General features: G+C 66.7%; 98 protein-coding genes (2 of these 98 cut by a window edge). 47 read left to right on the top strand and 51 right to left on the bottom strand.

Annotation, left to right across the window (positions count from 1 at the left end):
* The 11 genes from AXYL_RS15375 to AXYL_RS15425 all read right to left on the bottom strand — a co-directional run.
* Nucleotides 1-530, bottom strand: partial view of a TRAP transporter large permease gene (locus tag AXYL_RS15375; protein ID WP_013393729.1) — the 5' end (the start) only. 754 nt of this gene lie to the left of the window's left edge; the window shows 530 of its 1,284 coding nt (coding positions 1-530); its start codon is at nt 528-530; its stop codon lies off the left edge, out of view.
* A gap of 4 nt (nt 531-534) precedes the next feature.
* Entirely contained in the window at nt 535-1,014 is a 480-nt protein-coding gene (locus AXYL_RS15380) for a TRAP transporter small permease (RefSeq protein WP_013393730.1), read from the bottom strand.
* On the bottom strand, nt 1,014-2,009 hold the full coding sequence (locus tag AXYL_RS15385) for a DctP family TRAP transporter solute-binding subunit (protein ID WP_013393731.1): 996 nt from the start codon (nt 2,007-2,009) through the stop codon (nt 1,014-1,016). The genes AXYL_RS15380 and AXYL_RS15385 overlap by 1 nt, the downstream gene beginning before the upstream one ends.
* Nucleotides 2,010-2,044: 35 nt before the next feature.
* A complete protein-coding gene (locus AXYL_RS15390) occupies nt 2,045-3,181 on the bottom strand; it encodes a YncE family protein (RefSeq protein ID WP_013393732.1) in 1,137 nt (378 codons plus the stop codon).
* Complete coding sequence (locus tag AXYL_RS15395; RefSeq protein ID WP_013393733.1) at nt 3,178-3,990, bottom strand: ATP-binding cassette domain-containing protein; 813 nt, start codon at nt 3,988-3,990, stop codon at nt 3,178-3,180. The genes AXYL_RS15390 and AXYL_RS15395 overlap by 4 nt, the downstream gene beginning before the upstream one ends.
* On the bottom strand, nt 3,987-4,985 hold the full coding sequence (locus AXYL_RS15400; RefSeq protein WP_013393734.1) for an ABC transporter ATP-binding protein: 999 nt from the start codon (nt 4,983-4,985) through the stop codon (nt 3,987-3,989). The genes AXYL_RS15395 and AXYL_RS15400 overlap by 4 nt, the downstream gene beginning before the upstream one ends.
* Nucleotides 4,986-4,989: 4 nt before the next feature.
* Nucleotides 4,990-5,859 (bottom strand): ABC transporter permease, encoded by an 870-nt coding sequence (locus AXYL_RS15405; RefSeq protein ID WP_013393735.1) that lies wholly within the window; start codon nt 5,857-5,859, stop codon nt 4,990-4,992.
* Entirely contained in the window at nt 5,856-6,773 is a 918-nt protein-coding gene (locus AXYL_RS15410) for an ABC transporter permease (protein ID WP_013393736.1), read from the bottom strand. The genes AXYL_RS15405 and AXYL_RS15410 overlap by 4 nt, the downstream gene beginning before the upstream one ends.
* An 85-nt stretch (nt 6,774-6,858) precedes the next feature.
* Nucleotides 6,859-8,364 (bottom strand): ABC transporter substrate-binding protein, encoded by a 1,506-nt coding sequence (locus AXYL_RS15415; RefSeq protein ID WP_013393737.1) that lies wholly within the window; start codon nt 8,362-8,364, stop codon nt 6,859-6,861.
* 187 nt (nt 8,365-8,551) lie between these two features.
* Nucleotides 8,552-9,286: a FadR/GntR family transcriptional regulator gene (locus tag AXYL_RS15420; RefSeq protein ID WP_041653609.1), complete on the bottom strand. Its 735-nt coding sequence runs from the start codon at nt 9,284-9,286 to the stop codon at nt 8,552-8,554.
* A gap of 258 nt (nt 9,287-9,544) precedes the next feature.
* Nucleotides 9,545-10,564 (bottom strand): histone deacetylase family protein, encoded by a 1,020-nt coding sequence (locus tag AXYL_RS15425; RefSeq protein ID WP_013393739.1) that lies wholly within the window; start codon nt 10,562-10,564, stop codon nt 9,545-9,547.
* A 304-nt stretch (nt 10,565-10,868) separates the two neighbouring features.
* Between AXYL_RS15425 and AXYL_RS15430 the strand changes: the two genes are divergently transcribed.
* Nucleotides 10,869-12,107, top strand: a complete 1,239-nt coding sequence (locus tag AXYL_RS15430) for an EAL domain-containing protein (RefSeq protein ID WP_013393740.1) — start codon at nt 10,869-10,871, stop codon at nt 12,105-12,107.
* Nucleotides 12,108-12,143: 36 nt separating this feature from the next.
* Here the strand turns inward: AXYL_RS15430 and AXYL_RS15435 are convergent, their stop codons facing one another.
* Both AXYL_RS15435 and AXYL_RS15440 read right to left on the bottom strand, forming a co-directional pair.
* A complete protein-coding gene (locus AXYL_RS15435) occupies nt 12,144-13,616 on the bottom strand; it encodes a hypothetical protein (RefSeq protein ID WP_013393741.1) in 1,473 nt (490 codons plus the stop codon).
* 189 nt (nt 13,617-13,805) lie between these two features.
* Entirely contained in the window at nt 13,806-14,732 is a 927-nt protein-coding gene (locus tag AXYL_RS15440) for a LysR family transcriptional regulator (protein ID WP_013393742.1), read from the bottom strand.
* Between the two features lie 162 nt (nt 14,733-14,894).
* Here AXYL_RS15440 and AXYL_RS15445 point away from each other — a divergent pair, with 162 nt between their 5' ends.
* The 7 genes from AXYL_RS15445 to AXYL_RS15475 all read left to right on the top strand — a co-directional run bounded on the left by AXYL_RS15445 (nt 14,895) and on the right by AXYL_RS15475 (nt 22,055).
* A complete protein-coding gene (locus tag AXYL_RS15445; protein ID WP_013393743.1) occupies nt 14,895-15,425 on the top strand; it encodes a cupin in 531 nt (176 codons plus the stop codon).
* A 73-nt stretch (nt 15,426-15,498) separates the two neighbouring features.
* A complete protein-coding gene (locus AXYL_RS15450) occupies nt 15,499-16,527 on the top strand; it encodes a Bug family tripartite tricarboxylate transporter substrate binding protein (protein ID WP_013393744.1) in 1,029 nt (342 codons plus the stop codon).
* Between the two features lie 47 nt (nt 16,528-16,574).
* Nucleotides 16,575-17,489, top strand: a complete 915-nt coding sequence (locus AXYL_RS15455) for a dioxygenase (RefSeq protein ID WP_013393745.1) — start codon at nt 16,575-16,577, stop codon at nt 17,487-17,489.
* Nucleotides 17,490-17,579: 90 nt separating this feature from the next.
* A complete protein-coding gene (locus tag AXYL_RS15460) occupies nt 17,580-18,569 on the top strand; it encodes a quinone oxidoreductase family protein (RefSeq protein WP_013393746.1) in 990 nt (329 codons plus the stop codon).
* Between the two features lie 89 nt (nt 18,570-18,658).
* A complete protein-coding gene (locus AXYL_RS15465; protein ID WP_013393747.1) occupies nt 18,659-19,645 on the top strand; it encodes a Bug family tripartite tricarboxylate transporter substrate binding protein in 987 nt (328 codons plus the stop codon).
* Between the two features lie 20 nt (nt 19,646-19,665).
* Nucleotides 19,666-20,688: a porin gene (locus AXYL_RS15470; RefSeq protein WP_013393748.1), complete on the top strand. Its 1,023-nt coding sequence runs from the start codon at nt 19,666-19,668 to the stop codon at nt 20,686-20,688.
* A 305-nt stretch (nt 20,689-20,993) separates the two neighbouring features.
* The gene (locus AXYL_RS15475) at nt 20,994-22,055 is read left to right on the top strand and encodes a glycosyltransferase family 9 protein (protein ID WP_013393749.1); all 1,062 of its coding nucleotides are present in this window, start codon (nt 20,994-20,996) and stop codon (nt 22,053-22,055) included.
* A 46-nt stretch (nt 22,056-22,101) separates the two neighbouring features.
* Here the strand turns inward: AXYL_RS15475 and AXYL_RS15480 are convergent, their stop codons facing one another.
* Entirely contained in the window at nt 22,102-23,790 is a 1,689-nt protein-coding gene (locus tag AXYL_RS15480; protein WP_013393750.1) for an amidohydrolase, read from the bottom strand.
* Between the two features lie 26 nt (nt 23,791-23,816).
* A complete protein-coding gene (locus AXYL_RS15485) occupies nt 23,817-25,202 on the bottom strand; it encodes an alginate export family protein (RefSeq protein WP_013393751.1) in 1,386 nt (461 codons plus the stop codon).
* A gap of 359 nt (nt 25,203-25,561) precedes the next feature.
* Here AXYL_RS15485 and AXYL_RS15490 point away from each other — a divergent pair, with 359 nt between their 5' ends.
* Nucleotides 25,562-27,274, top strand: a complete 1,713-nt coding sequence (locus tag AXYL_RS15490; protein ID WP_013393752.1) for an arylsulfatase — start codon at nt 25,562-25,564, stop codon at nt 27,272-27,274.
* Between the two features lie 6 nt (nt 27,275-27,280).
* Entirely contained in the window at nt 27,281-28,363 is a 1,083-nt protein-coding gene (locus tag AXYL_RS15495; protein WP_013393753.1) for a formylglycine-generating enzyme family protein, read from the top strand.
* On the opposite strand, the gene AXYL_RS15500 is transcribed toward AXYL_RS15495, so the two are convergent.
* Nucleotides 28,360-29,079 (bottom strand): GntR family transcriptional regulator, encoded by a 720-nt coding sequence (locus AXYL_RS15500; protein ID WP_013393754.1) that lies wholly within the window; start codon nt 29,077-29,079, stop codon nt 28,360-28,362. The two genes, AXYL_RS15495 and AXYL_RS15500, sit on opposite strands and share 4 nt — an antisense overlap.
* Nucleotides 29,080-29,297: 218 nt before the next feature.
* Between AXYL_RS15500 and AXYL_RS15505 the strand changes: the two genes are divergently transcribed.
* From AXYL_RS15505 to AXYL_RS15515, 3 genes are all read left to right on the top strand, one after another.
* On the top strand, nt 29,298-30,137 hold the full coding sequence (locus AXYL_RS15505; RefSeq protein ID WP_013393755.1) for a fumarylacetoacetate hydrolase family protein: 840 nt from the start codon (nt 29,298-29,300) through the stop codon (nt 30,135-30,137).
* A gap of 80 nt (nt 30,138-30,217) precedes the next feature.
* On the top strand, nt 30,218-32,017 hold the full coding sequence (locus tag AXYL_RS15510; protein ID WP_013393756.1) for an FAD-dependent monooxygenase: 1,800 nt from the start codon (nt 30,218-30,220) through the stop codon (nt 32,015-32,017).
* Between the two features lie 29 nt (nt 32,018-32,046).
* Nucleotides 32,047-32,985, top strand: coding sequence for a VOC family protein (locus AXYL_RS15515; RefSeq protein ID WP_013393757.1), 939 nt, complete (start codon nt 32,047-32,049; stop codon nt 32,983-32,985).
* Here the strand turns inward: AXYL_RS15515 and AXYL_RS15520 are convergent.
* A complete protein-coding gene (locus AXYL_RS15520; RefSeq protein ID WP_013393758.1) occupies nt 32,982-33,887 on the bottom strand; it encodes a LysR family transcriptional regulator in 906 nt (301 codons plus the stop codon). The genes AXYL_RS15515 and AXYL_RS15520 overlap by 4 nt on opposite strands.
* Nucleotides 33,888-34,028: 141 nt before the next feature.
* Here AXYL_RS15520 and AXYL_RS15525 point away from each other — a divergent pair, with 141 nt between their 5' ends.
* Nucleotides 34,029-34,706: a hydrolase gene (locus AXYL_RS15525; protein WP_013393759.1), complete on the top strand. Its 678-nt coding sequence runs from the start codon at nt 34,029-34,031 to the stop codon at nt 34,704-34,706.
* 43 nt (nt 34,707-34,749) lie between these two features.
* On the opposite strand, the gene AXYL_RS15530 is transcribed toward AXYL_RS15525, so the two are convergent.
* The gene (locus tag AXYL_RS15530) at nt 34,750-35,652 is read right to left on the bottom strand and encodes a LysR family transcriptional regulator (RefSeq protein ID WP_013393760.1); all 903 of its coding nucleotides are present in this window, start codon (nt 35,650-35,652) and stop codon (nt 34,750-34,752) included.
* A gap of 218 nt (nt 35,653-35,870) precedes the next feature.
* Here AXYL_RS15530 and AXYL_RS15535 point away from each other — a divergent pair, with 218 nt between their 5' ends.
* From AXYL_RS15535 to AXYL_RS15550, 4 genes are read left to right on the top strand one after another with little or no spacing between them, the layout of a single operon-like run.
* Nucleotides 35,871-36,740, top strand: coding sequence for an alpha/beta hydrolase (locus AXYL_RS15535; protein ID WP_013393761.1), 870 nt, complete (start codon nt 35,871-35,873; stop codon nt 36,738-36,740).
* A 38-nt stretch (nt 36,741-36,778) separates the two neighbouring features.
* A complete protein-coding gene (locus tag AXYL_RS15540) occupies nt 36,779-38,110 on the top strand; it encodes an MFS transporter (protein WP_041655598.1) in 1,332 nt (443 codons plus the stop codon).
* Between the two features lie 22 nt (nt 38,111-38,132).
* The gene (locus AXYL_RS15545) at nt 38,133-38,873 is read left to right on the top strand and encodes an SDR family NAD(P)-dependent oxidoreductase (RefSeq protein WP_013393763.1); all 741 of its coding nucleotides are present in this window, start codon (nt 38,133-38,135) and stop codon (nt 38,871-38,873) included.
* Nucleotides 38,874-38,887: 14 nt separating this feature from the next.
* Nucleotides 38,888-39,700, top strand: a complete 813-nt coding sequence (locus tag AXYL_RS15550) for an SDR family oxidoreductase (RefSeq protein WP_085947871.1) — start codon at nt 38,888-38,890, stop codon at nt 39,698-39,700.
* Nucleotides 39,701-39,752: 52 nt separating this feature from the next.
* Here AXYL_RS15550 and AXYL_RS15555 read toward each other — a convergent pair whose 3' ends face one another.
* The 7 genes from AXYL_RS15555 to AXYL_RS15585 form a co-directional block, all read right to left on the bottom strand.
* Nucleotides 39,753-39,974, bottom strand: a complete 222-nt coding sequence (locus AXYL_RS15555; RefSeq protein ID WP_013393765.1) for a YMGG-like glycine zipper-containing protein — start codon at nt 39,972-39,974, stop codon at nt 39,753-39,755.
* A gap of 9 nt (nt 39,975-39,983) precedes the next feature.
* Nucleotides 39,984-40,391: a hypothetical protein gene (locus tag AXYL_RS15560; protein WP_013393766.1), complete on the bottom strand. Its 408-nt coding sequence runs from the start codon at nt 40,389-40,391 to the stop codon at nt 39,984-39,986.
* 143 nt (nt 40,392-40,534) lie between these two features.
* A complete protein-coding gene (locus AXYL_RS15565; protein ID WP_013393767.1) occupies nt 40,535-41,257 on the bottom strand; it encodes an ABC transporter ATP-binding protein in 723 nt (240 codons plus the stop codon).
* Complete coding sequence (locus tag AXYL_RS15570) at nt 41,254-41,988, bottom strand: ABC transporter ATP-binding protein (RefSeq protein ID WP_013393768.1); 735 nt, start codon at nt 41,986-41,988, stop codon at nt 41,254-41,256. The genes AXYL_RS15565 and AXYL_RS15570 overlap by 4 nt, the downstream gene beginning before the upstream one ends.
* A complete protein-coding gene (locus AXYL_RS15575; protein WP_013393769.1) occupies nt 41,985-42,932 on the bottom strand; it encodes a branched-chain amino acid ABC transporter permease in 948 nt (315 codons plus the stop codon). The genes AXYL_RS15570 and AXYL_RS15575 overlap by 4 nt, the downstream gene beginning before the upstream one ends.
* Nucleotides 42,929-43,792 carry a branched-chain amino acid ABC transporter permease gene (locus AXYL_RS15580; RefSeq protein WP_013393770.1) on the bottom strand — a complete coding sequence of 288 codons (864 nt, stop codon included), beginning with the start codon at nt 43,790-43,792 and terminating at the stop codon, nt 42,929-42,931. Before AXYL_RS15580 ends, AXYL_RS15575 begins: the two co-directional genes overlap by 4 nt.
* Nucleotides 43,793-43,810: 18 nt before the next feature.
* Entirely contained in the window at nt 43,811-45,019 is a 1,209-nt protein-coding gene (locus AXYL_RS15585; RefSeq protein WP_013393771.1) for an amino acid ABC transporter substrate-binding protein, read from the bottom strand.
* 234 nt (nt 45,020-45,253) lie between these two features.
* Between AXYL_RS15585 and AXYL_RS15590 the strand changes: the two genes are divergently transcribed.
* From AXYL_RS15590 to AXYL_RS15605, 4 genes are all read left to right on the top strand, one after another.
* Nucleotides 45,254-47,716, top strand: a complete 2,463-nt coding sequence (locus AXYL_RS15590) for a penicillin acylase family protein (RefSeq protein WP_013393772.1) — start codon at nt 45,254-45,256, stop codon at nt 47,714-47,716.
* Nucleotides 47,717-47,842: 126 nt separating this feature from the next.
* On the top strand, nt 47,843-48,475 hold the full coding sequence (locus AXYL_RS15595) for a class I SAM-dependent methyltransferase (protein ID WP_013393773.1): 633 nt from the start codon (nt 47,843-47,845) through the stop codon (nt 48,473-48,475).
* Nucleotides 48,476-48,690: 215 nt separating this feature from the next.
* Nucleotides 48,691-49,938 (top strand): sulfite oxidase, encoded by a 1,248-nt coding sequence (locus AXYL_RS15600; protein ID WP_013393774.1) that lies wholly within the window; start codon nt 48,691-48,693, stop codon nt 49,936-49,938.
* Complete coding sequence (locus AXYL_RS15605) at nt 49,935-50,279, top strand: c-type cytochrome (protein ID WP_013393775.1); 345 nt, start codon at nt 49,935-49,937, stop codon at nt 50,277-50,279. The genes AXYL_RS15600 and AXYL_RS15605 overlap by 4 nt, the downstream gene beginning before the upstream one ends.
* Before the next feature lie 20 nt (nt 50,280-50,299).
* On the opposite strand, the gene AXYL_RS15610 is transcribed toward AXYL_RS15605, so the two are convergent.
* The 4 genes from AXYL_RS15610 to AXYL_RS15625 all read right to left on the bottom strand — a co-directional run bounded on the left by AXYL_RS15610 (nt 50,300) and on the right by AXYL_RS15625 (nt 55,196).
* Nucleotides 50,300-52,735, bottom strand: a complete 2,436-nt coding sequence (locus tag AXYL_RS15610) for a TonB-dependent receptor (protein ID WP_013393776.1) — start codon at nt 52,733-52,735, stop codon at nt 50,300-50,302.
* Between the two features lie 99 nt (nt 52,736-52,834).
* Nucleotides 52,835-53,851 carry a FecR family protein gene (locus AXYL_RS15615; protein ID WP_013393777.1) on the bottom strand — a complete coding sequence of 339 codons (1,017 nt, stop codon included), beginning with the start codon at nt 53,849-53,851 and terminating at the stop codon, nt 52,835-52,837.
* Between the two features lie 4 nt (nt 53,852-53,855).
* Nucleotides 53,856-54,488, bottom strand: a complete 633-nt coding sequence (locus AXYL_RS15620) for an RNA polymerase sigma factor (RefSeq protein WP_013393778.1) — start codon at nt 54,486-54,488, stop codon at nt 53,856-53,858.
* A 141-nt stretch (nt 54,489-54,629) separates the two neighbouring features.
* Nucleotides 54,630-55,196 (bottom strand): TetR/AcrR family transcriptional regulator, encoded by a 567-nt coding sequence (locus AXYL_RS15625; RefSeq protein ID WP_013393779.1) that lies wholly within the window; start codon nt 55,194-55,196, stop codon nt 54,630-54,632.
* 198 nt (nt 55,197-55,394) lie between these two features.
* Here AXYL_RS15625 and AXYL_RS15630 point away from each other — a divergent pair, with 198 nt between their 5' ends.
* Genes AXYL_RS15630 through AXYL_RS15640 form a run of 3 tightly spaced genes read left to right on the top strand, consistent with a single transcriptional unit; the run spans nt 55,395 to nt 61,128 of the window.
* Nucleotides 55,395-56,516, top strand: coding sequence for an efflux RND transporter periplasmic adaptor subunit (locus AXYL_RS15630; protein ID WP_013393780.1), 1,122 nt, complete (start codon nt 55,395-55,397; stop codon nt 56,514-56,516).
* Nucleotides 56,517-56,533: 17 nt separating this feature from the next.
* Nucleotides 56,534-59,677, top strand: coding sequence for an efflux RND transporter permease subunit (locus AXYL_RS15635; RefSeq protein ID WP_013393781.1), 3,144 nt, complete (start codon nt 56,534-56,536; stop codon nt 59,675-59,677).
* A gap of 5 nt (nt 59,678-59,682) precedes the next feature.
* A complete protein-coding gene (locus AXYL_RS15640) occupies nt 59,683-61,128 on the top strand; it encodes an efflux transporter outer membrane subunit (protein WP_013393782.1) in 1,446 nt (481 codons plus the stop codon).
* An 85-nt stretch (nt 61,129-61,213) separates the two neighbouring features.
* Here AXYL_RS15640 and AXYL_RS15645 read toward each other — a convergent pair whose 3' ends face one another.
* The 4 genes from AXYL_RS15645 to dsbD form a co-directional block, all read right to left on the bottom strand.
* A complete protein-coding gene (locus AXYL_RS15645) occupies nt 61,214-63,394 on the bottom strand; it encodes a mechanosensitive ion channel family protein (RefSeq protein ID WP_148260609.1) in 2,181 nt (726 codons plus the stop codon).
* 258 nt (nt 63,395-63,652) lie between these two features.
* Entirely contained in the window at nt 63,653-64,426 is a 774-nt protein-coding gene (gene dsbG / locus AXYL_RS15650; protein ID WP_013393784.1) for a thiol:disulfide interchange protein DsbG, read from the bottom strand.
* A 9-nt stretch (nt 64,427-64,435) separates the two neighbouring features.
* Complete coding sequence (locus AXYL_RS15655) at nt 64,436-65,272, bottom strand: TlpA disulfide reductase family protein (RefSeq protein WP_013393785.1); 837 nt, start codon at nt 65,270-65,272, stop codon at nt 64,436-64,438.
* The gene (dsbD, locus tag AXYL_RS15660) at nt 65,269-67,149 is read right to left on the bottom strand and encodes a protein-disulfide reductase DsbD (protein ID WP_049797798.1); all 1,881 of its coding nucleotides are present in this window, start codon (nt 67,147-67,149) and stop codon (nt 65,269-65,271) included. The genes AXYL_RS15655 and dsbD overlap by 4 nt, the downstream gene beginning before the upstream one ends.
* 168 nt (nt 67,150-67,317) lie before the next feature.
* Between dsbD and AXYL_RS15665 the strand changes: the two genes are divergently transcribed.
* The gene (locus AXYL_RS15665; RefSeq protein ID WP_013393787.1) at nt 67,318-67,986 is read left to right on the top strand and encodes a response regulator; all 669 of its coding nucleotides are present in this window, start codon (nt 67,318-67,320) and stop codon (nt 67,984-67,986) included.
* The gene (locus AXYL_RS15670) at nt 67,983-69,323 is read left to right on the top strand and encodes an ATP-binding protein (RefSeq protein WP_013393788.1); all 1,341 of its coding nucleotides are present in this window, start codon (nt 67,983-67,985) and stop codon (nt 69,321-69,323) included. The genes AXYL_RS15665 and AXYL_RS15670 overlap by 4 nt, the downstream gene beginning before the upstream one ends.
* A 62-nt stretch (nt 69,324-69,385) precedes the next feature.
* On the opposite strand, the gene AXYL_RS15675 is transcribed toward AXYL_RS15670, so the two are convergent.
* Complete coding sequence (locus tag AXYL_RS15675; RefSeq protein ID WP_013393789.1) at nt 69,386-69,955, bottom strand: CGNR zinc finger domain-containing protein; 570 nt, start codon at nt 69,953-69,955, stop codon at nt 69,386-69,388.
* 103 nt (nt 69,956-70,058) lie between these two features.
* Between AXYL_RS15675 and AXYL_RS15680 the strand changes: the two genes are divergently transcribed.
* Nucleotides 70,059-71,231 (top strand): epoxide hydrolase family protein, encoded by a 1,173-nt coding sequence (locus AXYL_RS15680; RefSeq protein ID WP_013393790.1) that lies wholly within the window; start codon nt 70,059-70,061, stop codon nt 71,229-71,231.
* Nucleotides 71,232-71,251: 20 nt separating this feature from the next.
* Here the strand turns inward: AXYL_RS15680 and AXYL_RS15685 are convergent, their stop codons facing one another.
* From AXYL_RS15685 to AXYL_RS15720, 8 genes are all read right to left on the bottom strand, one after another.
* Entirely contained in the window at nt 71,252-72,367 is a 1,116-nt protein-coding gene (locus AXYL_RS15685) for a PepSY-associated TM helix domain-containing protein (protein ID WP_013393791.1), read from the bottom strand.
* Entirely contained in the window at nt 72,367-74,736 is a 2,370-nt protein-coding gene (locus tag AXYL_RS15690; protein ID WP_013393792.1) for a TonB-dependent siderophore receptor, read from the bottom strand. The genes AXYL_RS15685 and AXYL_RS15690 overlap by 1 nt, the downstream gene beginning before the upstream one ends.
* A 117-nt stretch (nt 74,737-74,853) precedes the next feature.
* The gene (locus AXYL_RS15695) at nt 74,854-75,822 is read right to left on the bottom strand and encodes a FecR domain-containing protein (RefSeq protein ID WP_013393793.1); all 969 of its coding nucleotides are present in this window, start codon (nt 75,820-75,822) and stop codon (nt 74,854-74,856) included.
* Between the two features lie 3 nt (nt 75,823-75,825).
* The gene (locus AXYL_RS15700; protein WP_013393794.1) at nt 75,826-76,326 is read right to left on the bottom strand and encodes a sigma-70 family RNA polymerase sigma factor; all 501 of its coding nucleotides are present in this window, start codon (nt 76,324-76,326) and stop codon (nt 75,826-75,828) included.
* A gap of 159 nt (nt 76,327-76,485) precedes the next feature.
* Nucleotides 76,486-83,214: an autotransporter outer membrane beta-barrel domain-containing protein gene (locus tag AXYL_RS15705; RefSeq protein WP_013393795.1), complete on the bottom strand. Its 6,729-nt coding sequence runs from the start codon at nt 83,212-83,214 to the stop codon at nt 76,486-76,488.
* Between the two features lie 240 nt (nt 83,215-83,454).
* Nucleotides 83,455-83,730, bottom strand: a complete 276-nt coding sequence (locus AXYL_RS15710; protein WP_013393796.1) for a hypothetical protein — start codon at nt 83,728-83,730, stop codon at nt 83,455-83,457.
* An 82-nt stretch (nt 83,731-83,812) separates the two neighbouring features.
* Nucleotides 83,813-85,138 (bottom strand): MFS transporter, encoded by a 1,326-nt coding sequence (locus AXYL_RS15715; protein ID WP_013393797.1) that lies wholly within the window; start codon nt 85,136-85,138, stop codon nt 83,813-83,815.
* A 182-nt stretch (nt 85,139-85,320) separates the two neighbouring features.
* Entirely contained in the window at nt 85,321-85,980 is a 660-nt protein-coding gene (locus AXYL_RS15720; RefSeq protein WP_013393798.1) for a GntR family transcriptional regulator, read from the bottom strand.
* Nucleotides 85,981-86,105: 125 nt separating this feature from the next.
* Here AXYL_RS15720 and AXYL_RS35080 point away from each other — a divergent pair, with 125 nt between their 5' ends.
* Genes AXYL_RS35080 through AXYL_RS15745 form a run of 6 tightly spaced genes read left to right on the top strand, consistent with a single transcriptional unit; the run spans nt 86,106 to nt 91,912 of the window.
* Nucleotides 86,106-86,270: a hypothetical protein gene (locus AXYL_RS35080; RefSeq protein ID WP_013393799.1), complete on the top strand. Its 165-nt coding sequence runs from the start codon at nt 86,106-86,108 to the stop codon at nt 86,268-86,270.
* The gene (locus AXYL_RS15725) at nt 86,263-87,618 is read left to right on the top strand and encodes an amidase (RefSeq protein ID WP_013393800.1); all 1,356 of its coding nucleotides are present in this window, start codon (nt 86,263-86,265) and stop codon (nt 87,616-87,618) included. Before AXYL_RS35080 ends, AXYL_RS15725 begins: the two co-directional genes overlap by 8 nt.
* 14 nt (nt 87,619-87,632) lie before the next feature.
* The gene (locus AXYL_RS15730) at nt 87,633-88,829 is read left to right on the top strand and encodes a CaiB/BaiF CoA transferase family protein (RefSeq protein ID WP_013393801.1); all 1,197 of its coding nucleotides are present in this window, start codon (nt 87,633-87,635) and stop codon (nt 88,827-88,829) included.
* Entirely contained in the window at nt 88,826-89,611 is a 786-nt protein-coding gene (locus tag AXYL_RS15735) for an enoyl-CoA hydratase (protein WP_013393802.1), read from the top strand. The genes AXYL_RS15730 and AXYL_RS15735 overlap by 4 nt, the downstream gene beginning before the upstream one ends.
* A gap of 28 nt (nt 89,612-89,639) precedes the next feature.
* On the top strand, nt 89,640-90,542 hold the full coding sequence (locus AXYL_RS15740) for a polysaccharide deacetylase family protein (protein WP_013393803.1): 903 nt from the start codon (nt 89,640-89,642) through the stop codon (nt 90,540-90,542).
* Nucleotides 90,539-91,912, top strand: coding sequence for an MmgE/PrpD family protein (locus AXYL_RS15745; RefSeq protein ID WP_013393804.1), 1,374 nt, complete (start codon nt 90,539-90,541; stop codon nt 91,910-91,912). Before AXYL_RS15740 ends, AXYL_RS15745 begins: the two co-directional genes overlap by 4 nt.
* Before the next feature lie 23 nt (nt 91,913-91,935).
* Here the strand turns inward: AXYL_RS15745 and AXYL_RS15750 are convergent, their stop codons facing one another.
* Together AXYL_RS15750 and AXYL_RS15755 are read right to left on the bottom strand one after the other, a co-directional pair.
* Nucleotides 91,936-93,999: a TonB-dependent copper receptor gene (locus AXYL_RS15750; protein ID WP_013393805.1), complete on the bottom strand. Its 2,064-nt coding sequence runs from the start codon at nt 93,997-93,999 to the stop codon at nt 91,936-91,938.
* Between the two features lie 240 nt (nt 94,000-94,239).
* A complete protein-coding gene (locus AXYL_RS15755; RefSeq protein ID WP_013393806.1) occupies nt 94,240-94,644 on the bottom strand; it encodes a DUF2946 family protein in 405 nt (134 codons plus the stop codon).
* A 251-nt stretch (nt 94,645-94,895) separates the two neighbouring features.
* On the opposite strand from AXYL_RS15755, the gene AXYL_RS15760 reads away from it, so the two are divergent.
* From AXYL_RS15760 to AXYL_RS15775, 4 genes are all read left to right on the top strand, one after another.
* Nucleotides 94,896-95,120 carry an antitoxin MazE family protein gene (locus AXYL_RS15760; protein WP_013393807.1) on the top strand — a complete coding sequence of 75 codons (225 nt, stop codon included), beginning with the start codon at nt 94,896-94,898 and terminating at the stop codon, nt 95,118-95,120.
* A complete protein-coding gene (locus AXYL_RS15765; protein ID WP_013393808.1) occupies nt 95,120-95,443 on the top strand; it encodes a type II toxin-antitoxin system PemK/MazF family toxin in 324 nt (107 codons plus the stop codon). The genes AXYL_RS15760 and AXYL_RS15765 overlap by 1 nt, the downstream gene beginning before the upstream one ends.
* A gap of 71 nt (nt 95,444-95,514) precedes the next feature.
* Nucleotides 95,515-96,144 carry a glutathione S-transferase family protein gene (locus AXYL_RS15770; protein ID WP_013393809.1) on the top strand — a complete coding sequence of 210 codons (630 nt, stop codon included), beginning with the start codon at nt 95,515-95,517 and terminating at the stop codon, nt 96,142-96,144.
* Nucleotides 96,145-96,416: 272 nt separating this feature from the next.
* On the top strand, nt 96,417-97,007 hold the full coding sequence (locus tag AXYL_RS15775; protein WP_013393810.1) for a YceI family protein: 591 nt from the start codon (nt 96,417-96,419) through the stop codon (nt 97,005-97,007).
* 57 nt (nt 97,008-97,064) lie between these two features.
* Here the strand turns inward: AXYL_RS15775 and AXYL_RS15780 are convergent, their stop codons facing one another.
* Both AXYL_RS15780 and AXYL_RS15785 read right to left on the bottom strand, forming a co-directional pair.
* A complete protein-coding gene (locus tag AXYL_RS15780) occupies nt 97,065-97,550 on the bottom strand; it encodes a DUF6644 family protein (protein ID WP_013393811.1) in 486 nt (161 codons plus the stop codon).
* Nucleotides 97,551-97,565: 15 nt separating this feature from the next.
* The gene (locus AXYL_RS15785) at nt 97,566-97,952 is read right to left on the bottom strand and encodes a DUF6152 family protein (protein WP_013393812.1); all 387 of its coding nucleotides are present in this window, start codon (nt 97,950-97,952) and stop codon (nt 97,566-97,568) included.
* 450 nt (nt 97,953-98,402) lie between these two features.
* On the opposite strand from AXYL_RS15785, the gene AXYL_RS15790 reads away from it, so the two are divergent.
* Nucleotides 98,403-99,701: an APC family permease gene (locus tag AXYL_RS15790; RefSeq protein ID WP_049797931.1), complete on the top strand. Its 1,299-nt coding sequence runs from the start codon at nt 98,403-98,405 to the stop codon at nt 99,699-99,701.
* 71 nt (nt 99,702-99,772) lie between these two features.
* The gene (locus AXYL_RS15795; RefSeq protein WP_049797932.1) at nt 99,773-100,642 is read left to right on the top strand and encodes an SAM-dependent methyltransferase; all 870 of its coding nucleotides are present in this window, start codon (nt 99,773-99,775) and stop codon (nt 100,640-100,642) included.
* A gap of 5 nt (nt 100,643-100,647) precedes the next feature.
* Here the strand turns inward: AXYL_RS15795 and AXYL_RS15800 are convergent, their stop codons facing one another.
* From AXYL_RS15800 to AXYL_RS15810, 3 genes are read right to left on the bottom strand one after another with little or no spacing between them, the layout of a single operon-like run.
* A complete protein-coding gene (locus AXYL_RS15800) occupies nt 100,648-101,799 on the bottom strand; it encodes an acyl-CoA dehydrogenase family protein (protein WP_013393815.1) in 1,152 nt (383 codons plus the stop codon).
* A gap of 35 nt (nt 101,800-101,834) precedes the next feature.
* On the bottom strand, nt 101,835-103,916 hold the full coding sequence (locus tag AXYL_RS15805) for an acetate--CoA ligase family protein (protein WP_013393816.1): 2,082 nt from the start codon (nt 103,914-103,916) through the stop codon (nt 101,835-101,837).
* A 40-nt stretch (nt 103,917-103,956) separates the two neighbouring features.
* Entirely contained in the window at nt 103,957-105,312 is a 1,356-nt protein-coding gene (locus AXYL_RS15810; protein WP_013393817.1) for an MmgE/PrpD family protein, read from the bottom strand.
* Nucleotides 105,313-105,544: 232 nt separating this feature from the next.
* Between AXYL_RS15810 and AXYL_RS15815 the strand changes: the two genes are divergently transcribed.
* The 7 genes from AXYL_RS15815 to AXYL_RS15845 are packed head-to-tail and all read left to right on the top strand — an operon-like array spanning nt 105,545 to nt 112,156.
* Complete coding sequence (locus AXYL_RS15815; RefSeq protein ID WP_013393818.1) at nt 105,545-106,423, top strand: NAD(P)-dependent oxidoreductase; 879 nt, start codon at nt 105,545-105,547, stop codon at nt 106,421-106,423.
* The gene (locus AXYL_RS15820; protein ID WP_013393819.1) at nt 106,420-107,397 is read left to right on the top strand and encodes a Bug family tripartite tricarboxylate transporter substrate binding protein; all 978 of its coding nucleotides are present in this window, start codon (nt 106,420-106,422) and stop codon (nt 107,395-107,397) included. Before AXYL_RS15815 ends, AXYL_RS15820 begins: the two co-directional genes overlap by 4 nt.
* Entirely contained in the window at nt 107,398-108,840 is a 1,443-nt protein-coding gene (locus AXYL_RS15825) for an NAD-dependent succinate-semialdehyde dehydrogenase (RefSeq protein ID WP_013393820.1), read from the top strand.
* A 20-nt stretch (nt 108,841-108,860) separates the two neighbouring features.
* Nucleotides 108,861-110,078: an ABC transporter substrate-binding protein gene (locus AXYL_RS15830; RefSeq protein WP_013393821.1), complete on the top strand. Its 1,218-nt coding sequence runs from the start codon at nt 108,861-108,863 to the stop codon at nt 110,076-110,078.
* Entirely contained in the window at nt 110,075-110,890 is an 816-nt protein-coding gene (locus tag AXYL_RS15835; protein WP_013393822.1) for an N-acyl homoserine lactonase family protein, read from the top strand. The genes AXYL_RS15830 and AXYL_RS15835 overlap by 4 nt, the downstream gene beginning before the upstream one ends.
* 13 nt (nt 110,891-110,903) lie before the next feature.
* Entirely contained in the window at nt 110,904-111,290 is a 387-nt protein-coding gene (locus tag AXYL_RS15840; RefSeq protein ID WP_013393823.1) for a hypothetical protein, read from the top strand.
* A complete protein-coding gene (locus AXYL_RS15845; RefSeq protein ID WP_013393824.1) occupies nt 111,287-112,156 on the top strand; it encodes an alpha/beta fold hydrolase in 870 nt (289 codons plus the stop codon). Before AXYL_RS15840 ends, AXYL_RS15845 begins: the two co-directional genes overlap by 4 nt.
* A 74-nt stretch (nt 112,157-112,230) precedes the next feature.
* On the opposite strand, the gene AXYL_RS15850 is transcribed toward AXYL_RS15845, so the two are convergent.
* The gene (locus AXYL_RS15850) at nt 112,231-113,133 is read right to left on the bottom strand and encodes a LysR family transcriptional regulator (protein WP_013393825.1); all 903 of its coding nucleotides are present in this window, start codon (nt 113,131-113,133) and stop codon (nt 112,231-112,233) included.
* On the bottom strand, nt 113,130-114,297 hold the 3' portion of the coding sequence (locus AXYL_RS15855; RefSeq protein WP_013393826.1) for a type II toxin-antitoxin system HipA family toxin. 149 nt of this gene lie beyond the right edge of the window; 1,168 of the gene's 1,317 nt are visible here — the last part of the coding sequence; its start codon lies off the right edge, out of view; it ends in the stop codon at nt 113,130-113,132. Before AXYL_RS15855 ends, AXYL_RS15850 begins: the two co-directional genes overlap by 4 nt.

Here is a 114,297-nt window from a genome sequence, read left to right on the forward strand (position 1 = left end):
ATGCCGGCCACGAACAGCTTGCCCACCGAGGTGTCGGTGATGGTGCCGTAGACGATCAGCACGATGCTGGGCGGGATGATGGTGGAGGTGGCGCCGGCGCTGCCGACCAGGGCGCAGGAAAAGCCCTTGTCGTAGCCGCTGCGGGCCATGGCGGGCAGCAGCAGGCTGCCGATGGCGACCACGTCGGCCACGCCGGAGCCCGACAGCGCGCCGAACATCAGGCAGGCCAACACGGCCACCACGGCCAGGCCGCCCTTGATGTCGCCGACGATGGCGGCGCACAGGCGCACGATGCGCTGGGTCAGGCCGGCGCCGTTCATCAGTTGAGCCGCCAGGATGAAGAGCGGAATCGCCAGCAGCGTGAAGCTGTCCAGCCCCACCACATATTGCTGCGCCGCCACCATCATGGGGGCGGAATCGTAGACCGCCAGGTAGGCCAGGCAGGACAGCACCAGGCCGAAAGCGATGGGCATGTCGATCAGCACCGTGATCGCGAACACGCCCATCAGGAAGAGAGCACCCGTAGACATCTTGTTAATCCTTTGCAGCGGCGGGAGCGGTGGAGAACAGCTGGGCCAGATGCACCACGATGGTGATGGCGCAGGCGAAGGGCAGCGCCAGATACACCACGCCGGCCGACACGTCCAGCGCCGGCAGGGTCTGGTCCATGGTCAGTTCGGCCAGTTGCCAGCCGGCATAGCCCAGCGCCGCCAGGCCGACGATGATGAGCGCCTGGTTGATGCGTTCAAAGACATTCAGGATGCGGGGATTGCGCACCACGAAGGGCAGCAGCCCCGCCATCAGGTGCGAGCGCTCAAAGCTGCAGACGACGCCGCCGATGAAGGCGGACCACACCAGCACCAGGCGCGGCAATTCCTCGGCCCAGTGCGGCGTGGTGTGGGTGACGAAGCGGGCGAACACCACGTAGGAAATCAGGATCGCCAGCAAGGCCACCGCCAGGGCGGCGAAGGCCTTGCTGATGCCCGACAGGATCGCGGACAGTCGGTTGAGCATTACTTGGCCTCGCGGTACTTCTGCACCAGGGCCATCAGCTCGGGGCCGTAGGTGACCGAGTAGGTCTTCCACACCGGCGCGACCGCGGCGGCGAAGGCGGGCTTGTCGACCTCATTGACCTGCATGCCTTTTTCCCTCAACTGGGCGATGAACTGCTGGTCGCCATCCGTGATCATCTGGCGCTGGGCGTCGCGCCACTTGTCGGCGGCGGCCTGCACGATCTTCTTGTCGTCGGCCGAGATGCGGTTCCAGACCGGCTTGGAGATGATCAGGTTGGCGGGACCCCAGACGTGGCCGGTCAGCGACAGGTACTTCTGCACTTCGAAGAAAGACGAGGTGTAGATGATGGACAGCGGGTTCTCCTGGGCGTCGAACACTTTCTGTTGCAGCGCCGAGTACAGTTCGCCGAAGGCCAGCGGCGCGGGGTTGGCGCCCAGCGCGGTAAAGGTGTCCAGGCGCATCTTGTCGGGCGTGACGCGGGTCTTCAGGCCTGCCAGGTCGGCAGGCTTGGCGACTGCGCCGCGGTTGTTGGTGACGTGGCGGAAGCCGTTTTCCCACCAGGAAATGATGGTCAGGTTCTTCTTGTCCGCCAGCTTGGCCAGCGCCTCGCCCAACTCGCCGTCGAACGCCTTGTAGGCCTGCTGGGAGGTGGACCAGGTATAGGGCAGCTCCACCACGCCGAACTTGGGCTCGATGGGCTGCAGCGAACCCGAGCCGATGATGGCCGCGCCCTGGCTGCCGATCTGCAGGCCTTCGAGCATGGTCTTCTCATTGCCGAGCTGGCCGCTGGGGAACAGCACGAAATTGACGCGGCCGGCGGTCTTTTCCTTGACCTCGGCGGCAAAGCCTTCGGCGGCCTTGTTCCAGCTGTGGCTGGGCGCCAGCACGTGGCCGAGCTTGATGTCCAGGGCGTGGGCCGACAGCGGCGCCAGGCCGGCGAGGGCGAGCAGGGCGGCGGCCAGCAAGGTTTGTTTCTTTTGAGGAGCGATGGTCATGGCGGAACTCCGGGAGCAGGGGGAAATGGGTAGGGTCAGTAGGACTGCGCGCGCATCGATGCGGGCCGTCCAGGCAGGGCGATGCGGGTGCCGGTGTCGCTCAGGCCGTGGTCGCCCACGGCGAGGACCTGCATTTCGGCATCCAGAAAATTGCCGACGTACAGATAGCGGCTGTCGGGACTGAAGGCCACGCCCTCGGGCAGCGCACCGACCTCGGCGGCGCCGGCGCGGGTCACGGACTGGCCGTCGATACGCAGCAATACGATCTGCCCGCGCGGATGGTGGAACCAGGCGCTGGACGGGTTGTTCGAACCCTGCACGATGGCGACCGCCGCGTAGCGGCCGTCGGGACTGATGGCGATGCCTTCCGGGCCGTCCTCGACCATGACGCGGTCGATCACGCGCGGCGGATCGGCGCGCAGATCCACCACGCTGACCGAATCCGCGTGGCCGTCCGACGCGGTCGGGCTGCCCATGTCCACCACCAGCGCCAGCGCGCCGTTGGGCGACACCACCAGGTTGAACGGCACCAGGCCGGTGGTCAGGTCCTCGGCGGGATCATGGGTCACGATGGGGTTTGCACCGCTCTCGTCTATGCGCAGCAGGCCCAGGCGATGGCTGTCGGTCTTGACCACGAAGGCGCGGCGGCCGTCGGCGGCAAAAGACACCGCCACCACTGGGGTGCCCATGTCCACTTCGCCGCAGACTTCGGCGCGCTTGCCGGCGATGCGCAGCACCGACACGGAGCGGCCGGCCTTGTTGGCCACCAGCGCCAGCGTGCCGGCGCGGTTGATGGCCAGGCCCGAAGGCTGCAGCCCGACCTCCAGCCGCTGCACGATGGCCGGCGGATTGGCTTCCAGGTCGATCACGTACAGTCCGCGGCCAGGCTCGGGCTGCCAGCCGGCGCCATCGGCGCGCGCGCGCCAGTCCATGGAATCCGCGATCAGGCCCAGGCGTTGGTCCGGCGTGACGGCCAGGTTGACCGGCGGGCCGAACAGCGAGTTGGGCAGGGAAAGGGTGGCGACCAGTACGGGCGCGGCGGGATTCGCGCCGGCGTCGTAGACGCACAGGCTGTCATTGCCCGGCGCCAGGAAACGGATCTGGCCGTCGTCCCAGGTGACCTTCTGGTCGTTGCCGACCAGCAGCAGGTGGCGTGCGTTCCGAGGGCTCATGCCGCCAGCTCCTGCGCCTGCGGCACCGCCAGGGTGGCGCCGATGAGTTGCCGCGTGTACGGATGGACCGGCTCGAAGTAGACCTGGCTGGCGGAGCCGCGCTCGACCACGCGGCCGCCTTGCAGCACCACGATCTCATCGGCGATGTGCTGCACCACGGCCAGGTTGTGGCTGATGAACAGATAGCCCAGGCCGCGCTCGAGCTGCAATTCCATCAGCAGGTTCAGGATCTGCGCCTGCACCGACACGTCCAGCGCGGAAGTGGGCTCGTCGCAGATCAGCAGCTGCGGCTCCAGCATCAGCGCACGCGCGATGGCCACGCGCTGGCGCTGGCCGCCCGATAGTTCGCGCGGATAGCGCGCGGCGAAGGCCGGCACCAGGCCCACGGCGTCCATCATCCGGCGCACCGCGGCGGCTTGGGAGGCTGCATTGCCGATGCCATGCGTGCGCAGCGGCGCGGTCAGGATTTCGTTGATGGTGCGGCGCGGGTTGAGCGAGGAGTACGGATCCTGGAACACCATCTGGATGCGGCGGGCGCGGGCGCGCGCCGGCATCGCGGCCAGTGGTTTGCCGTCCAGCAGCGCCTGGCCCTGCGTCGGCGCCAGCAGGCCCAGCATCAGCTTGGCGATGGTGGACTTGCCGCTGCCGGATTCCCCCACCAGGCCGATGGTCTGGCCGGCGGGCACGTGCAGGTCGATGTCATGCAGGATGCGCGGGGCGGGACGACGCGAGAACAGGCTGGCGCGGCCGTACTGGAAGCACAGCGCGTTCAGGCTGATGCTGGCGTTGGGCGTAGCGTGGCGGCTCATGCCGTGGCTCCTAGGCGCATTGCGCCGGGTTTGATGCACAGGCAGCGATGTGCGCCCTGCACGCGCGCCGGGAAGGGCTGGGCGCAGCGGGCTTCGGCCACCGGACAGCGCTCGCGGAAGGCGCAGCCGCGAATAGCGGTGTCCAGCGAGGGCACGGCGCCGGCGATGGTGGGCAGGTCGGCGCGCGGCGCGGTGCGCCCGGGCTGGGGGATACAGTTCAGCAGCATGGCGGTATACGGATGGCTGGGGTGCTCCAGCACCTCGCGCACGCTGCCGCCTTCGACGATGTCGCCCGCGTACATGACGATGACGTGGTCGGCGATGCGCGCCACCAGGCCCATGTCGTGGGAAATGAACACCATCCCCAGGCCGAACTCGGCCTGGATGTCGCGCAGCAGGTCCAGCAGCTCGGCCTGCACGGTCACGTCCAGCGCGGTGGTGGGCTCGTCGGCGATCAGCAGTTCGGGGCCGCACATCAGGGCCATCGCGATCATCACGCGCTGGCGCAAGCCGCCCGACAACTCAAAGGGATACTGCCGCATGCGGTCGCGGGGATTGGCGATGCCGACGCGGCGCAGCAGGTATTCGGCGCGCTCCTCGGCCTCGCGGCGGCTGACGCGCTTGTGCCGGCGCAGCACGTCCACCAGTTGCGTGCCGATGGGGAACACCGGGTTCAGCGAAGTCATCGGATCCTGGAAGATCATGGCGATGCGCGCGCCGCGCAACTGCGCCAGCGCGGCGGGCGTGAGCGCGGCCAGGTCCTGGCCGGCGAACTCGAGCTTGGCCACGCGGCGGCGCGCGGCCGCCGGCAGCAGGTCCAGCAGCGCCAGCGCGGTCAGCGACTTGCCGCAACCCGATTCGCCGACGATGCACAGGGTCTTGCCGCGTTCCAGGCTGAAGTCCACCGCCCGCACCACGTGCTTGGTGTGCGTGGGTGTGTGGATGTCGATGTGCAGGTTCTCGACCCGCAGCAGGGGTTGGCTGTTTGCGGTCATGGGATCAGCCCTTCTTCATTTGCACGGCGCGCAGCGCTTCGCCGGCGCGGTTCACGCACAGCACCAGCACGAACAGGACCACGCTGGGAATCACCACCAGCGAGGGCTGGAACAGCATGTTTTCCTTGCCCTCGGCGATCATCAGGCCCAGCGACGGCATCGGCGCCGGCACGCCCAGGCCCAGGAACGACAGCGACGCTTCCAGCGTGATCGCCATGGCAGCGTCCACGGTGCCGATAATGAGCAGGTTGCCCACCAGATTGGGCAGGATGTCGCGCCAGATGATTTGCAGGTGGGTGCAGCCCTGCAAGCGCGAGGCCGTGACGAACTCGGCGTTGCGCAGGCCGGCCGCCATGGTCCGGGCCACCAGCGCATAGCGTTCCCACAGCAGCAGGCCCAGCACCAGCACCACCACGGTGAGCGAGGCGCCCACCACCGAGACCACCGCCAGCGCCACCAGGATGATGGGCAGGGCCAGGCGCGCGGTGATCAGGAAGGACACGGCGCGATCCACCGCGCCGCCGAAGTAGCCCGCCGCCACGCCCAGCGTGGTGCCGATCAACCCGCCCATCAGCGCGACCGACAGGCCGATCAGCGCCGACACGCGCACGCCGTACAGCGCCCGCGCCAGCACGTCGCGGCCCAGCTGGTCGGTGCCGAGGATGTGATTCCAGCTGCCGTCCTCGCTCCAGACGGGCTCCTGCAGACGGGCCAGCAGGTCTTGCGTGTAGGGATCATGCGGGACCAGGTAGGGACCCAGCAGGCCGGCCAGCACCAGCAGCGCCAGCATGGCCAGGCCGAAGTTGCGGCCATAGCGGGCCGCGCGTTCGCCACGCGAGCGGACGGGAAGAGAGGAGGCGATGACGCTGCTCATGATGAAACTCGCACGCGGGGGTCGAGCCAACCGTTGACCAGATCGGCGACCAGGGTGAGGACGATGTAGATCAAGGCGAAGATCAGGATCAGCGCCTGCATCGTGGGAAAGTCGCCGCGCAGGATCGAGGTCCAGGCCAGCAGGCCCGCGCCATTGATGGCGAACACGGTCTCGATGACGACGGAGCCGGCCAGCAAGGTGCCCATCTGGGCTGCGGCCAGCGACACCAGCGGCCGCAAGGCATTGCGCAGCGCGTACTTCAACACCACGCTGGGGCCGCCCAAGCCCATGGCGCGGGCGGTGCGGATGTAATCGGTGGCCAGCACGGTTTCCATTTCGGATTTCATCAGGCGCAACATGGCTGGCATGGCGAACAGCCCCAGGGCGGTCACCGGCATGACATAGTGCTTCCAGCTGTCGAAGCCCGAGGCCGGCAGCCATTGGTTGCGCACGCTGAAAAGGATGATGAGCAGGAAGGCCAGGCAGAACGGCGGCATGGCCTGGGCGCAGGCCGACAGCAGCATGGTGCCGCGGTCGATCAGCGAGCCGCGGCGCAATCCGGCCAGCACGCCCAGCGGTATCGCCAGCAGCAGCGCAAACAGCATCGCGGCCAGGCCCAGCTTGGCGGTGGCGGGGAAATGCTGGGTCAGCAGTTCGGCCACGGGGCGGCTGAAGTACAAGCTGTCGCCGAAATCGCCGCGGGCGACGCCGGCCAGCCAGCGGCCGTACTGCACTAGGATCGGGTCGTTGAAGCCGTGCAGCTGCGCCAGGCGGGCCGCGTCGGCGGCGCTGCCTTCGCCAGCCAGGCGCGCCGCCGGATTGCCGGAAGCGAACACCAGCGAGAAGCTGATCAGCGAGACGAACACCACCAGCAGCGCGGATACCACCAGGCGACGGAACAGGAATGCAATCATGGGGCTACCTATGACGGTGTGCGCCGGGGGGACCGCCGTTCCCGCCCGTTTGGGCCTGGGAACGGGGCCATGCCGGCGGGGCCGGTCAGTTCCAGCGGGCCTTGTAGAAACGAGGGAACTCGTCGCCATCGACCGAGAAATTCAGGTCCTTGGCCTGCACGGCGTTGAGCGAGTGGTTCCACAGCGGCACCCAGTAGGCCTGGTCGGCCACGATCTTCTGGGCGGCGGCATAGTTCTTGGCGCGCAGTTCGCGGTCCACGGAGGTGTCGGCGGTTTCCAGGTACTTGATGACTTCCGGATTGCGCGCCTGGTCATCCGGGCCGCCGCGGAAGAAATTGCTGGTCGACAGCGCCGCGTCGGCGATGCCGTAGGAGCCCCAGTTGGACGACAGCATGGCGATCTTGCCTTCGCGCCAGTTGGTCATGGCGGTGCCGTACTGTTGTTCGACCAGGTTCAGCTTGATGCCGGCCTGCGCCATCTGCGCGGCGGCGGCGTCCAGGATGGCGCGCGGCGGGGCCGAGATCACCAGGTCCAACGTCACGCCGTTGGGGTAGCCGGCCTGGGCCAGCAGCTGCTTGGCGCGGGCCGGGTCGAACTTGTAGGACTGCACGTCGGCGGCGCAGCCGAACTGGGCCGGGTTGCAGGCCGCGTTGATGACCTTGGACGCGCCGCCGACCAAAGCCTTACGGATGGCTTCGCGGTCGATGGCGTAGTTGATGGCCTGGCGAACTTCCTGCTTGGCCAGCGGCGATTTGCCGCCGTCAAATTGCGGGTTCAGCGAGATGTAGCTGATGCGCATGATGCTGCTGCTCTTGACCGTGACGGCCGGCTGCTTTTCCATGCGCTTGGCGACGTCGGGCGGGACGCGCCAGATCCAGTCCAGGCCGCCGGAGAGCAGTTCGGCGTACTGGGTGTTGGCGTCGGGCAACACGCGCACCACCAGCTTCTGCACGGCCGGTTTGGCGCCGAAGTAGTCTTCGAAGCGTTCATATACGTAGCGGCTGCCGGGCTGGCTTTCCACCAGACGGTAGGGGCCGGTGCCGATGGGCTTGGCGCCCATGTCGGACTGGTTGGCCTCGTAGTACTTGCGCGGATAGATCGGCAGGTTTTCCGACAGCATCTCCAACGCCAGCGGGTAGGGCGTCTTCATCTTGATGCGCACGGTGTCGTCGGAAGCCTTCTCGGCCTTTGCGATCCAGGCGACCTGGTTCTGGAACCGCGCCTTGTAGCCTTCCGAGGACACCAGGTTCAGCGTGTACAGCACGTCGTCGATGGTCAGCAGCGAGCCGTCGTGGAACTTCACGTCCTTGCGGATAGGCAGTTCGATGGTGGTGTCGTCCACGAACTTATAGCCGGTGGCGATGGCCGGACCGAATTCGCCCGTGTCCTGGTTTTTCTGCAGCAGCCCCGAAAACACCATGCGCGCCAGCGCCAGGCCGGGGCGGTCCGATTCCTTGTAGGCGTCCAGCGTGGCGGGCGCCGCATCGAAGGCGATGTTGAGGGAGTTGTCAGCCTTATTGGCCTGGGCGGCATGGGCGCCAAGCGCCAATAGCGCCGCGCTCAAAAGCTTCACGGTACGGGTCAGCTGCATGTTTTCACCTTGATGTGTTTTAGGTATGGGGCCTACGGGTATTGCGGGTGCTGCGGAACTGCTGCGTGCGTATCGGCAGGCAAGCCACTCCCCTTGCCGCTGGCGGCGCGTTTTGCGCCGGCGGTGCTTGCACGGTCGGTAAGGGAAGGGGCCTGGTTCTCAGGCCGGGGGTCAGGCGTTCATCAAATCATCGGATCCCAGCGCTGCCGAAGTCTTCCCGCAGGCGGGCCAGGATGCCGACCAGGTGGTCGTGCATGGCGTGGCGCGCGCGGATCGGATCGCGGTCGGATATGGCCGCGAGGATGCGTTCGTGTTCCTGCTGGGCTTCGCTCCACACCTTGGTGGTCACGAAGTGCTCTTCAAGACGGGTGAACACCGGGCTCAAGGTGCTGAGGTGCCAGATATGGGAGATTGCCGCGGCCAGCGCGGCGTTGCCGCAGGCTGCGCCGATCGCGCTGTGGAAGGCGCGGTCGTGCACGCTGGGCGATTCGGTCAGGGACATGCCTTCATGGGCCGCGCGGATCGCCGCGATCTGGGCGGGCGACGCTTTCTGCGCCGCCAGGGCCGCGCACTCGGGCTCCAGCAGCAAGCGGGTTTCGAGCAGGTCGAAGGGGCCGATGTCGGTGGCTTCGACGCCGTTGGCGGCGACCGGGGCAGGCTGCGGCGACTGGTACTGGCCGTCTTCGCGCGCCTGGTTCACGAACACGCCGGTGCCCACGCGGACCTCCACATACCCCTCGATTTCCAGCGCGATCAGCGCTTCGCGCACCGAGGCGCGGCTGACCTGCAACTGTTCGGCCAGCTCGCGCTCGGCCGGCAGCCGCCCGCCCGCGGGGAAGTCGCCCGCCTTGATGCGCGCGGCGATCTGGTCGGCAATCATGCGGTAGAGGCGGGTGGAGGCGACGGCCTGGAGAGAGGTCATTGTGGCGTTCGGATGGATGATCGGGATGTAGAGGGTAAAGGCTCTGCCCAGGCTTGTCTTGCGTCGCACTCCCGGCATGGCCTGGAGTGTCCGGATATCTGGTGGCCCAGTGGTCAGGCCACTGGACGAAATGTACCGGAGGCGGTCCGGCTTGTGAACCGGGCTTTTCCATTTTTAGGGAAAACCACTAGCGAGGCGTTTGCCTGCGGCGGTGGCGCGCGGCCGGCGTCCGCGGCGGGTCGCCGGCCAGGTACGGGTTCAAGCCGAAGCCAGTCCGCCGAAGAAGCGCGAGGCGTTCGATTCCAGCCCTTCGATGTAGTAGCCGCCTTCTTGCACGATCAGGGTGGGCAGCTTCAGGCCGCCGACTTCCCGGCCCAGGCGTTCGAAGCCGTTTTCGCTGACGGCGACCATGGCTTGCGGGTCTTTTTCGAAGATGTCGAAGCCCAGCGACAGCACCAGGGCGTCGGGCTGGAACAGTTCGATGGCGCGGCGCGCTTCGGCCAGCTTGTCGAAGAACACCGACTCCGGCGAACCGTGCGGCATGGGCAGGTTGATGTTGTAGCCATAGCCCGGGCCGGCGCCGAGCTCGTCGGCATGGCCGGCGACCACGGGATAGAAGTTTTCCGGGTCGCCGTGGATGGATACGTACAGCACGTCGCTGCGCTCGTAGAAGATCTCCTGGATGCCCTGGCCGTGGTGCATGTCGGTGTCCAGGATCACCACGCGCGGATAGCGCGAGGTCAGGCGCTGCGCGGCGATGGCGGCATTGTTCAGGTAGCAGAAGCCGCCGGCCGCGTCGCGTCGCGCATGGTGGCCGGGCGGGCGGCAGATGGCGTAGGCGTGGCGCTCGCCGGCCAGCAGCGCGTCGGCGCCGGCGATGGCGCATTGCGCCGACCAGTAGGCCGAATGCCAGGTGTGCTGGCCGACCGGGCAGCTGCCGTCGGCCAGGTAGCGCGCGGCCTGCGCCAGTACGCCGCGCAGGGCGTTGGGCTCGCGCACGAAGACGTTGGAGACGACCTCGTCGCCCCAATCGTCGGGCAGCTGCTTCCAGGCGGCGTGCGCGCCTTGCAGGAAACGCAGGTAGTCCAGCGTGTGCACTGCCGAAATCGCGCCGGCGCCCTGGTCGGGCGGGGCTTGAACGTCGAAGCCCAGCTTGCGCGCGGCCTCTGCCAGCGCGTCCAGGCGCGAGGGCACTTCCTGGGGGGTGCGCATCTTGCCGCGCGAGAAATAGGTCTGCGGGTGGTGCAGTTTCTGATCGTCGTGGAAATATGCCTTCATGCTGGATGACACCTGGTTGGGGGTTGACGCCGCGCCGGCCGGGCTTGCTGTTCTGGGCAGACGGCCAAGACGTCGTTATACGGCGGCCGCGACAGGAACGAAAGCAGGATGACGTGGGCAGCAACGGAATGGCCGGCATCGCTGCGACGCAATGCTTCGCGCTGCGATCGGCAAAATAGGACTGGGCTGATTTCGGTTCATGGCGACCGGTGGAACAATGAATTGGCCGGCAACTCACCGCCTCTGCCGCCGGCCTTCTGCGTGCCACGGCACAGCCGCTGGTCCTCCGTTCATCTGGAACATCATGCTCAAATCCGCCCTGATTGTCGATCAAGACGAAATCCAACGTTGCGCGCTGGTGCGGATGCTGGCCAAGATCGGCGTGCCCGAGGTGGCAATGGCGCATGATGGCGCGTCGGCGGTGGCGGCGATCCGGCAGCGGCAGTGGGACCTGGTCATCGTCGATCTCGACATGGCCGACCGCACGGGGCTGCAGATGATAGACGCCCTGGCCGATGCCGGAGGCTGTGGCGGCATCGCCATCGCCAGCAGCCATCCGTCCCGCATCCTGCAGGCCGCGGCAAGCTATGCCAGGAACCGCGGCGTGCCCATCATCGCCGCTCTGGGCAAACCCCTGGAAGCGGCCTGCCTGATTTCCCTGATCGAATCGCTGGCCAGGTCGGCCTTGGCCGACGGGGCAGCCACGCTACGCGCGGCGGCAGAGAGCAGCGGCGCGGTCCTGGCCGGCCTGAACCGGGAACGCCTGCTGCGCGCCCTGGCGCAGCGGGAAATCACGGCATATTTTCAGCCGCAGCATTGCGCGGCGACCGGCGAATTACGCGGCGCCGAAACACTGGCCCGCTGGGCCGGGGATGGCGGCGCGATGGTGCCACCCGCGGCGTTTCTGCCAGCCTTCGAGGCCACCGGCCTGCTCGAACCCCTGACCGGCTACATGCTGGCGCGCGCTTTCGAAGCGCAGCGCGAACTGGGCAGCCGCCCGGATTGCGTCATCGGCATCAATGTGCCGGCGGTTGTCGCCAGCTCCATCAGCTGGGCTCAGGACGTGGCCGACCGCGCGGAACAGGCGGGCGTGGAGCCACACCGCGTCGTCATCGAAATCACCGAGGACGGCGGGGCGCGCTCCAACGGGGCGCTGGCTGGCGCCATCACGCAATTGCGCCTGCGCGGCTTCAGCTGCGCGATCGACGACTTCGGCACCGGCGATTCATCGCTCGACCGCCTGCTGTGCGCGCCCTTTGACGAACTGAAGATCGACCGCGACCTGATCGCCCGCGCCGGCCGGCAGGGCCATGCCCAGAGCATCCTGGCCTGCACCATCGAAATGGCGCGGTCGCTGGACATGACGGTGGTGGCCGAGGGCATCGAAACCCATGAAGAGCTCGAGATGGTGCGCGCATTGGGGGTGCAGGTGACGCAAGGCTATTTCCACGGCCGGCCGATGCCGCTGGACGCGTTCCGCCAGTACGCGCTCAGCCAGGGCGTGATCGGACACGGAATCCTGAGGATGTACGCGAACGCCTGAGGCGGCAACCTGCGGCCGGCCGCAAGCCGGCATGGCTCAGGATCCCGCCAGCACCACCAGTACCGCCAGGCACAACAGCAGGCCGAAGGCCGCCAGCGCGTACGGCAGCAACTGCACATACACGCCGCGCTCTTCCCCGCGGCCATGGGCCAGCCCCGCCGCGATCGACATACGCACCGGCGAGAATATCCCCATGGACGTGCCGGACACATGCAGCAGCGCGGCCGCCGCTGGCACGCTGAGGCCCGCATTCAATGCCAGCGACAGCTGCGCCGGCATGAACAGGCTGTTGGGCGCGTTGCCGCTATTGGCCAGGATGCCGAATACGCCGGCCAGCACCGGCGTGATCAGGATGGTCCAGTCCTTCAGGCCAGCGAACAGGCCGTCGGCGTAGGCTTGCGAAATACCCGCGCCCGCCAGCACCTCGGCCATCATGGCGAACAGGAATACCGAGTACACGGCGTGGCGTCCGGTGGTCCAGGCCGCGCGCGCCTGGGTAACGAGCAGGCCGCGCTGACGGCATGCTGCCGCGATCAACACGGCGCCGATGATCAGCCAGCTGCCGGCATGCAGCAAGGGCATCCAGCCTGGCAGGTCCACAAACGGCCGGAACGCCGCCAGTCCGCCCAGGCCGCTGTTCAGGCCCGGCAGCAGGCGCGTGGCGACCAGCCATGCAATCATCAGGATGTAGGGCAGGGCCTTGCGCGCCGCGGCCTTCATGCGGGGCCGGTCCGGCCGGCGGTCCAGCAGGAAGCGCAGCACGATGAGCGGGCCATAGGCCGACAGCAGCGCGGTTTCTGGTCCCAGCAGCGCCGTCGCGGCGCTCAGCGCGGCCAGGCTCGCCATCATCCATGCGGCCTCGCGCACATGCTCGGCGGGCTCGGCCCGCAAGCCCGCGCGCCTTGCGGTGCGCCAGTACAGCAGCATCCACAGCACGGTCAGCAAGGCCACCGGCACCATGCCGTACAACGCCAGCTGGGTGGCCGGGACGCGCGCATAGGCCGAGGCCAGCAGCGTGCCGCTGCCCATGGCGCCCCAGGGAATCAGGGTTTGGCTCAGCAGTGCGAACACCATGGTCTCGCGCGGCTTCAGGTCCAGCGGTCGGATCAGCAGCACCGTGCCCAGCATGCCCACGCCAAAGCCGGTGGCCGACTCGGCGAAGGGGCCGACCAGGAAACAGGCGAAGAACAGCAGCCGGCGGCGCGCCAGGGGATGGGCCAAGGCGGTCTTGCTGCCGTCCGCCGCCTCGCGTGTCGCGCGTCCTTGCGCCGCCATGTTCCAGAACAGCAGTCCGCCCAGAATGTAGGGGGTGATGATCCAGCCTATCCAGAGACCCCGTTCCAGCGCCAGCCCGAGCTGGCCGGCGCCAAAAGACGCGGGCGCCGTGTACAGCGCGATCGGTACGGCGGCAAGCAGGCCGAGGACGGCGGCGGCGGTGGTGTTCAGGCGTCCGCTGGCAATGGCGCCGATGACGGCCAGGGCGGGCAAGGACCACAGGAGGTACATCATGGATGGATCGTCTGCATGGCGGAGTCCGGGGTGTGGCGTAGCGCGTAGCAGTGTATGCCGGGAGCGCGACGGCGCCGGCTCATGCCTGCCCGATCGCAGGGTCTTTTGGAAGACGCGGCAACCGTACGCTGCGTCCTGCGTCTGGAACGCGGGACGATGATAAAAATGCCGAGACCTGCGGCGGCAGGTTCAGAAGTCCAGCGTGGCGTGCGGCCAGCGCTTCTGCGCCACCAGCTCGCGGGCGACCAGGCGCAGGATCTCGACCACCGCCTTGGTGGCGCGCGAGGCCGGCCGGTCCGATGGGTGAGCCAGCATGCGGCGCAGGCTGAGGCCTTCGATGGGCTGGGCGGACAGGCGGCCTTCCTCGATGTCTTCCAGCACGGTTGCGGCGAAGTGCACGGTGACGCCGACCTTTTCCTTGATGAGGCGTTTGGCCACTTCCATGGTTTCCACTTCCACCACCGGATTCAGATGCACGCCCGCGTGCGCCGCCTGGGCCTCGAGTTCGAGCCGCACGCCGGACTTGGCCAGGCCGGTCATCACCAGGGGCAGTTCGGCCAGGTCCCGCACGCCGATCCTGGCGGGCCGCGTCTTGCGCGGCGTGGGCGGGCCGATGAGACACATGCCTTCGGTCAGGAAGGGATAGGTGAGCAGGTTGGCCAGGGGAACCGGACCATTGAGCACGGCCAGGTCCACCTGGCCCTTGAGCAGCATCTCGTGCAAGGCGGGGGAAAAGGCTTGAACGAAGCGCAGCCGGACTTCGGGCAGTTGTTCATGCACCGCGCGCGTCAGGGGCACGGCAAGGGTCATGGCGAGTCCGGGGGAAAGGCCGATGACGATGGGGCCGCTGGGATGGCGTTGCAGGGCCGACATGTCCTGCTTGAGCTGTTCGGCGTAGCGCAGCAGGAAGGAGGCGCGTTCCAGCAGGAAGGCGGCTTCCTCGGTGGGGGACGCGCCGCGCGAATGGCGCACGAAGAGCTGCACGCCGAGCTCTTCCTCGAGCAGCTGGATCTGGCGCGTGAGCGCGGGCTGCGCCACGTGCAGGACGCTTGCGGCCCGGCCGAAATGCCTCTGATTGGCCAGAACGACAAAGTAGCGGAGTTGCCGCAGATCCATTTCTGTTCGTGCTCCCAGTGCCAGGACGAGTCATAACAAAATTATATGAGAGTGGTAAGAAAATGGTAGTGGACGCTGTATGGAGCAGGGCTTTAACTTGCATCAGCCGCGAGAAAAGCGCAGCGAAATCTCTGTTTGAAGCTCATCTAAAAAAGGAATGACATGGATATCAACGTCCAGGAAATGGAAGCCACCCGCATCGCGCGCTGGGGCAAGGTCGAGCCCTACCGCGAGACCTTCATCGAAAGCCGCCTGCCGGGCATGAAGAAGAACATCTACAAGATCATGAACCGCGGCGTGCTGGAGAACAAAGGCGTGGAGCCGGCCATTCCCGGCAACCACCGTTTTGGCGTGACCTTCATCGAAATCCCCGTGGGACAGGGCGCCAGCCTGCATGCCCACAAGACCGAGGAAGTGTTCTGCCCGTTGAACGGCCAGATGGAAGTGATCTGGGGCGAGAAGGGCGAACACTCGGTCATGTTGAACCAGTGGGACGTGATTTCCTGCCCCATCGGCGTGATGCGCGGATTCCGCAATCCCAACCCTCATGCCCTGGTGGTGTATTCCGTGGTGGGCGGCACCGATGAGGAATGCGGCCGCATCGCCTGGCATCCGGACGTGGTGCGGGCTGCGGAGAACACCGGCCTGGTCTATGGCACGGACGGCTTCCTGAAGGAAAAAGCGGACAGCTGATGGCCGCGGATGGCGTGCGCCAGTTTTCGCGTGACGCCATCAATCAGAAAAAGAACATCGAGGAGATCATGGAATGAGCGATGCCAACGGCCTGTCCCGGCTGATAGCAAGACGACGCGTGCTGCGGGCTGTCGCCTGTACGGGCGCGCTTTGCGCGGTCCCCGCGCTCGGCCAGGCCAAGCAACTCGTTCCTTTCTTCGGCAGGAGTTCGCGCAAGCCGGTGCGCCTGGTGGTGCCGTTTGCGGCTGGCGGCACTACGGATATCGTCGCGCGCCTGCTGGCCGCGCACTTGCCCGCCTACCTGGGCCAGACCGTGATCGTCGAGAACCGTCCGGGCGCCGGCGGCAATATCGGCGTCGCCTCGGTCGCGAAGGCGGACCCGGATGGCGGCACGCTGCTGCTGGTGTCCTCGTCATTCGTCACCAAGCCGGCCATCGCCCGGGAGCGGCCCGCCTACGACCCCATGCGCGACTTTGCGCCGGTCAGCCTGGCGGTCAGCTCGCCGGACGTCATCGTGGTGCGCGCCGAAAGCGGCTTGGCCACGCTCAAGGACCTGCTGGACGCTGCGGCCCGCAGCCCCGGCACGCTCACGTACGCCACGCCGGGCAACGGCAACAGCGTGCATCTGGCGGCCGAACTGCTGTGGCGGCGCGCGGGCGTAACGGCTCTGCACGTGCCGTACTCGGGCGCCGCGCCCGCCGTGGTGGCAGCACTGGGGGGCCAGGTCGACTGCGCTTTTTCCGCGCTGCCCGCCGCGCAAGCCTTTCTTGCGGAAGGCAAGCTCAGGGCCTTGGCGGTGGGCGGCGAAGAGCGCTGGCCGGCGCTTTCCGGCGTGCCGACGATTGCGCAAGCCGGGTTCGCGGACTTCCGCTCCGAAACGATCCAGGCGCTGTTCGCGCCGGCGGGCACCCCGGCCGCCACGGTGGAGCGCGTCAACAAGGCTGTGGCCGACGTACTGGGCAAGGAGCCGGTCCGCAAGCAATTGGACGGATTTGGATTCCGCGTGGTGGCCAGTTCCGCCGCGGAACTGCAGGCCCGGGTGGCGCAGGAAGTCCCCAAATGGGCAGCCGTCGCATCCCAGGCCGGCATATCGGCCGACTGAAGCGCGGCCTGCAAATTTCATTAGTCAGACTACAGGGTTGAACGTATATGAGTCATGCCAATTCCTCCGCGCAGACGCGCGCCGCCGGCGAGCCGCGCGCCATTCCCGCCACGCCGCAAGCGCTGCTGGCAGCCGTGCTGGCGGCCAACCAGGCGCAGGATTCGCGCACCCGCGTAGTCCTGGATTCTTTGATCCGCCACCTGCACGCGTTCGCGGCGGACGTGAAGCTGAGCTACGAGGAACTGCACCAGGGCCTGGACTTCATGGTGCGGGTGGGGCAGGCCACCAATCCGCTGCGGCACGAAGGCATATTGCTGGCCGACATCCTGGGCGTGGCCACGCTGGTGTTGCTGATGGACGCCGAGGGCGTGCTCGAGGCCGGCGGCACCGAACCCGCGCTGATCGGGCCGTTCTGGCGCGCCAACCAGCCCATACTCGAAAACGGCGCGACGATCGCCTCCGAAGATACGACGGGGGAGCGGCTGCTGGTGTCCGGCCGCATCTGTACGCTTGACGGCAAGCCGCTGGCGGGAGCCCGCCTGGAAACCTGGCAAGCCGCGCCCAGCGGCCTTTACGAGAACCAGGATCCGCACCAGGAAGATATGAACCTGCGGGCCGTGTTCCTGACCGACGAGGACGGCCGCTTCTGGTTCGACAGCGTCAAACCGGCCGGTTACGGGGTACCCATCGATGGCCCTTGCGGCGACCTGCTGGCCTTGCAGCAGCGCAACCACATGCGGCCCGCGCACCTGCACTTCATCGCGTCGGCCGCCGGCCATAAAGTCCTTACCACTCAGATCTTCGACGCCAATGACGCCTACGCATACAGCGACGCGGCGTTCGGCGCGGTCGGTTCGCTGCTGAGGAAGTTCGAGCCGTCGGGCGACGGCAGCTATCGCCTGGAGGTGGAGCTCAAGCTCGAACCGGGCGAAACCCGCATGCCCAAGCCGCCGCTCTCCTGATTGCGCCTTTCCCATCAGTCCTCAACCCCGGTGCGGCATGCCGCGCCCAGGGCAGCCTTTGCCCGCAACAACCAGAATCCAGAGACAGACATGAGCCAGAAAACCCAAGCCCTGCGCGTGATCGAACGCGTCTCAGCCGTCGCCGACCTGCAGCCGACCCTGGTCGACATCTCCGTACCGCAGGCGCCCGAAGGCCACGCCGTGGTGGAAGTCAGCGCCGCCGGCATCAATCCCAGCGACGTCAAGGCGGCGATGGGCATGATGCCTTACGCCATCTGGCCGCGCACGCCCGGACGCGATTACGCCGGCAAGGTGATCGCCGGCCCCGGGGAATGGATCGGGCAGGAAGTCTGGGGCACGGGCGGCGACCTGGGCATTACGCGCGACGGCACCCACGCGCGCTACTTGCTGCTGCCGGTTGCGGCGCTGGTGCGCAGGCCCGCGCACATACCCGCCGCCAGCGCGGCCATGGCGGGCGTGCCTTTCGTCACCGCCTACGAAGGCTTGCGCCGCGCCGGCCTGTCCGGCGCGGGCCAGACTGTGGTGGTGTTTGGCTCGAACGGCAAGGTCGGGCAGGCCGCCATCCAGCTGGCCAGCCGCGTCGGCGCCAGGGTGATCGGCGTGGAGCGCGGCGGCGAAGGCTATGTCGGCCACGCGATGTCAGGCGTGTCGGTCATCGATGGCAGCCGCGACGGGATCGCCCAGCGCGTCATGGAACTGACCGGCCAGGTGGGCGCCGATATTGCCTACAACACGGTGGGCTCGCCGTACTTCGCCGCGGCGCTGGAATCGCTCAAGGTGGGCGGCCGGCAGATCGTCATTTCCACGCCTGACCGCAACGTGCCTTTCGACATCCAGGCCTTCTACCGCCGCGACCTGCAACTGATCGGCGTGGACAGCCTGAAGCTGGACTCGGCCCGCTGCGCCGAGGTGTTCCGCGCGCTGCTGCCCGGCTTCGAGGACGGCAGCCTGCAGTCCTTTCCGGTGAGCCCGGACGCCGTGGTGCCGCTGGCGCAGGCCCGCGAGGCCTACATCAAGGTGCTGGAGGGCGCGCAGGACAGGCCCGTGCTCGCGCCCTGATCCGGCGCAAGTCTTATCTGGCCGATCGCCTGTCCGTCTTGGGCGATCGGTTTTTTTTCGCGCAGCAGAAGAACATCAGGAGACAAACCATGACACTGCATCGCAGGCATTTCCTTCAATACGCGACCGCGCTGGCCGGCACGGTGGGGCTGAGCTCCACGCTGTTGGCGCAGCCGGACTATCCGGCGCGCCCCATCAGGATGGTGGTGCCGTTCACGGCGGGGTCGACCACCGACGTCATAGGCAGGACGGTGGCCGAACAGCTGGAGAAAAAACTCGGCCAGCCGGTGGTGGTGGAGAACCGGCCGGGCGCGGGTGGCGTGCTGGGCGCCACCATGGTGGCCAGCGCCGCGGCCGATGGCTACACCGTGCTGGTGCATTCCGCCGCCCATGTGGCGAACCAGTCGCTCTACGCCAACCTCAAGTACGACACCCTCAAGGACTTCGCGCCCGTGACCATGCTGGCGTCGATGCCGAACGTGATCGTCGCGTCGAACGCGCGCAACTTCAAATCGCTGAAGGATCTGGTGGAGCGTGCCCGCGCGGAACCCGACCAGTACACCTACGGCTCGTCCGGCAGCGGCAGCGGCGCGCACATCGCCGGAGAGAAGTTCCGGGCGGCGACCGGCATCCAGGCGATCCACGTGCCATACCGTGGCACGCCGGAGGCGGTCAACGACGTGATCGCCGGCCGGGTGGACTGGTTCTTCCTGCCGCTGCCGCTGGCGCTGCCCATGGTCAAGGCCGGCAAGCTGACCGCCTTGGCGATCAGCGCCGACAGCCGTTCGCCGGCGCTGCCGGACGTGCCTACCACCGCGGAAGCGGGCTACCACGGCGTGGATCAGCAGTTCTGGGTAGCCATGTTCGCGCCGGCCGCGACGCCGCCGGCGGTCCTGGCCAAGCTGCATGCCGGTACCGAACAGGCGCTGCGCTCGGAGACCACGCGCGAGCGCTTCGAGAACCTGGGCGCCGAGCCCGCGCCGATGCCGCAGCAGCAATTCGCCGAGCTGATCAGCCGGGAAATGGAAAGCACCGGCAGCCTGATCCGCGGCGCTGGCATACGCGTAGGCAACTGAGGCGGGGGGTAGGGGGGGATATGTCAATACTTAGAAAAATCGGCTTGCTGGGCGCCTGTGCGCTGGCCGGTCCGGCGTTTGCGCAATCGTCGTCGCTGACGCTGTTCGGCCATATCGATCTGAACGTGACCAGCGCCTCGGCGGGCAGCACGTCCAAGATCGGCATGGACCAGGGCGGCTACATGCTGCCCAGCCGCATCGGCATGCGCGGCACGGAGAGCCTGGGCAACGGCAACTCGGTTGGCTTCTGGCTGGAGGCGCCGATCCTGCCGGCCTCGGGCGGCCCGCAAGGCTTGAACTGGACCCGGCGCTCGACCATCAGCCTGAGCAACGACCGCTATGGGGAGCTGCGGCTGGGGCGGGACTACACGGCGGCCTTCTGGAACGTGTCGTCGTTCTCGCCCTTCGGCACCGTGGGCGTGGGCGGCAGCAGCAACATCATCAAGGGATGGCCTCTGGGGCTGGAAGGCGCCACTACGCTCTCGCGCGCCAGCAACATGGTGGCGTACTTCCTGCCAAAGAAGCTCGGCGGCATATATGGGCACCTGAACTATGCGCGCGAAGAGGATCTGCGCGGCGCCGATTATGCGGGCGGGCGGCTGGGCTACCAGTCCGGTCCGCTCAACGTCGCGGCGGCTTATGGCAGAACCTCGATGGGCGGCGGCGACCACTACGAAACGGCAACCTTGGGCGCCAGCTATGACTTCAGCGTGGTGAAGCTGTTCGCCAACTATCTGCTGCAGAAGATCGGGCCGGACAAGCAGCACGTGGCCCTGGCGGGCGCGTCGGTGCCCGTGGGCGGCGGCCATGTGAAGCTGTCGTATTCGCGTTCCACCCAGAGCGGCCGATACGAAGGCGACGACGCCCAGCAGTTTGCGCTGGGCTACACCTACGCGCTCAGCAAGCGCACGGTGCTGTACACCGCGGCCTCGTTCATCAAGAACGACGGCAACGCCGCTTTCGTGACCGGTGACGTCGCGCCGGAAGGCGTGCCGGGCGCCAACTCGAAGGGGTTCCAGGTGGGTATCAGCCACTCGTTCTGATCGTGGCGTCGCGCGGCCCCGCGTGTACTGCGGGGCCGCGGCCGTCTTCGTCGAACCGGACAGCACTGGCGGCCTGATCCGTGGCGCCGGGCCGCTCACAATTCCTTGCCAACTTTCTCTTCTCGAGAGGGTCTGCACGCTATTCCTGTAACCATGACGTGTCACAGTGTTCTGGCTGACTCTCAGCTGAACCGTGCCGTCGCGCCCCGGACCTCTCAAGGGCTCTCACAGACACGATATCCCGTGCACGAACGAGCACCGTTTGCGCACGGCCCCGCAGCAGTGGGTACATTTTTTTGGATGTTATGTCTAGAACCCCCTCCGTCTCGTGCAGCTCCGCGCGCAATTGTGCGATCTATATTTCCGGCGGTATCGGCGACGGTGTGCTCAGCATGGTGTTTGTCCGGGCGCTCGCCGAGCAAACTGGAGGGACTGTTTCATTGCTGATGACTCAGGACGAGTCGGCGCAGGAACTGTTTCGCGCTCAGCCCTACGTGCGGGAAGTCGTATCGGTGCGATCAGAGCATCGACTACGAGGTTGGGAACGTGTAACACGGCTGAGCCAGGTATTGGCGGACCACGCCTACGACACCCTGTTTTTCTTTACCTTCCGTACTCACGTTGCCTTGGCGGCCCGCTTGGCGGGGATTCCACAGCGCATCGGTTTCGTGCGCATGCACCAACCGCATCTCGGGGCGCTTCTTACGGATCGGATCTGGGTGCGCCGCAAAGGGACCCCGCATCCTGATTTCTATACATGGCTGCCGTTGCTGTATGCCAAGGCGGGCTACCAGTATGAGCCGCGCTATCCTTCGCTGTTCTGTACCGCGTCGGCCAGCAGCAAGGCCATGCAATTGTGTCAGACACAGTCGCGGATGATCGGATTCGGTTTGAATGGCTCAGTGCCATGCAAACGCTATAGCGGCCGGGCTTTTGCCGAGGTGGCGCGGATCTTGCATGCGCGGGACAACGGGCTGCGTTTCATGTTGGTGGGCGGCCGCGACGTCCAGCATATTGCGCAAGAGATCTGCGCCTTGCTGCCTGAGTCCATGGTCGTGCTGGACGCGACACGGCAGGCCTCGGACATATGCGAGAGTCAGGCATTGATCGCGCGCTGTTCGGTATTTGTGTCCAACGATAGTATGGGCATGCATATTGCAGCGGCTCACGGATTGCCGACCATAGGATTGTTCGGGGCTACCCCTGCGATGCGCTATGTGCCTTGGCTCCATCCTCTTCAATCCACCGTGGATGGCGACATGGCCGCCATCGCGCCGGCAACGGTGGCCGACGCGATCTGGGAGCGTTTGGGCGAAGCCTCCGAGAAGGCGGAGGCGGTTCCCGCGCTCCACCAAGAGTCGGTATGAAACGATGCGCGGCGCCGCGTCGGCAGCGTGACCGCGCTTTTGCGGATTACCTGCCACCTCGCGCGGGCGCGGCCGACAGCGCGCCGGTATCGTGCACCGCCTTGCCTCCCAGCAGCGTGAGGACGGAATTGATGGCGTGGATCTGGTTGGCCGGCATCGTCAGATAGGGCTGGTCCAGCACTGCCAGGTCGGCCAGCTTGCCAGCGTTCAATTGGCCCCGGTCGTCTTCGTCGAATGCCAGCCAGGCGGCCTGGCGCGTATAGAGAGCGAGCGCTTCTTCCCGCGTCAGCAGGTTGTCCGGCTGGCGCTGCACGGTGGCGCCGATGGCTAGCCCGTGGACGTGGTACTCGACCGCCTGCCAGACGCCGGCCACGCCGATGCGGGTGGAGTCCGTGCCGCCGGCGACCGGCAGGCCCAGGTCCAGCGCGGTGCGCACCGGCGGCGAATCCTGCTCCGCGCCCTTGGGATTGGCGGCGCGTATCGCCTCGCCCTCGAAGTACGGACCCATCTGCACTGTATAGGCCAGCCCCAGCTGTGCCATGCGCTCCAGCGTGCGCCGCGAGCCGGTATTCAGGTGGGCGATCGACCAGCGCAGCGGCCGCAGGTCGTGGTCGCGGCCGACTTCCTCGAACACATCGAGGATGGCGCTGGCGGCATCATCGGTGTAGGCGTGGATCTCCAGGGGAATGCGGCGTTCGGCGGCGTAGCGGGCGATGCGGGCAAGTTCCTGGCGCGCTTCTGCCGGAGGGTTGAACCCCGGCCCCATGCGCACGCCGTCGTTCATGGCGGACACCAGGTTTTCGCCCAGTCCCAGGAAAGCGAGCTGGCCATCGTCATGGCGCGGCGGGCGGAATGCCATGATCTCGCGGAACCATTGCGCCTCGTCGCCCGCGCGCATGGCCGAGATGCGGTAGCCGGCGCGCATCGTGAGCGCGCCGCGGTCGCGCAGCGCGTAGAGCGGCTCGTAGGCCTCGGCGGCGCCGGCCGACGGATCGATGAAGCCCGTCAGCCCGCGCGCGTTCATGGCGCGCAGAAAGGCTTGCAGCCCGGCGGCACGGTCGGCCGTGTTGCTCAGGCGGGCGAACAGCGCGTTGAACGGACCAATGCCTCCGAGCAGCCTGCCGGTGGCGCGGCCCTGCGCGTCGCGCTCGACCGTGATGCCGTGCAATTCCGGCGGCTCGACGCGGTCCAGACCCAGGGCTTCGATGCCGCGACTGTTGAGCAGGGCGTAGTCGTACAGGTACTGCACATAGGCGGGATGGCCCGGAACCGCCTGGTCCAGGTCGGCCCGCGTGGGCGCGCGGCGTTCGCGGAACTGCCGCGGATGCCACGATCCGACCACGGCGACCCAGTGGTCGCGCGGGCGTCGGGCCGCGTCGCGCGTCAGTCGGCCCAGGGCGTCGACCAGGCTGGGCGCGTCGTACCAATAGGTTTCGAATGCATAGGTCTGGCCGCCGCGGATGGCGTGGATGTGCGTGTCGATGAGGCCGGGTATCACCGTGCGGCCCTGCAGGTCCAGTTCGCGGGTGGCTGGGCCGATGTGCTCTGCCACTGCGTCGTCGCCGCCCACCGCGACGATGCGTTCGCCGCGGATCGCCAAGGCGGTCGCGCGCGGCGCTGCCGCGTCCATGGTGATGATGTGGCCGTTGCGCAGCACCAGGTCCGCATCGTGGCCGTGGGCGGCGTAGGGCAGCGCGGCGGCCAGGGCGAGGACGAGGGTGGTGGTTATTTTCATGGATGGTCTCCGGTCATCGATGGGGCTCAGTAGCGCCATAGCGCTTCCAGGCCAAGAAAATGGACGGTCTCGGCGCGGCCCGTATCGCGGATGAAGCTTCCGGGCCGGAACATCGAGTAGGCAGCTTCGAAACTCAGGTGACGCGACACCTCCCAGCCCAACACCACGTCGGCCTGCGTGCCGATGTAGCGCGAACGGCTGGAGCCGGCCGGGCGCAGCAGATTGCCGGCCACGCCGTACACGCCGTCCCGCAGGCTCTGGCGCCAGTAGAAGATGGCCGCGGTTCCCAGCGTCCAGCCGGACCCCAGGTCCAGCGTGAGCGAAGGGTGCAGATTGATCAGGTTGGAAGGGCCTATCAGGCCCGCTTCGCCGAAGTACTTGCCCTTGGGGAAGAAGACGGCGAAGGTCTGCAGCTTGGGATCGTCTGGGTCGCGGTCCCCGCTGATGATGTTGGCTTTCAGGCCCAGGCGCGGCTGCAACGGCGCGCCGCGGAAGGTGTAGCTGACGTCGCTGGCCAGTGACCAAGCCCGCGCCGGCGCGCCGGCGAAGCTGCCGTACTGGTACACCGCTTCCAAGTCCCAGCGCCAGTCCGAGCGTTTGCCGAAGTAGCGCGTGCCCAGCGCGTTGCGGGTCTCGGGGCCGCTGCCCTGGTTGTAGCGGGCCGAGTCGCTGGACAGCGACAACAGATACGCGTCCAGGCCGGCGGCGCCTGCGGGCTCGGACCAGGTGCCGTAAAGGCCGGCCAGTTTGCGCTGCGGATCGGCGCGGTCGCTGAAGTCGTCCGGGTCGTTGCGCACCGGGCGCACGTAGAAGCCGTCCACGCGCAGGTCCTGGCCCTGCCAACTGAGCGCGCCGCCGTCGAACGAGCGCAGCACGTTCGGCCCGTAGCGCGCCGAGATGAGCCGTTCGCTGCCGTAGGCCATGACCTGGCGGCCCGCGCGCGCGGTCCAGGTTCCCGCATCGCCGGGCAAGGAGACGTCGACGAAAGCCTGCAGCACATCGTTGCCGGTGTCATCCGGCGGGCCAATGGAACCGGCATCCCGCTGCGCGTGGGTCAGGCTCAACTGGCCGAAGGCGCGCACCCGCGAGCCCAGCCGCAGGTCCGCGTAGGGCAGGAAGCGATAGAGCTGGTAGCCCTCGTCGGGTACCGGCGCATCGCCGAATTCGTTGTTGCGGTAACGCTCGTAGCGCGCCCGCAATTCGGCGCCCAAGGTCAGCGCCGCGGAATCTCCCAGCCGGATCCATTTGCCGGCCTCGTCCCAGGCACCGGTGCGCTGGGCGGGATCGTCCAGGTAGCTGTAGTCCTCGGAATAGCGCCAGGGGTCGATGGACGGCAGCGCGGTTGCGGCGGCCTGCGCGGTGGCGACGGCCAGCGCGGCCAGCAGGATGAGTGCGAAATGGTGGAAGTTCAAGTTGCCTGGGCTGCGGCCGGCGCGTGCGGACGCAGAATGCGATGAATGGAGCCAGGCGGGGAAGATAGGGTAAGCGCAGGGGCGGCGGTAGTCACCGTTCGCCGTCCGATGCGTCCTAAATAAGGAACGCTGGCCGACCTGCTGCACATCGGCAGGCACGCTGGTCCGGGCCTTGAGCCTGACCTGGCTGGCGACGCCTGCGCCAGGAAAGTCCTATTTCCCGGAGAGGGTCATTCAATCCAATCTACAAAACTATAAATATCTTTATTGTAGAAAAAATATATAAATTGGTAGAATTGCCGCGACAGGCCGCAAAGACGGCCCCGAGCGGCCGCCGGCCGCGTTTCTGGAGACCAAGAGTGAAAAGCTTTTCCGCGATCGTCCTGGCGGTTGGCATGGCATGCGCGACCTCAGTACCGGCTGCCAGCCCGCCGCCTCCCAATGTGCTCATCATCCTGGCCGACGACCTGGGCTACAACGACATCCAGCCGTTCGGCCAGGACCTGATCCAGACCCCCGCGCTCCAGCAACTGGCGCAGGAAGGCATGCGCTTCACCAATTTCCACGTCAACCCGACCTGCTCGCCGACCCGCGCGCAACTGCTTACCGGGGTGGACAATCATCTGGCCGGCATGGGCGCCATGGGTGAGTACCGCATCCCGGAGATGGACAAGCATCCCGGCAATTACATCGGTTCGCTCAACGACCGCGTCAACACGCTGGCCGAAGTGCTCAAGGAGCGCGGTTACGCGACCTTCATGGCGGGCAAGTGGCATTTGGGCGGCAAGCCGGAGCAGTTGCCGGGGGCGCGCGGATTCGAGCGTTCCTTCGCCCTGATCAATCCGGGAGGCAGCCACTGGGACAACAAGGGCTTGCTCGCGGTGCAGCCGCGCACCCGCTTTGTCGAGGACGACAAGACGGTGGCGCGCGACACGGGCGAGTTCTCTTCCAATCTCTATACCGACCGTTTCGTCGATTACATGAAGGCTGCCCAGCAGGCCGGCAAGCCGTTCTTCGGCTATCTGGCGTTCCAGGCCGTGCATGATCCCTTGCACGCGCCCGAGGCCGACATCGCCAAGTACCGGGGCAAGTTCTCGGAGGGCTACGACGTGCACCGCCAGCGGCTGTTCGAGAACATGCAGCGCCTGGGCGTCATCCCCGCCGGCACGCGCATGTCCGCGCCGGCGCCGCTGTTCACGCCCTGGAAGGACCTGGTTTCAGAGGAGCGCGCCCGTCAGGAGCGCGTCATGGAGATCTACGCCGGCATGGTGGACAACCTGGACAGCAATGTCGGACGCGTCATCGACCAGCTCAAGCGCAGCGGCCAGTATGAGAACACGGCGATCTTCTTTTTCTCGGACAACGGTCCTTCAGCCGCGTATATGGATTTCTACCCGGGCAATGCCGATGGCAGCTGGATTGCCAAGGAGTTCGACACCTCGTTCAAGAACATGGGCGCGCCGGGGTCGTTCGCCGGGGTGGGCCCGGGCTGGGCATACGCCAGTTCCGCGCCCTTCAAGCTTTTCAAGCTGGTCATGACCGAAGGCGGCACGATTTCGCCGTTGATCGTCAAGGCTCCCATGGTGGCCAGGCCCGGCGCGATGAATGACGGCTACCTGGGCGTGGAGGACATCTACCCGACGGTGACGGCCATGACGGGCGCGGTGCGCGGCGACTCGCGCCAGGGCGTGCCGCTGGAACCGCTGAAGGGCGAGTCGTTCCTCAAGGTGCTGGACGGCGGCGCGGCGTCGGCGCGCGCGCCGGACTTCGAGCGGGGCGCGGAGCTGTTCGGGAACAAGGAGTACCGGATGGGCAAGTGGAAGCTGAGCTGGCTGCCGGAACCCTTCGGCACCGCCGGCTGGCAGCTCTACGATACCGATGCGGACCGCGGAGAAACCGAAGATCTGGCCGCCAGGCACCCCGAAATCGTCAAGGCGATGGCGGCCAAGTACGAAGCCTGGAGCAAGGCCAATCGCGTCATCCAGTGGGATACGCAGTATCTGGCGGACCAGCTCTTCAACTACTTCGACTGGCGCAAAGGCATGCCGCGCCAGATCGTCGACCAGCACTAGCCGGCCATGTTTCCGAAGAAACGCGCATGGGCCGGGGCGGCGCTGTTGTGCGGGTTTGCGGCGGCGGGGGCGTATCTGCTGCCGGCCGCGGCGCCGCAGGCAGGGCAACTGGGCGATGGCCGCCACGGGCCCGCCGGCATGGTGTGGATTCCGGCTGGCGATTTCCTGATGGGTAGCGACAGCCCGCGCTCGCAGGCCAATGAGCGGCCCGCCCATCCGGTGCGCCTGGCCGGCTTCTGGATCGATCGCGACCATGTGACGAACCGGGATTTCGCCAGGTTCGTGGCTGCGACCGGCTACCTGACTACCGCGGAGCGGACGCCGGACTGGGACACGATCCGCGTGCACCTGCCCGCGGGCACGCCGCGTCCCGCAGGACTGGTGCCAGGCGCGCTGGTGTTCGTGGGCAACAGCAAACCCGTGGACCTGAACGACTACGCGCGCTGGTGGCGTTTCGCGCCGGGCGCCAGTTGGCGCCACCCGCAGGGGCCGGGCTCGGACATCGCCGGCAAGGAAGAACATCCTGTGGTGCAGGTGTCGTACGAGGACGCCCTGGCGTATGCGGCCTGGGCGGGCAAGCGTCTGCCGACCGAGGCCGAATGGGAATACGCGGCCCGTGGCGGCCTGGAACAGGCGGACTTCGCCTGGGGCCCGGACCTGCGGCCCGGCGGCAGGCCGATGGCGCGCACCTGGGACGCGGGCCTGGCGTTTCCGCTGCAGTCGCCCAAGGTCATGCCGGGCACCGAACCGGCGGGCAGCTATCCGGCCAATGGTTACGGGGTCCGTGACATGGCGGGCAATGCCTGGCAGTGGGTGGCCGACTGGTATCGGCCGGATGCGTTCCGCCTGCAGTCGCAGCAACGGCGAGTGCGCAATCCCGGCGGACCCGCCGCCCCCTACGATCCCGCCATGGTCAGGCCCGAGGCGCCCAAGCGCGTCATCCGCGGCGGCTCTTTCCTGTGCAGCGAAGACTATTGCGAAGGCTACCGGGTCAGCGCGAGGCAGGGCCAGGATCCCTACAGCAGCGCGTCCAATGTCGGGTTCCGGTTGGCGTTGAGCGCCGCGGACTGGCAGCCGCAAAGACCCTAGCGCGCGTTCCCCAGGCGATCGGCGTGTTCGAGCACCAGGGCGGTGGTGACGCGCAGATGCTCGGACAGAAGGGCGCACGCCAGGTCGGCGTTCTTGGCGAGCGCGGCCTTGGCGATGGCTTCGTGTTCGGCTTGCACGTCGCGGGCGTCGGCCTCCGCCGGCCCCATGACCGAGAGGTTGCGGTAACGCGCGGTCTGCTGACGCAGGATCAAGGAAAACCGCATGCTCCAGCGCGAGGGGCAGGCCGACAGCAGGGCTTCGTGGAAGGCATCGTGCGCCAGTTCCCACGCGGGGTTCAGGCCGGCGGGATCCGCCAGCATCATCGCCTGGCGGTTGAGTCGGTGCAGGGCCGCCAGCACCCGTCCTTCCCATTCAATGTCGCCATTGGCGATGGAGGCGCGCAACGCGTCGGACTCGATGCGTTGGCGGGTCTGGGTGATGTCCAGCAGTTCTTCGCGGGACGTGCGGCTGACGCTGAAACCGCGCTGGTCCTCGGCATTGACGAAGCCGGTGGTGGCCAGGCGCGAGAGCGCCTCGCGCAGCGGGTTCACGCCCGTGCCGTAGCGCAGCGCCAGTTCCTTCAGCTTGAGCTTGGAGCCTGGCAGCAGCCGGCCGGCGATGATGTCTTCCTGGATGGCGGTGGTGAGCACCGACGCCTGCGTGGGTTGCTGCGTGGCATGGCCAGGGGCGTGGTCGATGGCGAGCGGCTGGGGCATGGAAAGAACAGATCCGGGTTGGGCCCCCGAATTTTACGCGCCGGGCTCAAAATCGACAAACCAATAAATATATATTTTTATTGATTTGTAGATAAAAATGCCTATACTGATCCGCAGGTTGGACGGGCATGCCGCAGCGTCCATCCCGCCTGATCCCGGCGCCCGGTCCGCGGATGCGGCGCGGCGCTTCATCGCTCATCAAGGACGTCTAGCTCATCATGAAATTCATACGCTTTTCCCACGGCAACGAGCAGCATCTCGGCATCCAGGAAGGCGACCAGGTGGTCAGCCTCGGACAGCATGAACTGCTGGATCTGCTGCGGCAAAAGGCGGACCTGTCCGCATTCGCGCGCGAGCGCGCAGCCTCCGGCAAGCGTTACGCCCTGCAGGAAATCCAATACCTGCCGCCGCTGGCCAATCCTGGAAAGATCATCTGCATCGGTCTGAACTATCTGGACCACACTGCGGAAAGCAAATTCGAGCAGCCCGCGTACCCCACGGTGTTCAACCGCTTCAACAGCAGCCTGATCGCGCATGAACAGCCCATGATCCGCCCCAAGTCCTCCGATTCCCTGGATTACGAAGGCGAGTTGGCCGTGGTGCTGTCAGGCGGCGGGCGCTACATCAGCAAGGAGGATGCGCTCAAGCACGTGGCGGGCTATTCGGTCTTCAATGACGGTTCGGTGCGCGAATACCAGTTCAAGTCGCCCCAGTGGACGGTGGGCAAGAACTTCGACGGCACCGGCGGTTTCGGTCCGGCGCTTGTCACCGCGGACGAACTGCCGCCGGGCGGCGCGGGCCTGGCGTTGGAAACCAGGCTGAACGGCAAGGTGGTGCAGTCGGCCAACACGCGCGACATGGTTTTCGACGTGGCTACCCTGATTGCGCTGCTGAGCGAGGCATTCACGCTGGAGGCGGGCGACGTTATCGTGGCCGGCACGCCGTCGGGCGTGGGTTGGGCGCGCGAGCCGCGCCTGCTGATGCAGGACGGCGACGTCTGCGAAGTGTCGATCGAAGGCGTAGGCACCTTGCGCAATCCCATTGCCTTGGAGCGCTAGCGCCAGCCGCGGGGCAAGAACAGCATTGGATACCGCCAGAGGCCGGCCGCAACGGCCCTGGCAGGAATTTGGAGAGAGACATGAAGGAAATCGAGATCCCCGTCCTCGTGGTCGGGGCCGGGCCGGCCGGCCTGGCGGCGACGGCCCTGCTGGCCAAGTACGGCATCCAGACCCTGGCCATCACCCGTTACCCGGGCACCGCCAATTCGCCGCGCGCGCACATCACCAACCAGCGCACCATCGAAGTCATGCGCGACCTGGGCATCGAGGACCGGGTGCGGGCGCAGGCCACGCCCAACGCGCTGATGCTGAACAACGTCTGGGCCACCAGCTTTGCGGGCAAGGAGTTGGCGCGCCTGCAAACCTGGGGCGGCGGGGACCAGCGGCGCGGCGATTATGACCGGGCCAGCCCCTGCGCCATGTGCAACATCCCGCAGCACCTGTTGGAACCCATCATCCTGACGGCGGCGCGCGAGCACGGCGCGCAATTCCTTTTCAATACCGAACTCAAGACCATCAGCCAGGATGCGGACGGCGTGGTCGCCGAGATGGTGGACACGATCAGCGGCGAGGAAATCCGCGTCCGCGCCCAGTACGCCGTGGGCGCCGATGGCGGCAACAGCCTGGTGGCGAAACAGCTGGGCTTTGAATTCGACGGAGAAATGGGCCTGGGCGCGGCCATCAGCTGCTGGCTGGAAGTGGATCTGACGCCCTATGTGCAGCACCGCCCCGGGGTACTCTATTGGATGGCCGAACCGGGCAACAGCTATTGGTTCGGCAGCGGCACTTTTGTCTGCGTGCGGCCCTGGAACGAATGGATCATGCTGTCCATGTACGACAAGTCCAAGGGCGAGCCGGACCTGAGCGAGGACGCCATCGTGGCGCGCGCGCGCGCCGTGATCGGGGTGCCGGACATTCCCGTGAAGGTGAAGTCGGCCAATAAATGGCAGATCAACCATATCGCCGCGCGCGACATGGGCAAGGGCAGGGTGTTCCTGGCGGGCGATGCCGCGCACCGCCACCCGCCGGCCAACGGCCTGGGCACCAACACCTCGATCCAGGATGGCTTCAACCTGGCCTGGAAGCTGGCCCTGGTCCTGAAGGGCCAGGCTGGCCCGGACCTGCTTGAGACCTACAGCCAGGAGCGCCAGCCTGTCGCGCGCGGCGTGGTGGACCGGGCTATGAAGTCCGTGAACGACATGAAGGCCATCGCCGATGCCATCGGCTTCACACCGGGCCAGTCGGCGCAGGAAGGCTGGGCCAACCTGGATGAGCTGTTCAGCGATAGCGACCGCGGCCGCGAGCGCCGCGCGCAGCTGGACGCGGCCGTGGCGCTGCAGAACTACCAATTCAACTGCCATGGCGTCGAACTTGGCCAGATGTATGCGTCTTCCGCCATCGTGCCCGATGGCAGTGCGCGCCGCCCGCCCGAGCGCGATAGCGAGCTCTACCACCAGGCCACGACCTTCCCGGGCGCTTCCTTGCCGCATGCCTGGGTGGAACAGGGGCGGCGCCGTATTTCCACGCTGGATCTGGCCGGGAATGGGCGCTTCGCCCTGCTGGTCGGACGTACGGACCAGGTCTGGCGCGCGGCTGCGGCGCAAGCCGCCAGCGCATTCGGCATCGACATCGCGGTGTACAGCATTGGGGCCGGTTGCGAGGTGCTGGATATCTACGGCGACTGGGCGCGGCTGCGCGAGGTGTCGGAGTCGGGCTGCCTGCTGGTGCGTCCGGATCGCCATGTGGCCTGGCGCAAACATGCCGCGCCGGATGAGCATGGGGCGGCGGCGGAATTGCTGGACGCCCTGCAAGGCATACTGGGCCGGCGGGCCCGCGCCGGCCTGGGCGCGCGCGCGGTGGCTGAAGCCGCTTTGTCCTGAGCGGACACTGTTCCAAGGGAGACTGAGCCATGTCCTTCAACAAAGCCAATGCCGCGCGCTACGGCGTGCATTCCATCGATCATTTCGCCCTGATCGTGCCCGATCTGGCGGAAGCCGGGAAATTCCTGACGACGTTCGGCCTGGACGTCCGGCCGGCCGCGGGCGGGCTGGAATTGCGCTGCGTGGGCGACCAGCATTGCTGGGCGCGCATAGCGGGCGAAGGCCCCAAGCGCCTGGCGTACCTGAGCCTGAACTGTCATGGCGACGAGCTCGAGGCCATCAAGGCGCAGGCCCACGCCCAGGGCGCGCGGCCGGCGGCGGCGGCCCGGGGCGCCGCGGCGGCAGGTGAGGGCTTCTGGTGCCTGGACCCCGACGGCAATCTGCTGCAGATCAAGGCCGGGCCCAAGACCACGCCCCATACCAAGAGCCGCAATGCGTGCGTGCAGATCGCGCCCGGCCAGCGCGGCGCGCTGGGCCGGTCCGCAAGGGCCGCGGTCAGTCCGACGCGGCTGTCCCACGTCCTGCTCTTCACCACGGATCTGGAGCGCAGCCTGGCGTTCTACGCCCAGGCCCTGGGGCTTTACCTGTCGGACCGCTCGCGCGATATCGTCGCCTTCATGCACGGGCGGCACGGCTCGGACCATCATCTGCTGGCCTTCGTGCAGGACCGCGCGCCCGGGTGGCACCATAGCGCGTGGGACGTGCCGGGCATCGAAGAGGTCGGCTGCGGCTCCGAGCAGATGCGGGCCGCGGGCTACCCGGAAGGCTGGGGTGTGGCGCGCCACACGCTGGGTTCGAACTACTTCTACTACGTGCGCGATCCCTGGGGATCGTTCTGGGAGTACTCGGCCCACATCGATTACGTGCCGGCCGGATACGACTGGCCGGCCGGCGACTATCCGCCAGAGGATGCGCTCTACATGTGGGGGCCGGAAATGCCGGAGTACTTCATCCGCAACACCGGCTAGTCCTCCTGCAGCCGCCCGAAGCGCTCCGCCAGGTAATCCACCAGTGCCCGGACCGACGACAGCAGGCCGCGCCGCGACGGGAACACGGCGTGTATCAGTTCGCGCCGCGGTGCCCAGTCCGGCAGCACCCGGACCAGCTGTCCCGCCTGCAGCTGTTCCCGCACCATCAGCGTGGGCAGCTGCACCACGCCCACGCCGGCCATCGCCGCGTTGCGCAAGGCGATCATGTCGGTGGTGATCATCCTGGGGGCCAGCGAGACCGTGGCCTGTTGGCCATCCTGCTTGTACAGATCGAGGCGATAGGCCTGGTTGGGCGAGCCGAGCGCCAGGCTGGGCCAGGCGCCCAGGTCGTCCGGCGTTGCCGGCTGCCCGCATTCGGCGGCCAGCGCGGGGCTCGCGACCAGGCTCTGCCCGCGATCCGCCAGCACGCGCATGACCAGGTCGCTGTCTTCCAAGGGGGGCGGCCGCACGCGTATCGCCACGTCGACGGCCTCGCCCAGCACGTCGACCCGCCGGTTGGTGGCTTCCAGTTGTATCACCACGCGCGGGTACTTCAGCATGAAGTCCGCCAGCATCCCGCCCACATGGGTATGCAGCAGGGCGATGGGACAGGTCAACTTGATGACGCCGCGCGGCTCGACCTGGGCCGCGTCTATCACTTCCTGCGCGGCCTCGGCTTCGGCCAGCATGGCCTTGCAGCGTTCGTAATAGGTCTGGCCGATGTCTGTGACCATGAAGTGCCGCGTGGAGCGCTGGATCAGCCGCACCCCCAGGCGTTCTTCCAGCAGGGCCAGCCTGCGGCTGAGGCGGGACTTGGGCATGCCCAGTGCGCGTCCGGCGGGCGCGAAGCCCTGGTGCTCGACGGTCTGCACGAAATAGAAAAGATCGTTGAGGTCCTGCATCGCGTTCCTTTACATCCAAAAATAGGACTCTGATAACAAAAAACGGGTCTTTCGCCAATTTTGTTCTATTTTTATTATTTGTGCAGCCATAAGGCTTCTGATTCGGCACACCGCCGTCGATTTTCAATCAAGGAGTACACCATGTCCGCACCCGCCAACTTCAACGGCCAGCGTCCCGTCATCGATCCCGCCGACGCCGTCATGCTGCTGATCGACCATCAAAGCGGCCTGTTCCAGACCGTGGGCGACATGCCCATGCCCGAGCTGCGCGCCCGCGCCGGCGCGCTGGCTTCGATGGCCACGCTGACGAAGATGCCGGTCATCACCACCGCCTCCGTGCCGCAAGGCCCGAACGGCCCGCTGATTCCCGAGATCCACGCCAACGCGCCGCATGCGCAATACATTGCGCGCAAGGGCGAGATCAACGCCTGGGACAACCCCGAATTTGTCGCCGCCGTGAAGGCCACCGGCCGCAAGACGCTCATCATCGCCGGCACCATTACCAGCGTGTGCATGGCGTTCCCGGCCATCAGCGCGGTCGCCGACGGCTACAAAGTGTTCGCGGTGATCGACGCCTCGGGCACCTACACCAAGATGGCGCAGGAAATCACGCTGGCGCGCGTGGTGCAGGCTGGCGTCGTGCCCATGGACACGGCCGCCGTGGCCTCCGAGCTGCAGAAGACCTGGAACCGCGAAGACGCCATGCAGTGGGCCGAGGTCTACACCAAGGTGTTCCCGGCCTACCAGCTGCTGATCGAAAGCTATGCGAAGGCGCAGGAAGTGGTGAAGAACAACGAAACGCTGGATTCGCAACGCTGATCCGCTTCGAAACCTGGCGGCCATCCGGGCCTCAGGGTCCGGATCAGGCCGCCACGCCATGGCGCTCGGCAATGCGCAGCAGCAAGGCTTCCAGTTCCTGGAGGATGGGCCGGTGGTCGTCCACCCGCCGCACCAGGGCCGAGGGCATGGCGGGCAGGTCTATCTCCACGAAGGCGATCTCGGGCGTCGCGTAGTAGCTGGCGGCGCGCTTGGTCAGCATCAGCAGGCCCTCGCGCGTGTTCACGGCGGCGATGCCTTCGCGGATGGTGCGCACCACGGGGCCGTCGCCGATGGGTTTGCCTTTGGGGGTATGGCGCGGAAAGTGGTAGTCCTGCCATTCCTGGTTGACCGATCCCGGCACCATGCGCACCAGCCGTTCCTCGGCCAGCAGCTCGGGGTCCAGCAAGGTCGCCGCGGCAAACGGGTGGTCCAGCGGAACGCATAGCATGCGCTGGTCCCGCAGCACTATCGGCCCATGGCACAGGCCGTCCGCGCCCAGCGGCAAGCGACAGAACGCCACGTCGACCGAGCCGTCGGCCACCGCCGCGTAGTGGGTGACGTAGGTCAGTTCCACGAACTCCAGCTCCACGTTGGAATGCGCCGCCTTGAATTCCGAGACCAGGGGCCGGTATAGCTCGTAGAAGCCGCCGCCCAGGAAACCGATGCGCAGATGGCGCGGCTTGCCCGCGGCCTGGCGCTTGCAGTCGTCCAGCGCGGCTTTCAACATGACGACGGCCGGCCCCGCGCCCAGCTTCAGGGTTTCGCCCAGCGGCGTCAGCGCGACGCGGCGGCTGCTGCGCTCGAACAAGGGGGCGCCCAGCGTTTTCTCCAAGGCCTTGACCGCCTCCGACACGGAAGACTGGCTCATGTGCAGCGCCTCCGCCGCGCGGCCGAAATGCAGTTTGTCCGCGACGGCCAGAAAGCAATCGAATTGGCGTAGATCCATGGCTTCAGGGCACCTGAGGGGAAATTGACAGTTCTTCTATTAATCGGAAATAACGATTGATGGCGTGAATAATAGCGCTTGTTCGCGCGTGGCCCGATGGGCAGAATTCGACCTGTTCATAAAAGCTTAGCTCATTGATGAGCGACAAGGAGACAGGCATGAGTCCATCTATGCCAAACAGGTCAGGTCCAAAAGGATCGGCAGAGCCGATTGAATTCATGGTTGAAGGCGACCTGGTCCGCGGCACCTTCTACCTGCCGTCGAATGCCGCTGGTCCCGTGGCGGCGGTCGCGCTCGCGCACGGCTGGTCCATGGTGGCGGGCGGAGACCTGGAGGAGTACGCAGCTGCCGTGGTGGCCCAGGGCCTGGCCGCGCTGACTTTCGACTTCCGTCATCTAGGCCGCAGCGAAGGCATGCCGCGCCAGGAGATCGATCCGCAGCGGCAGATCCAGGACTTCCGGTCCGCCATTTCCTATCTGCGCCGGCGCCCGGAAGTGGACCGCGAACGCATCGGCATCTGGGGTAGCAGCTATAGCGGCGGCCATGCCCTGACGGTTGCGGCCATAGACCGTCGCGTCAAATGCGTAGTCAGCCAGGTCCCCACCACCAGCGGCTTCTCGGCCGCGCAACGGCGCGTGCGCTACGACAAGGCGCAGGCGCTGCAGGCCGCGTTCGAAGCGGATCGCGAGGCCCGCGACGCGGGCCAGCCGCCGGCCACGCTGCGCATGGTCGACGCCGACCCCGACGCGGCGGTCGCCTATCCGGGTCCGGATTCCTACAACTACATGACCGGTGAAGCGCGCCGCTGCCCGGCATGGGTCAACGAAGTCACCTTGCGTTCGCTGGAATTGGCTCGCGCCTATGAGCCCGGGATGTATGTGCGCCGCATCGCGCCCACGCCGCTGCTGATGATCGTCGCCACCGGCGACGGCCTGACGCCGGCCGACCTGCAGCAGGACGCGTTCAACGCGGCGCACCAGCCCAAGGAGTTGCTGCTGCTGCCTGGCGGCCACTACTCGGTTTACACGGAACATTTCGAACGCACCAGCAGCGCCGCGGCCAATTGGTTCGCGCAGCATCTGGGTTGAGACAAGCACGGATAAAAAAAATGACGACGACAATAATGATGGAGACACAGGACCGCCAACGCCGCCACGCTTCGCTGCGCGCGGCGGCCGTGGGCAATGCCCTGGAATGGTTCGACTGGACCTTGTACGGCACGTTCTCGGCTTATCTGGCCATGAACCTGTTCGATCCGTCTGACCGCGGTTCGGCGCTGCTGGCGACGCTGGCGGTGTTCGCCGGCGGTTTCCTGGCGCGGCCGATCGGCGGCTGGCTGTTCGGCCGCATCGGCGACCGCTACGGCCGCAAGTTCACCTTGGTCCTGACCATGTGCCTGCTGGCCTTGACCAGCCTGGCGATCGCGCTGCTTCCCACCTATGAGCAAGCAGGCGTGATGGCTTCGGTGCTGCTGTTCATCTGCCGCCTGATGCAGGGCTTGGCGCATGGAGGCGAGTCCGGCGTGGCCTATACCTATGTGGCGGAAATTGCGCCGCCGGCCAAGCGCGGATTGTGGTCCAGCTCGGTGTTCGTCAGCGTCACCATCGGCGTCATGGCGGCCACCGCGCTGGCGGCGTTGCTGACCTCCTGGCTGGGCAAGCCGGCGATGGAGGCCTGGGGCTGGCGCGTGGGCTTCGGCGTGGGCGCGCTGCTGGGCGTCTACGCGCTGTTCCTGCGCCGTAGCGCCAGCGAGAGCGAGGTGTTCGAACACAGGACGGAGCAGGGTGGCGCGCAAAAGGTCTCGGCCCGCCAGGCGTTCAAGATCGCCCGCAACATCGTGATGATCGCCGCCGCGTCCAACGCCACCTACTACACCTGGGTCACGTTCGCGCCGGCCACGGCCATCGCGACCAAGGGCATGGATCCATCGGGCGCCTACACGGCCAGCCTGATCGCGCAGCTGGTGTGCCTGTTGTGGCTGCCGGTGTGCGGCTGGCTGGCGGACCGCTACGGCCGCAAGCCCATGGTGATGGCTTTCGGCCTGGGCGTGGCGCTGGCGGTGTTCCCGGTATCGCACATCGTGACCGACCAGCCCTGGACCCTGTTCGTGGGGCAACTGATCGGGCTGCTGGTCTGGGCGCTCCTGGCCGCGATCTTCCCGGCCGTCGTGGCCGAGCAGGTGCCGACCGGCGCGCGCGCCATGGGCGTGGGCTTCATTTCATCGCTGTCGGTCGCGATCTTCGGCGGCACGGCGCCCTACATCAATGCCTGGCTGGGCGCCCAGGGACTGGACTGGGTCTATACGGCCTACGTGGGGGCGCTGGGCCTGATGGCTTTTGCGGGCGCCTTCCTCATCAAGGAAACGGCGGGCATGGACCTGAACGACATCCGCCTGCCAGGCGATGAGGCGGACGCCGCCACTGGCAACAAACCCGCCAAGCGCGCGGCATTCAACTGAACTTTCATATATCCATCATCACATGAGCAACATGAACTATCCGGATCTGGCAGGAAAAATCGCGGTCGTCACGGGCGCCGGGGGCGGCATCGGGCGCGCCATGGCGGCGGCGTTCCGCCAGCAGGGGGCGACCGTGGTCGCCACCGACCTGAACCTGGAAGCGCTGTCCGGCGTGGACGCGGATTGCCGCGAGCTGGACGTGACCCAGGCGCAAGCGGTGCGCGAGCTGGCCGACGCGGTGGCCGCGCAATACGGCGCGCTGGACGTGTGGGTCAACAACGCCGGTTTCATGGCCCGCATGCCCGCCCTGGACCTGGACGAGGCCGCATGGCAGCGCACCATGGACATCAATCTCAAGGGCACGTTCTTCGGTGCCCAGGCGGCCGCGCGGCACATGATTGCGCAAGGCAGCGGCGCCATCATCAACCTGTCCAGCTATGCCGGCGTCAAGCCGCGCCCGAACTGCGCCGACTATGCCGCTGCCAAGGCCGGCGTGGCCCACCTGACCCAGTGCCTGGCGCTGGAATGGAGTCCCAAGGGGCTGCGCGTCAACGCCATCGCGCCCGGATTCATCGAAACGCCGATGAGCAGCTGGATGCACGGCGATGCCGCCACCTATGCCGCATACGTCGAGCGCCTGCCGGTGCGGCGCGTCGGCCAGCCGTCGGAGATCGCCGATGCGGCGCTGTACCTGGCCTCGCAGGCGTCGGCCTATGTCACGGGCCACGTGCTGATGGTTGACGGCGGAGTCTCCAAGACATGAGGACCGGGAACGGCGTGGAATCGTATTGGACCGGAAAGGCGGCGGTCGTTACGGGCGCGGCGCGGGGGCAGGGCGCTGCCGAGGCGCTGCGCCTGCTGCAGGCCGGCGCAACCGTCTACGCGCTGGACGTCTTGCCTGATAGCGATGCAACCTGGACAGACCTGCGCGCGGCGGCGGGCGCGGATGCCGAACGGCTGCGCATCCGGGTGGCGGACGTGGCCCGCGAATCCGATTGGCTGACCTTGGCCGAAGAAATTTCGCAGGCCGGCGTGCCGCTCTACGGCCTGGTCAACAACGCCGGCGTGACTCTGCGCAAGACCGTGACCGAGACCACGCACGCCGAATGGCGGCGCCTGCTGGACATCAACCTGGACGGGCCGTTCCTCGCGATCCGCAATCTGGCTGGATTGATGCCGGAGGGCGCGGCCATCGTCAATACCTCGTCGACGGCCGGGCTCACGGGCTATTTCAGCGCGGCCTATACCGCCAGCAAGTGGGCCTTGCGCGGGCTGACGCGGGCGGCATCGCTGGAACTGGCGGGGCGGGGCATACGCGTCAACACGGTATGCCCGGGCCTGGTGGAAACGCCGATGATCATGCAGCCCAATGCGGTGCACGACGCCGGACGGGCGCGCCTGTTCTATGAAGGCAACCGCGATGCGACGCCGCTGTCGCGCGGCGCGGACGCCGACGAGATCGCGGCGGCGGTGATGTTCCTGTTGGGGCCGGAGGCTTCGTTCATCACCGGCGCGGACCTGCCGGTCGACGGCGGCATGACGGGCGGGGGCGTGTACTGGCGGATCGGCAAGTCCACCGGCAATCTGTAGCCGCAGTCCCGGGCGGCGGCCCGGGACGGGTCCAGACGCAGGCGCTGGAGGCTTAGTGCTTGTCGCCGTAGATGTTGCCGGCGATGCCGCCGGCGGCGGCGCCGATGGCGGCTCCGGTCCAGCCGCTGCCGCCCGCGATGGCGGCGATGCCCGCGCCGGCGGCGGCGCCGATGGCCGCGCCCGACAGCGTGCCTTGCTGCTTGGAACTCATATTGGTGCAGGCAACCAGCGACCCCATCATGAGGCCTATGGCAATCGATCGGATGACTTTCATGGCTGACTCCTAGCGGGCGCGCTTGGCGGGAGTGGCGGGAGCGGCTGGCGCCGCAGGCGCGACGATTTCAAACCAGAGCGTTTCCACCACGGGCCGGTCCATCCTGCTCGGATTGGCCGCATACCAGCTATCCAGGCTTTCGCGCACGGAGTCCAGCGTGTGGCTTTGCAGGCCCTGGGCGAAGCGCGGGATCAGCGTCTGGTTGGCCGCCGGCGCGCGGCGTTGCTGATAGGCTTGCTCCACTTGAATGATATTGGCCATGCCCAGCAGGTAGGCCTTTTTCAGGTTTGCGTCGGACTCCGTCCATTGCTTCCCGGTGATGATGGGCGCAGGCTCAGTGGGCGCGGCCACCACCGGCGCGGCGGCCAGCAATGACAGCGCAAGCGCTGCCGGACCTAACAGGTGTTTCACTTTCATCGCATCGCTCCTTGGTGGAACAAAAGACAGAAAAACAACCCAATGACGCCATTCGCGCCGCACGCTTGCAAGGGCCAGACGGCGGGCGACATCAATCAATTTAGGCTCGAAAGCAGGCCGGCGCAAGGGGCGCGGCGGGCGGATCAGATTCCCAGATAGGCCTGCCGCACCTTGGGATCGGACAGCAGCGATTGCGCCGGGCCGGAAAGCGCGATGCGGCCGGTCTCCATCACATAGCCGCGGTCCGCGCCCGTCAGCGCCAGATGGATGTCCTGCTCCACCAGCAGCACCGTGACGCCTTCCTGGCGGATGTCGGCCAGCACGCCCATCAACTGCTCGACCACCACCGGCGCCAGGCCCAGGCTCATTTCATCGATCATCATGAGCACCGGCGCCGCCATCAGGGCGCGCGCCATGGCGCACATCTGCTGTTCGCCGCCGGACATGCTGCCGGCAAGCTGGCGGCGCCGTTCCGACAGCCGTGGAAAGTAGGCGTAGACGCGCTCCAGGTCGCGCGCGACATCCGCCTTGCCGCCGCGGCGGTAGGCGCCCATCAGCAGGTTGTCCTGCACCGTCATGCGGTCGAACAGCTGGCGTCCCTCGGGCACCTGCACCATGCCGCAGGCAAAAGCCTCGTCCGGCGCCGCGCGCGACAGCTGACGGCCGTCCATCACGATGCTGCCGGTGCAGGGCAGCACCCGCGATAGCGCCCGCAGCAAGGTGGTCTTGCCGGCGCCATTGCTGCCGACGAGCGCCACGATCTCGGCGCGGCGGACTTCGAGCGCAATGTCGCGCAGCACAGGCAGTTCGCCATAGCCTGCGCTCAGCCCTTCCACCTTCAATAGCGGGGCGGCGGCGTCGCTCATGCGCGCCTCTTGCCCAGATAGGCCTGCACCACCGCGGGATCGGCCAGCACCGCGTCGGGCGCGCCGTCCGCGATTTTTTCGCCGTGATGCAGCACCAGCAGCCGGTCCGACAGGCTCTTGATGGCCTTGATGACGTGTTCGATCACCAGCACGCTGATGCCGCTGTCGCGGACTTTGCGGATGACCTCGATGACTTCGTCGATCTCGACCAGGTTGAGCCCGGCCATGACCTCGTCGCACAGCAGCACCTTGGGCTGCATGGCCAGGGCCTTGGCCAGTTCCAGCCGCTTGCGGCCCGGGCCGCCCAGTTCTTCGGCGCGCTGCTCCGCCGCGCGGCCCAGCCCGACGAAGTCCAGGCAGGCGCGGGCCTGCTCGCGCGCCAGCGCCAGCTTTGGCTGGCCGCCGCCGTGGCCGAACAAGGCGCCCACCGCCACATTGTCCAGCACCGACAGGCCAGGAAAGGGCCGCATGATCTGGAAAGTCCGGCCTATGCCCAGGCGGGCGCGGCGATAGGCCGGCAATCCGCCTATCGGCCGGTCCTGATAGAAAATTTCGCCTGCGCTGGGCGCCAGCGGGCCGCTGATCAGACTGACCAGCGTGGTCTTGCCCGCGCCATTGGGACCGATCAGGCCCAGGATTTCGCCCTCGGTCAGCGTGAAGCTGACCTGGTTCACGGCCACTAGCCCGGCAAAGCGCCGGGTCACATTGCGCAGGTCCAGGATCGCGCTCATAGCCGGTGCGCCCGTATGTTGTCGATGAAGTAGCGCCAGCCCGACTTGCGCGCGTGCCGCAGCAAGTCCGCCAATCCGCGCGGCATCAGCACCACCGCCGCGACGATCACCGCGCCGAAGAACAGTCCCGCCACGCTGGTGATCTCGCTGGACAGCAGTTCGGAAATGGCCGACAGCGAGAACGCGCCCACTACCGGACCCAGCACGGTGCCCGCGCCGCCGAACACCGCCATGATGATCATCTTCACGTTCAGGCTGATGTCGAAGGCGCTTTCCGGATCGAGAAAGGTGATCCAGTAGGCATGGATGCCGCCGGCCAAGGCGCTGAACACCCCCGAGATCGCGAACGCCTCCACCTTGTACAGCGTGGTGTTCACGCCCATGACCGCCGCGCCTTCTTCGTTCTCGCGGATCGCGATCAGTCCGAAGCCGAAGCGGCTGCGCGTAAGCCAGGCGACGGTCAGCGTGGCCAGCGTCAGCAGGCCCAGGGAAAGTTCATAGAACAGCGGATCGTTGTTCAGCGGCTGCAGCACCAGGCCGATGTTCTGCCCGGCCAAGCCGATGTTGGAGACGATGGCCGTCATGACCTGCGCCAGCGCCAGGGTGGCGATGGCGAAGTAATGGCCGCGCAGCCGCAGCACCGGCACGCCCAGCAGCACGGCGAAGACCACCGCCAGCGCGGCGCCCAGCGCCAGCCCGGCCGCGAAGGGCAACTCCCACTGCGCCATGGCGATGGCCACGCCGTAGCTGCCCAGGCCGTAGAAGACCGAGTTGCCGAAGGACGCGTAGCCGGCGTACCCGCCGATGATGTTCCAGCCCTGGGCCAGCACGGCCAGCAGCAGGGTATTGATGCCGAACTGCACCAATACGTCCGAGCCATACCAGGGCACGCCGGCCAGCACGGCCAGCGCCAGCAATGCCAGCAGCAGGCGCGGCGCCTTCATGCCGCTCTGCCCAAGAGGCCGCTGGGCTTGGCCAGCAGCACCAGCACCAGGATGCCGAAGCTGGCCACGTCGGCGTAGGTGGGGCCGACGTACAAGGTAGTCAGCGATTCCACAATGCCCAGGAAAAGGCCGCCCACCATCACGCCCAGCGGGTTGTCCAATCCGCCGATGATGGAAATGGCGAAGCACTTTGCGGTCAGCGTGGCACCGATGTAGGGATTGATCTGCGAGACCGTGCCGTACAACCCGCCCGCCGCGCCCGCCAACGCCAGGCCCAGGCCGAAGGTCACCGCGTAGAGGTGGCGCGGCTCCACCCCATAAAGCCTGGCCGCCACCAGGTTCTGCGCGGTGGCGCGGATGGCGCGGCCCAGGCGGCTGTGCAGCAGGAACAGCCACATGCCCAGCGTGATCGCCAGCGCTACGCCGAAGGCGGCCAGCCGCGCCATGGGCAAGGTGACGGGACCCAGCGCGTAGCTGTCGCCGGCATAGGGAGGGTTGATGGTGCGGAAGTCGGCCGAGAATGCCAGCTGCGCCAGATAGGTCAGCACCACCTCCAGGCCGAAGGTGATGAGCAGCGTGTTGAACATGGGCGCGCGCACCACCAGGTTCAGCAGGCCGCGTTGCAGGGCGTAGCCCAGCAGGAACATGGCGGCCGCCGTCAATGGCAAGCCCAGGAAGGGATCGACGCCCGCGTCGTTGTACAGGTACCAGGACGCGTACGCCCCCAGCATGATGAACGCGCCATGCGCCAGGTTGACGATGTTCAGCACGCCCCAGACCAGCGCCAGGCCTTGCGCCATCACGGCATACAGTCCGCCCAGGAGTATGCCGTTGACGAGGATTTGCGCGAGCAGATCCATCCTGTCCTCCGGCCGGCCCTAGCGCGCGTTCCAGGCCGGCATCGGGTACTTGGGCTGCGTGATGAAGCCCTTGGCGCCGTAGACCGCGGCCAACTGATCACCTTGCACCTGGATCACCACCTGAGGCAGGTCGATCTGCCCCTGCGCGTTGAAAGCGACGGGGCCGTACAAGCTGTCGAACTTGATCTTGGCCAGGGCATCGCGCACTTGCTGCGGCTTGGCGCTGCCGGCGCTTTCCATGGCATAGACCAGCGCTTCGACGTCGGCCACGCCGGAGGCCGCGTGGTAGTCCGGGTCATAGCCGTACTTGGCCTTGTAGACGCGGGCGAATTGCTCGGCATCGCCGAACCAGCGGTCCTTCAGTGCTGCCGAGGGCAGCCAGGCGGTCATGCCGAAAGCGTAGTCCGCGTCGCGCCCCAGCGCCTTGCGGAAATCCTCCGACGGCACGCCGACGGTGAAGGAATACATCTTGGGCGCGACGGCCAGGCTCTTGGCCTGGCGCACGAAGTTCAGGATCTCGGTCTCGTGTCCCGCCACCAGCACCGCGTCCACGTTCTTGCTCTTGATCTGCGACAGCAGCGAGTTGAAGTCGGTGGCGTTGGTGCTGTAGCGCTCGTCCATCGCCACGGGCAGTCCCGCCGCCTTCAGCAGTGGACGGGTACCCTGGGCCACCGAGACATCGAAAGCGTCATCCGCATACAGCAGCGCCACGCTGGCGGGCGCGGGCTTGAGCGCCTTCAGCATTTCCACGGTGCTGCCGAAGTAGTTGCTGGCCGGCGCCAAGGTGCCGAAGATGTACTTGAATTTGCGCGAGAAGATCTGGTCCGAGGCGCCGCCGCCCTGGACCATGGGCACTTTGTACTTTTCCGAAACCGCCGAATCGGCCAGCGCGAAATTGCTGGCGAAAGGGCCCAGCAGCAGATTGGCCTTGTCCTGCGTCACCAGTTGCGTGTACTGCCGCACGCTCAGATTGACGTCGGACTGGTTGTCGTAGATCTTCAGCGCCAGCTTGTGGGTGGCGCCGCCGATCTTGACGCCGCCTGCGGCATTGATCTGGTCCACCGCCATCTGGTAGGCGTCGCGGTAGTAGCGACCGGTATTGGCGACGGGGCCAGTCAGTTGAACGGAAGCGCCCAGCAGGATATCGGGCGCCGGTGCCGCTGCCGAGGCGGCGCTGTGCAGGGCCAGCGCCAGGACGGGCAGGGCGAGCAATAGTCTCCGAGACATGATGATGTCTCCTGCAAGTTCTTATGCGGTCCATTCTCTGCCCCTGCGTTTACGTCTACCTGAACCGTGCCACAGCCCGGTACTGGTTACATATTCTGACTAAGCTGATCAAATGAAACAGCGTTCCACGAACCCGTGATTTGGCTGTACATATTGTTGGCGGTCGCTTCGGGCGGCATGGCCCCCTCGAAGCCGGCAGGCAGATAGAAGACAGATAAATCCGAGGAGGAGTCAATGCGTACGTTCAATCGCAAGGCCGCCGCATGGCTGGCGAGCGGGCTGATTGCAGTGCTGGCAGGCTGCGCGTCGCCCGGAGGCAAGAAAGAAACCGTAGACATGAAGGGGCTGTCCCAGCCCGTGGAGATCGTGCGCGACCGGCATGGGGTGTCGCACATCTACGCGCAGAACCAGGATGACCTGTTCTTCGCGCAGGGCTTCAGCGCGGCGCGCGACCGCCTCTGGCAGCTGGACCTGTGGCGCCGCCAGGGCGAGGGCAAGATGGCCGAACAGTTCGGCCCGCGCTTTGTCGAGCAGGACCGCGCGGCGCGCTTGTTCCTGTACCGCGGCGACATGCAGGCTGAATTCGCCAGCTACCATCCGCAGGGCAAGGCCATCCTCACGTCGTTCGCTGCGGGCATCAACGCCTATGTCGATTGGGTCAAGGCGAATCCCGAGCAGATGCCGCCGGAATTCAAGCTGACCGGCACCGAACCCGGCTACTGGAGCCCCGAGACTTCGCTCATCCGCATCTACGGCCTGACGCGCAACCTCAGCGAAGAGGTCAGGATGGCGCAACGGGTCGCCGCCCTGGGCCTGAACGCCGTGCAGGGACTCAGCACCTTCGAGCCGCCGCTGGCCCTGCAGGTGCCGGCCGGCCTGGACGTGCGCCAGATCGACAACACGGTCCTGGCCAACTACAACCTGGCGCGCAACGGCCAGAAGTTCGTCGCCGCCGACTTCCCGCGCAGCCCGCTCGCCGCCGCCGAACGCGAGAAGCTCGCGCGCGAACTGTCGGCCAGCATGCTGGCCTCGCTGGACCCGGCTTTCGATCCCACGGCGACCCGTTATGAAAGCAATAACTGGACCATAGGCGGGCAGCACACGGCCACAGGCAAGCCCATCCTGGCGGGCGATCCGCACCGTTCCATCACGATGCCGTCGCTGCGCTACATGGTGCACCTGAACGCGCCCGGCTGGAACGTGATCGGCGCCGGCGAACCGGCGCTGCCCGGCGTGTCCATGGGGCACAACGACCGCATCGCCTTCGGGCTGACCATCTTCGCCTTTGGCGACGAGGAAGACCTGTACGTCTACGACACCAATCCGGCCAGGCCCGACGAATACCGCTATAAGGGCCGCTGGGAGAAGATGCGGCAGGTCGACGAATCCATCCCGGTGCGCGGACAGAGCGCGGCGGTGCGCCAGCTGAAATTCACCCGCCACGGCCCGGTCATCCATGTGGATCCTGTACGCCACAAGGCCTATGCCTTGCGCGCGGCCTACCTGGAATTCCCCGGAACCGCGGCCTATCTGGCCAGCCTGCGGCTGAACCAGGCGCAGAACTGGAACGAATTCGTCGCCGGCATGGAAAAGCACTACACGCCCAGCGAGAACATGGTCTACGCCGACGTCGACGGCAACATCGGCTGGTTCGGCGGCAGCATCGCGCCGATACGTCCGCGCGCCGACTGGTCCGGCATGCTGCCCGTGCCGGGCAACGGCGATTTCGAATGGCGCGGCGTCCTGCCCGGCAATGCGCTGCCGCGGGCCTACAACCCGCCGGAAGGCTACGTCGCCACCGCCAACGAGTACAACCTGCCGGCCGACTACCGCTACAAGGACATGTCCGCGCGCACCTGGGCGGAACCCTACCGCGTGCAGCGCATACGCGAGGTGCTTGCCGACAGCAAGGGCCAGACGGTGCAGGCTTCGCAGGCGCTGCAGTATGACAATCTGTCCATCCCGGCGCGTACCCTGACGGGCTACGCGAAATCGCTGAATTCGGCCGATTCCGGAACCTCGCAGGCCTTGAGCTTGTTGAAGGACTGGGATGCGCGGGTCGGCACCGAGTCGCGCGCGGCGACGGTCTACGAGTTCTGGCTGCCCGAGGTGGTCAAGCGCGTGACCGAGCTGTATGTGCCTGCCAACGGCCGCGCCGCGTTCGGCAATCTGTCCACCGCGAAAACGCTGGAGAAGCTGGCGACGCCGGACAGTGCCTTCGGTCCGCAGCCGCAGCAGGGCCGCGATGCGCTCCTGCTTGAGGCGCTGAACGACGGCATGCAGAAGCTGCGCGCCAAGCTGGGTCCGGACTCCTCGCAATGGCAGTGGGGCAAGCTGCACCACATCCAGTTCGAGCACAGCCTGGCCAGCTTCCTGCCGCCGGCGACCGCCAACGCCTACGGCACGCCGCGCTATCCGGTCAGCGGAGATAACGACACGGTGCATCGCGCCACCTTCCGCGCCAGCGACTTCCGCCAGATCAGCGGCTCGTCCTACCGCCAGGTGATCGACGTGGCCGACTGGGATAACTCGCGCGTGCAGAACGTGCCCGGGCAGTCGGCCGATCCGCGCAGCCCGTACTACCAGAACCTGCTCAAGGACTGGGCGACCGGCGAGTATTTCCCCATGGCGTTCAGCCGCGCCAAGGTGGATAGCGAGAAGGCCGATACCTTGAATCTGCGTCCAGCGCCGCGCTGATTCAGGCGAGACCGCCCCTGGTCGAATTGACAAGGGTGCTTACCGACGGTTGCGTGCGTGCATGGCCTGGCGCAGTTAAGGTTTCGGGGTCGCACGGAATTCCCGATCCAGGAGACTGAGGCCCCCATGCATTCCACGCAATCCTACAAAACCGTTGTTCCGCGCAAACCTGCAGCCAGCTCACCGATGGGCTGGCTGCGGGAGCGCACGCAGTTCGTCCGGGCGCTGTTGTCCAATCCCGCCGCCATAGGCGCGGTGGCGCCGTCCGGCCCGGCGCTGGCGGCGGCCATTACCGCCTGCATTCCGCCCAGCGCGGGCAAAGTCCTGGAGCTGGGTTGCGGCACGGGCGTTTTCACGCGTGAAATGTTGCGCCGCGGGGTGGACCCGGCCCGCCTGGTGCTTGTCGAACAGGACTCGGCCATGAGCTCCAGTTTGCGGACGCAGTTTCCAGAGGCGGCGGTGCTGCAGGTGGCCGCGCAGGACCTTTCCCGCAAGAGCCATCCGGAGCTGGACGGGATCGGCGCCGCGATTTGCGGCCTGCCGTTGCGCAACATGAGCCAGGCGCATCATCACCAATTGCTGGCCGCCGTGTTCGATGCCTTGCCTGCCGAGGGATCGATGGCCCTGTTCACCTATGGCGTGCGCTGCCCGATATCCACGGGCGTGCTCGAGGCTTGCGGCCTGCGGGCGCGCAAGGTCGGTTTCGTGCCGCTGAATCTGCCGCCGGCCTCGGTGTACAGCCTGGCCCGGCAGGTCTAGGGGGCGGCCCGGCAGGCTCGCGGCTTGCCCTAGCCAAATGAACTAGGGCCGCGTATTGCAAATAACTAATTGACACGAAAGGGTCGCTCAACCAACATCGCAGGCATAACTATTGGCGGCCTGGGACACGTGGGTGCGGGGTAAACAGCCACGTTGAAGCAGGCCGGCAGGGTTCGGGAACAACAACGATTTCCGACCCCAACGAGGAGACTGCGATGCGTTCATCCCTGATCGAGAGCGCGGCGCGCCGGCGCCTGTTGGCCGGCGGCGCGAGTGCCTTGGCCGCAGCAAGCTTGGGACGCGCGGCCTTGGCCGCGGAACAGAAGGCGGCCCCCGGCGCGGCTGCGCCACCGGCTCCGGCCTCCGCTGCCAAGCCATTGCCCGCCTACGCGGCGTGGAAGCAGCCCGACGCGATGATCGTGCACAGCGCCAACACCATAGAAACGCGGCGCGAGGCATTCGGCAGCGGGGTGGTCACGCCTTTGCGCCAACTCTATGTGCGCAACAACCTGCCGCCGCCGGACGAGGCAATCGTGGCCGATCGGGACGCGTGGACCATCGAGATCGCGGGAGTGGCCAAGCCCATGTCCCTGAACGTGGGGCAACTGAAGACCATGGGCTTGCAGACGCTGGCGATGGTGCTGCAGTGTTCGGGCAACGGCCGCGGCTATTTCCCGAACAAGCCCAGCGGCACGCCTTGGCAGGTCGGCGCGGCCGGCTGCGTGATCTGGAGCGGCGTGCCGGTAAGCGTGCTGGTCGAGCATTGCGGCGGATTGGCGGCGACAGCCGTGTACATGACCGGCACCGGCGGCGAAAAGCTGCCGGACGGCCTTGATCCGAACATGGTCATGGTCGAGCGTTCGGTGCCCAAGGAAGCGATGCGGGATGCGCTGCTGGCGTGGGAACTGAACGGCGAGCCGATTCCGCTGGCCCACGGCGGCCCCTTGCGCCTGATCGTGCCGGGCTACACCGGCGTGAACAGCGTCAAGTACATCAAGCGGCTGGCCTTCACCGAAAAGGAAAGCCCCGCCGCTATCCAGCAGACCGGCTACCGCCTTGCGCCGCCGGGCCAGAAGGGCGATCCCAGCCAGCCCTCGGTGTGGGCCATGGGCGTGAAGTCGTGGATCAATACGCCCAATCCGGCCGCTGCCACCCTGAAGGCCGGGCGCGTGGTGGTGCAGGGGGTGGCGTTTGGCGGCACCAACGGCATCAAGCAGGTCGAGGTTTCGACCGACGGCGGCAAGAACTGGCAGAAAGCGGAACTGGTCGGCCCGGACCTCGGGCGCTATGCCTGGCGCCAGTTCGCATTGCCGGTCGAGTTGGCCGCCGGCGAACACGTGCTGGTCAGCCGGGCGACCGATACCGAGGGTAGGGTGCAGGACGAGGAACGGCCGCAGAATTCCGGCGGCTACATCAACAACGGCTGGCGCGATCACGCCGTGGCCGTGGCGGTCAAGGCATGACGGCGAAAGCCCTGGCATTGCCCTGGAAGCACGCGTTTTGCGCAGCATTGTTGGGCACCAGCCTGCATGCCGGCGCGCAGGCGGCCGAACCCGACATGGAAGCGGGGCGCGCCTTGTTCGTCGGCGCGGCGCCAGCCTGTGCGCTTTGCCACACCTTGAATGACGCGCAATCCAGCGGGGCCATCGGTCCCAAGCTCGATGAGATCAAGCCCGACGCGGCGCGCGTGGAGACGGCCATTCGCAACGGTATTGGCCAGATGCCGGCATATACGACTCTGTCGGACAAGGAGATCGAGACGTTGGCGGCGTACGTGGCCAAGGCTAGCGGCGCGCAGCAGTGAGCCGACCCGGCCCGGCAGACCTAGAAATCGACCGACGCCGACAACATCACCGACCGCGGCGAACCCAGGCGCAGATATCCTTCGGACGCCGACGACCAGTAGTCCTTGCCGAACACGTTATTGATGGTCGCGCGCAGGGTGACGGGATGGTCGAATGCTCGGGTGGCGTAGCGCATGCCCAGATCCCAGCGCGTCCAACCCGGAATGCGGCGGCTGTTTTCCAGGTTCTGGTACTGCCAGCTGGTCGACAGGGCGCGCGCGCTCAGGGTCAGTCCGGGCGCGAACGAGGGATCCCATTCCATGCCGATATTGGCCATCCAGCGCGGCACGCCGACGGCGCTGTTGCCATCGGTGTCCGGCCTGGCGCTGCGGATCATCGTGGGCTGGATGTAGGTGATGCCGCCCAGCAGACGCACGCCGCGCGCCAGTTCGCCGTAGGCATTGAACTCAACGCCGCGGTTGCGCTGTTCGCCGCTCATGTCGTAGCGGGTCACGCCGTCACTGACCGTCGTCAGGCCGGAAGGCTGCTTGATCTGGAACAAGCCCAGCGTTGTCGTGACCGAGCCGAAATCGACCTTGACTCCGGCTTCGATCTGCTTGGTCTTGATGGGGGCGAAAATCTCGCCCGCGTTCGAGGTGCCGGCCGGAGCAATGGGGCCGGCGCTCAGGCCTTCTATATAGTTCGCGTACAGCGAGACATCGGTCCACGGCTTGACCACCAGGCCGAAGGCCGGCGTGACGGCCGATTTGTCGTAGCTGGAAGTCTCCTGGCCGGTGGTGTAGCTGTAGTTGGTCGCCTTCACCGTCTGGTAGCGCAGGCCCGCGGTGAACTGGATGCGATCATCGGCAAACGAGAGCGTGTCGGCCAGCGCGATGGTGGGCAGCTTCAGCAGGGAAGTGCGCGGCGGCGAGCTGGACAGCCCGTCGATCGAGGGTTCGGGGATCTGGGCCGGATCGTAGAGGTTGGACGGCGACATGCCGAAGATGTAGTAGTCGTAATAGCCGGCGCGCTGCTCGAAGGTGGAATAGCTCAGGCTGACTTCGTGCCTGACCGGGCCGGTACTGAAATTGCCGCGCGCGCCCCATACCGTGGAAACGTTCTGTTCATAACTGGGCCAGTAGTACGGGCGCATCATCAGTTCGCCGTTCTGGCCGACCACGATGGGGTCGGCATACAGGTAGCGGTTGTTGCTGCGACGGTAGCCCACGCCGCCGAATACGGTCAGGTGCGGGGTGAGGTCGTACTCGGCGCGCAGCACACCGTAGTTGTCGCGCGACTTGGCATAGCCCCAATCGGGCGAATAGCCCTTGGACGCATCGGGCGCGCGCGGCACGGGCAGGCTGTCGCCGAAGATCAGCACGCCGGAATCGCCGGGCCCATCGATATTATTGGTCTGGTGGCCGGCATCCAGCGAAACGCGCAGCCGCTCGCCGCGATAGTCCAGCCCGACCACCGCCACGCCCAGCTGGTTCGATTGATGCTGGACCGCGGTATCGCCGTCGCGGTACGAGCCATTGAAGCGGATGCCGAATTCCTTGTTCTCGCCAAAGCGCCGCCCGATGTCCACCATGCCGCCGAAGCGGGAATCGGATTGATAGGTCGCCGTCAAGCGTGTGAGCGGATCGTCGCCGGCACGCTTGGCGACGACGTTGATGCCGCCGCCCACGCTGCCGCGCGGGCTCATGCCGTTCAGCAGGGCAGTGGGGCCCTTGAGCACTTCCACGCGCTCGACGCCGTCCAGCGCGATGGTGCGCAGCGGCAGCATGCCGTACAAGCCGTTGAAGGACACGTCCTGGTTGCGCACCGGAAAGCCGCGGATCTGGAATTCGTCGCCGGTGCCGGCCACCGAGCCCTGGCCATCGTTGACCGTGCGCACCGAAGCGTCGTTCGCCAGCACGTCGGCGATGGAGTTGGCTTGCTGGTTCTGGATCAGTTCGGCGGTGTAGCTGGCAATGTTGAACGGCGTGTCCATCACGTCGCGTTCGCCCAGCAGGCCGACGCGGCCGCCGCGGGCCACCTGGCCGCCGGCGTAGGGTTCGGGCAACTGCGAGTTTCCGGTCACCAGCACCGGCGCCAGTGTGGTCACGGCCGGGGTTTGGGCGGCGCCCGTCACCGCGTATCCGCCGCCGGGCGTGACTGTGCTGGTCAATCCGGATCCCTGCAGCAGGCGCGACAGCGCTTCCCGCACCGACATGCGACCGGACACGGCCGGCGCCTGATGCGCGGCGATCTGGGCGCCGCCCGCCATGATGGGAGTGCTGGTCTGGCGCGACAGCATGTTGAGCGCCGTGTTTAGCGCTTGGGCAGGCAGGTCGATGGCATGAAGCTGTTCCGACGGCGCCTGAGCGTGGACTAGTGCAGGCATGGCGGCCAGCGGCATACTCATGACGCCCGACAACGCCAGGCGCAGCGCGGAACGGCCCAGGAACGGCCGGCAAATACCGGATTGATGCATTTCAACTCCGTCTATCGAGAAAATCGCCGCCCGGTGGCGGCGCTATCGATACAGAAGACGGATGAGACGCGGAAACGGAGACACCTGACCGAAAAAAAATCAGCGCAGCCGTAATACGACATCGCCGTTCGCCTGCGATTCTGCGCGCAGCGGCAGAATCGCTTCGAGGAGAGCCGCCGCGTCGCCGGCATCGGCGCTGCGAAAGCGACCGGTCAGGCGCAGGGCGCTGACCTTCGGGTCAGCGGCCGTCAGCGGCTGCGCGCGAAATGCGTTGATGGCCGGCAGGGCCTCGTCCAGGCGCTGGTTGTCGAACCACAGCCAGCCATTGCGCCAGGCCGCGATGCTGTCCGGATCGATGCGCCGCACGGGGTCGACTTCGCCGTTGCGCCAACTGACAGCGGTATTGGCGTACAAATCCAGGGGAGGGCCGCCGCGCGCCCAGGTGTACCAGCGGGCGTCGCGCGGAGCAGGGCGGAAGCGCACATGGCCTTCCTCCACGGCGAGGGAGACGACGCCGCCGCGGTCGCTGACCGTGAACACCGTGCCGACAACCTCGACCTCGCCGCCGCGGGTACGGACCCGGAACGGCCGGCTGGCATCTCGGGCCACCGTGAACAGCGCCTCGCCATGGCTGAGTTCCACCACGCGTTCGTCGCGGTACAGGCTGACGGCAAGCCGCGTGCGGGCGGCAAGGTCGATCCGCGTTCCCAAGCCGCCGCCGTCCGGTTGATCTGGCACCTGAGCCTGGGATAGTTGGCTGGAACCCGTTTCATAGGACGCCTGATACAGCGGCCGCCGCCAGTACCAACCTGCGCCCAACGCGGCCGTACAGGCGCCTGCGGCCGCCCAGCCAAGCAGCGCGCGGCGCGACAGCCTGCGATCGCTGGCGGTGGCGATGTCCTGGTCGAACCGTGCGCGCATGTCAGGAGCTACGGCGGCAAGCAGCTGCCAGCGCCGCATGGCCTCGACGTAGGCGGCCTCGTGCTGCGGCGTGCGGGCGCGCCACGCGGTCAGCCGGGAGACTGCCTGGCGGGCGCCGCGCTCGGTGGCGATTTCAGCGGTGGCGATCAGCGTAAGCGCCTGATCGATGAGCGCCTCGTCGGGGGCTTGCTGCATGGGGTCAGTTGCCGCCGTCCGCGGCTGGCCCGCGACCAGGCTCCGGACGGTCCACGGCCGAATCGGAGTCCAGGTACAGATTGCGCAAGGCATGCGAACAATCCAGCGTCGCGCGCACCAGATGCTTGGCAACCGCGGCCTCGGTGATCCCCAACTGTTGCGCGATCTCGGCGCGGCTGTGGCCATATGCCCGGAACAGCAGGAAAACCTGCATCCGCCGCGCGGGCAGGGACGCCAGCACCGCCGCCACGCGTTCGACCATCTGGCGTTGCGACACGACTTGCTCGGCCGAAGGCGCCATGGCCTCGGCTTCTAGCGGTCCATGCAGGGCCAGCCAGTTCTGCGAGACCTTGCGTCGACGCGCCTCGTCGATGCAGAGGTTGTGGGCGACGCGGAACAGCAGGCCGCGCAATGATTCGATCGCCGGGCCGTTCTTGCGGGCGTTGTTCAGGCCATTGGCGTAAACGCGTTCGAAGCTCGCCTGGGCGATATCGGCGGCGTCATCCGGATTGCGCAATTGATAGCGGAGGTGCCGCTGCAGGTCGCGGTAGTGGCCGAGCAACTCGTCGACGAACTCGCGTATCGTCGTGGCGGCGGCGGACCGTTCGGCGGAACGAACTGGGGGGGAGGCGGACATCGGGCAGGGAAAAACCGGCTTCGATCACGACAGCGCGGTTACGGGCATGACCAATAATGATTCCCATTATTGTTAATAGGATGCCGGACTGCAAGCGATCGTTTACCCTGCGGCTCAATGCGCATTCCTTGGGAGTTTGGGCTAGGAGCTCGCGTTGGCCGCCCCTTCCAGAAAGAGCTTCTGCACCATGGAAGTCATGCCGAGCGGCGCAATTTCCCCGCGCTGAGCGGCATCCATCGCCGCGTACAGCAGGGAGTCGTACGCCCTGACCAGCCACAGGGAAGGCACATCTATACGAAAGACGCCAGCCTTCTGACCGCTCAGGAAGAAGGTCTCCAAGGCATCCCCGTAGAACGAGGGTATCGGTGCGTTGACGTCCTCGTTTCTTGCATCTATCACGCGGACCCACTGGGCGTGATTCCAGAACAGGTAGTACTCCCGGCCCAGGACCATCGCTTCGGTCAGGCGCTGGAGCGCTGCCGCATGGGGCGGCGTCTCCAGGTCCGCGCGGACCAGCGCATCTTGCAGGTGTTGGGTGGCCCGCTCCATGAGCAGGTCGATGACCCCTTCGCGGGTGGGCGATATCCGGTACAGCGTCGCTTTGCTGATCCCGGCGCTGCGCGCCAGCTGTTGCAGGTTCGCCCTGGGCTGTTGGGAGACGGATAGGGCCAATGCGCGGGCGAGCTTGTCGTCGAGGGCTTCAGACATGGGGTTCTCCTGGCGACCGATATTGCTGAGTCTTTTTGAATTCAATTGTGGTTAAAAACAAACACATAAAGTCTACTACGAATCTTATGAGTCTACTAAAAATCTAATGAATCAATATTGACTCATTTAAATCTAATAAGTACTATCGGGTCCTCGATCGCCTCAGCCTGAGGCGGCATTTGGATGTCAGAGGACTAGATGACCCGATTCAGAGCCAGCGCCATGGCGCTATGCCTGCTCGCCGTTCTCGCCGGGTGTGGCGAGCAGGACCCGCAAGCGGCGCAGGTGCCGCCCGTCGAAGTGGAGCCCCTGGTGATTGCTCCCCGGCCCCAGGCGATCATGGTCGATCTGCCCGGGCGGATTTCCGCTGTGCGCGTGGCCGAAGTGCGCGCGCGGGTCGCGGGCATCGTCCAGAAGCGCCATTTCGAGGAAGGGGCCACGGTGAAGGAGGGCGATCTGCTTTTCACGATCGAGCCGGCGCCGCTGGAGGCCTCGCTAGCGCGTACCCAAGGCGCGCTGGCGCGGGCCCAGGCCCAGGTCAAGCAGGCCCAGGCGCTGGTCAGCCGGTATCAGCCCCTGGTCAAGATCGAGGCTGTCAGCCGTCAGGAATATGACGACGCGTTGGCCGCGCTTCAGACCGCGAAGGCCAATCAGCAGTCCGCCCAGGCGGACGTAAAGGCCGCGCAGCTGGACCTGGGCTACGCCAGCGTGCGGGCGCCCATCTCGGGCCGCATCGGCCGCGGCCTGGTGACCGAAGGCAGCCTGGTCGGGCAGGGCGAATCGACGCCCATGGCGCTGATCCAGCAGATCGATCCCATCTATGCGGACTTCCGGCAGCCTGTCAATGCGGTGCTGAAGCTGCGCGAGGCAGCCGCGGGCGGTCGGATGCAGACTGGCGGCCAGGCCGAATCGGCGGTGAGCGTCCGGGTGGATGGCACGAACTACACGGCCCAGGGCAGGCTGCTGTTCTCCGACGTCTCCGTCGATCCGGGCACGGGCCAGGTGTTGCTGCGCGGCCAATTCAGCAATCCCGACGGGCTGCTCTTGCCCGGCATGTATGTGCGCGTCAACGCCGAACAGGGCGTGGACCAGAACGCGATTCTCATCCCCCAGCGCGCCATCATGCGCGGGGCGGACGGCCAAGCCAAGGTGCTGGTCGTGTCCGACGACAGCAAGGCGGAAGAGCGCGCGGTGCAGACCGGCGCGATGCAGGGTACGGAGTGGCAGATCACGCAGGGACTGGCGGCGGGCGACAAGGTCATCGTGGACGGCGTCGCCAAGATCCCCGCCGGCACGCCCTTGACCGTCAAACCAACTTGAGCCCAGGCGGTCACATCATGCCGAACTTCTTCATTCAGCGGCCCAACTTCGCGTTGGTCATTGCGATCTTCATTTCCCTGGCGGGCCTGCTCGCCATCTTTGCGCTGCCCGTGGCCCAGTACCCCAGCGTCGCGCCACCGCAGGTCATCATCAAGGCGACTTATCCCGGCGCATCCGCCGAAGTCATCAACAACAGCGTGATCAGCCTGATCGAGGAAGAACTCAACGGCGCCAAAGGCCTGCTCTACTATGAGTCGCAGAGCAATAGTTCGGGCGTGGCGGAAACCACGGTGACTTTTGAGCCGGGCACCAATCCCGATCTGGCGCAAGTCGACGTGCAGAACCGCATCAAGCGGGTGGAATCGCGACTGCCGCAGGCGGTCATCCAGCAGGGCCTGCAGCTCGAGCAAGCCAGTTCCAGCTTCCTGCTGATCTACGCGTTGACGTACAAGGATGCGGGCAAGGATCAGGTGGGCCTGGCTGACTACGCGGCCCGCAATATCAACAACGAAATCCGGCGCGTGCCGGGCGTGGGCCGGGTGCAGATGTTCGCGGCCGAACGGGCGCTTCGCATCTGGATCGATCCGGCCAAGCTGGTCGGCTACGGTTTGTCGGTCGATGAGGTCAACAAGGCCATCGCCGCGCAGAACGTCCAGGTTTCGGGTGGCTCCACGGGTGAACAGCCCAGCCCGTCGACCCAGGAAATCACAGCGACCATCATGGTCCAGGGCCAGCTCACAACGATTCCGGAATTCGAGGGCATTGTGTTGCGCGCCAACCCGGATGGTTCCACGGTTCGTCTTGGCGACGTCGCGCGCATCGAACTGGGCCGCCAGGACTATCGCTTGTCCAGCCGCCTGAACGGCCAACCGGCCGCGGCCATGGGCGTGCAGCTCGCACCCGGCGCCAACGCGCTGGAAACCGCCAAGGGCATCAAGGCGCGCCTGGCCGAGCTGTCCAAGAACTTCCCCGGCGATATGGCGTACAGCGTGCCGTTCGACACCTCGGTTTTCGTCGAGGTGGCCATCTCCAAGGTGTTGATGACGCTGGCCGAGGCCGTCGTCCTGGTGTTCCTGGTGATGCTGCTGTTTCTGCAGAACTTCCGCTACACCCTGATCCCGACCATCGTCGTGCCCATCTGCCTGTTGGGCACGCTGGCGGTCATGCTGCCGCTGGGGTTCTCCGTCAACATGATGACCATGTTCGGCATGGTGCTGGCGATCGGCATCCTGGTGGACGACGCCATCGTGGTGGTGGAGAACGTCGAACGGCTGATGGCCGAAGAGGGCCTGTCGCCGAAAGAGGCGACCATCAAGGCCATGGGGCAGATCAGCGGCGCGATCGTGGGCATCACGCTGGTGCTGGCCGCCGTGTTCCTGCCGCTGGCCTTCATGACGGGCTCCGTAGGCGTGATCTACCGCCAGTTCTCGGTGTCGCTGGCCGTGTCCATCCTGTTCTCGGGTTTCCTGGCGCTGACGTTGACGCCCGCGCTCAGCATCCTGCTGCTCAAGCCGATTGAAAAGGGGCATCACGAAAAGAAGGGCTTCTTCGGCTGGTTCAACCGGGTGTTTGCGCGCATGACCGAGCGCTATTCGGCGACCAACGCGCGCCTGCTTGCGCGCAGCGGTCGCATGATGGTGTTGTACGCCGTCCTTGTCGGCGGGTTGGGCTACGTCTATGCGAGCCTGCCGTCGGCCTTCCTGCCGACCGAGGACCAGGGCTACATGAACACGGACATACAGTTGCCGCCAGGCGCCACGCTGTCGCGCACGCTGGAAACGACCCAGCAGTTGGAACAGTACCTGGACACGCGCCCGGCCGTTTCGGACGTGCTCACGGTGCAAGGTTTCAGCTTCTCCGGGCAAGGCCAGAACGCGGGCCTGGGCTTCGTGATGTTCAAGGATTGGGCCCAGCGCGCAAAGAACGAGTCGGCCATGGCCGAGGCGGACCAAGCTAATCAGGACCTTGCGGGCGTTCCCGATGGCGTGCTGTTCTCGGTGGTGCCGCCTTCCGTGGAAGGCATGGGCAATTCCTCGGGCTTTGCGCTGCGCCTGCAGGACCGCGCCGGCCTGGGCCGGGAGGCCTTGCTGTCGGCCACCGAGACCCTGATGAAGAAGGTGTACGAGAATCCCAAGGTCTTTTCCTACATCCTGATCGAGGGGCTTTCCGACGCGCCGGAGCTGGACCTGCGCATCGACCGCAGCAAGGCCGAGGCCCTGGGCGTGTCGTTTGATGCCATCAACTCGGCGCTGTCCACCGCGTTCGGCTCGGCGCTGGTCAACGAGTTTCCCAACCAGGGCCGCATGCAGCGCGTGATCGTGCAAGCCCAGCCTGAAAGTCGCGACACGCCGGAATCGGTAGCCAAGCTGAATGTGCTCAATCGCGCGGGCGAACTGGTGCCGCTCGAATCCTTCAGCGAGATTGGCTGGAAGCATGGTCCGGTTCAATTAATCCGCTACAACGGCTATTCCAGCATCAAGCTGATCGGAGATGCCGCGGCCGGAGGCAGCACGGGCGAGGCGATGCAGGAAATCGAACGGCTGATCTCGGAATTGCCCCAGGGCATCGGCTTCGAGTGGACCGGCCTGTCATTCCAGGAAAAGGCCACGGGTTCGCAAGCGCCCATGCTGCTGGCGCTGGCGCTGCTGGTGGTGTTCCTGGTGCTGGTCGCGCTGTACGAAAGCTGGAAGATCCCTGCGTCCGTGCTGCTGATCGTGCCGGTGGGCGCGCTGGGCGCGGTGGCCGCCGTGATCGTGGCCGGCTTGCCCAATGACGTGTATTTCAAGGTGGGGCTGGTGACCATCATTGGCCTCGCTGCCAAGAACGCCATCCTGATCATCGAGTTTGCCAAGGATCTGCATGAGCAGGGGCGCTCACTGAAGGAGGCCGCGATCGAGGCCGCCCGCCTGCGCTTCCGTCCCATCGTGATGACGTCGGTTGCCTTCATCCTGGGCGTGGTGCCGCTGGTCATCGCAACGGGGGCGGGCGCCACCAGCCAACGCGCCATAGGCACCGGCGTGCTGGGCGGCATGCTCAGCGCCACCATCCTGGGCGTGCTGTTCGTGCCCGTGTTCTTCGTCTGGACGCTATCTGTTTTCAAGCGCCCCAAGGCGCATGTCGCGCCCGGCCAGTTGGCGACCAATCAAGCAGGTGAGAAATGAAAGCGATGACCCTTACCCTCCAGCGGCTCAAGCCGCTGGCCGCGGCCGCAGCCGTCGTGGCAATGCTGGCGGGCTGCGCGCTGGCGCCGACCTATGAGCGCCCAGCGTCGCCTGTCGCTCAGCAGTGGGGAGTCGAAGGCCAGGCGGACTTCGCGTCCGGACCGGGCTCGGCCGCCGCCACGCTGGACTGGCGCGACTTCGTGACCGACCCGTCGCTGCGCGGACTGATCGAAACCGCGCTGGCCAACAACCGGGATTTGCGCCGGGCCTTGCTCAACGTCGAAGCGGCGCGCGCGATGTACCGCGTGCAGCGTTCCGAGCAGTTGCCATCCATCGGCGCCCAGGCTGGCGGCACGCGGCAGCACAATCCGGCGGATCTGAATGCCAACGGCACGTCCGGCGTGCAGAGCGAGTGGCGCGCCGGCGTGGGCGTCACGGCCTTCGAGCTGGACCTGTTCGGCCGCGTGCGCAGCCTGTCGGAAGCGGCGCTACAAGAGTATCTGGCCACCGAGAACGGCGCGCGCAGCGCCCGCATCAGCCTGATCGCGGAGGTGATAGACGCCTACCTCACGCGCGAAGGCGCGCGCCAACGCGGGCTGCATACCGAGCGCACTTTGGCATCGCGCGAGCAGTCGCTGCAACTGATCGCCCGGCGCCGCGCCGAAGGCATCGGGAGCGCCTTGGACTATGAGCAGGCGAAGGGCCTGACGGACCAGGCACGCGCCGATCTGGCGCGCATGGAACGGCAGTACCGGCAGTCGACCAATGCGCTGACGCTGCTGGCCGGAGTCAGTGATTTGAGCCCCTATCTGGCGCCCCATGACGGCGCGGTGCCCATGCTGGTGCAGCAACTGGCGGCGGGCACGCCGTCAGAGCTGCTGACCTACCGTCCAGACATCCTGGCCGCGGAACATCGGCTGCGGGCGCGCAACGCCGATATCGGCGCCGCGCGCGCGGCGTTCTTCCCGCGCATCTCCTTGACCGGCATGTTCGGCAGCGCCAGTTCGGACCTGTCGGATCTGTTCTCGGGCGGCCAGCGCGCCTGGTCCTTCGCGCCGCAGATCACGCTGCCCATCTTCGACGGCGGCCGCAACCAGGCCAACCTGGATCTGGCCCGGGTCCGCAAGGAAGCGGCGGTGGCCGAGTACGAACAGTCGATCCAGACCGCGTTCCGCGAGGTCATGGACGGGCTGGCGGCGACCGACACCTTGCGCAGGCAGGAGGACGCGCTGCGCGCGCAGACCGACAGCAGCCAGGCCGCGCTGCGCCTGTCCGAGGCGCGCTATCGCGGCGGCGTGGACAACTATCTGCGCTACCTGGATGCCCAGCGCAGCGACTTCGCCAATCAGATCGCGTTGATCGAAGTCCGGACCGAGCGCCAGATCGCGCTGGCCTCGTTGTTTCGCGCCCTGGGCGGAGGCTGGCGTGGCGATGGGGCAGCGGAAAAGTAGGGCGCCCATTGCGCAGCAGCCGGTCCAAATGACGGGGCTGGAAGTTTGCCCGGCCGTCCTGGACCAGAGGCGTAGGGAAGGGGAGTCATGCGTCCTGTTCCGAAGCCGTGGCCGAGCGTTTGGGCGGACGTGCTCGGGACAACTGCACGTTCATGCGCGGCATGGAAGGTTCCAGTCCGGCCTGGTCCAGCCGGCGCCGCAGGCGCATGTTGAAGGCGCGCTGGACTTCCCATTGCCGCAGCGGCGCGGTCTTGAAGCGAAAGCGCAGGATCGCCTGGCCGTTGTCGAAGCTCTCCACGCCTTGCTGTTCGATGGGCGACCACAGGAAGGGATAGATCGCCGGATCGGTGCGCAACTCCAGGGCCACTTCGCGGACCAGCGCCACGGCGTCGTCGATCGGCATGGTGGCCGGCACCGGCCAGCGGAACATGGCGTAGCCGAACTCGCGCGAGTAGTTCTTGATGGTCTTGATTTCGCTGAACGGAATCGTGTGCACTACGCCATCCAGGTCTCTCAGGCGCACGGTGCGTATGGTCAGGCCTTCGACAAATCCAAGGTGGTTGCCCACGTCCACGTAGTCGTCGATGGAAAGGGAGTTCTCGATGATGATGAACAGGCCTGTGATCAGGTCGGCCACCAGCGATTGCGCGCCGAAGCCGATGGCCAGGCCGATGACGCCGGCGCCGGCCAGCAGCGGCGTGACGTTCATGCCCATGTTGGCCAGCGCGACGATCACGGCAATCACGAAAATAGTGGCAAGCAGGACGTTGCGGATCAGCGGCAGCATGGTCAGCGCGCGGACATTGGTCCGGTTCTTGCCGCTGGTGCCCAGGGTGTGCTGCAGCGCGGTGTCGGTCAGGATCCATATCAGCCAGGCTACCAGCAGGGTGCCGACGAAGCTTGCCACCTTGGGGCCGATCGCCGATCCGCTGCTTTCCATGAGCGCGATCAGAGACAGGCCCAGTACGCGCAAGCCGATTTCCAGGAACACCAGCAGGTTGGCGATCCAGAGCAGGGTGTAGCCGAAGTACCTGAGCTGTCCCAGGTAGGCCGTGCGCCGATTCGCGGCGCGGCTGGAACTGAGGTAGGCGCGGCGGATGATGCCGCTGACGGCCATGCCCGCGATTGCCACCAGCGCGCAAAGCAGGGCGCGGCGTATCACCTGATCGCTGTCGTTGGCGGTAGCCAGGGTGGTGAACAGCGAGATACCCACCAGGATGAGGAACGGGACGAACCAAAGCGGCCCGATCAGCCGTAGCAGCTTGTGCAGCCCTTGGCGTTTGACCCGGCGCTCCTTGGGCTGGTTGCGGATCAGGTGCGTGACGGGGCGGCGGAACCGCAGGATGAACAGCGCGCTCAGCGTCGCGGCGGCTACGTTGGCGAGCAGGCCGGCGAACTGCGCGATGCCGAGTCCGAACACGCTGGTGACCTCGGGATCGTGCAAGGCGTCGCCCAGTGCGGCCAGACTGCCTATCAGCCAAAGCGGCAGGGCGGCGCGGCGCTGCAGGATGTCCAGCGCCCGCCCGCGGTGCGCGCCGTCCAGCAAGGTCAGGGCGATCAGGCAGAGCGAAGAGAACAGCGCGCCGACGAGCAGCACGTAGGCCAGTACCAGGGCCCCGAGCCGGCCCACGGAGTCCGGCGTCAGGACGGAAAGGGAGAGCATGATCACGAAGGCGATGGCCCAGGGCGCCAACTGCCGCGCCGCCAGCCAGAGCAGCTGGCGGGTCTTCGGACGGACCGGCGCTGCGTCCGCCGGCGCCCGGCGCCGTTCGAGGCGTCGGCCTATCCAGCGCAGCGCCAGGGCCAGGCCGGCCCAGATCGCCAGCACGATCAGGAAATCGGCGATCAGCGTGGGCCATTCGCGCCATGCCGGCAAACCGGTGGCGAGTTCGGCACGCGCTTGCCGGTACAGCATGCCCCAGCGGGTCAAGGCGCCTTCGGGGCCGTCCAGGCGTCGTTCCAGGCTTTCGGCGGTGTCGCGGATGAGGGCGAGGATGCCGTCCTTTTCGTTCTCCGCGCCTTGCTTGGTCGCGTCGCGCAGTTGCTTCAGCTGGTTCAGAAGATCAGCGCGTTGCTTGTCGTTTTCAAGTGTCTGGATGACCTGGTCCAGCGACTGGTTCAGTTGCGCATTGTCGACGGGTTTGCTGGAAGTCGATCCGGTCAGGCTGGGCAGCGCTGCAGATGAGGTCGGGATGAAACCCAGGCTCAGCACAAGGAGTATCAACGGCAGGCATAGACGGATACCGCGCAGGGTTGAAACTCGCAAGATTGCCTCTCTGATGATGATATGGATACCTTTTAGAAGAGTCGCGGACGGGACGCAAGGTTTGGTTTTCAGGACCTCAGCAGAGCCAACTTATGGATAGTCACGTCAGGACGCTGGCGAAGGCGGTTAAAGCGGTTTGCCGGTGTCCAGGGATGCCTGGGTCTGGTGTTGGTGTTATGCGCATAATGTGTATTATGTAAAGTACAAATTACGCTTGGGATGACAGAGTAATCATCCCCGGCAGATCGGCCGTGCTGTTCAGCGCGGCCCTAGTACTTCGGCCAATTGCGCACCCTGGGGCATGCCGTTGAACTTCTTGACCGAGCCGTCGCCCTCCCGGACCACGATGCCAGGCGTGCCGCGGAAACCAGCCGATATCATCAGCATATGATTGTCTTCGAGGATCTGGAGTACATCGTCGGGGACGCTATTGGCGGGCTTGATGCCACCCTGGTCAAACTTGTGTTCGTTCTCCGCCAACGCAGCCGATGGATCGGGCGCGCCAAGGATCGCCGCAGCCTTGGCTGGACTGTCTGCCCGGATCACGCCGACGAGCAGATGGCGAAGCTGGACTTTGCCTGCGTCCACCCAGGGACGCGCGGCTTCCCAGAATTGGTGGCAATAAGGACAATTTGCATCGGAGAAGGCATAGATGATGCGGGGCGCGTCGGGTTTTCCGTCCTGCACCCAGGCAGCGGACTCCAATTGAACCCATGTCTTCTCGCCCATCGGTTTCTCAACCAGGTCCCGCAGCGTCAATCTGTCGAGCGGCGTGCCTTTGGCGTCCAGACGCGTACCGACGATGGCGTTGCCGTCGCTGGTGACGTAGACGGCAACGGGGCGATCGCCTGCAGTGCCTGCGAAGGCGCGCAAGCCACCGCCCACATCGAATTCCTGCATCACCATGAGACCTTGCGCCTCCAGTGCCTGGACGACTGGCGGCCGGGTCCCCTTCCCCGCCTGACTCTGGCCAGCCACCAGCATGAGGGCGATAGCTGCGATGGAGGATAAATTCTTGCGTACTGCGAACATGGTCATTCCTTATCTTGGTAAATCTTGAGAGGCGCCTGAAGCAAGATTGAAGCGGCGCGAAATCTTGTCCTTAAAGCTGGCCATGGTGATCTCGCCCAGATGCGAATCCACCAATCGTCCCTCCGCGTCAAAGAACAGGGTCGTGGGCAGGCCCCGCGAATTCATCGCCTGCATGGATGAGGACGCGGGGTCGAGCAGCACATTGCTCAATGCCAGGCCCTCGTTGTGAAGAAAATCACGTGCCAGTTGCGCGCTCTCACCCTGGTTGAGCAGGACGATGCCGACACCTGGAAATTCAGACTGCGCTTGTTCCAAGACCGGCATCTCGCGGCGGCAAGGCGGACACCAGCTCGCCCAAAGATTGACGACCAACGGGCGCCCTTCGTACGATCTCAGCGCGATTGGTTTTCCATCCAGTGTTGCCAACTGAAGGTCCGGCAGGCGTGGCGCTTCAAGCAGCAATGAAAACGCTCCGCTACCTGCGAACCAGGCCACAACTCCGGCTAGTACACCGACGTAAATGGGGCGGCGCTGCACTGGCATGGACCGGGTTCGCCACCAGACGAACGCAATCGTCGCCGGCACCCCAACCCACCAGTAATATCCACCATCGCCGATTGCAATCATCGACATGGGCGCCGCGAAATAGTCTTCCCACCAGAAGGCGATGTATCCCAGGCGGGCTGCCACGACGCCCCAAAAGACCGCGTCGAGCAGTGCGGCGCCGGCAAGCCGATGAGAGGCTTCCGGCAAGCGTTTGGCCAGTGCGCGGGTCACCAGCCAGGAAAGCAGTACAGCCGCGACGACACCAATGCTCTGAATGGAGAACGGACCGATACCTATCATGGCGTGCCCGCCTGGTTCAGATGCCCCAGGAAATCAGCCGCGCTGACCTCACCCACCACACGCAGGTCTCTGCGTTCCGTGCCGTCAGGCCCCACCAGGATAAGCGTGGGCGGTCCCATGACGCCCCAGTGCTTGAGCAGGGCCTGATCGGTGGCGTCGTTGCGCGTCACGTCCGGCCGCAGTACCTGCATGCGCGCCAGCCGCTGCGCCACAGCCGGGTCGCCAAACACATTGCGCTCGATCACGTGGCAACTGATGCACCAGTCGGCGTAGAAATCGATCAAGGTCCATTGGCCCTGCGCAGCCGCTTGCGCCAGGCGCTTATCGACGTCCTCGACAGACTTGGCCTCGACGTAGGCCGGTTTGGCGGTCGCTGACGCGGCTGCCGAAGACGCGGCGCGCAGATGCGCCAACGGCTGCGACGCCGACTCGCCTCCCGACGCGGCGCCCACGAGCATGAAGATGGACCATAGGCCGGCAATGGCTCCCAGTGTGCGCAAGGTCCACATCAGACGCAGTCTTTGCGCCAGCGCTTGCGCCCAGGCCAGCAGGCCGATGGCGATAGATAGTATCCAAGCCCCCCACAGCACCAGGCTTACGGTAGCTGGCAGGAAGCGGTCGAGCATCATCACCGCCATTCCGACCATGACGTAGCCGAAGGCGACGCGTACGCTATCCATCCAGGCCCCGGGCTTGGGCAGTATGCGGGCGCCGCAGACAGCGATCGCCAACAGCGGCAGACCCATGCCCAGGCCCAGGGAAAACAGCGCCAGGCCGCCATACAGCGCGCTGCCCGTCTGACTGATATAGAGCAGCGCTCCCGCCAAGGGCGCGGTCATGCAGGGGCCGACCAGCAATGCTGACAAGAAACCCAGCGCCGCAGCGCCGACCACGCTGCCACCAGAACGTCCCTGGTTGGCGGATCCGAGTCGGTTCAACAACGCGGACGGCAAGCGCAGCTCGAACATTCCGAACAAGGAACTGGCGAGAATCAGGAACAAGGCCGCAAACGCTCCCAGCAGCCAGGGCGATTGCAGGGTCGCCTGGAGATTGGCGCCTGCCAAGCCTGCCGCGACACCCACGGCAGCATAGGTGCCGGCCATGGCCAAGACATAGAACAGGGACGTGATGAAGGCGCGTCGCGGCTTGGCCTGATTGCCGACGACCATGCTGGAAATGATAGGAATCATCGGCAAGGTGCAAGGCGTGAAAGCCAGCAGCAGCCCGAAGCCGAAGAACAGCAAGGTGCCTGCGACCGGCCCCAGCGTCGCAAGACGTTGTGCCGCAGCCTGGTCCTCGGCGACGTTGGCGCCGCCGCCTGCGCCCGCCTCCCGTGGACGGGCGCTTGCCGGAGGTGGGACAGCAGGAACGGCAGCGGCTGCAGAGGCTCCTGCCGCCGTCACGGGCAAATTCACGGCCATGGTCTGCGGCGGATAACAGATGCCTCCTTCCGCACACCCTTGCCAATGCAGCGTCAACGGACCTGTCACGGATGCAGGAAAACGCAGGCGCAGCGCATCTCCGAGATAGATTTCCGTATCGCCAAAGAACTCATCATTCTTTGGCGTGCCTGGAGGAAGATCCAGGCGGACCTCCTCGCCCTGCCCGGAAACCAGCTTCAACGAGTGACGATAAACATAGTAGTTATCGGCAATGCGCCCTTGCGCCGCCAGTTCCCTCCCCTGCTGCTGCACTTGCGCCAGTTTGAATACATCGACCGGATCCAGGAATTCGGCTTCCTCCTTCCAGGAAAACAGTCCGGTACTCGCCCACGCACTGCCGATGGCGAGCAAACACAGAAAGACAATGGCCAGTACTCGCCGATATACAAACAACCTGATTCCTCCGGGCAATAGTCGGCCCCCAACCACCCTCATGCGGCGGTGAAAGGGAGCATATCCAGCGATGATGGAGGAGGTCGATTAACTGAAACTAAAGAAGGGAACGCAGGCGCGGAGAGCCCGGAAATCCGGGAGCCGACCCGCCTGGGCCAACAATTTCTGGCCTAACATATGGATCCTTGGCTGCAGCGGATTGGGATGCAAATGCGGGTATTGCTGGTAGAAGACGACGAACTGATCGGCAAGGGAATTGTGGCTGGCTTGCGCGCGCACGGCATCATGGTGCAGCACGTTTGCACGGCAGTGGAAGCTGAAGCCGCCCAAACCGGGAACTCCTTCAATGCCCTGGTGCTCGACCTGGGGCTTCCCGACCGTGACGGCATGGAGTTGCTCTCCGTTGTGCGCGCGATAGAACCGTGTTTGCCCGTGCTGATACTGTCCGCTCGGGATGCCATAGAGCACAGGATAGCGGGCCTGCACCAGGGCGCCGACGACTACATGACCAAGCCGTTTGATCTGCGGGAATTGGCAGCGCGATTGCATGCGCTGGTCAGACGCACACAGGGGCGCGCAGCCCAGATCATTGCGGCGGGACCGTTGCGCCTGGAACCTGAAAGCGGGCTTGCCTGGCTGGAAGGCCAAGCCATCTCGCTATCGCGTCGCGAGGTGGATCTGCTGGCTCATCTGGCCACTGCCGATGCGAGATGGATTGCTCCTGATCTGCTCAGTGAACGCCTGTACGGGTTGGGCGAAGAAGTAAGCAGCAACGCGCTCAATGTCCATATTCACAATCTGCGCCGCAAGCTTGGAGCTGAAGTGATTGAGACTTCGCGTGGATTGGGATACAGGCTGGGTTGGAGAATCAACGCATGAGCTTGCGTCTGCGCGCGGTCCTGATCGCAGGAATTTCTCTGATGGTTTTATGGGCGGCGGCAGCCGCCTGGATGATGCTGGGTGTGCGTGCCGACGTTGCTCGTACACTCGACGGCCGGCTGGCCATGTCGGCTCGCATGGTCTCTGGCCTGCTTGCAGGCTCGGCCATAGATCCCAACGCCAAGCCGACGGATTTCGCGCAAGCGGTTCGTGTCAATGGCAGCGAAGGAATCGCTTGCGAGATTCGTGCGCTTCGCGGCGAAGTTTTGGCGCGCACCAACGGCAGCCCGGCCTCGGACTTCGAAAGCCTGCCTGGCGGTTACAGCACGCGCATGATAGCGGGGCAGGAATGGCGGATCTATGTGCTTCGTGACGACATCTACCAGATAACGACAGCGGATCGTGTCGATCAAAGGAACTCGCTGATCAATGAGTTGCTGTTTGCGGCAGGCGTGCCATTCCTGATCGCGCTTCTTGGCGGACTGGCTGCTCTCTGGATCGGTATTGGGCAAGGCCTTGCGCCGCTGCAAGCCTTGCGCATGCAGTTGCGGGCCAAGGAGACGGACGACACCACGCCTATTGCCGTCGCGAGGCCGCCAACGGAGCTTCGTCCGGTCCTGGATGCGATGAACGGACTGTTGGGACGGCTGGCCCAGGCACTCTCAAGCCAGCGGGCGTTTACGGATGCGGCAGCGCATGAATTGCGTACCCCACTGACCGTGATCGACACTCACCTGCAAGTGGCCAGGCTGACTGAAGGCGAAGAAGCCGCGTCTTCACTTGGTAGCGCCGAAGAAGGCGTAAAGCGCCTGCGGCGCACCCTGGACCAAATGATGGTTCTTGCTCGTGCCGAGGCATCGATCAACCCGGAAGACAGGTGCGCATCCATCCAGGAAGTCATCTCCAGCGTCATCAATGCAACAACGGTCGAGGCACAGGTGCGCTTGGCGCTTTCCATTCATGGCTCAGATAGCGGTAGTTCGATTCCCCGCGGGATGCTGGAGGCTGCCGTCCGCAACCTTGTAGACAATGCAATCCGCTATTCCCCCGAAAGCATGACTGTCGAAGTCGCGGCGCACTTCGAGTCCCCGACCCGACAATGCCGAGTCATCGTGACCGACCGCGGGCCAGGACTCAGTGAGGATCAAGTAGCCAAAATTGGGCGCCGCTTCTGGCGCGGAGACCAAGGCCGAAGCCGCAACGACGGTGCTGGTCTTGGTATCTCGATCGTGCATGCCATTGCCGAGCGATTCGGGGGGACGCTGAATCTGAAGCCCCGGGCAGGCGGGGGTCTGATTGCGGAACTTGTGCTTCCATGTTTCCCGCTGGTTCAGTGAACTTCAGAATGCACTAGCAGCAGTCCGACAGGCCACAGCGATAGATACAGTGGCTCTCTGCCCTACTCTCTGCTCTTTTTGCTCTTGCTGGCCTGGAAGCGGGCCTTCTTCTGGCGATTCCCGCAGGTGTTCATGTCACACCACCGCCGCGTGCGGCTCTGGCTGGTGTCAAAAAACGCGGCCTGGCAGCTAGTCGATGCGCACAAGGCCAGCTTTCCGTCTCGTTCGCCTGCGACGATGCTGATGGCGTCGGTGGCGATGACGCCCAGGGCGTCTTCCACGCGGGCCGCCGGGCCCAGCCACCACTGCCGCCTGCCTTCGGATGACAGGGTTGCCGCGGCCTTGCTCTCGACGCTGCGGGCATTGATGACTTTGACGGCGGACGCAGGCAGCGGGTCTCCCGACGCGGACGCGCTAGCCGCGGCGTGGATTGCTTCCCTCAGTTCCCAGGCCAGCTCGAGCTGGGCGTTGGTGCAGGATTTCACGGCCAGGCCGTTCAGCGCCAGCCAATCCAGGAACCGGCGCGGTGTGGGAATACGCTCCACGGAATCGCCTTGACGCTCCGTCAAGGTTCCGGTGAAGCACGTCGCCAGCACGCTGCCGAGACGGAATTCAGGAAAATCGGCGCGCATGAGATCCCCCAAGCTGGTTGACCGTGAAATTGGCGGTATGTTAGAACCGTCTAAGCCGGTTCGCAATGGCTCGTACTTCAAACCACGATGACCAGGAGATCGCATGCCTGCTTCAAACAACGACGTACACGTATTTCAGGCCCGCACCACCGATGCGGATCTCGACGATCTGCGGGCCCGACTGGCCGCGGCGCGCTTGCCGGAGGCCGAAACCGTTAAGGGCGCGGCGCCCGGCGCCCGCCGCTGGGCGCAAGGCGTTCCGCTGTCCGACCTCATCAGCGTGGTGGACTACTGGCGCACCGCGTACGATTGGCGCTCGTTCGAGGCGCGCCTGAACCGGATCGGGCAGTTCCGCACCGTGATTGATGGCCTGGGTATCCACTTCCTGCACCGCCGGTCCCGGCGCGCGGACGCCACTCCTCTGCTGCTGACGCATGGTTGGCCGGGCAGCATCGTTGAATTCGTCGATATCGTGGACGAGCTGGCAAATCCGAAGGACGCCGGCGCGCCGGCGTTCCATGTGGTGGCGCCGTCGCTGCCGGGATTCGGCTATAGCGACAAACCGGCAGCGACGGGTTGGGGAACCGAGAGGATCGCAACCGCCTGGGTGGAACTGATGGAACGGTTGGGCTATGACAAGTTCCTGGCCCACGGCGGCGATTGGGGAGGCGTGATCACCGCGATCCTGGGCGGCAGGTTTCCGGCGCGGGTCATGGGCATCCACACCACGCTCGCGCAGGCCCCGCCAGGGTTGCCGTTGGACGGGCTGACGGCCGCTGAACGCAAATGGGCCGAGGACACCCGCGACTTCTGGCGCTACCGGGCCGCCTACGCGAAACAGCAGGCGACCCGGCCGCAAACGATAGGATATGCGCTGGTCGACTCGCCGGTCGGGCAACTGGCCTGGATCCTGGATAAATTCGCGGAGTGGACGGATAGCGTAGACAGCCCCTTCGAGCGGATTTCGCGGGACCGCATCCTGGACAACGTCACCCTGTATTGGCTGACGCGGACCGGCGCGTCGTCGGCGCGTATCTATTACGAAAGCCACGACTCGCTGGACCCCGAGTTGCGGGTCGATGTGCCGTCGGCCATCAGCATCTACCCCCGCGACATCGAAAAATGTCCGCGTCCCTGGGCGCAGCAGCGGTATCGGCGGATCGTCCGGTGGCGCACGCCCGACATCGGCGGGCATTTCCCGTCGCTGGAAGCGCCCGAGGATTTCGTCAAGGACCTGCAGGCGGGCCTCGCGGCCGTGCTGGCCGCCCATCGGTGAGGCGCGCCCGGGACTTATGGTCATGCACGGTGGGATGGGCGTATTCGCGGTCCATGCAATCTCAACGACCTCCTGCGCCACCAGAGCCAGACTCCGCTGATGCCCAATGTGCCCAGGCCCAGGCCCAGCAATGCCACGACGGTTTCGCCCGCAACGCCGCCCAACTCGCCCGTGTGCAGCGGATAAAGCACGGAATTGATCCGCGCGCCCGGATCGAGTTCGTTCCAGCGCTGCGCCGCCAGCACCTTGCCGTCGCGCGGGTCCAGCCAGACGGTGGACCGTCCGTTGGGATGCGGATCGTCCGGCACGCTCATGCGGATGGCCAAGGGCCGGTCGGTGCGCGGGGTGTAAAGAAAGTAGCCTATCGAGCCGTCCGGAAATGCCGCCTGGGCGGCGGCGGCCAGTTCGTCCAGGGACCGAGGCTGGATGGCGCCTGCGGGCTGCGTCGGCAGCTTGGGCGCGACGACCGGGGTCTGGCCGCTGGCCAGCGTGATCCAGCCGCCTATCGGACGCCAGGCCATGTAGGCGCCGCTGGCCATGCACACGGCTAACGCAAGCGCCAGGATGGCGCCGCCGTTGCGGTGCAGGTCGAACAAGGCGCGCAACGTGCCCTTATCGAACGCCATGCGCAAGGACGGCGGCCATTTGCGCGGCCACCAGACGATCAGGCCGGATACCGTCAGCACCAGATAGGCCAGCGCCGTCCAGGCCAGTATGGCTTTGCCGGTCTGTTCCAGCATCAGGGCGCTGTGCAGCTTATAGACCAGGGCGACGATGCCTTCGTCGTCAGCCCTTCTGCCCTGCTCCCGGCCGCTGGTCGGATCCAGATAGACCGTGCCGTCCCAGGCGCCAGCCGCCCTCACCCTGACCTGCATGGTTTCGCCCGAATCGCGCGGCGGACGGAAGGTGAAGGAGGCTTGCGGCCCGAACCCGGCGGCCAGATTGCGGCGCAAGGATTCGAACGATGCCGGCTGGCCGGCGCCTGCGCTTTCGGCCCGGAACAATTCCGGATGCAGCAGTTTGTCCAGCGGCCGGGCAACCACCAGAAAGGCGCCGCTGAGCCCGGAGAGGATCAGGATCCCGCCCAGGCTCAGCGCGACCCAGCGATGGCATAGCAGCCAGATGCGCTTGGGCATCAGTACGCCAGGCGCGCCTGCAGGTAGACCATGCGCGGCGCGCCGACCATGCGGCCGCCGTTGGTGTCGACGTTGCGGGTGTAGTAGCGGCGGTCAAACAGATTGTTCACGCCGACGGCCAGTTCGCTGCCCTTCCATTGCGGCAGCTTGTAGCTGAGCTGCGTGTTCCAGACGCTGAAGCCCGGCACCCGGCCTTCGCTCGCGTCGGCGCTCTCGTCTTCGGTGTTGGCCGTGTCCGAATACTGGCCGCTCTGCGCGGTGGTGTAGAGGTTGAAGGTCCAGTTATTGCGGGTGTAGCGGCCGCCCAGCGTGCCGGTCTGGCGCGAATAGAACGGCACGTCGTTGCCTTCGAACTCGCCGGATTTCTGGATGGCGCGCACGTAGGTGTAGTTGGCGTAGAGATTCAGGCCGGCGAGTGGTCCGGACTTGTCGAAGTCATAATCGATGGCGAATTCGACGCCGTTGTGGGTGGTGGCGCCCAGATTGCGGAACACGGCCGGATTGGTGCCGGGGATCGACAGGATCTGGTTGTCGAAGCGCAGATCGAAGACCGTGAATTCGGTGTGGGTCTGTTCGCCCGAGTAGCGCAGGCCGGCTTCGATGGTCTTGGCGACTTCGGGGCTGAGCGGGTTGGACGCCGACATCGAGTTCAGCTGCGTGTACTGCACCGCGCCGAACGAGGTGTTGTAGTTGGTATAGAGCGTCAGTGCGTCGTCGACCAGATAGGCCACGTTCAGCGACGGCAGGCCGCGGCTGTTGCGCAGGTCGAACGGTGTGTCGTTGGCGGTGCCGCTGGGCTGGCGGTTGGTGCGGATGTGCTCATAGCGCACGCCGGGCGTCACGCGCCATTTGCCGTAGGCGATGCGGTCGTCCAGGTAGATGGAGTGCGCTTCGGTCTTGTTGTCGAAGACCTGGGCGACGCCGACGCGCTGGCCCGTGGCCAGGGATTCCGAATAGCGCCGGTCCTGGCCGGTTTCGTGGATGTAGCGATAGCCGATGGTCACGTCGTGCGTGGTCGGGCCCCATTCCAGGCGCTGCGTGTAGCGTGGCTCTATGCCCAGCACCTGGTTGTTGCGCGGCTGGTAGTCGTTGCGTCCTGTCGTGGTGTTGATCAGCGAACTCTGGCGCGAGCTGTCGTAGTGATAGACGCGGGCCTCGAACTCCTGGGTGTCCGAGATGGAGTTCAGGTAGCCGATGTCGACCTGGTCGCGCTGGCCTTTCCAGTAGTCGGTGGGATGGGTGTTCTGGAACGGATCATCGCGGTACTGCGCTACGGTCAGGCCGCCGGGCGTCATGGACTTGACGTCGTAGTGCGCGAACTTGCCGTAGATTTCCGAGGTCGGCGTCAGCTCATAGCGCCACTTCAGCGCCACGTCGTTGTAGCGGTCGTGGCTGGCATCGCGCCATTGCTCGCCGTCCATGCCGGAGTACATCAGCGCCACGCCCAGGCCGTTTTCGAACTGCGTGCCCATGAAGCCGGTGTACTGGGTATTGGTGCCGCCCTGGCTGAAGATGTTGTAGCGGGCGGAAGCCTCGGCGGTGAGTCCGGGGGTAGTCGGAATCGAACGGGTCTTGAAGTTGATCACGCCGCCCACGTTCTGCGGGCCATAGCGCACTGCCCCGCCGCCGCGCACCACGTCGATGGCTTCGATGTTGCCCAGGCTGGTCGGCGACATCACCAGGTTCGGCTGGCCGTAAGGGGCCATGGCCATGGGAATGCCGTCCAGCAGCATGGTGGTGCGAAATGAATTGCGCGGGTTCAGGCCGCGGATGCCGACATGCAGGCCTACCGAACTGCCGCTGGCGCTGGTGCTGCCGCTGATCTGCACGCCGGGCACGCGGCGCAGCACGTCGGCCACGCTGGTGGCGCCGCTGTTCTGGATTTCGTCGCGCTTGACCAGCGTGCGGGCGCCGCCGAAGGTCTGCACGCTGTTTTCCAGGCCGGTGCCCAGCCAGTCGCCGCTGACCTGGATCGACTCCAGCGTGTTGGCGTTGCCTGCTGGTATGGCCTTGGCCGCGGGGGCCGGCGCGCGCACCACGTACCCCTGGCCGCCCTGCTCCACCGCCACCAGGCCGGTGCCGGACAGCAGTTGGGCCAACCCGGACTCCACGCCGTAGCTGCCATCCAGGCCCTGGGTCCGCAGCCCGCCCGTGTCCTCGGGCCGGAAGGAAAGCGTGATGCCGCCCGCCTTGGCGAAGGCGGAGAGCGCCTGGTCCAAGGGACCTGCCGGGATGCGATAGTCATGCATTGCGGACGGAGCCGCGCTTTGGGCTGCCGCGGGCGGCGCCGCGGCGAACGCGGCCGCCAGGCTCAGCGTCAATCCGGCCAGCCTCAGGACGCGGGTTTGGGTTTGGTCTTCGACTGCCACTTGGTCACATCCCTACAGGTCATCAATGCGCGGTATGCCGGATGAGGCCGGGAGAAAGGGACAGGCGTGATGCGGCAAAGTTGTAAATAAGTGAAACCTGGACGGACTGGCGACGCGTCAGCGCGTCAGCGTGACCCAGTAGGACGTGCGCGCCACGACGCGCAGGTCCAGCGTCTTGGCCACAACGGCGAGTAGCGCGTCGGTGTCTTGCAGGCGGAACACGCCGGACACCCGCAGGCCGCCCACCGCCGGATCGCAACGCACCACGCCGCGCCGGTAGCGCGATACCTCGGCCAGCAGCATGTCCAGCCGCATGTTGTCGGCTTCGATGGCGCCGCGCGTCCATCCGGGCGACTCCGATCCGGCGGGCGCGCTGGGCAGGAAGGCATCGGAGGTGAAGCGGACCGACTCGCCGGCGTTGAAGATCCGTTCCGGACTGCCGTTCCTGAGGTTCACGGCGACGCGGTGCTCCAGTACGGCCAGTTCGGTCAGGGCGTCGCCGTCATCCAGTTGCCGCACCACAAAGCGGGTACCCAAGGCGCGCAAGCGGCCCTGGGGCGTCTCCACGATAAAGGGCCGCGCCCTGCCCGACTGGTCGGCGGCCGTACGCACATAGACTTCGCCGCCGCGCAACTGCAGCAGGCGTGTTTCGTCGGAATAGCGCACGTCCATGGCCGTGTCGGTATTCAGGTGAACCTGGCTGCCGTCGGCCAGGCGCAGATCCTGGTCTTCGCCCACCGCCGTGTGATAGGCGCCCGCCGGCTGTGTATTCATGCGATAGGCCAGCAAGGCAGCGGGCGGCAGCGTCAGCCCCAGCGCTGCCAGGGTGCGCAGCACCGTGCGCCGGCTGACTTGCGGCGCACGCGTCAAGAGCGGCACGCCTACCGAGGCCGGCACGGCGTCGAATTGCTGCATCAGGCGCTGCGCCCGCTGCCAAGCAAGCTCGCGCTCGGGATTGCCATGGCGCCAGCGTTCAAAGGCTGCATGATCGGCCGGCCCTGCCTCGCCGGAGTGCAGGCGCACCAGCCAACGGGCGGCTTCCCGAATGACCGAGGCATCGATCGGCTTGGATCCTGTCGCGTCCATTTGTCAGGAGTCCAGCATGGTCAGGCAGATTTCGAAGCCTTGGGCCATGTAGCGCTTTACCGTACGGTCGCTCAGGCCGGTGCGCGCGGCGATCTCGACGTAGGTGAGACCTTCCAGTTGCGACAGGACGAACACCTCGCGCGCCTGCGGCGCAAGGTTACCGAGCATGCGGTCCAGCTGTTGCAGCGCCTGCTGCACGCCCAGCAGCATCTCGGGCGTAGCCTCTAATTCCGGCGGCAGCGCGGCCATGGCCTCGAGCCAGGCGCGTTCCAGCGAGCGGCGGCGCCAGTGATCGTTGAGCAGCCCCCGGGCGATGGTCGTCAGATAGGCCCTGGGCTGGCGCAGCGTGCGGACTTCTTCCGGATTGCGCAGCACGCGCAGAAAGGTGTCGTGCGCGAAGTCGGATGCCTCATCGCCATGGCCGAGGCGATGCCGCCACCATTGGCAGAGCCATTCGTAATGGTTTTCGCAGAGTAGCTGTAGCGGCTGTAGGGGGTTGGACATGCTCGAACGCCCCGATAGGCAGCGCGATGACACGGAACGGCGGCCTGCCGGGCGGTAGCGCCGGCGGCCAATCGGGGTAAATGATACCAAGAACCGTTCGCAGTATCGAACTGGCGGCAGCGAGCACTCAAGCTTCTTGAAGTCTGCCGCCTTATGCCCTCAGAACGGCACCATCACCTTCAAGGTGCCGCGGTGGCTTTGTATGTGGGACGAAAAGTCGCCGTCGTACTGCAGCCGGAAGTCGATGCCGCCCGCGTTCGACACCTGCAGCCCCGCGCCGACGCGGCCGATGACGTCGTCCATGGGCACCGAGGTCTCGAAGGCGCCCGAGCCGGCCGGCGCGCCCTGCAATTGCGCCTTGACCGTGTATTCGTCCTTGGACAGGAACGACACGCCGCCATACATGTAGGGGCGCATGGTGGCGCCGTTCTTCAGCGCCACTTTGCCGCCCAGCTCCAGCGTCGGCGACAGGGCCATGACGAACTGGTTGCTGCTTTCCACGTCCAGATGCAGGGCGTTGCGGGATTCGCTGTAGCCGGGCATGTGGGTGTAGGACGCGTCCAGGTCCACATAGGGTTTCAGATAAACGTGTTCCGCGGCGTAGGTGCGGGCGATGCGCAGGCGCAAGGCCGCGCCATAGACGTCCAGGTCCGAGTTGGCCGTGCTCTGCATGCCGGGGATGCGGATGCTGCGGTCGATGTCGTACTGGCCATAGCCGCCGCCCAGGGCCGCGGACAAGGTCCAGGGTCCGGTTTCGCGCTTGAGCACCACGCCGGCGTAGCCGCTGTCGCCCTTGCCGCTGACCCGTCCGTCGTCCCCGCTCAGATGGCTGTTTTGATAGGCGACGGAGCCGCCCAGGAACCAGCCCGGCTTTACCTGGCGCTGGCCGCCGAACTGGTAGGTGACGCCATCGAACGAAAAGCCGGAGACCCCGCCGTCGCCATCCTGGTTGGTATTGATGCCGGACACCTGGCCCCAGAGGCAATCCTGCTCGCCGGTCAGCGCGTCGCCGCCCTGGAATGCCGGGCACGACATCATGGCGCCGGTAAAGCGCGCCATGCTGGCCTGCATCTGCGCGGCGGGCGCCACGGTGACGCCCGCCGACAGGTCGGACAGCCGGTTCGAATAGGTGTCGGCGCCTTCCCGGGAGGCCATGTCCAGCGCCGCGAACAAGGACGCCATGGCGGCATTGCCGCCCAGGTTCCAGGCGCCCTGCATATGCCGCGCCACCGAGCGCTGGTTGGCCGCCAGCTGCATGGACGGCGCGGCGAAGTCGGCCTGCACCGCGCGCACGCGCACGTCCTGGCCGTCCAGCCTGGCGTCGTAGTCGATCACCGGGCTGTCTTTGGCCGCGGGGCTGCCCTGGACGTCGCCTTGCAGCGTCGCCACGGTGACTTCGTAATCGGGCAGCAGCGTGATCGGCTGCACATTCACCTGGCCGTCCAGGCGGGTATCGCCCTGCACCACCATGCGCGGGGATTTGAGGTTGGCGAAGTCCACGTCCGCCTGCAGGATGCCGCCGGCTTGCAGATTGAAGTTTCCCGCCACCGTCAGGTTGTCGAACGCGCCGGACCGGCCGATGGCCACCAGGCCCGCGTTGTCGATGTTGGCCTGATAGAGCGTGGCGTCGCTCAGGGTGCCGGTGGCAGCGTTCCAGACATTGCAGGCGATGCCGCCCGCGCCGCCGCCGCATTCGATGTTGCCCAGGACGGTCCCTGCATTGTTGATGGCGAGGTTGGCGCCGGAGGGGCTGGCGAGGAAGCTTGCGGTCTTTGCTTGCTGCAAGGACGCGCCGTCATAGCGCACCGCGCTGCCGCCGGAGCCGGCCGTGATCGTGCCCGCCGTGCCCACGGTCAGCGTGTTCTGCTTGTCTCCCACGATCCAGACGCCATAGGCGCCCGCGCCGCTGCCGCCGCTGACGGCACCGTTGACGGTGACCGCGACCTGCCCCGAGCCCTGCGGCCCCGCGCTTTGTGCAAAGATGCCGGTGGCGCCGGCGCCGGTGGCGGCGATGCTGCCGCTCTGCGTCACCGTGACGTTCTCGCCCGAACCCGTGCTGCCAGCTCCCGCCGTGCTGCCCGCGAAACCGCCGGCGGCGTTGCCGCCGAGCCCGCCCCCGCCGCCGATGGATTGGGCGATCACGCCGTAGGCGTAGTCGCCTTGGGTCGTGATGTTACTGGCGACATTGAGGTTGAGCGTGCCGCCGCTGCCGCTGCCGCCCGTCTGGCCGCTGCCCGGGGTCCAAGCGCCCGAGCCCAGTTGCAGCCCCTTGCTGATGTCGCCCGCGATACCTCCGCCGCCGCCGATGGACTGCGCGATCACGCCATGCGAGCCCGCGCCGCTGGTGCTGATGTGGCCGCCGGCATTCAAGGTCAAGGTCACGGCCCCGCCGTCGCCGGCCGCGCCGCCGCGCCCGCCCAGCGACACGCCGGTCAGGTTGCTGGCGTCGCCCGCGCCGCCCAGGCCGCCGCCGCCGCCGATCGATTGCGCCAGCACGCCATAGGCGCGCGCGCCTTGCGTGGTGGCGGCGATGCCGGTGGCGACGTCGATGGCGCCGCCCGAACCGGCCAAGCCGCCGCTGCCGCCCACCGAGACGCTCATGGAATGGCTGTTCTGCTGCAGCTTGGAGCTGCTGTTGCCCGCGCCTGCCGTGCCGCCGCCGCCGCCGATGGACTGCATCGCCAGGGCTGGCGCGTCGTCGCCCGAGGTCTGGACGTTCAGCCATCCGCCCCCGCCGGAGGTCAGGATGCTGCCGCCGTTGCCGGCCACGCCGCCGGTGCCGCCAAACGAGGCGCCGACGGTGATGGTGCCCTGTGCCTGGTCCGAGCCGTCGCCGCCCTGCCCGCCGCCTCCGCCTATGGATTGCAGCAGCACGCCATAGGCGCTGTAGCCCGCAGTGGAAATGCTGTTGCCATGGTCGTCGTCGAAGGAGACGCTCAGGTTGCCGCCGTCGCCGCCGGCGCCGCCGCTGCCGCCCACGCCGATGATGGCGTTGGCCTTGATCTTGCTGCCCGAGGCGCTGGACGATCCGCCTACCCCGCCGCCTCCGCCTATCGATTGGGCCACCAGACCGTCGGCCCAGTCGCCGGCGGTGGCGATCTTGCCCGCGTAGTTAACGCTGACATTGCCGCCATGGCCGCCCGTGCCGCCGGTGCCGCCCACGTCCACGCCGAATTGGTAGGTGCTGTTCTCGTCGTCGAGCCGTTCCTTGTTGTCGCTGTGGTTGCCGATCCGGTCCAGGATGGGATAGGACGAGGCGTCGGCGCCCAACGACCCGCCCAGTCCGCCACCGCCGCCGATCGATTGCAGCAGGACGCCATCGGCGTCGCCGCCTTCGGTGCGGATCGCGCCTTGCAAAGTGGCATTGATGTCGCCGCCCGTGGCGCCCGAGCCCCCGGTGGCGCCCAGGCCCACCTGCAAGCGGGCGGATGGCCGGTCTTCGGCGCTGCCGGCCACGTTCAGCGTGCCACCCTGCGAGGCTCCGCCGCCGCCGCCGATGGACTGCGCCACAATGCCGCGCGAACCCGAGCCCAGCGTGCGGATGGTGTAGTTGGGGTTCAGCGTCACGTCCACCTTGCCGCCGGTGCCGCCGGCCCCGCCAGTGCCGCCCAGGGCCAGGGTGAGCTTGACGTTGGTGGGGCCGCCATGCGTGTAGGCGTTGCTGCTGCCCACCCCGCCATTGCCGCCGCCCCCGCCTATGGATTGCGCCAGCACGCCATTGGCGTAATCGCCATAGGTCACGATGGTGGACGCCGGCGGCACGCGTACGCCCGGCGGCGTCAACAGCGATGGGGGCAAGCCGGCATAGGCGCCGTTGGCGTCGCCCAGGCCCACGCTGACCGCGCCGCCGTTGCCGCCGCCGGAGCCGGAGCCGCCCAAGGTCATGCCGGCGGACAGCGAGATCGTGGTTTCATCACCCAGCACCGTGGACAGCACGGATGAATCGCCGCCGTTGCCGCCGCCTCCGCCTACCGACTGCGCCATCACCGCGTGGGAGCCGTCGCCCAGCGTGACGACCGTGGAGCCGTTGCTGAGGTTGACCTGCGTGACGCAGGCGGCATCTCCGGCCGGGCAGGCGTCGCTGCCCGCCCCGCCGCTGCCGCCTACCGCCGCTTCGAAGTTGAACGCCAGCGACGCGCCCTCGCCGGTGGGCACCGCCAGCACCAGATCGCTGGCGCTGGAGCTGCCGCCGTTGCCGCCGCCGCCTCCTATGGTCTGCGCCAGGATGCCGAACGAATCGTTGGGCGCGTAGGTGTCCGGGTCGATGCCCGGGCTGGCGTAGTCCATGCCCGTGGCGACATGGGAACTGCTGAGGTTCACGATGGAGGAATAGCCGGTGCCGCCCGAGCCGCCGCTGCCGCCCAGCACCACGGCCGCGTTGAAGCCCACGGTGACGTCGTAGTAGCTGGCATCGCCGCCATTGCCGCCGCCCCCGCCTATCGATTGGGCCAGGATGCCGGCCGAGTGGGCGCCGCCGGTGCTGATGTTGAGGTTGCTGTAGCCCACCTTGACCTCGGCGGCCTTGCCCCCGCCGCCGCCGCTGCCGCCCAGTTGCAGCGCGGCGAACGAGGCCACGCTGGCGTTCTTGACGCTGCCGCCGGTGCCGCCGCCGCCGCCGACGCTCTGCGCGATGATGCCCGGCGCATAGTTGCCGTGAGTGGCGATGTTTGACGTCGAATACGTCAACGTGCCGTCGCAGCCGCCCTGATTGCTCATGCAGACCGAGCCGCCGTCGCCGCCGCCGCTGGCGCTGCCGCCGATTGCCACCGACACGCCGACCGATGCGGTGAAGGTGTCGCCGCCGTTGCCGCCGCCCCCGCCCACCGACTGGGCCAGCACGCCTGCACCGAATTGGCCGGCCGTCTGGATAGAACCCAGATCCTGGATGATGACGTTGCCGCCCGCGCCGCCCCCGGCGCCGCCGCCGCCCACACCCAGCACGCCGATACTGTCGCCGCCGCTGCCGCCGCCCCCGCCGATGGACTGGGCCACCATGCCGATGGCGGCGTTGCCGGCCGTCGTGATGGAGCCGGTGTTGCCGAGCACCACCGTGCTGCCGGACGAACCGGTGGCCCCGGCCGAACTGCCGCCCACGCTGAGCAGGCCAGTGGCGCTGCCGGAGGCCCCGCCGCCGCCGCCGATGGACTGGCCGATCATGCCGTGCGAGTTGTAGCCCGACGTGGCGATGGAGCCCGTGTTGTTCAGGGTGACCTGGCTGGCCGCGCCGCCGCCCGCGCCGTCTCCGCCCAGCGAAACCAGTTCGGCCGTGTCCGCGCCGCCCGCGCCGCCGCTGCCGGCGATGGACTGGGCCAGCACGCCGTAGGCGTGGTCGCCGCTGGTCGTGATGGTTCCGCCGGTCGTGGCGGTCACCGTGCCGGCGTTGCCGCCATTACCGCCGTTGCCGCCCTGGCCGCCCAGCACCGAGACGAAGTCGCTGCCGGTGCCGCCGCCGCCGCCGATCGATTGCGCCACGATGCCGGTCGCAAAACTGCCTGTGGTGCTGATGGCGCTGCCGCTCGCGGCTACGACGTTGACAGCGCTGGCGTTGCCGCCAAACCCGCCGCCGCCGCCCTGCCCGGCCAGCGCGGTGCTGTCGCTGCCATCGCCGCCCTGTCCGCCCAGGCTTTGCGCCGCCAGGCCGGGCAGGTTGTCGCCGCGGGTGGCGACGCTGGCGCCCTGATAGAGATTGATGGCGACGCTTCCGCCCGCGCCGCCATTGCCGCCCGAGTGGTCCTTGTCGGGACCCATGCCGCCTTTGCCGCCTATGGCGCGGGCAGCGACGCCCGCGCCTTCGATGGTAGCGCCAGCGGCCGAACCGGCCACATCCAGCAGCACCGAGCCATTGACGTCCACCGTCACCTTCTGGGTCCAGCTGTCCGAGGTGCCGCCGCCGTTGCCGCCGTTGTCGCTATTGTCGGTCGAGGCCGTGCCGTCGCCGCCGATGCTCTGCGCATAGATGCCAAAGACCGTGGCGCTGTCGTAGACCTGCCAGTAGCTGTAGGCCTGGCCCTGGTGCGTCACCTGCACCGTCCCGCCCGTGCCCGCATTGCCGTTGTTGTAGCCGCCCATGCCGCCTATGGAATTCGCGTAGATGGCGGCGCCGTTGGCATAGGTGCGCAGGCGCGCCGCGCTGCTGCCCAGGTTGATGGCGCCGGTATTGCTGACCGTGACCGTGCTGGCGTTGCCGCCATTGCCGCCCACCTGCTCGCCGTATTCCAGCGTCGGGTCGTTCTGGTCGCCGCCCGCCCCGCCCAAGGCGCGGGCATTGATGCCGTACAGGCCCTGGCGCGGCGTGGGCAAGGAACCCGACATCGTCAGGTTGCCGGAGTTGGTCACGGTGACGGTCTGGCCCAGGCCCCCGTGGCCGCCGTTGGAGTCGTTGTTGTCGTTGGCGGGGTCGCCGATCCCGCCGGACGATACCGCCATGATCAGGCTGTTGAAGTTGCTGAGCGCCGTGCCGTTGAGCGCGACGTCGCCGCTGCTGGACACGGTGACGTTGCCGCCGTCGCCCGCGGTGCCTTCGTCCACGCCGTCGCCGCCGCGCGATAGGGCCGTGACCACGCCCAGCGGGTTCAGCCGGGTCTGATTCGCGTCGGCGCTGTAATTGCCCGATGAGGTGACGGACACGTCAGGCCCGTTCTGGCCGTCCTTCTCGTCGTTGTGGTCCACCCCGCTATCGCCTTCGCAGATGGCCTGGGCGCTTGGGTAGTTTCCCGACGACACATTCAGCGAAGGGCCGCCGGCACAGGCGTAGCCGGCCTGCGCGCTGCCCGTCGCGCCCCAGGCGCAGGCGCCCAGCGCCGACACGACGGCGAGTCGCAGGGTGTTCTGCCGCAGCAGAGGGAAAGGCAGGCCGGGGTTGCGCACGGAGAAAGAGATGGGCTTCATCGATTCGCGGATTCTGTTGACCTGAGCGCGAAGGCCGCCCGGATGCCCGGGGGGCGCTCAGTAGTAACTGGCAAAGTTTCGCCACTAGAATCCGCAGGGTGCGCGCCGGGTGCAACTTTTTTTCGACGAATCAGTGGTTTTTTTCGACGAAATCCGCAAAAAAAACCACATCGTTACATTGGGTCCGGGCTTAGGTGTAAGCGAAAGTTAGACCCGCTGGAGGCGGCGCCGCCCCGCATATCAGGAACGGGTGGAGCCGCTGGCCGACGCCAGCAGCGTCTGCCCTTTCTGCGTCAGGATGACGACCGGTTCGGTATGCGCTTCTTCCCGGTCCTCGGACATGTCGACCAGCCCATTGGCGGTTGCGTCCTCCCAGGCCGACAGACGCGGGCACGAACTGCGCCAAGCGTCCATGGTCTGCGCATAGGTGCGCGGCCGCTCGGCGATCCAGGCCAGGAATTGCAGCAAGTTGCCGAGCTGGGAGGTGCCGGGCTCGAGTGTGGGGTTGTCGTGCATGATGTGCTCCCGCCATGGCGGCTGTCCATGAACAATACTCCGGCGGGCTCGCCGGAGTCATTCCGCCTGGAGCCGTGCCGGCCTAGACCGCCAGCCTGCGCATCGTCAGCGCGACGACCGCCGTGGCGACGAGCTGCATGCCGGCCACAACGTACAGCCCGGCGGCGACGCCGCCCGTCCATTCCTTGAGCCAGCCCATCATGAAAGGCGTGGCGAAGCCCGCCAGGTTGCCCACCGAATTGATGAAGGCGATGCCGCCGGCCGCGGCGGTGCCGGTCAGGAATGCTGCCGGGATGGCCCAGAACACCGGGAAGGCGCCCAGCACGCCGATGGCGGCGATGCTCAAGGAGGCCATCGCCAATACCGGACTGCCGATATAGGCGCCGGTCAAGGACAGGCCCAGCGCGCCGACCAGGGTGGCGCCCGCGCAATGCAGCCGGCGTTCGCGGGTGGAATCGGAATGCATGCCGTTGATCACCATCGCGGCGGTGCCCAGTATGAAGGGAATGGCCGACAGCAACCCGATGTTCAGGGTGCCTTGCACGCCCAGTTCGCGCACGATCGAAGGCATCCAGAACGCCAGCGTCGCGTTGCCGCCGACGATGCAGAAGTAGGCGGCGGTACACAGCCACAACGCCGGCAGGCGCAAGGCCTGAGCGAAGCTGGCGTGCTTGGCGGGATCCAGGCGCTCGCTGTCCAGTTCAGCCGTGAGCGCGGCCTTTTCCGCCGCGCTGAGCCAGCGCGCCTGCTGGGGGCGGTCCGGCAGATACGCCAGCACCACCATCCCGGCGATTACGGACGGAATGCCTTCCAGCACGAACAGCCATTGCCAGTTGCGCAGCGGGGCCACGCCGTCCATGCCGCTCATGATGAGACCGGCTATCGGCCCGCCCACGATGCCGGCCAGCCCGAACGACGTCATGAACCAGCCATTGATGCGCCCTCGCCGGCTGGCGGGAATCCAGTACGTCAGATAGAGCATCACCCCGGGGAAAAAGCCGGCTTCGAAGGCGCCGAGCAGAAAGCGCAAGACGTAGAAGGAAGTCGGCGTGGTGACGAATGCCATCGCCATCGACGTCAGGCCCCACATTATGGTGATGCGGGCCAGGGTCTTGCGCGCGCCGATGCGCTGCAGCAGCAGGTTGCTGGGCACCTCGAAGATGAAGTAGCCGATAAAGAAGATGCCCGCCCCCAGGCCGTACACGGCCTCGCTGAAGCGCAGGTCCTGCAGCATCTGCAACTTGGCGAAGCCGACATTGACGCGGTCGATCCATGCCAGCAGGAACAGGAATATCAGGAAAGGGATGAGTCGCCAGGCGACCTTGCGGTGCATCAGGCCTGGATCGGCGGCGGCCGACGCGGCGTCTTGTGGCGGTGCGGAGAGGGGTTGCGGTGAAACAGCATCCATAGCGGGTTCCTCGGTGGAGCGGATCAGGGGTAGCGCCCTAGCCCGCCGATACCGGGGCAAGGTCACGCGAGCAGATGTTTTCGGCTGCTATAAATATATTTTGCCATTTTGAAAAAATACAATAATGAGGATTTACCCGCATTGTCCGTGCGCGGGACGAGTCTTGCCCCGATGCCGGATCGTCAGGCCAACAGGTTCTTGGGCAATGCGGCAACAAAGGAAGCAAAGCTGATCGACCCTTGCCCGGGGCTCATGTGCAGCGTCATGACCGCGGCCGCGCGGGCCGAGTCCTGCGCCTGGATCGCCTCGAGCAACTGGCCGTGCTGCTCCCACGACGACGCGAGCCGGCCGAAGGCGGAGAAGGCGTGGAGCCGGTAGGCGCCCGTGCGCGAGCGCATGCGCAGGATCTCCTGGCGTAGATAGGGATTGCGGGCGCCCATGTACAGCGCATCGTGAAACCGCCGGTTGTGCTCCTGCCAGGCGTCGGTGTCCTCGCGCCGCACCACCGCGGCGGCGCGCTCATGGATGACCGCCAGCTCATCGCGTTCCGCGGGCGTCATGCGTTCGCAAGCCAGGCGCGCGCCGATCCCCTCCAGTTCGGCCAATAGCTCCCACATGGCCATCAGCTGAGCCACATCCATCTTGGCCACCACCATGCCGCCGCGCGGCAGGCTGGCCACCAGCCCCTGCGCCTGCAGTTGCAGCAGCGCCTCGCGCACCGGCGTGCGAGAGACGTCGTAGGTCTGCATCAGCATCTGTTCGTCGACGGGATCTCCCGGCAACAGGCTGCCGTCGCGGATCGACTCTTCGACGGACAGGCGGATGCGCTCAGCGGCTTTCATGGCGGACTCCGGTCAGGGGATAAAGAAAATTCATCCACAGCATAGTATTTTCTTGACTTATATAAATATATTTATGAGACTAGACTTTTATTTTACCGAGCAAAGTGCGGCAGGAGGTAATGAGCATGGAAGACTCGTCCAAGCAGGCGTGGCAGGCCTGGGTGGCCTTGGTGTGCAGTACCCATGGCCTGACGGTGCCCGCCGAAACCCAAGCGGCGGTCGCGCGCGGCTTGCTGCGCCTCTCCGTTATCGAGGCGGATATTGCGAATTGCGGGGATGAGGATGCCTGACCTCCGCGCTCATCTTTCCATCGGCGACATGCGCAGGCGCTATGAGCAGGCCACGCCGGGCGAACGCGCCGAGCTGGTTTCGGCGCAGGCCGCCACGTTCGAGCGCAGCGCGGCTGAGCTGCACTGCGCCACGCGCATCTATCAGCCCTGCCCGCCTGCCGGTCGGTCCGGCGGTTTGCTGGAAGGTGTGGCGCTCGCGCACAAGGATGCATTCGAGACCGGCGCGCATGCGCCTGGCCGTGGCCGGCCGTTGCGCGACGATGCGCCGGGACCGATGGCGACCGTACTGCGGCGCTTGCAGGACCAGGGCGCGCTCAATCTCGGCGCCCTGGCGATGGCCGAGCACGCCTGCGGGGCCACGGCCGAGAATCCGCATGGCCCGGCCCTGGTCAATCCGCTCGATCCCGCCGCCGCGGTGGGCGGCTCTTCCAGCGGCTGTGCGGTGGCGGTGGCGGCCGGCCTGGTGCCCGCCTCGCTCGGCACCGACACGGCCGGCTCGGTGCGGATGCCGGCGGCTACCTGCGGCCTGGTGGGGCTCAAACCGACCCAAGGGGTGATCCCGGCGGATGGCGTGGCGGCCTTGGCGCCGACGCTGGACACGGTGGGGGTGATCGGCCGCGACGCGCTGGACGCCGCCTGCGTCTATGCCGCGTTGCTGCCATCGGCGACGGTCTCGCCGGCGCTACCCACGGATGCGGCGGGTATCGAACAGGAACTTTCCAGGCCCCGGCGCTGGCGGGTGGCGTCCACGCTCGCGACCGCCGGCGCGCGCCCCGACGTGGGCGCGGCGATGGCGTGCTTCGAACAGCGATTGCGGGATTCGGCGCGGATCGCTGCCCAAGCAGGGCCCGATCTGGACCGCCTCAACCGCCTGGCGCAGATCGTGCTGCACGCGGAGGCTGCCGCCACGCTCGCCGGCAGCGTGCGCCGCGAATTGGCGTCGCTGGCGCCCGCCACCCAGGCCATCGCGCTGCCTGGTTGGGCCATGCCGGCGATCTGGTATCGGCATGCTCTGTCGCAAATCGCGTTGTCGCGCGCCGCGTTCGTGGCCACGTATCTCGTCGATGCGGACCTGCTGCTCACGCCCTGCCTGCCGCAAGGGGTGCCGGACCGCTCGGCGGTCACCACCAGCAGCCCTGCTTTCGAGCCGCGCGCGCGCGCGGCGCTGCATCGCCACCACGCCTACCTCAACTATCTGGGCCTGCCCGCGCTGGTACTGCCCGTCGGCATCGACGCGCTGGGCCGCCCCGTCTGCGTGCAAGCGGTCGGCGCGCCTGGCAGCGATGCCCTGCTGCTGGCCTTCGCGCACCAGTTCGCCCTGCCCTTTTCCGCCATCCTGCAACGCTAATCCACGGACTCATCATGGCCAGAATCAATGCCTCCCCCACCCTTGCGCGCTTTCGCGTGCTGGACCTTTCGCGCGTGCGCGCCGGCCCGACCTGCGTGCGCATCCTGGCCGATTTCGGCGCGGACGTGATCCGCATCGAGCCGCCGGCCGGAATCGATCCCAACGAAGCCATGTTCGCCGCCGACCGCACCGGCGGCGATTTCCAGAACCTGAACCGCAACAAGCGGTCGATGACGCTGAACCTGAAGAAGCCCGAAGGCCTGGCCATGTTCAAGCAGCTGGTGGCCACGGCCGATGTGGTGGTGGAGAACTGGCGTCCCGACGTCAAGGCGCGCCTTGGGGTGGACTACGAGGCGCTGCGCGCCATCAATCCCCGCATCATCCTGGCCAGCATTTCCGGCTTTGGCCAGGACGGTCCCTACGCGGATCGGCCAGGCTTTGACCAGATCATCCAGGGCATGGGCGGCCTCATGTCGGTCACGGGCTTTGCCGGCGGCGGTCCGCTGCGCGCCGGGCTGGCGGTCGCCGATTGCGGCACCGGGATCTACGCCGCGGTCGGCGTCCTGCTGGCCTTGCTGGAACGGGAACAATCCGGCGTCGGCCAGTGGGTCCACAGTTCCCTGCTGCACACGCAGATTGCGCTCATGGATTTCCAGGCGGCGCGCTACCTGAACGACGGCGACACGCCGGTGCAGGCGGGCAACGATCATCCGACCAGCAGCCCGATGGGCCTGTTCGAAGCCAGCGACGGCGCCTTCAACCTGGGCGCGTCGGGCGAAGGCAACTGGCGCCGCCTGTGCCAGTGCCTGGACGCGCCGCAATGGCTGGAGGATCCGCGCTATGCGACCGAGAAGCTGCGCGTGGCCAACCGCGCCGCGCTCAATGAATCGCTGGCGCAGCGCTTCCGCCAGCAAAGCGTCGCGCATTGGGTCGGGCTGCTGAACGGCGCCGGCGTGCCGGCAGGTCCGGTCTACAGCATTCCGCAAGTATTCGAGGACGAGCAGGTCCGCCATCTGGGCGTGGCGCAGCCGGTCGCGGACGAGACCGGACATGAATACCGCCTGATCTCGCAGCCCGTGGCGTTGACGCGCACGCCCGCCCAGATCGCTCGGCCTGCCCCCGGCTGGGGCGAGCACACCCGCGAGATGCTGGCGGAGATAGGCTATGCCGAGGGCGACATCGAGCGCCTGTATGGCCAGGGGGTGGTATGAGCGGCGGCCAGATCCAGGTGGACCTCCGGGAAGGGATTGCGACCCTGACGGTCTGCCATCCGGAAAAGCGCAATGCGATGACGCTGGCCATGTGGCAGCAACTCGCCGCCGCACTGCGTGAACTGGAGGGCGCCGGGGTCCGGGTGCTGGCGCTGACCGGCGCCGGCACCCGGGCTTTCGTGTCCGGCGCCGACATCAGCGAGTTCGACCAGGCGCGCGATGGCGCTGCCGCGGTCGCCAGGTACAACCAGGCGGTGGCGGACGCGCAACAGCTGCTGGCGGAATTCGCGGCCCCGACCGTGGCGCTGATACAGGGCGCCTGCATGGGCGGCGGCATCGGCCTGGCGCTGGCCTGCGACCTGCGCTATGCCAGCGCCAGCGCCCGTTTCCGCATGCCGGCCGCGCGATTGGGGCTGGGCTACTCCTATGCCGACATGCGCAGGCTGGTGGACGTGGTGGGTGCGGCATCCGCGTTCGATCTGTTCTATACCGCCCGCAATCTCGACGCCGAGCAGGCCGAACGCCGCGGCCTGGTCCATGAACGGTACGCCGACGACGATTTCGCCCGTCAGACCCAGGCCCGGGTGCGCGGCATTGCCGCCAATGCGCCCCTCTCCCTGCGCGCGGCAAAGGCGGCCATACTGGCGACCATGAATCCGCCCGCGCCCGCCCGGCTTGACGCGATCGATGCCCTGGTGGCCGACTGCTTCGCCAGCGAGGACTACGCCGAAGGCCGGCGGGCGTTCGCCGAAAAACGCGAGCCGGTCTTTCTCGGCCGTTGAGACGTCTTTGAACCATGAGCAAGATGCCATGAACAACCCACGCATTCCTTTCATGCTTTCCAGCCAGCGCCCCCCCTTGGCCGCGCTGGACGGCCGGCCCATCCTGGTGCACCTGGTGGTCAATGTGGAGCACTGGCCGTTCGACCAGCCCATGCCCCGTACCTTGCTTACCGCGCCGCATGGACGCGAGACGGTGCCGGACGTGCCCAACTACAGCTGGGCCGAATACGGCCTGCGCTGCGGGCTGCCCCGGCTCATCGACGCCATACGCGGCCGCGGCCTGCCGGCCTCGGCCAGCCTGAATGCTTCGGTCATCGATGCCTATCCCGAGGCGGCGCAGGCGCTGCTGGAGGCCGGCTGGGAATTCATCGGCCACGGCATCCACCAGCGGGCGCTGTCGCAAGAGGACGGCGACGGCCAGGCCCGCACCATCGCTGCGGCGCTGGACCGGATCGAGCGCTTCAGCGGCAGCCGTCCGCGCGGCTGGCTCTCGCCCGGCCTGCGCGAAACGCTGGACACGCCGGATCTGCTGGCCCAGGCCGGCATCGACTACCTGTTCGACTGGTGCCTGGACGATCTGCCCAACTGGATGCAGACCGCCGGGAGGCCGCTGCTGGCGCTGCCCTACGCGCTGGAGCTGAACGATTCCGTCATCCACGCGGTGGAAAAGCACGCCACCGGGGAATTCAGCCGGCGCCTGGAACGCACGCTGGACCTGTATGCCCAAGAGGCCCAAGCCGCGGGCTGTCCGCGCGTCCTTACGCTGGGATTGCATCCGCATCTGATGGGCGTGCCGCACCGCTACGCCGATCTGCTGGCCATGCTGGACCTGTTGCAGCGGCATCCGATGACGACCTTTGTCACCGGCGCCGCGATGTATGACTGGTACGCCAGCCAGGTTCCCTCCAAATCCGCCGGAGCCGCCGCATGAACGCTATCGATACATTGGTCGCGCACTTGCTGCGCACCCGCTACCAGGACCTGCCGGCGGCGGCGGTGTCGGCGGCCCAGACCTTCATTCTCGATGCGGTCGGCGTCGGGCTCTCCGGCTCGCGCCATCCCCGCATGGCATCGCTGCGCCAGGCGGCCCAGGCTTTGGGCCAGGGCGCGGAGGCCACCGTCTGGGGCAGCGGCGAGCGGTTGCCGCTGGCCAGCGCGGTCATGCTGAACGCCTATCAGGTCTTCAACCAGGAGTTCGACGCCATTCATGACCGCGCCGTGGTCCATGCGTTTGCCTGCATCGTGCCCGCGGCGCTGGGCTACGCCGAGCGCGAAGGCGGCATCGATGGCCGTCAACTGATCACGGCGGTCGCGGCCGGATTGGACTTCGCCATCTACGTCGCGCTGGCCCAGCGTGCGCCCATGCGCTTCTTCCGGCCCGCCATGTGCGGCGGCCTGGGCGCCACGGCCACGCTGTGCAAGCTGGCGGGACTGGACGAAACCGCCACGCGCGACGCGCTGGGGCTGGCATACAGCCATCTCTCCGGCACCATGCAGGCACATATCGAAGGCTCTCCCGCAGTCGGCCTGCAGGTCGGCCTGAACGCCAGAGCCGCCGTCACATCGTTCGAACTGGCGCGCGCGGGCTTCCCCGGGCCGCGCGACATCCTGGAAGGCCCCTACGGCTACTTCGCGCTCTATGACGCTGGCCAGGCCGACTGGGACGCGGTCCGCGAGGATGTGGGCCGGGTGTTCCAGATCACCCGCATGAGCCACAAACCGTACCCGACCGGCCGCGCCACGCACAGCGGCATCGGCGCCGTGCTGGATCTGATGCGCGCCCATGCGCTGCGGCCCGAGGACGTGGACCAGATCACGGTTCGCGCGTCTTCATTGATCGTGCGCCTGGTCGGACGCCCGGCCCATCCAGGCATGGATTCCGCCACCGCCAGGCTGTGCATGGGTTATGCCATGGCCACGGCCATGCTGCGCGGCCGGGTCGGCATCCCCGATTTCGATCCGGCCGCGCTGGCCGAAGCCAGGACTTTCGAACTGGCAACCCGCATTCTGGTGGTGGATGATGGCAATCCCGACCCCAACGCCATGTGCCCCCAGCGGGTCGAATTGCGGCTCAAGGACGGCCGCGAATTCACGGTCGACATGCCGGCCTTTCCCGGCAGTCCGGAACGCCCATTGGGCGTGGCCGAACAGGACGCGAAGTTCGAAGCCTGCTGCGCCTCCGCGCAGCCGCCCTTGCCTGCCGCGCAGACGCGGGAACTGGCGCGCAGGCTGCGCGGGCTGGAGGGCGAACGGGACGTGCGCGGTATCGTCGAGCTGTTGACGGCTCCGCGCGCGTCCTGATTGCACCTGCCGGACTGGGTGCGTCAGTACTTGAAGCTCAAGCGCGCCCAGACCGTGCGGCCCGGTTCATTTACCGCGGTGTTGGCGGCATAGCCGAAGCCGGTGTTGCCGGCCAGGTTCAGGTGCTCGCTGTAGGTCTTGTTGAACAGGTTGTCGACGCCCAGCGACAGGCGAACCTGCTTGTTGACCGTATAGCCGCCGTTGATGGAAAACACGCCGAAACCCGCGCTGGGACCGAAGTCCTTGCCCACGACATTGCCTTGGTTCAAGGCGTAGCGGCGCTGCGCGGCCACGACGCGCCACAACGCGCCGGCGGACCACGTACCGTCGTCGTAGGCGGCGCTGAGCTTGGCCTCCAGCGGCGGCATCTGCGGCAGCGCGCTGCCGTCGCTGCGGTTCTGGCCCCAGGCATACGCCAGCGTGGCGCCCAGCTTCCATGATGGCGCCGGCTTGTACGAGACGCCCAGCTCGCCGCCCGCGATGCGCGCGTTGACGTTCGTGGCCTGCGACGTCGGACCCATCATGCCGCCCGAGGTGTAGCTGAACAGGATGTAGTCGTTGATGTAGCCGGCGTAGCCCGAGAACCAGGCGTCCAGCGTTTCTGTCTTGTATTGCGCGCCGAAGTCCAGCTGAGTGGTCTTCTCAGGCTTCACGCCTTGGAAAGCGTTGACGGAACCCGCCGGGCCGCGGTCCGGGGAAAACAGCTCCCAGTAGTCCGGGAAGCGCTCCACATGGCCCAGGCCGACATAGAGCGTGGCCGGCAGCGAGGCCAGATCCTTTTCGTAACGCAAGAAGCCGCTGGGCAGCGTGTCGTTGCGGCGTTCATCCGCCGTGGGATTGGGCATGGGCATCATCATCGAGCCGTTGTCCTGGCGGAAATCCTTGGCCGAGGCCCAGTCGATCCGCGCGCCGCCGATGATGCGGCTGTCCGGCGCGGCGCGCCAGGTCAGCTCGCCGAACAGTCCGGTGTTGGAAAAGTCCGCGTCCTTGATCCAGCTCTGGCTGCTGTACGGCACGGTGTCGGTGCCGTTGCGGGAGCGGTGGCGGCTCTGCTGGAAATCCAGGCCGGTGACCAGGCTGACATCCTGCGACAGTTCCCAGGTGCCGGCGTAGCGGCCGCCCCAGGTTGCGCGGTCCACGTCGGCCGCCATGGCCATGGGCATGGCGCTCATGGGGTCCGGCGCGCGCAGCGTGTAGTTGTCCATCACGTGGTCGGCGTAGTTGTAATACAGCTGTGCTTCGACCTTGCTGAGCACGGGCCCGAGGTTGCGCTTCTCGAAGCGCAGGCCGAAGCTCTCGCGCTTGAATTGGGAGCCATCCATGCCGCGCCCGGCGTAGCGCGCTTCGCCGTCGCCCGTGCCAGCAGTCAGTTCGTACAGCGTGTCGGCGTCGGGCGTGAAGCCCAGGGTCAGGTCGGCGTTCCACTTGTCCCAGCGCGAAGGCACGGTGTTGCCGTCGCCGTCCTTGTAGTCCTGGGAGTGGGAATGGTTGGCCGTGATGCGCGTGTAGACCTTGTCGTTGCCCACGGTCAGATCGGCGGCCTGGTCGTTGCGGCCGAACGAGCCGCCCGTCAGGCTGCCGTCGAATCGCACGCCGGCGGCCGTGAATCGCGGCGTGTCGCGGTCGAACTTGACCGTGCCGGCCGACGCGCCCGGTCCCCACAGCACGGTCTGCGGTCCCTTGATGACCGTGAGCTGGTCGAAGTTCTCAGGCGAAATATAGGAGCTGGGCGCGTCCATGCGCGCCGGGCAGGCGCCCGGCATGGAGGTGCCGTTGGTCAGCAGATTCAGGCGCGAGCCGAACATGCCGCGCAGCACGGGATCGCCATTGGTGCCGCCATTGCGGATGGCCGAGAAGCCGGGAATCGTCTTCAGATAGTCTGTCCCGTCGCTGGCCGGCAGCGGCTGGCGCGGGATCTTGGGATCCGTGGTGAAGGTCAACGGCGCGCTGGGTTCCACGCCCGTAATGACCACGGGATCGGTGGTGTAGATCTTGTTCGTCTCGGCGGCTTGGGGCCAGACGGGGAATGAGGCGGCCAGGGCGGCGGCCAGGCAACTCATACGCAGGAATTCCTCTTTCTTGGTCATGTCAGGTTTCTATCGATCGGGAAAGTTCTGTAGCGGGCGCGGACTGACGGCAACCCGCGCCTTCAGGGGTGAAGGCCCGCAGTCGCACGTCTGAGGCGCGCATTGATGGCACGTGGACGCCCCTCCCCGCGGCGCGCGGGACCCGTGGTCCGGTGCGTGCCGGCGATGCTGGCGCAGCCGTTCAGGCCCGCAGGCTTGCGGGCTGAGCGGATGGCCTGTCGATAACGTGCGGGAAGGAGGTCAGGCGGACTGAGGCGGCGCTCGCGACCGCTGTGGCAGCCGGGCTAAAGCGCTGGAGAATTGCGGTTCCGCGGCCGGAGGATGGACGGCGGGCGCCGTCGCCGGCAGGAACCAGGCGAGCAGGAGAATTTCGGGAGGCGTGGCCCCGCTGAGCATGGCGCAGCCTGCGCTGCAGCAATGCGGCAAGGCGCCGCTGTGCTGCTGTGCGCCCTGCCCCTGCCCATCGACATCCAGCGTGACCACGCGCGGGCCGCTGGCGGTGCAGACGATGGTGGTGACTCCCGCCTTGGCCGTTCCCATGCCGGAGGCCGCCAGCGCGGAGGACGCGATCAGCGCCTGAAAGACGAACAGGGTCATCGCGACCAGCGCGACCCAACGTCTACGGGCATAGGAAGATGCGTGCATCAGGGATTCCTTATCGGCGCAGATGCTATCACGCAGGGCGGAGCAGATGCCGCGGATGCATCGGGTCTTGCGGTCAATTCGGATTGCGACATGATGTAGATCAGATATCGTGAGCGGTTCTATCCATACGGACGGCCAACGTGGCTATGACATGCTTGATTGACGAAACGCGGCTCGTGGCGGCAACCGCGATACCCGTTGCATGTAACGACTTCCCCGTGTACTCTGTTACATGCAACAGGGAGGCTGCCATGGTGACATCCAGTGTGAACGCCCGCGTCAACAAGCATCGCACCGCGCTGCGCATGGCCGGCTTGCGTCCGGTCCAGATCTGGGTGCCTGATACCCGACGGCCGGATTTCGCCGAGGAATGCCTGAGGCAATCGCGCCTGGCGACCGAGGCCGATGCGGCAGATCACGCAACGCATCGCCTGATGCATCAGGCGATGTCCGAGCTGGAAGGCTGGGAGCCCTGATGCGCGGCGAACTGGTGACAGTCGTGGCGCAAGGCGATTTTGGCAAACCGCGTCCGGCCCTGGTCATTCAGGCTGACCTGTTCAGCGAACATGGAAGCATCACCGTCCTGCCGGTGACCAGCAGTCTGGTCGAGGCTCCCTTGCTGCGGGTCAACGCAAGGCCGACTGCTCAGAACGGTTTGCAACAGCTATCTCAAATCATGGTCGACAAGGCGCTAACCGTAAGGCGGGACAAGCTTGGCCCTGCTTTCGGCCGCATCGAGGCTGCAACGCTGCTGGAAGTCGAGCGCTGTCTGGCCGTCTTTATTGGAATCGCCAAGTGATCGGGCTACCCTGTCGCGGGCAGCTTGTTGTGGCGACCCGGCTTTTCACCCATTGAACAAAGAGGATGCAGATGTCCCGTTGGACTTTTTATTCCGCCCCTGGCACCTGTGCGCTGGCGACGCATATCGCGCTGCGCGAAGCTGGCGCCGATTTCGATCTGGTCAAGCTTGATATGGGCGCCCTGCAGCAGCAAAGCCCTGAGTACCTGCGCGTCAATCCCAAGGGCCGCGTGCCGGCGCTGGCGACCGAACACGGCGTGCTGACCGAGACCCCCGCCCTGCTCGCCTTCGTGGCGCAGAGCTTTCCGGCCGCGCAGCTGGCGCCGGTCGACGATCCGTTCGCATTCGCGCGCATGCAGGAATTAGCGAGCTATCTGGCGTCCACCGCCCACGTGGCGCACGCGCACAAGCGCCGCGGCGCGCGCTGGGCGGACGATCCGGCCGCGCATGCCGCCATGCAGGCCAAGGTGCCGCAATCCATGACCGCCTGCGCCGCCTATCTCGAATCGCAAATCGTCGGCCCCTGGGCGGCGGGCGAACATTACAGCGTGGTCGACGGCTATCTGTACACCATAGGCAGCTGGCTGGAGGGCGACGGCGTGGACCTGACGCAGTTTCCCAAGCTGACGGCCTATCTGGCCCGGGTCGCCGCCCGGCCGGCCGTGCAGCGAGCGCTGGCCGAAGCGCAGGCCGCCGCCTGACTGCCCATGCAATGAACCCGCGGGGACTGGCCGGCATGCGATGTCCGGCCAGTCCCCGCGGGGCGCATCGATGCGCCAAGCAACGGACTTGATTGCCACCAAGGTTTGATTGCCATCAAAAATGGAACGCTGCGGCCAGTTCCTTGCGGCTACCGCGATATTGCATCATTTCCTATCCTTCTTTCGTGCCGTCTTTGTCAGCTCGGTTTAAGCCAGCAGACGACGGAATGAGCGCCCGGACTTCTCCGGGCGCCGAACATCAAGAGAATCAAATGAAGCACACCTACGCTGCGTTCCTGGCCGCATCCCTCCTTACCTTGGGCAGCCTACCCGCGCATGCCGCGCCCGTGGACTACCAGATCGATCCCGAACACACGGAGATCGTGGTGACCTGGGACCATCTGGGCTTTTCCAAGCCTACCGCCCATGCCGGCGCCGTGACCGGCGTGATCCGCTACGACGCCGCCCAGCCGGCAAAGTCGGCGGTCGACCTGAGCGTGCCCGTGGCGCGCCTGACGTCCCATGTACCCAAGCTGGATGAGATGCTGCAAGGCGCGGAATTCTTCCAGGCGGCCAAGTACCCGGACATCCAGTTCAAGAGCACCTCGGTCGCCGACCATGGCGACGGCAAGCTCAGCATCAATGGCGTCTTGCGCATCAAGGGCATCGAAAAGCCGGTGGTGCTGCAGGCGCGCCAGAACAAGCAAGGCATGCACCCGATGGCGCAACGCCCGGCCATTGGCTTTGACGCCATGACGGTCGTGAAGCGCAGTGATTTCGGCGTGGATGCGTTCGCGCCGGGCGTGAGCGACGAAGTGCAACTGCGCATCACGGTCGAGGCCGTCGCCAGCGCAACGCGCTGATGCTCGGGGCGCCGGAATCGCGACCGCGCCTGCCGCGGACGCAGGCCCAGGCCGCTTTCAAAGGAATCCGATCCAGCGCCCCGCGACCAGGCAACCCAGCCACAAAAATAAAGACGCGCCTGCTCGCAGGCGCATTCCGGCCGAGGCCATGCCCTGCTCCTGGAGCATCTCCCAGGCTTTGCTGCGCCGTGCCAGCAGCGCGTTGACCGCGCCTGCGGCCAAGAGACCCATCTTGACTCCAAAGGCGGGATTTTCCAGGTATTCCAGCGGCCGCACGCTGAAGAGCATGGCACCGGTCAACACAGCCAGCGCCAGGCCCACGGCCGCCGTGCGTGCCAGCACAGGCGCCAGCATGGCCAGCGGTCCGGGCTTCAGCAGCCCCAGCAGGCGCAGGTCCAGCGGGACGATGGAGCCGATGAGCAGACCGATGGCTCCGATGTGAGCGGCGTTTACCAGCAGATATAGCGTGCCCGACCGCCGCAGCCAGATCGACGGCGGCAGCGATTCAAGCTGTTCCAGCGCCAGGCGCAGCAGCTCAGGCATGGGCGCAGCCGCGCTTCAGGGCTTCTTGATGCGGCTGGGATAGATGTCGTAGGTCTTGCCGCCCACCTTGATCTGAACGGCCTTCATGCGTTTGGTGCCGGCTTCGCTGTCGCGGTTGCCGATGGCGATGATGGCATCGCCCGACTTGGCGGAACCCTCGACGAATCCGGCGTCCTTGGTCTGGGTGGGATTGCCCAGTTCAACGCGCCAGACGCCGTCGTCGGCGCGCACGTCCAGCCAGGGATGCGGAGGCGCGATCTGCACCTGTTGGACGGTGCCTTGCAGCGTCATCTGTTCGGTTTCGGCCCAAGACCAGCCATGGTGCGCCAGCGCAGCGGGCGTCACGCCCAGCAGCGCGGAAAGCGTCAGTCCTGCCGTTGCCACGCGTATGGATAGCTTCATATCGCTGCTCCTGAATTGCGGTTGGCTCCCTTCCCTTTGCGGCTGCGGCTCGTGTGGCGCGCGTCCGGCGCAATCAGCATAGCGCGGTAAGCGCGGCATATCGAGATCGTCACAAACTTAAGAAATTACTTTAAATAAAGCACTTTCAATAGCATTGAAAATATAACAAAAACAATGAGTTAAGAGTTATTTATTAGGTGAAACCTAATATCTGAATGCAAGCTGAATTAGCGTAATCGACGCACTCCCTGGGAAAACCCGGAGAAACTTTTACGCACCGCTGCCGGTCGCAATTTGTTCAGGTGATTGTCAGGCCCCGTCCCCGAAACGCCGTCGTCTCCCGCGCCCGCCGCGCCCCACCGAGAGCCTCCGATGACACAGCCCACCCTGCGCTCGTCCGCGAATCCGGCCCTGCTGCTCCAGCCGCGCGCGCCTGCCGGCTTGTCGGTAATGGATGCCACCATGGTGCTGGTGGGCGTGGTGATCGGAATCGGCATATTCGGTTTTCCGCCCCTGGTGGCACAGCACGCCGGTTCCGAGGCGGCCTATATCGGGCTCTGGTGCGCGGGCGGCCTGGTGATGCTGGTCGGCGCGGTTTGCTACGCGGAGCTGGGATCGGCCTATCCCGGCGCGGGCGGCGAGTACCTGTACCTGACGCGCGCTTGGGGGCGCCGTGTGGGACTTATGTTCGCCTGGGCGCGTTGCTCCGTCATCCAGACCGGCGCCATCGCGGTCGTGGCCTATATCTATGGCGACTACGCGCAACGTCTCGCGCCACTGGGCACCTATGGCCCGGCGCTGCACGCGGCAATATCGGTGGTGGCGTTGACCGCCTTGAACGTGGCGGGCACGCGCTACTCGAAACGCCTGCAATGGCTGTTCACCGCGCTGACGGTGGCGGCTTTGGCTGCGGTGCTGGTCGCCAGCCTGACGGCGGCGGGAGACAGCGCGCCGCGCGCCAATGCCGAACTGGCGCCGCTGACGGGCAATGCCGCGGGCCTGCTGGGCATGGGCATGGTGTTCGTGCTGTTGACCTATGGCGGCTGGAACGAGGCCGCCTATCTGAGCGGCGAGTTGCGCGATCCCGGCCGCAACATGAGCCGCGTACTGCTGATCGGCACGCTGCTCGTGACCGGGGCGTACGTGTTGACCAATCTGGCGCTGCTGGAGATCTTCGGCCTGCAAGGCTTGCGCGACACGCCGGCCCTGGGCGCCGACGTGATGCAACTGGCCGCTGGTCCGTACGCGGCGGCCTTGCTCAGCCTGACGATCTGCGCCACCGCACTCAGCACCATCAACGGCACCATCATCACCGGCGCGCGCGTGTATTGCGCGCTGGGCCGCGACGTGCCGCGCCTGCGCGCGCTGGCGGCCTGGAGCGCGCAGGGCCAGACGCCCACATCCGCGCTGCTGGTCCAGGGGGCGATCACGCTGGCGCTGATCGCGCTGGGCGCTTTCAGCCAGAACAGCGTGCAGACCCTGGTCGCCTACACCGCGCCGGTGTTCTGGATCTTCATGCTGCTGGTCGCGGCCTCGGTATGGCGGCTGCGCCGCATCGACCCCGACCGTCCGCGCCCGTTCCGCGTGCCGCTCTATCCCCTGCCCCCGCTGCTGCTGGCGCTGACCTGCGCCGGCCTGGTGTACTCCAGCGCCATGTATGCCGGCGCCGGCGCCTTGATCGGGCTGGCAGTGCTGGCCGCGGGCCTGCCCTTGCTGCGCCTGCTGGAGCCGGCGCAGCCGCAGGCCTAGCCTTGTTTCCCGGGACGGCCGCCAAGCAAGGTTCGTCCATCCGCATGCCTTACCTGCAAGGAGCCCACATCATGCAAATCGCGATCTCGTCCTTCAGGCCCGTGGCCCGGGCAAACCCGCCGCGGCTGCGCGGCGCCCTGCTCGCCTCGGCGATGGCTCTGGCCTTGGCCTGCGTGCCGCCAGCCGCGCACAGCGCGTCCGCGGCGGCGCAGTCCGCCGAACAGAAAGAGTATGTTCCCGACGTCGGCCAGGACGGCAAGGACGTCATCTGGGTACCCACCCCACAGGCCCTGGTCGATACCATGCTGGACATGGCGAAAGTCACGCCCAAGGACCGGCTGATGGACCTGGGCTCGGGCGACGGCCGCACCGTCATTACCGCCGCGCAGCGCGGCCTTACGGCTCAAGGCATCGAATACAACCCGGACCTGGTCGAGCTGTCGCGCCGCAACGCGGAGCGCGCCGGCGTCGCCGACCGCGCCACCTTCGTAACGGCGGACCTGTTCGCCACCGATCTGTCGCGGGCGGACGTCATCACCATGTTCCTCCTGTCGACCATCAACGAAAAGCTGCGGCCCAGGCTGCTTGAACTGGCGCCCGGCACGCGGATCGTGTCGAACTCCTTCCGCATGGGCGATTGGGAGCCGGACGCCGAGGAAACGATCCGGCAGGATTGCAGTACCTACTGCACGGCGTTGCTGTGGATCGTGCCCGCCAAGGTGGCGGGCAACTGGGAAGTGGACGGTCAGCCCTTGCAGCTGGAGCAGCGCTACCAGCGCTTGTCCGGCAAGCTGGGCAGCGCGCCGATCTCGGAGGCGCGCCTGAACGGCAGCGAGATCTCGTTTGTCGCCAACGGCGTGCGCTATACCGGAACGGTCAACGGCAAGCAGATGAGCGGCAGCGCCGCTGGTCGGGGAAACTGGTCGGCCAAGCGGGTGTAGCGGGCCTAGCGCGGCGGCCGTTGCGGGAAGCTGCGTTCGAAGATACCTTCGGCGATGCGGTTTTTCAGGATCTCGATCGAGCCGCCCGCGATCATCCAGCCGCGGCAGCGCCGCACGCAGTACTCGACCAGCGATTCGCGGCTGTAGCCCAGCCCGCCCAGGACCTGCAGCGCGTCGTTGGCGACGTCAAAGCCGACCTGGTTGCAGTAGGCCTTGGCGATGGCGGTTTCCGTGGCCGAAGGAAAGCCGGTGTCGGCCGCGCTGGCGGCGCGGTACAGCAGCAGCTGGGCCGCGTCCAGCTTGATGCGCATGTCGGCGAACTTCCACTGCAAGCCCTGGAATTCGCACAGCAGGCGGCCGAACTGCTTGCGCTGCATGGCCCAGTTGCGCGCTTCTTCGTAGGCATAGCGGCCCAATGCCAGCGAGCGCGCCGTGTTGCCGATGCGCTCCACATTGAAACCGGCGATCTGCTTCTTGAAACCGCCCTCTCCCAGCACCACCATGTCGTCGGCGACAAACACGTTGTCGAAGAAGATTTCCACCCATTCCTCGCCGGACATGAAGGCGGAGCGCTTGCCCAGCTTGACGCCTTGCGCCTTGGTGTCGATCAGCACCGAGCCGATGCCGCCGGTGCCCGGGCCGAAGCGCACATAGGTCAGAATCACGCTGGCGTGCGGACCGTGGGTGGTGAAGATCTTGGTGCCGTTGATGCGCCAGCCGCCATCGGCGCGCGTGGCGCTGGTCTTGAGTTCGGTCACCGCCGAGCCGGCATCCGGCTCCGTCATGCCCACCGAGATCAGTCCTTCGCCCGCGAGCAGCGCGCTCAGGTACTTTTGCTTCTGCAGGCTGCTGCCGTACTCGGCCAGCACGCGGATCGCGCCGAAGTTGCCCGCCTGCACCACGTCGGCGCTGCGCGGACACACCGAGGCGACCGTTTCGATGGCGATCACGGCATCCATCAGCGAGCCGCCGACGCCGCCGTCTGCCTCGGCGATGGTGATGCCCAGCAGGCCCTGGCTGGCCATCTTGCGGGCGACGTCCCAGGGGTAGTCGTCGGAATGGGCGCGCTCGACCGCGCCCGCGCGCAGTTCGCCTTGCGCGAAACGCCGCACGGCGCCTTGAAAATCCAGTTGTTCCGGAGTCAGGTTGAAATCCATCTTGGGTTCCTGGTAAGGGGTAATCTGAACGGGCTTCAGGCCAGGCGGGCCAGGCCGTCGACCGCGACCACGCCATCGGCGCGGACGAACAAGGGGTTGATTTCGGCTTCTTCGATCTGCACGCCGGTGGCGCAAGCCAGACGGGAAAACGCGGCAATGGCGCGCGCCAGCGCCTCGCAATCGCCCTGGGGCAAGCCGCGAAAGCCGCGTATCAGCCGGGTCTGGCGGACTTCGAGGATCATCCTGCGGGCCTCTTCCTGGTCCACCGGCGCCAGGCGCACGGCGTAGTCGGGCGACAGTTCAGCGGCAACGCCGCCCGCGCCCAGCAGCACGGTCGGGCCGACCAGGGGATCATGGCGATAGCCCAGGATCATTTCGATCAGGCGCGCTTCCATGGGCTGCACGAGGATGCCGTCGATCCGCGCGTCCGGGGCCTGGCGCCGGACGTTTTCCAGCATTTCCTGCACGGCGCCGCGCAGGGTGTCGCCATCGGCGATGCCGACGCGCACGGCGCCCAGCTCCGTCTTGTGCGCCAGGTCGCGCGAGCAGATCTTGGCGACCACGGGATACGGCACGGCATGCTGCAGCGTGGCCGGATCCACAAGCTGACCCTGCGCCACCGGCACGCCCAGTTCGCGAAACAAGGCGCCGGCCTCGTGCTCGCTCAGCATGCCTGAGCGGGGCAATCCGGCCGGCCAGGCCATCGCCGCGCCAGCCGCCGGCGGCCTGCCGCCCGCGGCGAAGTACACCGCAAGCGCGTCCGCGCACGCTTCCGGCGTGCGGAAGGCCGCGATGCCGCCAGCGCGCAGCAGCGCCAGCGATTCGGGCGCCTCCGGGGCCAGGAATACCGCCAGGGGCTTATCCGCGGGTTTGTCAGCTTCCAGCAGCGGCTGGACCGCCAGCCCGGGATGAAACTGCGCGGACGAGCCGACCACGCTCAGCACCGCATCGCACCAGCCGGCGCGCAGCAAATGTTCCAGCAGCATTTTGTACTGGGCGCTGCTGGCCGCCAGGGTCAGGTCTATGACGGGTGTTTCGCGGATGCGCAGGCCTTGCTCGCCCATGCGTTGCACGAAGTCGGCGGGCGGCGCCACCGCCACCATGCCGTGTAGCCCCAGATTGTCGACCACCGTCGCCGCGCCGCCGCCTGTGGTCGTGATCACCGCGACCCGCGCGGGCTGGTCCGGGGCGCGCAGCGAACTGCCTGCGCGGGAATGGCGCGACGCCAGCGGCGCCAGCTCGAACAGCGTCTCCAGGTTGCGCACCCGCATGACGCCGTAGGCTTTGAGGAACGCATCCACCGCGACGTCATTGCCCGCCATGGCGCCGGTGTGCGACTGCGCCAGCGCATCGCCCTGTTCGGAGCGCCCCAGTTTGTAGGCGATCACGGGCTTGCCCGCGGCTCGCGCCCGACTCAGCGCCCGGGCCAGGGTGGCGGCGTCGCGCAAAGTCTCCAGGAACAGCAGGATGGCCTTGGTCTGCGGATCGTCCACCAGCGCATCGACCACTTCACCGACCGTGATGTCGCTCTCGTTGCCGACGGAGACGGACTTGGCAAAGCCGAAGCCGCGCGCTGCCGCGCGCGACAGCAGCGATCCCATCATCGAGCCGCTTTGCGACACCAGGCTGAGGTCGCCCGCCAGCAGGGTATCCGCCTCGAACGCGGCGTTGACCGACAGGATGCCGCCGGTATGCAGGTTGGCGGACCCGATGCTGTTGGGTCCCAGCAGGCGCAAGCCCAGCGCCCGGGCCTGCGCCACCAGCGCCGCCTGGCGCGCCTGGCCTTCGGCGCCGGTCTCGCCGAACCCGTCGGAATAGATGGTCACGACCCGGGCGCCGGCCTGGGCGCATTGCGCCAGCATGGCCGCGACTTCGCTGCCGGGGATCATGACGAACACATGGTCGACCGGCCCTGGCAGGCCGGCCAGCGAGGGATAGGCTTTTTCGCCCAGGATTTCCGGGCGCCCCGCGTTGATGGGATAGACCGCGCCGGCATAGCCGTGCTTGCGCATGAAGCGCAGCGGCCGGGCGGTATTCTTGCGCGCGTCGCCGGAAGCGCCGACCAGGGCGATGGCACGAGGCGACAGGAGCGCTTCTGCAAAAGAGATGTCTGACATGGATGAGGCTGGTGTCATGGATGGACGGAGGGGAAATGCGTCAGGGCCGGGGCATGTCGGCGGCCAGCCGCAGCGCGCGGACCGGCATGCCGTCCAGGCGCCAGACGGCGTCGCGCAGCGCCAGGGCGCGCTCGCGGCCCAGCACCGGACCGGCAAGTTCTTCGAACTTGTCATTCAGTTCGGCGTCGGAGAGCGGCGCTTCGGGATCGCCCTTGCGGTAGGGAGCATGGTGTTCCAGCGTCTGGCCGCTGGCGGTGGTGATGGAGACGCGGGCGGCGCGCATGCGCGGAAAGCCGGCGGTCAGCGCGGCATCGGCGCGCAGTTCCAGCTTTTGCATCAGCTGGCGCACTTGCGGATCCCGCAAACGTTCTGGCTCGAAAGCGTCCAGGCGCACCGAGCCGTGGACCAGGGCATGCGCCACCACATAAGGCAGGCTGAACTTGGCCTCGAAGGCCGTGGCGGGGGCGAAGTTGCCGGTGACGTCCAGGGCCGTCCGGTAGGCGTCCACGCGCAAGGATGCGATGTCGTCCGCGCGCACGCCGCGGGCCCGCAGCGCCAGGGCGCCGTCAATCGCGGCAAAAGTATGGCCGCAGCAGCCGTGGTTCTTCTGGGTGATGCGCAGGATGTTGTAGCGCTGGCCCAGGCCGTCGATCGCCAGGTTCCAGTCGGGGTCTTGCGCCAGCGCAGCGCCGAAGCCGACCTCGCCCTCCAGGATGTCCGGTACGCCGGTGATGCCGTGGGCGGCGCCCTGCCCCGCGCGCACGCCGACGGCCGCCGCATGCCCCGCGTGCAGCGCCTTGCTCATGGCGTCCGAGCGGAAAGCCTGCTGCAGGCCGCTGGCCAGCGTACCCGCCGTGGCCAGCGCATGCAGCATGACCTGGGCGTCGCCCGGCGCGCACAAGGCGGCCGCAGCCGCCGCGCCGCCGAAGCAGCCCACGGTGCCAGTCGTATGGAAGTAGCGGTAATGCGCCGGCTGTACCGCCGCGCCGATACGGGTCGAGATCTCGTAGCCCACCACGATGGCGTTGAGCAGTTGCTGGCCGCTGGCATCGGCGTCTTCCGCCAGCGCCAGCGCCGCGGCGATGGTCGGACAGCCGGGGTGGTAGATCGCGTCGCGGTAAATGTCGTCGAACTCGACGGCATGGGACACGCTGCCGTTGATCCAGGCCGCGGTGGCCGGAAAGGCCGTGGTGGCGCAGCCCGGCAGACTGGATTTGCCCGCACCGAGTTCCGCGCCATGGGCGCCCAGCAACTGCAGGCAGGGTTGGCCGCGGGTGCCCGGATACAGGGCCGACAGCCAGTCCAGGAAGGCGCGCTTGGCGTGGTGGATGACTTCGTCGGGCAAGCGGGCCCGGGTGTCGTGCGCGCCATAGGCCGCAATCGTGTCCAGCAACATGCGTGTCTCCGTTGTCGTCGCGGCGCGGCGGCGCCTCGCTCATATTCATCTCTGCCGATCACTCTATGCGTCCCCGGCCGGCCAGCGTTGATAAAAAGGAAAACGAGCGTTCTTGATCCCGGGGGGACGGAAATGGAGAAGGTTGCTTTGCCAATTTTTCATACCGGCAGCCCGGCGCGCTCCGTAAGCTGCATGCAACAACTAAAAAACCCGCAACACAAAGGAGGAAGTAATGAGCGACAGCAAGACCCCGCTGGGCTTCATCGGGCTGGGCGTCATGGGCGAACCCATGTGCGCCAACCTGGTCCGCAAGTCCGGCCATCCGGTATATGTGACCGATATCAGCCCCGATCCGGTGGCGCGGATCGGCGCGCTCGGAGGCCGTGCCTGCGCCTCCATCATCGAGGTGGCGCAAAGCGCGGAAATCGTGTTCCTGTCCCTGCCCAGCATCGTGCAGGTGGAACAGGTGTGCACCGGTCCGGGGGGCCTGGTGGAGGCGGCCGGACGCGTGCGCATCGTGGTGGATATGAGCACCAGCGACGTCACCCGCACGCGCAAGCTGGCCGAGACCTTGCGCGGCCACGGCATCCTGCTGATCGACGCGCCGGTCGCCCGCATGCGCGAGGCCGCCAGGCTGGGTACCCTGATGATCACCGTGGGCGCCACGCCCGAAGACTACGAGACCGTGCTGCCCTATCTGTCGTGCATGGGCACCGACGTGCTGCTTTGCGGCGGCGTGGGCAACGGCCAAGTGGTCAAGATCATGAACAACATGGTGGTATTCATGACGGTGCATGCCTTGGCAGAGGCCATCACCATAGGCCGCAGCGCCGGCGTCGACGGCGCGCTGCTGCTGAACGCGCTGAGCAAGGGGTCGGCCGACAGCTTCGTGCTGCGCAATCCCGGCCTGAAGGCGCTGGCCGCCGAGACTTACCCCGAAAAGACCTTTCCGACCGAGTACGCGATCAAGGACATCCTGCTGGCGCTGGAACTGGCTCGGCAGGGAGAGGTGGACGCCCGCTCCGCCAAGCTGACGCATGACCTGCTGGAGCGCACCCGCGCAGCCGGCTTCGTCAAGGAGTACTACCCGGTGATGGTCAAGCTGATATGAAATCACTCTTAGCCAGGTGCGCGCTGCCCGCGCTCGCCGCCATCATCAGTTGCAACGCGGCCGCGGCCGACTATCCCTCCAAGCCGGTCACGCTGGTCATCGGCTTCACCGCGGGCGGCCCCACCGACGCGGTGGGCCGATACCTTGCGCGCAAGCTCGAGGCCGAATTGGGCCAGACCGTCGTGGTCGAGAACCGCGCAGGGGCCAACGGCGTGGTCGCCGTGCAATCGGTCAAGCGCGCCGCCGCCGACGGCTACACGCTGATGCTGGGCAGCAGCGGCACACTGTCCATCGAGCCCGTCTACAAGCAGAAGGTCGACTACCAGGTGCTGAAGGACTTCCAACCCGTGGCGCTGGTGGCCAGCTATCCCTACCTGCTGGTGGTGCCCTCCAGCTCTCCCTTCAACACCGTGCAGGAACTGATCGCCGGGGCGCGCCAGAAGCCGGGCAGCTTGACCTTCGCGTCGGCCGGCAGCGGCGCGGTCAACCATCTGGCGGGGGAATGGTTCAAGAGCGCTGCGAAACTGGACATCACGCATGTGCCCTACAAGGGCGATTCGGCCGCCATTGCCGACCTGGTCGCGGGCCGGGTCGACATGGCGTTCCTCAGCGCGATCGCGGCCATGCCCCAGGTGCAGGCCGGCAAGATGCGCGCCTTGGCGATCGCCAGCGCGGAACCCTCGGCCGTCGCGCCCGGCATCCCGACCGTGGCGCAAGCCGCGGGGATCCCGGGTTTCACCGCCGAACCCTGGAACGGCGTGCTGGCGCCGGCGGGCTTGCCGCCCGACGTGACGCTGCGCCTGAACACGGCGGTCAACAAGGTTATGGGCACGCCGGAATCGCGCGAGGCGCTGCTGAAACTGGGCCAGTTTCCGATGACGGGCAGCGCGGATGACTTCGCGCGGCACATCCAGTCCCAGACCGAACGCTGGGCGCAAGTGATCCGGGACGGCAACATCGCCAAGGCGGAATAAATGGATAACTCACTGCAATACCCCGAACTGAAGCTGTTGATCGGCGGCCATGCCCTGCCGGCGGGAAACCGCCGCACGCTGGACGTGGTGGATCCCGCCACGCAGGCGGCGCTGGGCCGCCTGCCGGTCGCTACATCGGAAGATATCGACGCGGCGCTGGACTCGGCGCATCGCAGCTTTCCGCGCTGGCGCGACACGCCCGCGCTGGAACGGGCCGCAATCCTGCGGCGCGCGGCGGCGCTGATGCGCGAGCGCACGCCGCGCCTGGCCTGGCTGATCACCCGCGAGCTGGGCAAGCCGCTGGCGGAATCCGAAAAGGAAGTGGCCACGGCCGCCGAAATGTTCGAATGGGCGGCCGAGGAAGCGCGCCGCACTTATGGCCGCTTGATCCCGGGACGCGTCGCCGGCATCCGCCAGATGGCGATTCCGGAACCGGTGGGACCGGTGGCGGCTTTCTCCGGCTGGAACGCGCCGGCCATCACGCCTTCGCGCAAGATCGCGGGCGCGCTCGGCGCCGGCTGCTCCGTCGTCATCAAGCCTTCCGAAGAGACTCCCGCGATCGCGCTGGAAATCGGCCGCGCGCTAGCCGACGCCGGACTGCCCGCCGGCACGCTCAACATGCTGTTCGGCGACCCGGGCGAAATCTCGCGCCGGCTGATCGAGTCGCCGCTGATCCGCATGGTGACGTTCACCGGGTCCACCTCCATCGGGCGCGAGCTGGCCGTGATGGCGGCCGCTGGCCTGAAGCGCGCCACGCTGGAACTGGGCGGCCACGCTCCGGTGCTGGTGTTCGATGACGCCGACGCCGAGGCTGCCGCCGATACCGTGCTGGCGGCCAAGCTGCGCAACTCCGGCCAGATCTGCACTTCGCCTACACGCATGTATGTGCAGCAAGGCGCATATGAACGCTTTGTGGCGCGCTTGGCGGAACGCGCTCGCGGATGGCGGGTCGGCAATGGCCTGGACGCGGGCGTGCAGATGGGACCGCTGGCCAACCCCAGGCGCCTGGCGGCGATGGAGTCCATGGTGGCCGACGCGCTGGCGCATGGCGCGCAACTGGCGGCCGGCGGCACGCGGCCCGATCTGCCGGGCTGGTTCTGGTCGCCGACCGTGCTGCGCGACGTGGCGACCGACAGTCTCGCCGCCAATACTGAACCTTTCGGCCCCTTGGCGCTGGTCAGTCCATTCAGGGACCTGGACGAAGGCCTGGCGCTGGCCAACCGCCTGCCGTTCGGCCTGGCCGCCTATGTCTTCACGCGTGACGCCGGCATCGCGCGGACCGCGACCGAGCGCATCGAAAGCGGCGTCGTCTGCGTCAACCACTGCCAGGCGTCCTTGCCGGAGACGCCTTTCGGTGGCTTCAAGGACAGCGGCCTGGGCAAGGAAGGCGGCATAGAGGGCCTGCAGGAATTCATGCAGATCAAGTACGTAAGCCAGATATAGGCCAAACCAGGAGACAAACCATGAACAAGAAAATCACCGTCCTGCTGGCGCTCGCCGCCGGCACCGGACTGGCGCAGGCACAGGCGCCATCGGCGGACGGCATATCGGACGGCGTCGTGCGCATCGGGGTGTTGACGGACATGTCCGGCGCCTACTCCGGCAACGTCGGGCCCGGATCGGTACTCGCCACCAAGCTCGCCATCGAGGACTTCGGCGGCAAGGTCCTGGGCAAGCCGGTGGAGATGCTCTCCGCCGACCACCTCAACAAGACCGACGTGGCCGCGGGCCGCGCCCGCGAATGGATGGACCGCGAGCAGGTCGACGTGGTCACCGAACTGGGCAATAGCGCCGTGGCCCTGGCCGTCATGAACATCGCCCGCGAAAAGGGGCGGATGACCATGGTGACGGGCGCGGGCGCCACCCGCATCACCGGCGAAGACTGCTCGCCCAACAACGTGCAGTGGGTCTATGACACCTACGCGCTGGCCAAGGTGGGCACCCTGCCCCTGGTCGAGGCCGGCGCGAAGAAGTGGTACTTCGTCACGGCCGACTACGCTTTCGGGCATTCGCTGGAAAGCGATGGCATGCGCTTCGTGAAGGACGGCGGCGGCACGGTCGCGGGGACAGTCCGCTACCCCTTCCCTGGCACCGACTTCGCGTCCTTTTTGCTGGCTGCCCAATCCAGCAAGGCGGACGCGGTGGCCTTCGCCAGCGCCGGCGCGGACCTGCAGAACGAGATCAAGCAGGCGCGCGAGTTCGGCCTGTCCGAACGGCAAAAACTGGTCGCCATGCTGATGAGCATTACCGACGTGCATGGCGTGGGGCTGGAGGCGGCGCAGGGCATGACCTTCGCCGAGACCTTCTACTGGAACATGGACGACGAGACGCGCGCGTTTTCGCAACGCTTCTTCAAGGCCGCGGGCAAGATGCCTACCGCCTTGCAAGCGGGCCAGTACTCGGCGGTGCTGAACTACCTGCGCGCGGTCGAGAAATCCGGGTCGGACAATGTGGACGTGGTCATGCGGACGCTGCGCGGCATGCCGATACGCGACGCCTTTGCGCGCAATGCCCGCCTGCGCGAAGACGGCAAACTGATCCACGACACCTACGTCGTCGAAGTGAAGTCGCCAAAGGAGTCCACCGCGGCCTGGGATTACTACAAGATCGTCAAGACGGTGCCAGGCGACCAGGCCTTCATGCCGCTGGCCGAAAGCCAGTGCAAGCTGGTCAAGAAATGAGCGCGGTGCAACCGGCACCCGAGGCCCCGCCCGTCCACGAGGTCTATGCAATCCGCTATGCCAGCGTGGAGCGGCGGGCCGTGGACAACTTCCTGTCGCGCGGCGACGTGCACGATGGGCCGATGCCCCTGGACTTCTATTGCTGGCTGGTGCGCGGCGCCGGCCGCGCGGTGCTGGTCGACACCGGTTTCAGCGCCTGCTCGGCGCGGGCCCGCGGCCGCGCTTTCAGCCTGCAGCCCGAAGCCGCGCTGGCGCGGCTGGGGCTGGCGCCGGAAGACATAGGCGATATCGTCCTGACCCATCTGCACTATGACCACGCGGGCAACGTCGAAGCCTATCCGCAGGCGCAGGTCCATCTGCAGGATGCCGAAATGCGCTACGCCACGGGCCGCTACATGTGCTTCGAGGCGATGCGCCATTTTTTCTCGGCCGACGACGTGCAGGCGGTCGTGCGCCGGCTCTATGCCGGACGGGTGCATTTCCACGACGGCGATGCCCAGCTGGCGCCGGGCGTGGAACTCTACCGGATCGGCGGCCATACGCCGGGCCTGCAAGTGGTGCGCGTGCATACCGCCCGCGGCTGGATCGTGCTGGCGTCCGACGCGCTGCACTATTACCGCAACTACACTGACCACAACCCCTTCCCTGCCATCTTCCATGTCGGCGACATGCTGGAGGGCTATGCGCGCATCCGGTCGTTGGCGGATTCCGATGCGCACATCGTGCCGGGCCATGATCCCCTGGTGGCCGGGCGCTATCCGCGCGCGGACGCGGGAGATGGCATCTACCGGCTGGATCTACCGCCGTCCTGACAAGGAACCCGATATGCAAGACGACGATTTCATTCTGCATCGCCTGGCTGGCGCCGTGAACGCGCGCGAACGGCTGGTGTGGCGGGGCCGGCACCTGAACACCGTGTTCCTGCTGGAATCCGGTGATACCGCACACCTGATCACGGTGGGGCGCGGCCGCATCGAACAGGTGCGGCGTGGCCCCTTCGTCATGCCGCGCTGGGATTTCGCGCTGCGGGCGCAAGCCGAGGACTGGGCCCGCTACTGGATGCCCAGGCCGGCGCCGGGCTTTCATGACCTGATGGCCATGATCAAGTTCCGCCGCCTGCGCGCCGAGGGCGATCTCTATCCCTTCATGTCCAACCTGCTGTATTTCAAGGAGGTGCTGGCCTGCCCGCGCACCCCGGGAGCATCCTCGTGAACCCGCAACAAGCCGTATTCGAACCTGTCGTCGGCCGCTACCTGCGTTTGGCATTGGGCGGGCGCGAGCACCGCGTCTACGTTGAAGAAGCCGGCGCCGGCGCGCCCCTGCTGTGCCTGCATACCGCGGGCGCCGATACCCGCCAGTACCGTGCGCTGATGAACGATCCGGAGATACTGCGGAATTTCCGCGTCATCGCCTTTGATTTGCCCTGGCATGGCAAATCCTCGCCGCCCGAGGGCTGGCACGAAGAGACCTATCGCCTGACCTCCAAGGACTATGCCGAGGCGGTCCTGGGCGTGGCCGACGCGCTGGCGCTGGAACGCCCCATCGTCATGGGCTGCTCCATCGGAGGCCGCATGGTGCTGCATCTGGCGCTGGAACATGCGCAACGTTTTGGCGGGGCCATCGGCCTGCAATCGGGCGCCCACGTGGACCCCTACTACGACCTGGAATGGCTGAACCGTCCCGACGTGCATGGTGGAGAAGTCTGCGCCGGCATCGTTTCGGGCCTGGTGGGCCCGGGCAGTCCCGACAAGCACCGCTGGGAGACGCTATGGCACTACATGCAAAGCGGACCGGGCGTGTTCAAGGGCGACCTGCACTTCTACACCGCGGACGGCGACATCCGGGAACGCGTGGCTCAGATCGACACGCAGCGCTGCCCACTGTGGCTGCTGACTGGCGAATATGACTACTCATGCACGCCGCAGGACACCGAGTTCCTGGCGGGCCGCATCGCGGGCTCGAAGTGGCAGATCATGGAGGGCATGGGGCATTTCCCCATGAGCGAGGATCCGGAACGGTTCCTGTCGTATCTGCGGCCGGTGTTGCAGGAAGCCGCCACGGCCCGTTTGGGGAAATAGCTGCGGGTGGCTAGCTGCGGGCGGCGAGCTGCGGGCGGCCGGCAGTCGCCCGTCAGCCGCGCACGCTGCGGCGCCTAGCTTGCGTCCGCCGCCGGCGCCGTCAGGGCGCGCAGCAGTTCTTCCACGGGGCGCGCCAACTGCGCCGCGTCGCGCACGCAGACATAGAACTGGCGTTCGGCCCAGGCATCGCGCAGGCGCAGCAGCACCAGTCCCATCGAGGCCAGATAGTTGCGGGCGATGCCTTCGGGCACGATGCCTATGCCCAGGCCTTCGCGGATCATGCGGCAGCGGGTTTCAAAATTGGAGACCTGCAACTTGACGTTGGGCGGGCGCGTCAGCGTCTGGCCCGCATAGGCCAGGAACTGATCGAGAGAATGGCGCGGAAAGTAGCCCAGCAGGTCATAGTCCAACGCGTCCTCGAGGAACAGCTCGGCGCGTCCGGCCAGGGGATGCCCCACCGGGACGACCAGTCCGACGCGATCGCGGCGGAACGGGAACGAGGACACGCCCGGCACCGGATGATCGGCGTGATAGATGCCTATGTCGACCGACGCTTCCGCCACCATGCGCGGAATGTCGTAGCTGTGGGCATCGAGCAGGTCGACGCTGACATCGCGCCGGTCGGCCAGGAAGCGGCCCATCACGCCAGGCAGGAACTGCAGGATGGTCGATGGATTGGAAGCGAGGCGAATTTTCGCCTGACCATCCGTCGAATAGCCATTGATGGCGCTTTCCGTCAGCTGCACGCTGCGCAGGATGGCTTTGGCGCGCTGGTAAAGCAAGGCGCCGGCCGGCGTCGGCTCGACCCCGCGTCCGTGGCGGTGCAGCAGCGTCCGCTCCAGGTGGCGCTCCAGTTCCGCCACGCGCTTGCTGGCGGCGGAAGTGACCAGGTTTTCGCGCTCGGCCGCTTTCGACAGGCTCTTTTCTTCGACGGCCGCGACGAAGATCTCCAGTGCGGGAATATCCAGCTTTTTCATACCGGCAATATACCGTGGCGCCACGCCATCAAGGACGCTTCCACGTACCCGATTTCTTCCGCCGTCATGCCGGCCATGGCGTAGTAGCGCTGGCGTGCGGCTACCACCTCGCGCACATGATCGAGGATGGCGCGCGCGACGGATTCCGAGCGCAGGCCGAAGCGCCGGTACTCGCTCAAGCAGTTCTGGAACGAACTTTCCCGGCCGGCCGCGCCGATGTGCAGATAGTGCCTGGCGGAGCCTTCCTGCGTCACCACGTCGAACAAGGGCGACAGGCGGTAGGTCTGCGCGCCCGCGTCCTTCAGGAAGCCGACGTTCTTCAGGTGGTCGTCGGTGTTGTGGACGGCCACGTTCAGGATCATGCGCGCGTACAGCTCCTTCAAGTCCTGCACCGGGTTGGACGACACGCGGCGGACCACGTCCGCCAGCCGGGCGTAGGAATAGGTGGCCTTGCCGCGCGGCCCGTCCAGTTCGCGCTTGCCGATCTGGGCCGACGGGCTGATGAGCGAGGCGCCGCTGAGGAAATGCCGGCGGGAGACCACCGGATCTCCGCCCTTCCCGGCCGGCAGCAATTCGCGGTCGAAGCGGTGCGTCAGCAGCACCGCGCCCAGGTGCGTCTCGACCAGCCGGATTTCGGGCACGGTCAGGCCGATGGCCCGGGCCATCTCCAGGTTGGCGTACTCGACGCGCTGGCGGTCGTAGGAGTCGCCTTTGCGCGGAAACTTGGCGATCCACATTTCGCCATGCTCGTCGCGCACGATGGTTTTGGGGCGCGCGCCGCCTATGTCCCAGGAGCTGCCCAGGATGTCGCGGTACAAGCCCTTGGGTTTGACGCCCTGGTCGATGTCCGTAAGCAGGCCCGCGAGCGATTCCAGCTGGCCGAGTTCCGGCAGGCGATAGGTCTTGCGCATGTTCGGCGTGAGCGGGCGGGCGCTGAAGAACAGCGCCCCCACGCCCATGCCGCGGCCCTTGAGCAGGACTTCGTCTTCCGTCACGCGGGCGCCGGCGTTGTCTACGCGCATGACGTTGCGGCCCCAGGCGTCCGGGGCGGCGTCGAAGATGGCGCCCAGCGTTTCGTAGCGGCTTTCGGTGCGGAACGTGGTGCGCGCGTCCACAAGCGGCAGATTCAGCGGATCCAGCGCAAAGGCGCGCGGGTCGTTCACA

It is taken from the genome of Achromobacter xylosoxidans A8 (genome assembly GCF_000165835.1).
Classification (GTDB): domain Bacteria; phylum Pseudomonadota; class Gammaproteobacteria; order Burkholderiales; family Burkholderiaceae_B; genus Achromobacter; species Achromobacter xylosoxidans_B.

Coding starts and splice junctions, on each gene's coding strand:
- AXYL_RS15380 (WP_013393730.1), bottom strand. CDS start 1,014: ATGCTCAACCGACTGTCCGCGATCCTGTCGGGCATCAGCAAGGCCTTC.
- AXYL_RS15385 (WP_013393731.1), bottom strand. CDS start 2,009: ATGACCATCGCTCCTCAAAAGAAACAAACCTTGCTGGCCGCCGCCCTG.
- AXYL_RS15390 (WP_013393732.1), bottom strand. CDS start 3,181: ATGAGCCCTCGGAACGCACGCCACCTGCTGCTGGTCGGCAACGACCAG.
- AXYL_RS15395 (WP_013393733.1), bottom strand. CDS start 3,990: ATGAGCCGCCACGCTACGCCCAACGCCAGCATCAGCCTGAACGCGCTG.
- AXYL_RS15400 (WP_013393734.1), bottom strand. CDS start 4,985: ATGACCGCAAACAGCCAACCCCTGCTGCGGGTCGAGAACCTGCACATC.
- AXYL_RS15405 (WP_013393735.1), bottom strand. CDS start 5,859: ATGAGCAGCGTCATCGCCTCCTCTCTTCCCGTCCGCTCGCGTGGCGAA.
- AXYL_RS15410 (WP_013393736.1), bottom strand. CDS start 6,773: ATGATTGCATTCCTGTTCCGTCGCCTGGTGGTATCCGCGCTGCTGGTG.
- AXYL_RS15415 (WP_013393737.1), bottom strand. CDS start 8,364: ATGCAGCTGACCCGTACCGTGAAGCTTTTGAGCGCGGCGCTATTGGCG.
- AXYL_RS15420 (WP_041653609.1), bottom strand. CDS start 9,286: ATGACCTCTCTCCAGGCCGTCGCCTCCACCCGCCTCTACCGCATGATT.
- AXYL_RS15425 (WP_013393739.1), bottom strand. CDS start 10,564: ATGAAGGCATATTTCCACGACGATCAGAAACTGCACCACCCGCAGACC.
- AXYL_RS15430 (WP_013393740.1), top strand. CDS start 10,869: ATGCTCAAATCCGCCCTGATTGTCGATCAAGACGAAATCCAACGTTGC.
- AXYL_RS15435 (WP_013393741.1), bottom strand. CDS start 13,616: ATGATGTACCTCCTGTGGTCCTTGCCCGCCCTGGCCGTCATCGGCGCC.
- AXYL_RS15440 (WP_013393742.1), bottom strand. CDS start 14,732: ATGGATCTGCGGCAACTCCGCTACTTTGTCGTTCTGGCCAATCAGAGG.
- AXYL_RS15445 (WP_013393743.1), top strand. CDS start 14,895: ATGGATATCAACGTCCAGGAAATGGAAGCCACCCGCATCGCGCGCTGG.
- AXYL_RS15450 (WP_013393744.1), top strand. CDS start 15,499: ATGAGCGATGCCAACGGCCTGTCCCGGCTGATAGCAAGACGACGCGTG.
- AXYL_RS15455 (WP_013393745.1), top strand. CDS start 16,575: ATGAGTCATGCCAATTCCTCCGCGCAGACGCGCGCCGCCGGCGAGCCG.
- AXYL_RS15460 (WP_013393746.1), top strand. CDS start 17,580: ATGAGCCAGAAAACCCAAGCCCTGCGCGTGATCGAACGCGTCTCAGCC.
- AXYL_RS15465 (WP_013393747.1), top strand. CDS start 18,659: ATGACACTGCATCGCAGGCATTTCCTTCAATACGCGACCGCGCTGGCC.
- AXYL_RS15470 (WP_013393748.1), top strand. CDS start 19,666: ATGTCAATACTTAGAAAAATCGGCTTGCTGGGCGCCTGTGCGCTGGCC.
- AXYL_RS15475 (WP_013393749.1), top strand. CDS start 20,994: ATGTCTAGAACCCCCTCCGTCTCGTGCAGCTCCGCGCGCAATTGTGCG.
- AXYL_RS15480 (WP_013393750.1), bottom strand. CDS start 23,790: ATGAAAATAACCACCACCCTCGTCCTCGCCCTGGCCGCCGCGCTGCCC.
- AXYL_RS15495 (WP_013393753.1), top strand. CDS start 27,281: ATGTTTCCGAAGAAACGCGCATGGGCCGGGGCGGCGCTGTTGTGCGGG.
- AXYL_RS15500 (WP_013393754.1), bottom strand. CDS start 29,079: ATGCCCCAGCCGCTCGCCATCGACCACGCCCCTGGCCATGCCACGCAG.
- AXYL_RS15505 (WP_013393755.1), top strand. CDS start 29,298: ATGAAATTCATACGCTTTTCCCACGGCAACGAGCAGCATCTCGGCATC.
- AXYL_RS15510 (WP_013393756.1), top strand. CDS start 30,218: ATGAAGGAAATCGAGATCCCCGTCCTCGTGGTCGGGGCCGGGCCGGCC.
- AXYL_RS15515 (WP_013393757.1), top strand. CDS start 32,047: ATGTCCTTCAACAAAGCCAATGCCGCGCGCTACGGCGTGCATTCCATC.
- AXYL_RS15520 (WP_013393758.1), bottom strand. CDS start 33,887: ATGCAGGACCTCAACGATCTTTTCTATTTCGTGCAGACCGTCGAGCAC.
- AXYL_RS15525 (WP_013393759.1), top strand. CDS start 34,029: ATGTCCGCACCCGCCAACTTCAACGGCCAGCGTCCCGTCATCGATCCC.
- AXYL_RS15530 (WP_013393760.1), bottom strand. CDS start 35,652: ATGGATCTACGCCAATTCGATTGCTTTCTGGCCGTCGCGGACAAACTG.
- AXYL_RS15535 (WP_013393761.1), top strand. CDS start 35,871: ATGGTTGAAGGCGACCTGGTCCGCGGCACCTTCTACCTGCCGTCGAAT.
- AXYL_RS15540 (WP_041655598.1), top strand. CDS start 36,779: ATGGAGACACAGGACCGCCAACGCCGCCACGCTTCGCTGCGCGCGGCG.
- AXYL_RS15545 (WP_013393763.1), top strand. CDS start 38,133: ATGAGCAACATGAACTATCCGGATCTGGCAGGAAAAATCGCGGTCGTC.
- AXYL_RS15555 (WP_013393765.1), bottom strand. CDS start 39,974: ATGAAAGTCATCCGATCGATTGCCATAGGCCTCATGATGGGGTCGCTG.
- AXYL_RS15560 (WP_013393766.1), bottom strand. CDS start 40,391: ATGAAAGTGAAACACCTGTTAGGTCCGGCAGCGCTTGCGCTGTCATTG.
- AXYL_RS15565 (WP_013393767.1), bottom strand. CDS start 41,257: ATGAGCGACGCCGCCGCCCCGCTATTGAAGGTGGAAGGGCTGAGCGCA.
- AXYL_RS15570 (WP_013393768.1), bottom strand. CDS start 41,988: ATGAGCGCGATCCTGGACCTGCGCAATGTGACCCGGCGCTTTGCCGGG.
- AXYL_RS15575 (WP_013393769.1), bottom strand. CDS start 42,932: ATGAAGGCGCCGCGCCTGCTGCTGGCATTGCTGGCGCTGGCCGTGCTG.
- AXYL_RS15580 (WP_013393770.1), bottom strand. CDS start 43,792: ATGGATCTGCTCGCGCAAATCCTCGTCAACGGCATACTCCTGGGCGGA.
- AXYL_RS15585 (WP_013393771.1), bottom strand. CDS start 45,019: ATGTCTCGGAGACTATTGCTCGCCCTGCCCGTCCTGGCGCTGGCCCTG.
- AXYL_RS15590 (WP_013393772.1), top strand. CDS start 45,254: ATGCGTACGTTCAATCGCAAGGCCGCCGCATGGCTGGCGAGCGGGCTG.
- AXYL_RS15595 (WP_013393773.1), top strand. CDS start 47,843: ATGCATTCCACGCAATCCTACAAAACCGTTGTTCCGCGCAAACCTGCA.
- AXYL_RS15600 (WP_013393774.1), top strand. CDS start 48,691: ATGCGTTCATCCCTGATCGAGAGCGCGGCGCGCCGGCGCCTGTTGGCC.
- AXYL_RS15605 (WP_013393775.1), top strand. CDS start 49,935: ATGACGGCGAAAGCCCTGGCATTGCCCTGGAAGCACGCGTTTTGCGCA.
- AXYL_RS15610 (WP_013393776.1), bottom strand. CDS start 52,735: ATGCATCAATCCGGTATTTGCCGGCCGTTCCTGGGCCGTTCCGCGCTG.
- AXYL_RS15615 (WP_013393777.1), bottom strand. CDS start 53,851: ATGCAGCAAGCCCCCGACGAGGCGCTCATCGATCAGGCGCTTACGCTG.
- AXYL_RS15620 (WP_013393778.1), bottom strand. CDS start 54,488: ATGTCCGCCTCCCCCCCAGTTCGTTCCGCCGAACGGTCCGCCGCCGCC.
- AXYL_RS15625 (WP_013393779.1), bottom strand. CDS start 55,196: ATGTCTGAAGCCCTCGACGACAAGCTCGCCCGCGCATTGGCCCTATCC.
- AXYL_RS15630 (WP_013393780.1), top strand. CDS start 55,395: ATGACCCGATTCAGAGCCAGCGCCATGGCGCTATGCCTGCTCGCCGTT.
- AXYL_RS15635 (WP_013393781.1), top strand. CDS start 56,534: ATGCCGAACTTCTTCATTCAGCGGCCCAACTTCGCGTTGGTCATTGCG.
- AXYL_RS15640 (WP_013393782.1), top strand. CDS start 59,683: ATGACCCTTACCCTCCAGCGGCTCAAGCCGCTGGCCGCGGCCGCAGCC.
- dsbG (WP_013393784.1), bottom strand. CDS start 64,426: ATGTTCGCAGTACGCAAGAATTTATCCTCCATCGCAGCTATCGCCCTC.
- AXYL_RS15655 (WP_013393785.1), bottom strand. CDS start 65,272: ATGATAGGTATCGGTCCGTTCTCCATTCAGAGCATTGGTGTCGTCGCG.
- dsbD (WP_049797798.1), bottom strand. CDS start 67,149: ATGAGGGTGGTTGGGGGCCGACTATTGCCCGGAGGAATCAGGTTGTTT.
- AXYL_RS15665 (WP_013393787.1), top strand. CDS start 67,318: ATGCGGGTATTGCTGGTAGAAGACGACGAACTGATCGGCAAGGGAATT.
- AXYL_RS15670 (WP_013393788.1), top strand. CDS start 67,983: ATGAGCTTGCGTCTGCGCGCGGTCCTGATCGCAGGAATTTCTCTGATG.
- AXYL_RS15675 (WP_013393789.1), bottom strand. CDS start 69,955: ATGCGCGCCGATTTTCCTGAATTCCGTCTCGGCAGCGTGCTGGCGACG.
- AXYL_RS15680 (WP_013393790.1), top strand. CDS start 70,059: ATGCCTGCTTCAAACAACGACGTACACGTATTTCAGGCCCGCACCACC.
- AXYL_RS15685 (WP_013393791.1), bottom strand. CDS start 72,367: ATGCCCAAGCGCATCTGGCTGCTATGCCATCGCTGGGTCGCGCTGAGC.
- AXYL_RS15695 (WP_013393793.1), bottom strand. CDS start 75,822: ATGGACGCGACAGGATCCAAGCCGATCGATGCCTCGGTCATTCGGGAA.
- AXYL_RS15700 (WP_013393794.1), bottom strand. CDS start 76,326: ATGTCCAACCCCCTACAGCCGCTACAGCTACTCTGCGAAAACCATTAC.
- AXYL_RS15705 (WP_013393795.1), bottom strand. CDS start 83,214: ATGAAGCCCATCTCTTTCTCCGTGCGCAACCCCGGCCTGCCTTTCCCT.
- AXYL_RS15710 (WP_013393796.1), bottom strand. CDS start 83,730: ATGCACGACAACCCCACACTCGAGCCCGGCACCTCCCAGCTCGGCAAC.
- AXYL_RS15715 (WP_013393797.1), bottom strand. CDS start 85,138: ATGGATGCTGTTTCACCGCAACCCCTCTCCGCACCGCCACAAGACGCC.
- AXYL_RS15720 (WP_013393798.1), bottom strand. CDS start 85,980: ATGAAAGCCGCTGAGCGCATCCGCCTGTCCGTCGAAGAGTCGATCCGC.
- AXYL_RS35080 (WP_013393799.1), top strand. CDS start 86,106: ATGGAAGACTCGTCCAAGCAGGCGTGGCAGGCCTGGGTGGCCTTGGTG.
- AXYL_RS15725 (WP_013393800.1), top strand. CDS start 86,263: ATGCCTGACCTCCGCGCTCATCTTTCCATCGGCGACATGCGCAGGCGC.
- AXYL_RS15730 (WP_013393801.1), top strand. CDS start 87,633: ATGGCCAGAATCAATGCCTCCCCCACCCTTGCGCGCTTTCGCGTGCTG.
- AXYL_RS15735 (WP_013393802.1), top strand. CDS start 88,826: ATGAGCGGCGGCCAGATCCAGGTGGACCTCCGGGAAGGGATTGCGACC.
- AXYL_RS15740 (WP_013393803.1), top strand. CDS start 89,640: ATGAACAACCCACGCATTCCTTTCATGCTTTCCAGCCAGCGCCCCCCC.
- AXYL_RS15745 (WP_013393804.1), top strand. CDS start 90,539: ATGAACGCTATCGATACATTGGTCGCGCACTTGCTGCGCACCCGCTAC.
- AXYL_RS15750 (WP_013393805.1), bottom strand. CDS start 93,999: ATGACCAAGAAAGAGGAATTCCTGCGTATGAGTTGCCTGGCCGCCGCC.
- AXYL_RS15755 (WP_013393806.1), bottom strand. CDS start 94,644: ATGCACGCATCTTCCTATGCCCGTAGACGTTGGGTCGCGCTGGTCGCG.
- AXYL_RS15760 (WP_013393807.1), top strand. CDS start 94,896: ATGGTGACATCCAGTGTGAACGCCCGCGTCAACAAGCATCGCACCGCG.
- AXYL_RS15765 (WP_013393808.1), top strand. CDS start 95,120: ATGCGCGGCGAACTGGTGACAGTCGTGGCGCAAGGCGATTTTGGCAAA.
- AXYL_RS15770 (WP_013393809.1), top strand. CDS start 95,515: ATGTCCCGTTGGACTTTTTATTCCGCCCCTGGCACCTGTGCGCTGGCG.
- AXYL_RS15775 (WP_013393810.1), top strand. CDS start 96,417: ATGAAGCACACCTACGCTGCGTTCCTGGCCGCATCCCTCCTTACCTTG.
- AXYL_RS15780 (WP_013393811.1), bottom strand. CDS start 97,550: ATGCCTGAGCTGCTGCGCCTGGCGCTGGAACAGCTTGAATCGCTGCCG.
- AXYL_RS15785 (WP_013393812.1), bottom strand. CDS start 97,952: ATGAAGCTATCCATACGCGTGGCAACGGCAGGACTGACGCTTTCCGCG.
- AXYL_RS15790 (WP_049797931.1), top strand. CDS start 98,403: ATGGATGCCACCATGGTGCTGGTGGGCGTGGTGATCGGAATCGGCATA.
- AXYL_RS15795 (WP_049797932.1), top strand. CDS start 99,773: ATGCAAATCGCGATCTCGTCCTTCAGGCCCGTGGCCCGGGCAAACCCG.
- AXYL_RS15800 (WP_013393815.1), bottom strand. CDS start 101,799: ATGGATTTCAACCTGACTCCGGAACAACTGGATTTTCAAGGCGCCGTG.
- AXYL_RS15805 (WP_013393816.1), bottom strand. CDS start 103,916: ATGTCAGACATCTCTTTTGCAGAAGCGCTCCTGTCGCCTCGTGCCATC.
- AXYL_RS15810 (WP_013393817.1), bottom strand. CDS start 105,312: ATGTTGCTGGACACGATTGCGGCCTATGGCGCGCACGACACCCGGGCC.
- AXYL_RS15815 (WP_013393818.1), top strand. CDS start 105,545: ATGAGCGACAGCAAGACCCCGCTGGGCTTCATCGGGCTGGGCGTCATG.
- AXYL_RS15820 (WP_013393819.1), top strand. CDS start 106,420: ATGAAATCACTCTTAGCCAGGTGCGCGCTGCCCGCGCTCGCCGCCATC.
- AXYL_RS15825 (WP_013393820.1), top strand. CDS start 107,398: ATGGATAACTCACTGCAATACCCCGAACTGAAGCTGTTGATCGGCGGC.
- AXYL_RS15830 (WP_013393821.1), top strand. CDS start 108,861: ATGAACAAGAAAATCACCGTCCTGCTGGCGCTCGCCGCCGGCACCGGA.
- AXYL_RS15835 (WP_013393822.1), top strand. CDS start 110,075: ATGAGCGCGGTGCAACCGGCACCCGAGGCCCCGCCCGTCCACGAGGTC.
- AXYL_RS15840 (WP_013393823.1), top strand. CDS start 110,904: ATGCAAGACGACGATTTCATTCTGCATCGCCTGGCTGGCGCCGTGAAC.
- AXYL_RS15850 (WP_013393825.1), bottom strand. CDS start 113,133: ATGAAAAAGCTGGATATTCCCGCACTGGAGATCTTCGTCGCGGCCGTC.